Consider the following 115,343-nt stretch of genomic DNA (forward strand, 5'->3'; position numbering starts at 1 on the left):
CCTGGTCTTGCTGAGCTCTACAGCCATCACCTTGAATTCTTTGTCGAACTTTCTTCTCTCTTGTGACATAGTGTTAAGTTATAGGTTTTTCGCTTAATCGAACTTTCTTCTCTCTTGTGACATAGTGTTAAGTTATAGGTTTTTCGCTTAACTATATGTCCACTCAAATGTAGCAGCTCCACTACCTCTCTACCTCTCTACCTCTCTACCTCTCTACCTCTCTACCTCTCTACCTCTCTACCTCTCTACCTCTCTAACTCTCTACAGGCTGTCTTTGGTAAACTGAAAAGGAAGCAAATCGACCACGCGCTGAAAGCGGTAATATTTACCATCGGCCGCCTGTAGCAGCACCGGTATATCCTGCTGTTGCTTATACTCGTATTCTCCCATTACCTGACGGCAGGCGCCGCAGGGCATTGCTGGCATAAATGCTGTATCGCTTCTGCGGCGGGCAGTTACGGCTAACAGCTTTATCTTTTTGTTTGGATAATGGGCACTCAGGGCGAACAGTGCCGTGCGTTCTGCACAAAGTCCGGAGGGGTAAGCAGCATTTTCCTGATTGCTGCCCTTAAACATGGTGCCATCTTCTAACAGCAGGGCAGCTCCAACTAAGAAGTTAGAGTAAGGGGCATAGGCATCATTAGCAGCTTCCTGCGCCAGTTGCATAGCCTGCCACTCCTGTTCAGTCAGTTCTGATGGCTCAAGTACGTCTACACTAATATTTATATCAAGTTTACTTGCCATTTCGTCAGGAGTAGGTCAAAAATTAGAAAAGGGCTATAAATTTAAGTTAATTATCTGACAAAACCATCTATAGCATTTGCCTTACAGGCACGAATGCCTAAATTAAACCAGAACCACACCTATTACTATGAAAAGGATTCTCCTACTCGGTGCCGGTCGATCGGCGGCTTCTCTTATACAGTACCTATGTGATAATGCTACTGCAGAAAGTTGGCGCATCAGAATTGGCGATATTTCAGTTGGCCACCTGCAGCCCCTGATGGAAGCTGTTACTTGTGTAGACCTTTTAAACTTTGATGTGCACAACGAGCGGCAGCGTGCGGAGGAAGTGCAACAGGCCGACCTGGTCATTTCCCTCTTGCCAGCGGCCTTTCACATACTTGTAGCGCAGGAATGCCTGAAACAAAATAAAAACCTCATTACAGCCAGCTATGTAACTCCTGCTTTCAAAGCATTGCACCAGGAGGCAGAGGAGAAAAACCTGACTATTCTGATGGAGTCCGGCCTGGACCCAGGTATTGACCATATGTCGGCGATGGCGGTGATACATCGCCTAAAAGATGCTGGCGGCAAAATCACCTCCTTCAAGTCTTTTACCGGTGGATTGGTAGCGCCAGAATCTGATAACAATCCGTGGCGATACAAATTTACTTGGAACCCGCGCAATGTGGTGCTGGCAGGGCAGGGCACCGCAAAGTACATCAAGAACGGAACTTACAAGTTTATCCCGTACCACCAGTTGTTCAAGCGCACCGATGAATTCTTTGTGGAAGGCTACGGGCAATTTGAAGGATATGCTAACCGGGATTCCTTAAGCTACCGTGAACCCTATGGTCTTGCTGACATCCCAACAATGCTGCGCGGCACACTGCGCCGCCCGGGCTATTGTGCCGCCTGGGACGTGTTTGTGCAACTGGGCTTAACAGACGACAGCTACACACTGGAAGGCACAGAGAACATGACCCACTGTAGCTTTATAGAAGCCTTTCTGCCTCCTGCCACTACGCAAGGCCAAAGCATAACCGAGCGTCTGGCGGCTTATACAGGTATTCCGGCTGATGGAACTATAATGGAGAAAATAGTTTGGCTGGGGCTGTTCGAGGAGAAATCAATAGAACTAACCGGAGCCACACCAGCGCAGGTGCTGGAGAAAATTCTTAAAGAAAAATGGACACTGGCGCCAGGCGACAAGGATATGATTGTGATGCAGCACCTGTTCGAGTATGAGCAGGAAGGGGAGAAGCGCGAAATTACCTCCACCTTAGTAGCAACCGGCGATGATGAAACACACACAGCCATGGCCAAAACAGTAGGTTTGCCAGTAGGCATATTAGCTAAACTGCTGTTACAGGGCAAAATAAACCAGCGCGGCGTAGTCATTCCTATCTATCCAGAGTTGTACAAGCCCGTGCTCGAGGAGCTGAAGCAGTTTGGAGTTGACTTTGTGGAGAAAGAGCGTGTGTTGCAGGAATAGGTGTACAAACACCTGCTTGCTCCTGATTAGCTGCTGCTACAAAGACCTCGCAGCGTGCGCAGCTCCTGCGAGCGTCTGCACCAATAGCCGTAGCCACTATAACTGCAGGTAGTACTCCCGCAGCAGTGTAGCAAATTCAGCTGTATAGGTTACCTTATCTTCCTCCCGAATAAAAAACTGTTTTGTAGCAGGAGCCTCGGGAGCAGAAACAGTATAGGTCTGGATATGCCGTATGCACTTACCGCCCCTATACGTGAAAACTTCTATCGTTTCTGCTAATTTAAAACCATGTGCCAGCGCTAATTTTCTAAACAAAGTCGCCTCGGCAGGAGGAAGAAGCAGGTACAGTTTTCCATTTTGGTTAAGATGCTGTTGTGCAAAAAGGAGTATATCATCAAACAACAGCTCTCCCGCATGCTTGGCGGTATTTCTGACGGCATCAGGAGACTTGAGGGAGGAGAGAAAGAAAGGCGGGTTTGACAGGATGATATCATAGGGCACCTGACAACTCTCCGCATACTTTTGCAGCGATACGGGATGCAGGTGAAGCCGCTCCCTCCACGGGCTTGAGGAAAAGTTTTCTGCTGCCTGTACCTGTGCCTCCTGGTTTATTTCCACCGCGTCTATAGTAGCTTTGGTCCGTTGCGCCACCATAAGCGAGAGCAATCCTGTGCCTGCCCCAATATCCAGCACCCGCTGTGCATCTGCTACTTCTACAGCAGCCCCAAATACGCAGGAATCAGTGCACACTTTCATCGCGCACTTGTCCTGCTCTACCCGGAACTGCTTAAACTGGAAGTAGGTGTTAGGCATGTATCTAATTTTGAATAATTGAATAACGGAATGATTGAATGAAATTAGTGGAATATGCATGTGGACTCAGCGTGCTGCCTCCCCGCATATTCAGTTAATCAACAGTTATTCAAAATTTACACTCAGCTCGGCTGCGAAGCACCGGACTCAAAGCCCTCATCGATGAGGAGGTTAGGTGAAAGGGCACTGGCTACCGCCAGTTCATCGCAGCGTTCATTTTCAGGATGGCCGGCGTGACCTTTTACCCAGACAAACTTTACGTTGTGCTTTGGATATATTCGTAGGAAGCGTGCCCACAGGTCAGCATTTGCTTTGCCTTTAAAACCTTTTTTCTGCCAGCCAAACACCCACCGTTTCTCCACCGCGTCCACCACATATTTAGAGTCGGAGTAAACGGTAACAGGCATGCCTGGTTTGGTAATAGCCTCTAGCCCCGCAATCACAGCCAGCAATTCCATGCGGTTATTGGTCGTTTTGCGGAAGCCCTGGCTTATTTCTTTTACATGCTGCTTCCAACGCAGTATTGTGCCATAGCCTCCAGGGCCAGGGTTCCCACGTGAAGCTCCATCTGTAAACAGTTCTATCATGGTTAAAGTAATTTTGAATAACTGAATTTTGAATGACTGAATATTACTTGGTAGTGTTCTTTCTGGCTTTCGCCATCACAGATAATATTTCAGATGATTCTTTCATCAGTGGGTTAACTACGGTATGAATGGTGGTGCCTGACTCCTCCAGTAACTCCAGGCAGAAGAGCGTTTCATCTGCTTCTTCAATCACAATACTGATTTTTGAGTGAAATTCGGCGGATGATCTGGCGCGGCATGCGGCTCTGTAATTAGAAGCAACGGAGGTGGCAGATCTCAGTAGCTGTCGCTTCATTATAACAACTTCTTCTGATTTAGGAAGTGTTTTAGAAAAATGAATCACATCTATAGCTAATCTTTTTGTCCGCTTCTGAAACTGCTCTATAAATTCTTTTCTGTCTAAGTTCATTCTATTCAGTTATTCAAAAGTCAGTTATTCAAAATTAGCTATTAACTAAAGATTGGTTTTAAAAAGCTTGATGGCGATAGCCAGCAGAATGACGCCGAATATCTTGCGGAGCACGTTGGCACCATCTTTTCCTAGCTTTTGCTCTATCCAGGCCGATGACTTCAGCACTATAAACACAAATGACAGATTCAAAACAATGCCGACGAGCACATTCGGGAGGGAGTAAGCGGCGCGTAACGAGAGGAGCGTGGTCATAGTGCCTGCACCTACAATCAACGGAAACGCCAGCGGCACGATGGAGCCTGTTCTGACTTCAGGATCAGTATGAAAAAAGTCTTTTCCCAATATCATTTCCAGACCAATCAGGAAAATAATAATGGCACCTGCCATAGCAAAGGATTGAAAGTCGATGCCAAACAAGCTTAGGATAGACTGGCCCAGAAAAAGAAACGCAATCATCAGGATTCCGGAAACAATCGTTGCTTTACCGGATTCAATCTTGCCTTCCCGTTTGCGGAGGTCAATGATGATGGGAATAGAACCGATAATGTCGATGACAGCAAAGAGCGTGAGCGTAACAGAGGCTATCTCTTTGAAGCTGAAAAGGGTATTTAGATAATTCACTTTCTGGTATATGCGGATCTGCGTGTGCCTCAAAAAGCATGGATAATATGCGGATAGCATCCAACCTTTATCTTTTGCCGGGAGCGCTTGTTTGGTTTTTAAGCCGCAAAGGTAGCAGACTTATGCGTAATAGTGCAGGAAAAAGCGCTTCAGTTCCTCGTATTCTTCATCAGTGATGGCAGGGAAGTTTGCAATGCGGAAGGTATTACGTGCCCAGGGACCATAGCCGTTGCCAAGGCGTATGTTGTGGTGCAGCGCCCGCTTCTTAATATCGTCTACCAGTTTTTCGCTTGCCTGCAGCGCCAGAACCGTTTTAGAGCGCACTTCCTCGTTCTCTACCAGCAGCTTAAAATCAGTGAACTGCCCGAAGAAATTATACAGGCTCTGTGCCCGTGCTGTTAGCTCTAAATCGATCGTTTTGATGAAGGGGCGGTCTTCCAGCACACGTTTTAGGAGGTAAATGTTGATGACATTGGGCGTGTGTGTGGTCTGGTAGTTCAGCATCTTTTCATACATCGACACCAGACTGTTATAGTGATTCTTTTCACCTATCTGTTTTGCCCGGAAAATGGCACGAGGCGAACAAGCCATCACGGCCAGTCCGGCTGGCAGTCCGAAGTTCTTTTGTACAGAGGAAAACCAGATATCAGCCTTGATCATTTTCAGGTTCAGCCCGGCCATAGAAGACGTCGCGTCCACGGCAATCAGTGTGTCGCGGAATCGGTTGTGCAGGTTCAGGATGCAGGCAGGCGACACCTGTGTGCCGTTAGAGGTTTCGTTATGAGTGAAGCAGATGAGTTCTGTGTCCTTACTGATTTCCAACTCGCTCACCGGCATCGGGCTGTTCAAATCAAACTGAAAGCCCTCTGATTTAGGGCGAAGCTTCTGCGCATACTGGCACCACTTCTCGCCAAATGAACCATTATAAATGTGGTAGCTCTTGTGCTTGGTAAGGCTCTGAATAAGCACCTCCCAGCACTCTGTAGCCGACGATGTGAAGAAGATATAGTAGTCCTGCGGAATGTTGAGCCGGCGCTTTATGGAGCCCACCACCGCACGTGATAGCTGCACGAACTGCTCTCCTCTATGCGGGGTGCTCAGTATACCCTCATCATACGCATCTACAAGGTAGTTGCGTACGTCAGGGTATAGTTTAGACGGTCCGGGATAGAAGTTGAGCATGGGTGTAATAATACAGAAAATATAGTATATATACTATATAATAACAATTTTATAATAGACGAATATATAACGACACTTGTTACGGTTACTTTATACCAAATCCAATTTGTTTTGGCTTTAAGCGCTCAAAGTACTGGAGGGCAAGTCGATAGCTTTCCAAGCCAAAACCTGCTATCACACCGGTGCAGTAGGCGGCTAGCATGCTTTTGTGGCGGAAGGCCTCACGCGCGTATACATTGGAGATATGCACCTCGACCACCGGTGTCTCAATAGCTTTGATGGCATCAGAAATAGCTACTGAAGTATGCGTATAAGCACCAGCGTTAAATATAATTCCTTTATAATCGCCGAATCCTACTTCATGCAGTTTGTCAATGAGTGTGCCTTCAGTGTTCGACTGAAAATAGGAGAGTTCCAGTGCCGGGAATGCCTCTTTCAGCTCTTCAAAGTAATCTTCGAAGGATCGGCTGCCATAAACGGATTTTTCACGGGTACCTAACAGGTTGAGGTTAGGGCCATTGAGGATGATGATCTTCATAGTCTGGTCTTTTATGCGTTCTTGCAAATTTCCGAGGATACAAAGGTACAGATTAACTATCTTTGCTAGGGAAAATTGTTTGGTTGTTGGATAGTTAAATTGTTCTTTGTTGATTTAAATTATTGTGGACGCCACTCTCTAACTTTCTAACTTTTTAACTCTCTAACTAACAAAAGTGAACTGGCCCATCTGTATTAAACAATTCGAAGAGTACCTGAAGCTGGAGAAGTCGCTTTCGGGCCATTCCGTAGAGGCCTATCGCCGCGACATCCGAAAGCTAACGGAATTCCTGGATATAAAAATGCTACAGGTGGCTCCCGAGAACATTACACCTGCCATACTCCGTGACTTTCTGGAGTGGATAGGAGAGTTGGGTATGACGGCACATTCACAGGCCCGCACTTTGTCCGGCATTCGGGCCTTCTATAAGTTTCTGATTATGGAGGATATGGTGCATGCCGACCCGACAGATACCATAGAGGCTCCGGAATTATCCCGCAAACTACCTGACACCTTGCACTTTCACGAGATAGAGCAGCTGCTGAATGCTATTGACCTCTCCACGCCCGAAGGTACCCGTAACCGCGCCATGCTGGAGACGCTGTATTCCTCCGGGCTGCGTGTTTCTGAATTGCTCGACCTGAAGATCAGCCACCTGTACGAGGACATGGGCTTTCTGAAAGTGGCAGGTAAAGGAGACAAAGAGCGCCTGGTGCCGGTTGGCCGCGATGCGCTAAAGCATATCAAGCTGTACCGCGAGGGCATACGCTGCCACCTGACCATCAAAAAAGGGCATGAAGACATCCTGTTCCTCAACCGCCGCGGAGCCAGAATGACACGCGTGATGGTGTTCACCATCATCAAGGATTTAACTGCCAAAGCCGGTATTCAGAAAACAGTAAGCCCCCACACATTCCGCCACTCCTTCGCCACGCACCTCATAGAAGGCGGTGCCGACCTGCGCGCCGTCCAGGAGATGCTGGGCCACGAGTCCATCACCACCACCGAAATTTACACCCACCTCGACCGCGATTACCTGAAGCAGGTGATCAAGGATTACCATCCAAGAAGCTAGTTTATTCCAAAGACCTCGCAGCGTGCGCAGCTCCTGCGAGCGTCTGGTATTTCAGCGTTAGGCCGCTCTTACTTGAAGACAATTCGTTAGTTGGTAAGCCTGCCGCTTTTACAATCAAGATGTAAACTTCAAGTGCCTTATAGATTTCAAATTAGGTTTATTCTTTTATGAAACAGTTTTTACTCGTCTGTCTTTGTGTATTCATACTATGTGGTTGTGAAAAAAAATCAGAAACAACAGAACCTCTAACTGGTGCTTATGCTGCAAGCTATATGGTTAACTTCAATTATAAATATCCTGTGCCATCAGAAGGTTATACACTAGAATACAACAATGGTAAAGTAAGCAAAAGAACAGGTGGCTACCGATGTATTCTAGCCATTTCATGCCAAAATGATAACGATATATTTGATGACCGTCAAGTGTTTTATGACGTTGCTTACAAGGGAAACACTGTGAAAATAACTACAAGAAGTCCCGAAGGGTGGAGTTGGTTAAAACAAGAATGGCTGTTTCAGATGCATCACTCAAATCAGATAGAATATCTTATTTATAAAGCTGAGAATCGTGTAATGTATGATTCGCTAGCTTATACTTACAACACAAGCGGGAAAATTAGTCAGATTTGGAGCTATGGCGTTTATAGAGATGATACGCAGGTAGAAGCGGTTGTGCAAACTGTAAAAGACTTCACTTTTAACGGGGCAGAAAATCTCGAGAAAGTTGAAACAAGGGTATTGTTAAGTGATGGGTTTGTAATTAGCTTGATTGTTGAAGAGTTCGGCAATTATGATACGGCAGTTAACCCACTGCAACATCTATTTATGTTTGAGGATACTTATTATAGAACCCTATCAAAGAACAACTTTAGGAAATACAGCATACATTATATTGATGCTATAACGGGAGCTAACACAGGCTTGAGCGGTAGAGAGTGGACTCTATACTACAATCAAAGCGGTATGCCACAGTTTGATAAACTGTGATATGCTCCAGGTTATTTGCACTAGATTTATCCTGTTCATCCTTACATACTAAAGCTGTCATCTTATATTTGCAGGAACCTATAACTCACATAACCCCGCTGCCGTGTACAAATCCCTCCTGCGCCCGCTCCTTTTCCAGTTCGATCCTGAGAATGTGCATTACCTGACAACAGGTGCCTTGCGTGTGTCGCTGAAGCTGCCTTACGCAAAAGAAACAACCAAAAACATGTTTCAGGTGCAGGACCCGCGGCTGGAGCGTGAATTGTTTGGCCTGAAGTTTCCGAACCCAGTGGGTTTGGCCGCTGGATTCGATAAGGATGCCATGCTGGTGGATGAAATGGGGGATTTGGGCTTTGGCTTTGTAGAGATTGGTACGCTCACGCCCAGACCGCAGTCCGGTAACGAAAGACCGCGCCTGTTCCGTCTGCCGAAAGACCAGGCCATCATCAACCGCATGGGTTTTAACAACAAGGGTGTGGATGCCGCTGTGGAACGGTTAAGAAAGCGCAAAAGCAACATCATTGTAGGTGGCAACATCGGCAAGAACAAAGCAACGCCGAACGACGAAGCGCTAAATGACTATATCTATTGCTTTAAGGCGCTGTATGATGTGGTGGATTACTTTGTGGTGAACGTAAGCTCGCCGAACACGCCGGACCTGCGGGCGCTGCAGGACAAAGAACCCCTGAAGAGGCTGCTATTGGCGGTGCAGGAGCAAAACACCAAAATGCCAAAGCCAAAACCGTTGCTGTTGAAAATAGCGCCGGATTTGAATATGGCACAGCTCAATGACATCATAGAGATTGCCGTGGAGGCGAAACTAAGCGGTATCATCGCCACAAACACGACAGTTAGCCGCAAGGGATTGAAAACACCGGAGCAACGGGTAACGGAAATGGGCATGGGAGGCCTGAGCGGTAAACCGCTGCGGCAGCACGCCACGCAGATCATCCGGCACCTGCGCACTTTCCTGCCGCAAGAAATCCGCATCATTGGCGTGGGGGGCATCATGACAGCGGACGATGCAGTGGAAAAGCTGCAGGCAGGAGCAGACCTGGTGCAGCTGTATACCGGCTTTATCTATGAAGGCCCGGCTTTGATAAGTAAAATCAATAAGAAGCTGCTCGCCAGATAATTTACAATGCCTCCAGATTTACACACGCAATGATGCGAAAAATTGTAAATTTGGAAATCAACTTTAGTCAAGGGTATGGCCAAGAACACTTACAGAGAAGATACGCTGCAAGCAGCGCGGAAGAATGAGGTGCGGGGTAAGAATGAGCCACGCGGAGCGAATGTGCCGAAAGGAGCAAAGCCGAAGAAAGAAAAGCGGAACTGGTCGTTCAAGCTGCCCACGATGCCCAGTTTCAGGATTGGGTTTCTGCATGACCCACGTTTAAAGCTGGCCGTTGGCTTTACTTTTCTGCTGTTTTCTTTTTTCCTGACGATTGCTTTAGTCTCTTACCTCTTTACGGGTAATGCTGACCAGAGCGTGGTGGAAACCGTGAACGGTACTGGATTGAAAGAGTCAGGGCAGGAAGCGGAAAACTGGCTGGGTTTGTTCGGAGCCTGGCTGTCGCACATTTTTATATATGATTGGGTAGGCCTTGGTGCCTTCTTCTTTATACCTGTTCTCTTTTTTGCAGGCCTGGGCATTGTTTTTAAGGGCGTGAACATCTCCATGACATACGTGCTGGGGCTATGCAGTTTCTCCATGCTGTGGACCAGCCTGATGCTGGGCTATATCGTTTTCGCCGCTGATGCCATCGGTGAATTAGGTTTTCTGGGCGGTGGCATTGGCATTGAGGCAGCCATCTGGCTTAACAGCCTCATTGGCTGGGGTTCCTGGCTATTGCTGGGTTTCCTGTTGCTACTTTTCCTGGTGAGTTTCTTCAACATCACAAGCCTAAACTGGGGCACGAAATCAACTGCAGTGGCGGAGGATACGGATGCTGCCCCTGAAAGAAACCATGCCTCTTCTTTAGGCGATGTGCTGGGTACTGATACCCGTAGCATCAACCACAACGCCGACCCAACCGCTTCACTGGAAGTAGAGGAGGAGGAAGAGGTGCCTTTTGAAGAAGATGACGCTGATGAAATAGAACGTGCGCTGGAAATGGAGCTGAATTCCATTCCGCCAAAAAAAGAAACACCACCTGCTCCTGCCAAGCCAGCTGCACCTTCCCTTGAACTGGATATAGAGCCGAGTGAGGAGGTAGAACTGGAGGAGAGCTTTGCTGAGGTGCCAGCAGAAGACGAAATGCAGTTGCAGATTGCGGAAGCGCCTGAAGAGGAAGAAGTAGAAGTAATTGCCGGTGAAAACTATGACCCAACGCTGGACCTGGCCCGCTACCAATACCCACACATCGACCTGCTGACGGATTACGGCATCAACAAAATACAGGTAAGCAAGGAGGAACTGGAGGCAAACAAAGATAAGATTGTAGAGACGCTTGGGCACTACAACATTAGTATTGCCAGTATCAAAGCCACTATCGGTCCCACAGTCACCCTCTATGAAATTGTGCCGGATGCGGGGGTGCGCATTTCTAAAATCAAAAACCTAGAAGATGATATTGCCTTGAGCTTAGCGGCCTTGGGTATCCGTATCATTGCCCCGATTCCGGGTAAGGGTACGATTGGTATTGAAGTGCCGAACACGAAGAAGGAGATGGTATCCATCAAGTCTATTCTGGCCACCGAGAAGTTCATGAAAAGCGACATGGACCTGCCGATTGCCTTCGGCAAGACCATCACCAATGAAGTTTTTATTACCGATTTAGCGAAGATGCCGCACTTGCTTATGGCTGGTGCCACTGGTCAGGGTAAATCAGTTGGTCTGAACGCCATCCTGACTTCGCTGCTCTACAAGCGCCATCCATCGCAGCTTAAGTTTGTGTTGGTCGATCCGAAGAAGGTGGAATTATCCCTGTTCAACAAGATTGAGCGTCACTTCCTGGCCAAGCTACCAGACAGTGAAGAAGCCATCATCACCGACACTAAGAAGGTAGTGAACACGCTGAACTCGCTCTGTATGGAAATGGATATGCGCTACGACCTGCTGAAAGACGCCGGCTGCCGTAACCTGAAGGAGTATAACCGCAAGTTTGTGGAGCGCAAGCTGAACCCGAAGAAAGGTCACCGCTTTATGCCGTTCATTGTGCTGGTAATTGACGAGTTAGCCGACTTGATGATGACAGCGGGTAAAGAGGTGGAAACACCGATTGCACGTCTGGCGCAGCTGGCCCGAGCCATCGGTATACACCTGGTAGTAGCCACGCAGCGTCCGTCTGTGAACGTGATCACGGGTATCATCAAAGCGAACTTCCCGGCGCGTATCTCTTTTAAAGTAACTTCCAAAATAGACTCCCGCACCATTCTGGATGCCGGCGGTGCCGATCAGCTAATCGGCCAGGGGGATATGCTGTTCTCGATTGGGTCTGACATGATCCGTATCCAGTGTGCTTTTGTGGACACACCGGAAGTAGATCGCATCTGCGAATTTATCGGGAACCAGCAGGGGTATGATGATGCTTACCTGCTGCCGGAGTTTGTGGGCGACGAGAGCGGCAACGAGAAGGCTGACTTCGACCCGTCTAACCGTGATCCATTGTTTGAGGAAGCAGCCCGTATTATTGTGCAGCACCAGCAGGGAAGCACCTCGCTGCTGCAGCGCCGCCTGAAGCTGGGCTATAACCGCGCAGGCCGTTTGATTGACCAGTTAGAGTCAGCGGGTGTAGTCGGGTCGTTTGAGGGCAGCAAGGCCCGGGAAGTTTTGATTCCGGACGAATACAGTTTGGAACAGTTATTGAATACACTCGGGTAGAACTTTAAACGAGTACCTAAGACATGAAAAAATTACTATCGCTATTAGTTGTTGCCCTGTTGTTTGTTAACCTGGCACAGGCACAGCAAGACCCAAAGGCAAGCAAGATTCTGGATGCCATGAGTCAGAAATACAGAACGATGAAAGCTTTCAAAGCTGACTTCGCTCAGACACTGGAGAACTCCTCTGCCAAAGTAAAAGAAACAATGGAGGGTAACATTCTTGTGAGTGGCGAAAAGTACCGCTTGGGTGTAAGTGGGCAGGAAATTATCAATGATGGTAAGCTGATGTGGACTTTTCTGAAGGATGCGAACGAAGTAACCATCATGGAAAGTGACGAAGAAGCAGAGTCTATGTCGCCAAGCAAGATCTTCGACATGTATAAAAAAGGCTACAAGTACTCTTATGCCGGAACCGAAACAAAGGAAGGTGCCACGTACGATGTGATTGAGCTTGCGCCGGAAGACCGTAAGAACCCGATTTACAAAGTGCGTCTGTTCATCAACCAGAAAGACAAGAGCCTGAAGAGCTGGGAAATGTTCCGTAACAACGGCAGTCGCTATACTTATACTATCAAGAACTTCCAGTCAAATCCGACACTTGCCTCAGATGCTTTTATTTTCAACAAAGCGAAGTATAAGGGTGTTCAGGTGGTGGACTTGAGATAAATGAATGGCTTAATAAAGCAAAAGGGCTGCCCCGATAAGGAGCAGCCCTTTTGCTTTATTAAGCCATATCGTAGTTTATTGAACTACGATGGTATGCGTGACAAATTGATTGTTTTCACCTGACCAGAAACGAAATGTATATGTACCTGCCGTGGTAGGAGTAAAGAGGTAGCCTTCTGTCCGTGTAGTAATAACCTGCGCACAAGCCTGACCTATGTATTCTGCATGCACTGTGATGGTGTAGGTCATGCCACTAACCACTTCCTCAAAACGCTCGAACTGACCACACTCATTTCTGACTCTGAAAGTAACTTCAATCTCTGCGGTTTGCCCGACTGTCATATTATCAGGACCTTGTACCTGCGTCACTGGAACTGGTCCATCTACTATAGGTATAGCCTCATCATCATCGTCACAGGCTGTTATCACAAAAAATAAGAACAAAAATAGCCAACTCAACTTCTTCATAGCGATTTACATTTAAATGAAATGAATAGAAAAAAGGAACGGCCAATAACTACCCCCGCTAAAATTTATTAGAGCGATAGCCTTTAGGCTGTTACTATTGAGTGCCTATAATTTTGAACGAGGACGACAGCCAATGGTTTAGCAAGTTGAGGTGTGTGTTCCAGGTGCTGCTTATCAGAATGTTATTTTACCGGCGAGTCTATTGCACGAGGATGTTTTTTGTCAGATACTGGTCTTCGCCTGCCCAGAATTTAAATGTATAAGTGCCTGCTTCTTCAGGCTTGTAGGTATAGGTGACTTCGCGGGTAACGAAAGCTTGCGTGCAGAAGCCTTCCCGGTAATGAGGGTAAACCTTCACGGTAATGGTGTTCCCGTTTCTGGTGGCTTCGAAACTGCCAAACTCTCCGCAACCGTTATTCACCGAAAAGTAAACAGTCACTGTAACATTTTCTCCAACGGAGGCAGTTTCCGGCGCATCAACCTGCACTACAGGAGCAGGGTAAGCGTCCAGGGGCGAAACAGATTCTTCCTCTTTTGAGCAACTTAGAAGGACAAATCCTATCAGGGCAAATAGAATAGGTATAGTTTTCATCGGCATGTCTTTATATTAGGACCCTATTTGGGCAAAATTAGTTGCAAAGGCACGAAAGCAGAATTATTTTTTACGGCCTGCCGCAAATTCATACTTTTGTATGAACCTTAGCCTTATCCCAAGCCCATGACGAGAGAGCAGCTTTTCGAGCAGATTTTAAAGAAGAAATCCTACCTGTGCGTCGGCCTCGACACTGACCCTAAAAAACTGCCGCAGCACCTGCTGGATACGGAAGACCCCGTCTTTGAATTTAACCGCCAGATAATAGAGGCAACAGCTGATTTATGTGTGGCCTATAAACCAAACATTGCCTTTTATGAGGCACAGGGACCACAAGGTTGGGTTAGCCTGGAAAAAACACTACAGGTAATACCAGAAAACATATTCACAATTGCCGATGCGAAGCGCGGGGATATTGGCAATACATCTGAGCTTTATGCCCGCGCTTTTTTCGAAACGATGCAATTTGATTCCGTAACGGTGGCACCGTACATGGGAGCCGATTCGGTGAAGCCGTTTCTGGTGCAGGAAGGCAAGTGGGTGATTCTGCTGGCCCTCACCTCCAATGCCGGCAGTCAGGATTTCCAGATGCTGCGCCTCGAAGACGGAAACGAAGAATACCTGTTTGAGCAGGTGCTGCGCACTAGTGCCACCTGGGCCACTGCCGACCAGATGATGTATGTAATAGGCGCTACGCAAGCAGAGTATGTGCAGCGGGTACGAAAGCTGGTGCCAAACCACTTTCTATTGGTGCCGGGCGTAGGAGCACAGGGAGGCAGTTTAGAGGATATCTCCAGGTTAGGCATGAATCAGCAGTGCGGCCTGCTCGTGAACTCCGCACGGGGCATTATATACGCCTCCTCCGGGCGCGACTTTGCAGCGAAAGCCAGAGAGGCAGCCCTCGCCGTGCAACGCGAAATGGAGGTTTGCCTGGAGCAGTACGTGCGGCACGTATAAAATATTCCTGAACTTGATGTATCATGCAGTTGTCTAATTTGTACCTGCGGCCATAGCCTTGTTCAGGCTAATTAAAAATAAAGTTGGCTATCAGGGAGTTTCCGGTAAAGCAAATCCCTATCGCGCCGTTGCTGGTAGTTTTGGGTATAAGCTTGTGTTCTGGCTGGTAAAAACGTACAGAGAAATAATAAAATCAGGTTTATATAATACATTTAGAGAGATTCAGATAATATGACCAAAAACGATATCCTGCGCCGCATCCGCTATACCTTTGACTACAACGACTCCGAGATGATAGCGCTCTTTGCATCGGGTGGCAAACAGGTAACGCGTGCCGAGGTAAGTGATTGGCTGAAAAAGGAAGACGACCCGGAGAGCAAGGAGATAGATGATGAGCACCTGGCGGCATTCCTGAACGGGTTTATCAATGAGAAGCGCGGCAAAAAAGAAGGAGAGCAACCTGCGCCGGAGAAAAAGCTGAACAACAATATCATCCTGCGTAAGCTTAAAATTGCCCTTGACCTAAAGGACGAGGATATAATAAACATACTTGAGCGAGTGCGCTTCAGGCTTGGTAAAGCCGAACTGAGTGCTTTTTTCCGGAACCCAAGCCAGACCCAGTACCGCCCGCTAAAGGACCAGATTCTGCGCAACTTCCTTCATGGCATGCAGGAAGAGTACCATGGCAAAGAAAAGTGAAACAATTACTCTCCTAAACCCACACTGGCATGCAAGAAGACTTCCTACACTACATCTGGCAGCATCAGTACTTCAGTAAAACGAATCTGACCACTACAGACGGAGCAGCTTTACAAGTGTTGCGGATTGGTTATTATAATACAGACGCTGGACCTGATTTCAGAGAAGCGTTGATGAGAATTGGGGAAGTGGAATGGTCAGGGAGTGTAGAAGTTCATTTGCAGGCCTCTGACTGGCACCGCCACCAGCACCAGCTCGACGAGAAGTACGACCAGGTTGTGTTGCATGTGGTATGGGAGGCGGATGTTCCTGTTTACCGGATGGATGGCACGCTGGTGCCGGTGCTGGTGCTGAAAGGGCGTGTAGATTTGGCGCTGTTGCAGACTTACGAGCGGCTGCTCTACGCAAAAGATGCCGTGCCCTGTGCTGCTTTCTGGCCTGCTGTGCCCCACATCACAAAGACGCTGATGCTGGAGCGGGCGCTGGTAGAACGGCTGGCGGCAAAAGGGGAGGAGGTGCTGCAAACGCTACAGCGCTACAGCAACGACTGGGAACAAACCGCTTACCACACACTGCTGCGCGGCTTTGGCTTTAAGGCAAATCAGCAGGCATTTGAGGAGCTGGCCAAAGCACTTCCGCTGTCGGTGGTGCGGCGGCACCAGCAGAATGTACTGCAACTGGAGACGCTGCTGTTTGGGCAGGCCGGTTTTCTAGAGGAGGCGCAGGATGCCTACGCAGCACAACTGCTGAAGGAGTATCGCTTCCTGAGCCACAAGTATGATTTAGTACCGAAAGCTATGCAGCGCCACCGGTGGAATTTCCTGCGGATGCGCCCAGCCAATTTCCCGACGGTACGGCTTTCCCAACTGGCAGCAATCCTGCACCAGCAGCAGGCTTTTTTCTCCAAATTACTAGAGGCACAAACCGTGAAGCAATATGAGGTTCTGTTTCAGGCACCGGTATCGGCATATTGGCAGGAGCATTACCTTTTAGGCAAGCCAGGCAAGGGCCTGCAGAAAAGTATGGGCAAAAGCAGTGTGCAAAATCTCATCATCAATGTGGCTGTGCCGCTACTCGCTGCTTATGCCAGTTATAGCGATAACCGCTTGTACTTAGAAAAAGCGGTCTCTCTACTGGAGGAGCTGAAGGAAGCGAGCAATAAAATCACGCGTCACTATGAGGACCTGGGCTGGCAGGCGAAATCAGCCGCCGACAATCAGGCTGCTCTTAGCCTGTACAAGCGTTATTGCGCGCCGGTAAACTGCATGCACTGTGCCATCGGAAATAAAGTGATGAAGCAAAGCAGTTCTGCCGCGTGAGTATACTGGTTTACGTGCTGAACTTTCTGCTGTTAGGAGGGCTTGTGTGGTGGATGCAACGGCAGGAGTGGTTAGAGGAGTTGAAGCCATACTTTTACCCGGCTTTGATGCTAAAACTGGTGTGCGGAATAATGTTGGGCGTATTGTATTTTTATTATTACGGCGAGGGGGATACAACTTTTTATCATAAAAGGGCACTCTGGGCGGTTGATATCCTATATCATGATGGCTTACAGGATTACCTAAAGTATCTCCTCGTAGACGAAGTGCCCCAGCATAGTCCGCTATCGGCTGTACAAGTGCCTTACTATAGCAGCGCCTGGAATGTGGTAAAGCTAATAAGTGTTCCGTTGGCGTTTACTGCAGGGAGCTATTACCTCTGCTCGGTATACTTATCTCTACTTAGTTTCGCGGGGGTATGGTTTTTGGTAAATAAGCTGAGTAACTATTTCCCCGGCACGGCAAAGGCAGCGGTTATTTCTTTTTTGTTTATCCCATCAGTTGTCTTCTGGTCTTCGGGTATCATAAAAGAGAGTTTCATAATGGGAGGAATGGGTATGTTGGTGGGGAGTTGCCTGGAACTGTTACAACCTGGCACAACGCGTGTTAAAATAAAATACATGCTTCTGGCGCTCGTGGGAGTACTGTTGATCTGGTATGTAAAGTACTTTGTAGCGATAGCCTTAGGTTTTTTTCTGCTTTCTGTATTTGTATTGAAAATTTTGAATACGGCGAAGGCTCTGGAAGGCATAAGCGTTTATTTGAAAGTAGTTGCGGCTGTGCTGCTCTTTATCGGCATTGCATTTGTGTCTTCGCGCCTGAATTATAATCTGAATTTCAGCCAGATGCCCGTAACGGTTTACAATAATTACCTGGAGTACAGGCTGATTTCAGAAGAGAAGCCCAGTATAAACTTGCCGACTCTCGAGCCAACTTATTTTAGTTTTGTTATACACGCACCTCTTGCATTCTTTAATATACTTTTGAGGCCTTTTTTGTGGGAAGTTTATAATCCGGTTACATTTGTGGCGGCTATTGAAAATACTTTTGTGCTTATTTTGCTACTTTTATTTTGTTGGGATGCCTTCAGAAATAAAATCCGATTCAGTTCTAACAATTATTTACTGCCTGCCACAGTCTGTTATATCCTGCTGATGGGCATTTTACTGGCTTACAGTATGCCTAATTTTGGTACTTTAAGTCGCTACAGAATTGTCTTTCTACCATTCCTGTTATACTTGCTTTTCCTCAGCCCCTCCACTAACAGGCTACTCTTACACTTCCGGTTCAAAAAGAAAATATGAAGCGGCTGCTACTGATTTTTATTTCCGTTTTGCTTTTGTTAGCTGTTGGTAAAGTAATAGGCTACTACCTGGAAAACAGGTTATACTTTCATTACATACTTGATGCCTATGTAGAAAGTAGAGAAAGTATAGTCGAAGACGGCTACACAGACAGAACTTCCTATAAAAAAGGAGATGTGCAGGATGTGTTTATAAATTCGAGGTCTGAAGCAAACTCCCAGTTAAGGCTGTATGATATAAATGGAGTTGTTGTGGATAGTGTGCAGGCATTCGTGCAGCCGCAAACAAAAGGACCTAACCCGAGCGAAGAGGGGTATCGTTATCAACGTACTTTCAGATACAAATTGCCAGCCTTGTCGAGTGGGGTCTACCTGTGGGAAAAGAAAATCCCGTTCACCTTGAAAGGTGAACAAGCAGATGTAGTGGTGGTATACCCATCTAACACTGTAAATGCCTATAATATATCAGGAGGGAAAAGTTTATATCGTATTTTCTCAGGAAAAACGCATGTGGTGTCGTTTCAGCGACCTATGTTGCCTGCCGTTTCGTTTTTTGCCGTGGAAGGGCTTAAATGGCTACAGGCTTCACCTTACAACATCAGCTACATAAACGACCAGGATTTAGAAAATCCAGCTATCTTAACAGGTGCCAAAGTGCTGCTTATTATCGGGCATAGCGAGTATTGGAGCCGTACTGCCCGCAGGCAAGTGGATGCTTTTATTGACAAGGGCGGCCACTGTATGGTCCTGTCAGGCAATACCATGTGGTGGCAGGTTCGCTATGCTGAGGACGGTACAAAGTTGATATGTTATAAAGAAAAACCTGATCCTATCACTATAGATAGCCTCAAAACAACCTACTGGAACAGTCCCATATTAAATTATCCTATCACTCCGAGTATCGGTGCAGACTTTTCCAGAGCAGGATATGGTAGAAAATTCAGGAAGAGTTTCGGTGGTTATAAAATCACACAATCAAGCTCCCCCGTGTTTGCAGGCATCAACTTAAAAGAGGGTGATGTGCTAAAAGTATCCACTAAAGAATATGATGGAGCGCCTGTGCTTGGGGAGGAGCCTGACCTTAGGCTCGACACAGAGCAGCTTGGCTTTTACAAAGCAGAACTGTTGGGCTATGACAGGGCTTATGATGAACAACCAGGTTATGCCACGTTCATCATCTTTCAGAAAACGCCCACCTCAGGTGTAGTCTTAAATACTGCATCTACAGACTGGTGTGGGCCACATGGTATTGGAGGCCCGGATTCAGTAGCCATAAGAAAAATTACAGATAACGTGCTAAAGGCCATGCTTTTTAACAAAAATCTCTTCTCTAAAACACCTTAAAGGTATAATTCGTACCTTTGCGCCTTATTTAAGATGGAGCTATGCAAAATCCAGTAATCATATTAGGCGCCCAGAAACTGGGTACAGCCGCTTTAGATATTTTTAACAGTAACAGTGTTATCGTATACTGCTTCCTCGACGACAGTGGTAAGCAGCAGGAGGAGGTAAACAATGTGTCGGTGATGAGCAACACGGAAGATAACGAGTTCCTGAAGCTTATCGGCAACAAGTGCGATGTTTTTGTCGCTGTAGAAGATGCTGCTGCTCGTAAAGGCCTCATCAAAATGCTGAAAGAGGAGTACAAGGTAGTGCCGGTAAATGCCATTCACCGCTTTAGCTCCGTGTCGGAATATGCGTGGCTGGGGCACGGTAACATGATTGCCGCAGGTGCAGTGGTAAACAACAATGCCAAACTCGGAAACTACTGCGTAATTCAATCCCGGGCTGTAGTAGACACATATGCCGGAATTGGGGATTTTGCCCAGATTGGGGCTGGGGCCGTCATAAACTCTGAAGTATTAGTAGAAGAAGGTGCTTTTATCGGTTCAGGAGCTGTAGTGGTGTCTGGGGTTAAAATCGGGAAAAATGCCCGTGTAGGTGCAGGCTCTGTAGTGGTAGCCGATGTGCCGGCCAAAGCCACTGTATTCGGTAACCCGGCTGCGCCTGTAAAGTAAACTTTTCTGCTTACCACGGCTGTTACGATACTGATAAAAATCATTTTTAGGTTGAAAAGCTTTGTTAGCTTTGCCGCCTGAATGGTTAAATGGCCAAACTGTTTAATTGTTAGAAAAGGATGAACAATGCAGCCATTCAATAATTTAAAGCAGCAATCAAACAATAGCTCCGGAGGAGCAAACAATGAATTTTTAACACTTAGCTGAATCTAAGCCGTTATGAGCAAACCGTATAACATCCTTCTTTATTACTGCTATTCCCCGATAGCAGACCCGGAGACGTTCCGGGAGGAGCATCACCTGCTGTGCCTGGAGCTGAACATGCTCGGCCGTATTATTGTATCCAACGAGGGCCTTAACGGTACCGTGTCGGGCACAAAAGAAAGCTGCGAAAAATATATGCAGGCTTTAAAGTCTGACCCGCGCTTCGCTAAAACCGACTTCAAGGTGGATGAGTCGGATATACATGCTTTTACGAAACTGCATGTGCGTACGAAAACTGAAATCGTGCATTCCGGAATGTTGCACATCGACCCGAATGCACGCACTGGTGTGCATCTGTCGCCGAAGGAGTTTAAAGACATGAAGGACCGGGAGGACGTGGTGGTACTGGACGTGCGCTCTGATTACGAGCACAGCGTAGGCCGCTTCAAGAATGCGGTGACGCTGGACATCGAGAACTTCCGTGAGTTTCCGGAGAAGGTAGATGAACTGAAGGAAAAGTATAAGGACAAGAAAATCCTGACCTACTGCACCGGCGGTATTAAGTGCGAGAAAGCAAGTGCCTTCCTGCTGGAGAAGGGCTTCGAGAATGTGTACCAGCTGCATGGCGGTATTATCAAGTATGGTATAGAAGCGGGAGGAGAGGACTTTGAAGGCAAGTGCTATGTGTTCGATAACCGTGTGGCTGTTGATGTGAACAAGGTAAACCCAACGGTAGTATCAGAGTGCCACGTGTGCGGCACCAAGAGCGACCGCATGGTGAACTGTGCAAACCCGGTTTGTAACCTCCACGTGCCTATCTGTGAGAACTGTGGCTGGGAAATGGATGGCGCTTGCTCTACGGAGTGTAAAGAGCACCCTGAGAAGCGCCCTTATGACGGCACCGGTTACTATCAGAAAGCAACAAATGGCTATAATCCCTTGAAAGGATTCAACCGTCGGAAGAAAACTGACGTACAACTATAAGTATTCTCTAAAGCTAAGAAAGAGCGTGTGGCCCAGAAGCCCACGCTCTTTCGCTTTTTTATACATTTGTCAGCATAATAATTCAGAAAAAGGAGGCAAAGCTTCTTTCTTCCTTTTTCTGAATAAACAAAAAACGTAACTATGGCTGCGATTCCAGAATCAGAGTTAATCATTAACCCGGACGGTACCATCTATCACCTGAACCTTTTACCGGAACATATTTCGGACACAATCATAACAGTTGGTGACCCCGAGCGTGTAGCCAAAGTCAGCAAGTATTTTGATGAAATAGAGGTGGCCATTGTGAAACGCGAATTTGTGACGCACACGGGCTATTACAAAGGCAAAAGGCTTACGGTTATTTCCTCAGGTATGGGCACCGACAACATTGATATCCTGATGAACGAACTGGACGCCCTGGTGAACATTGACTTTCAGTCGCGGGAGCCGAATGAGGAGAAAATCAAGCTAAATATTATCCGCGTCGGTACTTCCGGAGCTTTGCAGGAAACGGTACCGCTGGGAAGCCACCTGGCTTCTCACACCGCAGTCGGATTGGACACGCTGATGGAGTTTTACCCGCTGGAGCAAAGTGAAGAGGAGCTAACGCTTGTGAAGGCCCTGCAGGAGGCGCTTGGCATAGGCTTCAGACCTTATTGCGTGAATGGCTCTGAAAGCCTGATCAGGAAAGTAGCTTATGATATGATTCCCGGAAACACGCTTACCTGCCCGGGTTTTTATGCGCCGCAGGGCCGTGTGCTCCGTGGCGGGTTACGCAACCCCAATCTGCTGCAGCGTTACCACAATTTCCGGCTGAACGACTTCAAGTTCACAAACTTTGAGATGGAAACAGCTGGATATTATAGTATGGGGCGCCTTTTGGGGCACGAGGTACTATCGTTGAATGCCATGGTGGCTAATCGCATCGCACATACTTTTGCTGCCAATGCAGAGGAGGTGATCGATGATTTAATTGTGAAAGTGCTGGAGAGGGTATAGTAAATAAAGCTGTAGCTCTGTCCTATACATAAGTAGCCCCGGCAATTGCGTTGCCGGGGCTACTTATGTCAAAGCTTTTCATGTTTATGAAGGTTTCTTCTGTTTCAGGAACAGCTCTAAAAAAACTCTACTCCTAAAACTGAATTGATTGGAATATACCTGCCTGCTTTCAGTACCATAAATAAATCGTCTACCGCCCATACAGTAGTATCAACTCTTTTCTTCTCTCCATCAGCAGTTTGAAAGGTGATTTCGACTTTGCCGCGGTGTATATTGCCCAGGGATGTGGCTCTGCTGATATCCCATCGGCGCTTGTTACGTGCTGCTAAATCGGTGAGTACATCTTCCTGTGCAAAATTGAAAGCGTGTAGCTGCTCTTTCTCTACCAGAGGTATTGGGTTCGTCATTCTGTTCATATAATAGTTTGATTGTTTGGAGTGATTAAACACTCAACTAATATATGGTTTTTATGGATAATAGTAAAGGGTAACGTGTGTTTTTTACAGTTTTTGTAAGAAAGCAAGTGTATCTACGCCATCTGCATAATCCCATACCATCGGCCGCTGTGCCTCGCCAAACGGAATGCTGCCCTCCAGCCAGCCATGTGCCGACGCAACTACCTGTGTTTTATCCTTTATTGCCTTTAGCCTCTGCCGCAGGTCAGTCAGTGAACTGAAGGTGTCGTAGAACAGCACAGAAATAGGAGAGACCAGCGCCTCGCTCTTTTGTACCAGCATAAAGCCATTATCGAAGTGCGGCACGCGGTTTATCAGCAGAATAGATTTGTTGTAATCGTAGTTGTTCTGGTATTTGTGGTGGTCCAGCAGACTTACCCGGTGGGCATTTGCTTCGAAAAACTTATCAAAAGTGTAACCTTCAGGTACAAAAACCTTGGAAACGTTGCGGCAGCCGAGGCCGTAGTAGCGGAACACATCTTCTCCTAAGGCCTGCAGGTCGTCTTTCTCTTCGTGGCCTGTGAGCACGCCGATGCTGCTGCGGTTCTTGCGGATAATATGCGGGCGCTTGGCAAAATAGTACTCAAAGTAACGGGCGGTGTTATCAGAACCGGTCGCGATGATGGCATCAGCTTCCTTCAGCATGTCTACAAACTCGAACTGGTTCGCGAAGGCGGGTTCGATGCCTACCAGCATGTTGGCGAGCCGTTTCATGAGCAGTTCGTCACCTGAGCTGAGCTTTGCCAGGAGAAAATGCCCGCTGAGCAGTACCGACAGAAAATCGTGGAAGCCCACCATTGGAATGTTGCCTGCCATCACCACGCCAACCTTTTTAGGTGTAACCTGTTTAAGGTGGTAAGGGTAAAGCCATTCACGGAGGTACTGTTCCTCCAGCATCTGTAAAATGCCGTTTAAAGCACAGGAAACATTCTCTTCGGTGAACCAGTTGTTGCGTGACATAGCTGCCTGAGCCCACTCCTGCCGGTCTTCCGGGGATAATTTTCGCAGCTGTTTCCCAAGTTCTACGAAAGCCTCAATCCTGTTCTCTAAAGTCATGGCAAATACGTGCGTTGAAAATTTATTTGATAGGAATACTTAATGTTCCTAATTTTGTTGTTTAAATGATTAAGAAATACAAAAGTAAAGAAAATATACAGGAGATACGACTATGGCGATAATGATAACCGATGAGTGCATAAACTGCGGTGCCTGCGAGCCGGAATGCCCGAACACTGCTATCTACGAAGGTGGCATGGACTGGACATGGGGTGGCGGTACCGAACTGAAAGAGGTGGAAATTGATGGAGGAGAAGTTATTCCGGGTGATGCACCACAACAACCTATTTCGGATGAGTTCTACTACATCGTTTCAGACAAATGTACGGAGTGTATGGGTTTCCATGAGGAGCCGCAGTGCGCTGCTGTCTGCCCGGTAGATTGCTGCGTCGATGACCCGGACTACCGCGAGACAGAGGAAGAGCTATTGGCTAAAAAAGACTGGCTGCACCAGGTGGCCTAAAATTTAGCTGCTAAAAGCTGAAAAGCCTGCCTCTCCTGGCAGGCTTTTTTGTTACCAGGTTATCGGGAATGACTCCATCACATCTTCCTTCCCGCTTTCATAAGCTACAGTTATGGTAAACGTGCGTTCCTGAGCAACGGCAGGCTTTTCTGTTAGAGCAAACATGCCTAGCTCGCTCATCATAAACTCGTTACCGCTTATACTGTTGATACGCACTATTGCCTGCCCAAGAGGGAGAGGCGCGTCAAAGTCTTCCTCAAACGCAACGACTTTCGAATTCAGCGGCTCGCCGGGCGGAACACCATTAAAAGCGGTGTTGCTGGTAACTGTAATGTCAGTTATTTTATCTTTTAGCTGCTCATAGTTATGATATTGAGGACAGCTTAGAGCAAGTGCTGATGCATATAAGGCGAAGTCGGAATTATTCTGGGCAAACTGATAATCAAAAGATAACTCCAGAAGGAGCGTGTCTTCTGTGTAAGCTTCATTTGGAGCAATGCGATAAACTTTGCCCGCTACGAGTGGCCTGCCAATATAAGTCTCGCTCACCGGAAAAACCTGATTTAAGTGCAGTAAATAGGGACCGCTCGGATCTTCCGGACATACGCATGCTGTGGGAATGATGCCCGTTAGTACGAGCAGGAGGAAGATTGCTTTTTTCATGATGATGAGTCAGCTTGTTTTCTGTAGGAGGATTATGTATTAAAGATAACAATAATGCGGAGATTTGAAATATCAAGAGCATAGTTAAACAGCCTAATCGGAATCTTCTGTGGCCTCGCAGCGTGCGCAGCTCCTGCGAGTGTCTGTGCCCATTGCGGAAACACTCAAAGGGTCTGGAAAGCGCTATGGGTTAGGTCATAAAAAATCCGTAATTTTGCCTTCCCAAATTCACAGGAAAACAGTATACGATGTCGATCTCAACGAAATATAACCCCAAAGAAATAGAGCAGAAGTGGTACGACAGCTGGATGCAGCACGGCTTCTTCCACTCTGAGCCCAACCCGAACAAGGAGCCTTATACCATCGTGATACCGCCGCCGAACGTGACGGGTGTGCTGCACATGGGCCACATGCTCAACAACACCATACAGGACGTGCTGATACGGCGTGCGCGTATGCAGGGCAAAGAAGCCTGTTGGATACCCGGTACCGACCACGCTTCCATAGCTACAGAGGCAAAGGTGGTGGCCATGCTGAAAGAGCGCGGCATCAGCAAAAAAGACCTCACACGGGAGGAGTTCCTGACTTATGCATGGGAGTGGAAAGAGAAGTATGGCGGCATTATTCTGGACCAGCTGAAGAAACTGGGTGCTTCCTGCGATTGGGACCGTACCCGCTTCACGATGGAAGACGACATGAGCGCTGCTGTAATCGAGGTGTTTGTGGACCTGTACCGCAAAGGCTTGATATACCGCGGCGTGCGCATGGTAAACTGGGACCCACAGGGAGGCACTGCGCTGTCTGATGAGGAAGTGATTCCAAAAGACACTATGGCCAAAATGTACCACCTGCAGTACGAGGTGGTAGACGGCGCAACCTCAGAACCAACGTATATTACAGTTGCTACATCCCGCCCTGAAACAATTATGGCCGACGTGGCCGTAGCCGTTAACCCGAATGACAAGCGCTACACGCACTTGCACGGTAAAAGCGTGCGCATCCCGTTGCTGGGCAAAGAGATTCCGGTTATCCTGGATGAGTACGTATCAATTGAATTTGGTACCGGTGCCTTAAAGGTAACACCGGCGCACGACCTGAACGATTATGAACTGGGGCAGAAGCACAAACTGCCTACCATCGATATCCTGAATAACGACGGAACACTAAACGAACAGGCACAGCTGTATGTGGGCCAGGATCGTTTTGCCGCCCGCCGCAATATCGTGAAAGATTTACAGGAGGCTGATTTGCTGGTAAAGATAGAAGAGTACCAGAGCGTGCTGCAGACATCAGAGCGTACGGGTGCCGTAATTGAGCCGCGCCTCTCGATGCAGTGGTTCTGCAAGATGGACGCCATGGCCAAACCGGCACTGGAGTCGGTGATGAACGATGATATTCGCCTGCATCCACCGAAGTTCAAGAACATGTACCGCTCCTGGATGGAGGGCATCCGCGACTGGTGTATATCGCGTCAGTTGTGGTGGGGCCAGCGTATTCCGGCCTTCTACCTGCCGGACGGGTCGCATGTGGTGGCTACCACGGCTGAGGAGGCTTTAGTACTTGCCCGAAAAGAAAGCGGTAATGACCAGTTGCAGGCTTCTGACTTGCGCCAGGATGAGGACGTGCTGGACACATGGTTTTCGTCGTGGCTGTGGCCAATCTCTGTGTTTGACGGCTTCAAAGACCCTGACAACAAGGATATCCTGTACTACTATCCAACCAACGACCTAGTGACGGCCCCTGAGATTTTGTTCTTTTGGGTAGCGCGCATGATTATGGCCGGCTACGAGTTCCGTAAAGAGATGCCGTTCAAGAATGTGTACCTGACAGGTATTGTACGTGACGCACAGGGGCGTAAAATGTCTAAGTCGCTGGGTAACTCCCCGGACCCGCTGGACCTGATTGAGCAGTTTGGCGCCGACGGTGTACGTGCCGGCATGTTGTTCAGTTCACCAGCCGGTAACGATTTGCTGTACGATGAGAAGCTGGTAGAGCAGGGGCGTAACTTTACGAATAAAATCTGGAATGCCTTCCGTCTTATCAAAGGCTGGGAAATAGACGAGAGCCTGCCTTGCCCGAACGAAACAGCTATTAAGTGGTTTGAGTCCCGGTTTAATGAGGCTTTTGTGCAGATAGAGGACCACTTCAGCAAGTTCCGTATTTCAGATGCACTGCTGGCTGTATACAAACTGGTGTGGGACGATTTCTGCTCTAATTACCTGGAGATGATCAAGCCTGCGTACCAACAGCCGATTGACAAGCAAACGTTGGACGCAACAGTAGGGCTGCTGGAAAATGTGCTGAAGGTGTTGCACCCGTTCATGCCTTTTATCAGCGAAGAGATTTGGCACGAGCTGAAGGAGCGTAAGAAGAAGGAGTACCTGATTGTGGCGGCATGGCCAAAGAAGAATAAATTCGACAAGGATGTTATTCAGAAAATGGAGAACGTGCTCCATGTAGTGGGTGCAGTACGCAACGTTCGCAACTCCAAAAATATTTCGAATAACAAGCAGCTGGATCTCTACATGAAAGTGGCGAACCAGGAAAGTTATAGTGCCTTTATGGCTATCCTGCGCAAGCTGGCCAATCTCAATGAGATTCAGTTTGTGGAGGAGCCTTTGGAGGGCGCTATCAGTTTTATTGTGGGAAGTGACGAGTTCTTCATCCCAATGGAAGGCAACATCGATGTGGCCGCTGAGCGCGAGCGCCTGACAAAGGAGTTGGAGTATACCAAAGGTTTCCTCAATTCGGTTGATAAGAAGCTGAGCAACGAACGCTTTGTGAATGGTGCCCCGGAGGCTGTGATTGCAGGCGAGCGCAAGAAAAAAGCCGATGCTGAAGCCAGAATAAGTGCTATCGAGCAAAGCCTGGCTGCGCTGTAAGTAGCAAGCAGAATCTATAACAAGACCGGCCGCTCTCGTAAGGGAGCGGCCGGTCTTGTTATAGATTCTCTTCAAGGCATGCCTAATACCTCTCAGGTGTTGCCATCAACTGCTTTACCTCCTCTTTATAACCTTGCAGCACATCAGCAAGGCCTTCTTTAGTGGCGGCATACGTTATCTCCACCTGCTTATCCCCCAGGTGGTAAGACAGCAGTCCCTGGTCTTCCTCCGTCAGGTAATAAAATTTGAGAGGCTCCGTGGCTGTAGATACAGCATAGCTTCTGAAGGTGAAGTCGTTGGTGATACGCTGCTGCGTGGGCGGGCGGTTGTCGAGGTAGCGCTGCGTTACAACGGTGTCTAAATGAATGTTGCTTTCAATTTGGTAGATGCTTTTTATATCTCCCTCGGTCAATTGCCAAATATCTACCTGGTGATTTCCAATAGTTTGGCTGCTGTGGTTGGCTTTAGACAGATCAAGGCTGGCTGCAAGCTGAAACAGTTGCAGGTCATTGGCTACTGTCTCTACCGATGGAGTTTGTGTGCTGTTGTCGCTGATAAAGTAGCGGTTATCCTTCTCAAGCCGCGCAAAATCTTGCTCAAGGTCCTGCTGCATGCGCAGTGATGGCCCAACGGCTAGCATATAGGTGAAGAACAGCGGAAACAGAAGTGATAAAGAAGTTAACATAGCCATAGTGTTTGCTTCTACTACTCAAATGTTGTGCCTATTGTTATGCAAGCTTAAAGTGGTTGTACTGTGGCCATAAGTGAGATTTTATATTTATCCTTCCCTTCCCCTTCCCGTAAGTAATTTTATGAAAGAAATCATGGACGAACTCAGCATCTTAACTATCGATATTGGTGGCTCGCGCATCAAAGCTACGGTTCTAAACCAGGCAGGGCAACTTCAAACAAATTACATAAAAGCAAACACCCCTTCGCCGTCCTCTCCGGAAAACGTACTGGATGCTACCAAAAACCTGGTAAAGGAATTCTATGACTATGATCGGGTATCGGTTGGGTTTCCGGGTTATGTGAAAGATGGCGTCGTGCTGACTGCCCCGAATTTAGGCACAGATAGCTGGAGGGGCTTTGACCTGCGTCAGCAGTTGATAAGCCTGCTTGAAAGGCCGGTTAGGGTGGTGAATGATGCCGACCTGCAGGGCCTGGGAGTGGTGCGTGGAAAGGGGCTGGAAATAGTGATTACCTTAGGAACTGGCTTTGGTACTGCTTTACTACACAACGGCTATCTGTTGCCCCATCTTGAGCTGGCCCACCATCCTGTAACCAAGAGCAAAGACTATGACCAGTATATTGGTGACAAAGCGATGAAAAAGGCAGGCTTAGAAAAGTGGAATACCCGGATGCAGCATGTGCTGCAAATCCTGCAAACTGTTTTCAACTACGACCATCTATATATCAGCGGAGGAAATGCCGATGAGATCACCTTTAAGCTTGATGAGAATATCACGGTTGTAACTAACTTAGATGGTATTAAAGGAGGGGCCATGCTGTGGCAGGACGAATTTGTCGTATCTAATAGTTAAACTAATAAACTAAAAGCTGTTGCTTGTTACAGTTACCCTCCCTAACAAAACGAATTAAGGGCAGGAACAGAAAGAGTGGTTAAAACTATTTTTTTGATGCACTAGTACGTAAAGGTGTTGACATGACTTGAAGTAACGTAACTGGTTATAAGCTGCTAAAGTACTGATTTCTGTTTTCAAGCAAGCACAGTTTCCAGACGCAGAAAGCATATCAATTTTAAACCAACAAAAATATCAAACTATGGAAAAGAATAATGTAAAGCGCATCCATGATTTCGGGCAAAGTATATGGCTTGACTTCATAGATCGCAAAATAATGGATACCGGTGATCTGCAGAAACTGATTGACGAGGATGGCGTGCGGGGTGTTACCTCTAATCCGGCTATTTTTGAAAAAGCCATCAGCAGCAGCTCCGACTATGATGCTGACATAAAAGAGCTGAGCCGGCAGGAGATGAGCAACGAGGACATCTTTTACAGCCTGGCCGTGCGTGACATCAAACGTGCAGCAGATCTGTTCAAACCAGTTTATGAGGAGGAAGTGAAGGGAGCCGACGGCTATATCAGCTTAGAGGTGTCGCCGCACCTGGCCCGTGACACAGAAGGAACCATCAGACAGGCGCGTGAGCTGTGGAAGGCTGTTGATCGGGAGAATGTGATGATCAAGATACCCGGAACGGCAGAAGGCCTGGCTGCGATACGTACGTGCATCAGCGAAGGTATCAATATCAACGTTACCCTGCTTTTCAGCCTGGACCGCTACGAAACAGTGGCAAATGCCTACATCTCCGGACTGGAGGACCGCGTGAGAGCTGATAAGCCAATTGATCATATCGCTTCTGTGGCAAGCTTCTTCCTGAGCCGTATTGATGTGATGGTCGACCCGGTGCTGAAAGAGAAAGGACTGGACCAGCTATACGGTGAAGTAGCGATTGCATCCGCCAAAAAGGCTTATGAAATCTACAAAAGGGTATTCAGCAGCGATCGCTTTAAAAAACTAGAAATTGATGGAGCGAAACCGCAACGCCTGCTGTGGGCCAGTACCAGCAGTAAAAACCCTGATTTTCCGGACACCAAATATGTAGAGGCGCTGATAGGACCTAATACAGTAAACACCGTCCCCATGGATACCGTAGAGGCGTTCCGGGATCACGGAAAAGCCGAAAATACATTGGAAGATGGCCTGGACAAAGCTACCAGTACTTTATCGCAGCTAAAAGAAGCTGGAATTGATCTGGATGAGATGACGCAGAAGCTGGAGGAAGAAGGAATTGAGAAGTTTAACCAGCCCTACGATAAGCTGCTTGATGCGATAGGACAGCAAAAGAAGAAAGCACTGGCTTCAGGCAACTCTTAACAGTAGCTGGAACAACGACGAATTCGGCAACATGAATATATCACAAAAAAACCTGGGGGTAACCTCAGGTTTTTTTGTGATATATTCAGGAGGCGTGTACGGGAAAGGAATATCCTGAAGCAATAACAAACATTACAGGCGTGCATTATCCACTACAGTCCAGTTGATGTTGCCGTTGTTAACGGTATATTTCAAAATCATGTACCCGCCGGTATGTCCGTCTTCATAGTAGGCCATGGCGTAGCGGTCGTTCAGGATGCGGCTGTCTCGGATAGCCATGGTTCCGCCCAGTGTTCCTTCAGTAGGAATGAGCTGGCGCTGTTTGCGGTTCAGGTCGTTCATGAGGTCTGCCTCAGGGTTTTCAAGTCCTTTTTGCTTTAGCCGCCGGATGTCTGACTCACTCAGCGTGCCCAGTTCATCCACAAAAGCAGCACCACCCGGAGGCACCATTTCCATGGTGTCAGGAGGTAGCATATTATCTTCCAGGGAGTCAATAGCCTGATCCTTCTGCTCCAGTTCTTGGTCAACTTCTTCTATCTGATTATCGGCAATGGCCAGTCGGTTTTCGGCCTCGTTCTTCTGCAGGTAAAAATAAAAGGCCAGAAACAGGAAAATACCTGCCAGTATCCAGGGTAATATTCTCATTGGTATCAGGTGCTTGCGTTGTTGTATTTTGAAGTCGTGAAGATAGGGAAATGTATAAGCGGTAAGATGCAGTGAAGCGAAAAATAATCTTCCCCTTTCTCAAAATAAAATCGCCTGCCCCGGTAAGAGGCAGGCGATCCATTATATATCAAAGTCTTTCTTATTTTTCCTTGACTAATCTATATCGTTTGATCCACGTCGAAATTCTCCAGGTAGTCGGCAACACGGCGTACGAACATGCCACCTAGCGAACCGTCTACCACGCGGTGGTCGTAGGAGTGCGACAGGAACATGAAATGGCGGATGCCTATTAAATCGCCCTGCGGTGTTTCGATTACAGCTGGCTTCTTTGTGATAGCACCTACGGCCATAATAGCCACTTGCGGCTGCATGATAATGGGTGTCCCCATCACGTTACCGAAAGAGCCTACGTTGGATACAGTATAGGTGCCGCCGGATAAGTCGTCTGGCGTTAGCTTATTAATGCGGCCTCGGTTAGCAAGGTCGTTCACTTTCTTCGTCAGGCCGTTCAGATTCAGCTGGTCAGCATTTTTGATGTTCGGCACAATCAGGTTTCCGCTGGGCAGGGCTACGGCCATGCCGATGTTGATGTCTTTGTGGCGGATAATTTTGCTGCCATCCACGGACACGTTGATCATCGGGAAATCTTTGATGGCTTTTGCAATTGCATCGATGAAAATGGGCGTGAACGTAAGGTTTTCGCCTTCACGTTTCTTATACTCATTCTTCCATTTGTTGCGCCAGTTTACGATGTTAGTCACATCGGCTTCCACAAAAGAGGTAACGTGCGGAGAAGTCTGCTTGCTTTCCACCATGCGGTCGGCAATCATCTTGCGCATGCGGTCCATTTCTATTATCTCCACGTTTCCGCTGTAGGAGGCAGCGGGCTTCACGGAAGCCGCCTGGGGCTGTGGTGCGGCGGCAGGTTTTGGCGCTGGTGCTGCAGGAGCATGTGTCTGCGCTTGCGGAGCAGGGGCATTGTTAGCCTGTGTGGTGGCTTGCTGTGGCGCCTCGGAACGATTCTCTACGTACGCCATGATATCTTTTTTAGATACCCGTCCTTCTTTGCCTGTTCCCGGAATATACTCCAACTCCTGCATAGAAATGCCTTCTTCACGGGCAATATTCAGTACCAGCGGAGAATAAAAGCGACCCGATGCAGGCTGGTCTAGTTTTGCTACAGCACCTTCAGTTTGCGCAGAAGCAGCAACGGCCTGCTGTGGAGCCTCCTCCTCAGGAGCAGTAGCAGGGGCTTCGGTGGCAGCAGGGGCAGAAGTGCCAGTGTCCTCTCCGTTGGTGGAGATAATGGCTATAGGAGCGCCAACGGCTACTACATCTCCTTCCTGTACCAGAATCTCTTTTAGTACGCCACCCTCTAAGGCAGGTACCTCGGTGTCCACTTTATCTGTAGCTACTTCCAGCACCGATTCATCCTGCTCGATGGTGTCACCCACGCTTTTAAGCCATTTCAGAACGGTGCCTTCCATGATACTCTCGCCCATCTTGGGCATAACCATTTCTACAAGTGCCATATGTGTCGTTATTCGTTGTGCGTTATCTGTTAGTGGGCATGAAGCATAAAATACAGCAGCAAAGGCTTTTATGTTAGAAATAAGTGAGTCTTCACTTATTTCTAACATAAATTTCGCTCAATTCCCGGACAAAGTTATGAAATTTAGCCTATTCCTCAACGGCGGCCGTTAAACTTTGGCGCACCAGGTTCAATACAGCCGTGGCAGTGTACTCAATGTTGAGCAGCCTATCTTTGTTGTAGTTTAACAGCCTTGTCTCCGTTCTGTCTTTATCGGCATAGGCAATCCAGATGGTTCCCACCGGCTTTTCTGCTGTGCCGCCGCCCGGGCCGGCGATGCCGCTGGTGGCTACGCCGATGTCGGTACCGAACTTCTTGCGTACGTTTTCTGCCATTTCCCTCACTGTAGCTTCACTTACGGCGCCATGTTGCTGCAGGGTTTCCGGCTTCACGTTCAGCTCTCTTGTTTTTACTTCGTTGTGGTACGCGATTACGCTTCCCTGGTAGTAAGCAGAACTGCCGCTGATGCTGGTAATTTTGTGCGCCAGGTAGCCGCCTGTGCAGCTTTCGGCGGTGGCAATCGTGAGCCCGCGTTCTTTTAAAAGCTGCCCAATGGCTTCTTCTAACTTTACCTCACCAAATGCAAAAATGTTATTCGGTATAATATGCGGCAGTTTCTCCACTTCCGCCTGCAACTCCTGCTCAAGTTTTGTGGCATCGCTGCCCGTGCCTGTCAGGCGCAGGCGAACGCCTCCCAGGTTCGGGAGGTAAGCCAGCTTCAGGTGCTCCGGCAGGTTGGTTTCCCATGCCTCTAATCTGTCTGCCAGTATGGATTCAGGTATGCCCACCGTCTGTACCACTTTATGGATGATTTCAGGTGGCTTAAAATAGGTTTTCAGTTGGGGCAGCACAATGTCCGTCATCATGCGCTTCATCTCAAACGGCACCCCCGGCATCGACACAAACACTTTGCCTTCCTGCTCGAACCACATGCCTGGTGCCGTGCCCAGCACATTCCGGACAGCTGTACAGGCCTCCGGCAGAAATGCCTGCTGCCGGTTCAGTTCTGTTACCGCAATGCCTCGTTTTTTGAAGATTTCTGCAATGTCATCCAACGATGGTTCATGCAATTTTAAGGTAGTGTGAAAATAGTCTGCCAGCACGTGCTTGGTCAGGTCATCTTTAGTGGGGCCGAGGCCACCGGTAATCAGGATGATGTCTGCTCTTGTTCTGGCATCGTCCAGAGCCTTTACAATATGGTCGGCGCTATCGGAGATAGAGGTAATCTGCTTCACACGTATTCCAATCTTTGTCAGTTCTGTGCCCATCCAGGCAGAATTGGTGTCCACGATCTGGCCGTACAGAATCTCGTCTCCTATGGTGATGATTTCAGCAATAACTGCTTTCATATATATTTTTGGTCTGATTTATGTGTAGGTTTGGAAAACCGTTTTAAGTTAAAGATGTTCTGTTGATATGAAAAAACTACTCTACACTTCTCTTTTTGCCCTCACCCTGGGCGCCTCTGCCTGTACAGTGGCAGATGTTCAGCGTACCATGGATGGCGTAATGGCTGGCACAGCGGGTGCCCCTGTTACCCAAAATGAAGTAGCCTCAGGCCTGAAGCAGGCGCTGGAGGTAGGAATCAAAAATGGTTCTAACCAGGCTTCTCAAACAGACGGCTACTACAGGAACCCGCTCATCCGGATTCCGTTTCCAGAGGATGTGCAGCGTGTAGAGAATACGTTGCGCCAGGTAGGCTTGGGTAACGAAGTAGATAAATTTATACTGACGCTAAACCGTGGTGCCGAAGATGCTGCCAAAAGTGCAGTGCCGATTTTTGTGAGTGCTATCAGGCAGTTGACCATCGCGGATGCCTGGGCTATTCTGCGAGGCGATAAAGATGCGGCCACCCAATACCTGAAGCGCACCACCTCGCAGCAGCTGTACAATACATTCAACCCGATTATGGTTACGTCCCTGGAAAAAACGAATGCCACCCGATACTACACCGACATCGTGAACCAGTATAACAAGATTCCGCTGACACAGAAGGTGAACCCGGATTTAGATGATTACGCGACGCAGAAGGCCATTGACGGACTTTTTGTGATGATTGCGCAGGAAGAGGCGGAAATACGTGAAAACCCTGTTGCCCGTACCACCGAACTGCTACGCAGGGTGTTTGCGAAAGAAAACCAATCGTAGGCCAAATATATACTATCCTGTGAAAGCACCCGCTCTACATATCAGTAGGGCGGGTGCTTTTTTTGTGGAACATAAACCCTTGAACGAAAGTACAATACAGCAAGCTGCAAAAAGCAGGCACAGCGCCCCTAAAGCGGACATAGCATGGAAGACAAACGATTTAACTATACCAAACTCACAAAAGAGAAGGACTTAGATGTATTAATGGAGGAGATAGGAGATGCCCGTGTAGTGATGCTGGGGGAAGCCTCCCACGGCACCTCAGAATACTACACCTGGCGCACCGCCATCTCAAGAAGGCTGATACAGGAAAAGGGCTTCAGCTTTGTAGCGGTGGAAGGCGACTGGCCGGAGTGTTACGCGGTAAACCGGCTTATAAAAGCTTACCCGAATGCTGGGAGCAAAATTGCAGATGTGCTGCAGGTTTATAGGCGCTGGCCAACCTGGATGTGGGCCAACTGGGAAGTAGCGGCTTTAGTAGAGTGGCTGCGCGATCATAATCATTTGAAAATCGGCAAAGAGAAAGCCGGTTTCTATGGTCTCGATGTGTATAGCCTATGGGAATCGCTGGACCAGATCGTGAATTACCTGGAAAGTATTGACGGACAAGCTGCAGAAGCTGCCCGCAACGCTATCAATTGTTTTGAGCCTTTTAAACGCGACCCGCAGGAGTATGCACGGGCTACTGCTTTTGTACCCACAGACTGTGAGAATGAGGTGATTGAGATGCTTCAGCGGGTACAGTCTCGGAGAGTTTATTCCGAGGATCCGGAAGGCGAGTTTAACACAAAGCAGAATGCGCTGGTGGCGGTAAATGCAGAGAAGTATTACCGGGCTATGATGCGGGGAGGCGGGGACTCTTGGAACGTGCGCGACAGCCACATGATGGAAACCTTAGAACGTTTACTTGAATTTCATGGTCCGGAGTCGAAAGGCATTGTATGGGAGCATAATACGCACATCGGCGATGCCAGCTATACAGATATGGCGGAAGATGGTATGTTCAACATTGGGCAGCTGGCCCGTGAGCGATATGGCCGGGATCAGGTGAAACTGGTAGGCTTCGGCACCTACCAGGGCACCGTAATTGCGGGAAAGTCCTGGGGTGCCCCGATGCAGAAAATGGATGTGCCACCAGCTGTAGAAGGCAGCTGGGAAGACATACTTCACCGCATGAGCACCGACGATAAAATTATCCTTTCCAGAGATTTGCGACACGTGCCGGAGCTTCAGCAACGCATAGGGCACAGAGCCATAGGAGTAGTCTATGAGCCAAAGTATGAAGCGTTTGGCAATTACGTGCCCACCGTTATCCCGGAGCGCTATGACGCCTTTATTTTCTTTGATGAAACAGAAGCCGTGCATCCACTCCGCATGAAATCCCGCGGGGCTAAAGAACCCGACCTCTACCCATGGAACTACTGAGCGCGTAGCGCTCAATTATGAGTGATGAATTTAGAATTATGAATTGGAAATGAGGATCAGTAAATGATAAAAAATTACTTCCTGATTTTATGCGGTATCATACCAATTGCATGAAGCTATTTTCCATTCATAATTCAGCATTCATAATTTATAATTCAAAATAAATCACCCTCTCATTACCAGAAAGGTGATGTAGCTGACGTAGACCAGCAGGAAAAAGACACCGTTCCAGCGGTCGATGGCGTTTCTCTTGCCGATGGGCATTGCCACAATAAGCAAGGTGCTGGCAAAAATCATCATCACGATATCAGAATTGCTCACTACATCAAAAGGTAAGGGGTTGATGAGGGCACTGATACCTAGTATCCAGACGAGGTTAAAGATATTAGAACCCACCACGTTGCCTACTGCGATGTCGATGTTTCGGCGGAAAGCAGCCATGGCAGAGGTAACAAGCTCTGGTAAGGAGGTGCCGATGGCTACCACCGTAAGCCCGATAAACGATTCGCTTAGCCCAAATGATTGCGCTATGTGCACTGCTCCGTCCACCACCCATTTCCCTCCCAGAAACAAACCAACAACTCCCAGCAGTATAAGCAGCACCGACTTCCTAACTGACAGGAGCGGGGCATCGCCCTCAGCATGCGGTATCACCTCATCTTTGTTTGTTTTGGCGATGTTGTAGATGTACACCATAAAAAGCACAAAGAAGAAGAGTAGAATGGCGCCATCCAGTCGGCTGATATACAGTTCGTCCGTCTTATTCAGCAGCGTGGCATTGGCAAGAAAACCAACCAGCAGCGTGGCTATAAGCGAGAAGGGGATTTCGGTAAGGATGGTGCTGCGACTAATAGGCAAAGGGCAGATAATAGCTGTAACACCCAATATGAGCAGCAGGTTGGCTACGTTACTGCCAAATACATTTCCGATAGCCAGCTCTGACTGCCCCTGTAAGCTCGACAGCACGTTGATGATAAGTTCCGGGAGTGAGGTGCCGAAGGAGACAATCGTTAGCCCAACTATCATATCTGAAAGTCCGAAACGCTTGGCAATGGAGGTGGAACCTTTTACCAGCACATCAGCACCTTTGATAAGCAGGAAGAAACCAATTACAAATAAGAAGTATAGAAGCATGTCAGGGGAGTCGTGTTTGTCTGTTTTCTTGTTACCTGTCGGCAAGTACTTAGACCAAGGTTAAAAAAAGATGGCTGCTCATAGCCTCTGAAGCTTTGAGCAGCCATTTATGCTGATGAACGCAGGGTTATTGCATGTTGTGGTAAACCGCCTGTATATCGTCGTCTTCCTCGAAACGCTCAATCAGGTTCATTACTTCTTCTTCCTGCTCCTCCGTTAATTCGGTTCTGGTTGTCGGGATGCGCTGCACATCGGCACTCACTACCTCCAGCCCTTTTTCCTCCAGCCCTTTCTGCATGTTGCCGAACTCGGTGAAAGGTGTTTCAATGATGATTTCCCCCTCATGCTCGTATATCTCCTCGGCACCAAAATCTATCAGTTCCAGCTCTAGTTCGTCCAGGTCAACGCCTTCAGCATTGATTTTAAAGATGCCTTTGCGCTCAAACAAGAAGTCAAGGGAACCGGTTTTGCCTAAAGTGCCGCCTCCTTTGGAAAAATGCATACGCACGTTGGCAACGGTACGGTTCAGGTTATCGGTGGCGCACTCCACTACCACAGCAATGCCATGTGGGGCGTAGCCTTCATATACTACTTCTTCGTAATCTTTCTCTTCTTTAGAAGATGCTCTTTTAATGGCTGCCTCAATACGGTCTTTCGGCATGTTCACGCCTTTGGCGTTCTGGATGGCCGTGCGCAGTCGTGAGTTAGTGTCAGGGCTCGGGCCGCTTTCTTTCACGGCCATTACTATCTCTTTGCCGAGGCGCGTAAAGGCCTTCGACATTTTATCCCAGCGTTTAAACTTTCGGGCTTTTCGGAATTCAAATGCTCTTCCCATGGTATGAGTTAAGTGTAGATTACAAAGTTAGGCAGCTTACGCGTAAATTGATAGTAAATTCGTTGTGCGTTGTTCGTTTTTGGTTATTTGTGTTCACTTACACATATAATTTCTCCATTGCCTTATTTCTCTGTCTAGGAGTAAAGAGGTGACAATACGACTAAAGATTTAGTACAAATAGGGAGCCCGAACAACGAGCAACGAAAAACTACTTCCTGGAGGAGTTATGATAATCTGAAATGAGGAGGTGGTGTTTGCAGAAGCTGTACTCATGCTGAATATTGGAAGCCACAATGATCAGGCGGCCTTCCTGGTTCTGTGCTACATGTTCCTGGTACCAGGCGACACCTTCCTGATCCAGGTTCGTGGTTGGTTCATCCAGCAGCAGGAGAGGGGTATCAGAATAGATGGCCAGGCCCAGTTTCAGGCGCTGCTTCATACCTGATGAGAAGTCCTTCACAAATTTATTTTTTGCTCTCTGCAGCTCCATGCGGTCTATGAGTTCCAGGTGGGAGAGCTGGTGGCGAAGGGGCTTAAAGCGGGTGTGGAACTGGAGCATCTCCAGCAGCGTAAACTCCTCCACCAATTCCAAGTAAGGGGCTGTAAGCGACAGCTGCCGGTAGGCTTGGTCGGGAGCTAGTGCTTTATGCTCCAGGGTATAGGCTATCTCGCCCTCGCTGTGCATGTTGTACCCGGCAATGGTTGTAAGAAGAGTGGATTTCCCGGACCCGTTACGCCCCAGTATGGCATAAGAGCTCCCCGACTCAAAAGTATAAGTCAGGTTCCGGAAAATCCACTCGTAATTATAGCGTTTACCTAATTTGCTTAGGTTAATTTGCATCTTTGGCAAAATAGCTCTTGATGATACCGCGGCCCGAATTGCGCACAAAGTTCAGTATCTCGTCGCGCTCATTGCTTGGAGCCAGTTCTAATTCAATCTTATCCAGCGCCTCAGTATAGTTCATGCCGCTCATAAACAGGAGCCTGTACACATGCTGTATATCATTGATCTGCTCGCTGCTAAAGCCCCGGCGGCGCAAGCCAATCGAGTTAATGCCTGCATACGTAAGCGGCTCGCGCGCTGCTTTCACGTAAGGAGGAACATCTTTACGCACTAGGGAACCGCCGGAAACCATGGCGTGTGCCCCAATCTTCACGAACTGGTGTGCCGCACTGGAGCCTCCAATGATGGCGTAGTCGCCCATCTCCACGTGTCCGCCTAGCTGCACAGCATTTACCAGGATACAGTTATTGCCTATAATGCAGTCGTGGGCAATATGGGCGTAAGACATCACCAGGCAATTGCTGCCCACTACGGTCTTCATTTTATCAATAGTGCCGCGGCTAACGGTTACACACTCCCGGATTACGGTATTGTCACCGATAACGGCGGTAGTGTCTTCGCCGGCAAACTTCAGATCCTGGGGAACAGAGGAAATAACCGCACCCGGGAAAATTTTACAGTTTTTGCCGATGCGGGCGCCCTCCATAATAGTTACGTTAGGGCCTATCCAGGTACCTTCGCCAATTTCAACATTTTTATAGATTGTTGAAAAAGGCTCTACTACTACGTTCTGCGCGATTTTAGCCTCTGGATGTATGTATGCTAATGGCTGGTTCATGCGTCTTTTTTTACTATGCTTGCCGACATTTCGGCTTCCATTACCAGTTGCCCGGCTACGAAAGCTTGGCCAGACATTTTGGCAATACCGCGCTTTATAGGCGCCAGCAGTTCACATTTGAATATGATAGTATCGCCCGGAATTACTTTTCGCTTAAAGCGGCATCTGTCTACGCCAAGGAAGTAAGTCCAGTAATCTTCCGGATTATCCACAGTGCTTAAAACAAGGATACCTCCCGTCTGGGCCATGGCCTCTATCTGTATAACACCTGGCAGAACCGGGTTGCCCGGGAAGTGCCCCTGAAAGAAGGGCTCGTTTAGGGTGACGTTCTTCACACCAGTCACGGTGGTCTCGTCTAAATGTATGATTTTGTCAATCAGCAGGAAAGGATACCGGTGTGGCAAAGTTGCCGCAATCTGGTTAATATCCATGACCGGCTTCTTTTTTGGGTCGTAAGTCGGCACGTTTTTGATGGCCGCTTCGCGAATCATCTTCTTTACCTTTTTAGCAAAGGCCACATTGGCGGCATGACCCGGTCGTGCCGCTAAGATCTGGCCCTTAATTGGCCGACCTATCAGGGCAAGGTCACCCATCAGGTCGAGTAGTTTATGACGGGCTGGCTCGTTTTTAAAGCGCAAATCGGTGTTGTTCAGCACTCCTTCTTCCTGCACCTGCACCTTCGGCTTCTTCAGCAGCTCTGACAAGTAAGAAAGTTCTTCATCCTTCACTACCCGATCTACAATCACAATAGCATTGTCTAAATCGCCTCCCTTAATAAGGTTCTGCTTGTAAAGCGCCTCCAGTTCGTGCAGGAACACAAAGGTGCGGCATGGAGCTATCTCCCCCACAAACTGGGAAAGATTGGTGATAGAAGCGTGTTGACTGCCTAAAACAGGCGAATTATAGTCTACCATGGCCGTGAGGCGGTAGTCATCGAGTGGCAGGGCCACAATTTCCACGCCCCGGCTCTCATCTTTATAAGTAATGCCTGAGGGTATCTCAAAGTAATTGCGAAGGGCATTCTGCTCCTGAAACCCAACACTCTGCAACGCCTTCACAAACTCAATAGAGGAACCGTCCATGATCGGTGGTTCCGGGCCGTCGAGTTCTATCAGGACATTGTCAAGTTGGAGACCAACAAGTGCCGCAAGCGTGTGCTCCACCGTATTTACGCGTGCGCCGTTCTGCTCAATGGTTGTACCCCGCGACAGATCCACTACATTGTCGGCATCGGCGTCCACTATCGGTTGGTCAGGCAAGTCAATGCGCTGGAACTTATAGCCATGGTTGATAGGAGCAGGCTTAAAGGTCATGTTAGAAACTACGCCTGTATGCAGCCCAATGCCCGATACAGTTACCGGCGCGTTAATAGTATGCTGTTTATCGTTCATTCACGTATCTTAGTCGTGTTAGGTGCTTACTTTCAGAACAAGAGCGGTAGTCCATGTAAAGCATTACAGGACCTTTTCCATTTGTTGCCGTTGCAAACTTAAGATATTATATAAGCTATTACCACTTTTTATTCTGAAAGTAGCAGGAGCATGCGCTGGTCCGGCTAATTGGCCATTTTATCTTTCAGCAGTTCCAGTTCCCGTTGCAACTCAGGTAATTTGCGGAATACTGCCATGGCGCGCAGGTTCTGCTTATAGTCGAAAGCAGGGGAGCCCTGTATAATCGTGCCTGTCTCTTTTACAGACTTGGATACACCTGACTGGGCGCCGATGGTTGTTTTGTCGGCGATGCTGATGTGCCCTACAATGCCTACCTGGCCGGCAACAACACAATTGTTACCTATTTTAGCAGAGCCGGATATTCCTGTCTGTGAAGCTACAACAGTGTTCGCGCCAATCTCTACATTGTGCGCAATCTGTACAAGGTTATCTATTTTGGTGCCCTTGCGGATAACAGTAGAACCCATGGTGGCACAATCAATGGTGGTGTTGGCTCCGATGGATATATCGTCCTCCAGCACGACATTCCCAATCTGGGGGATTGTCTTATAGGTGCCGTCAGGCTGAGGAGCAAAGCCGAAACCATCGCTGCCTATTACAGCCCCTGAATGGATGGTGCAGTTACTTCCTACAACTGTATTGGCGTACAGCTTAACCCCTGCAAAAATAGTGGTGTTGTCGCCTATCTGCACATTATCCCCAATATATGCCTGTGGAAAGATGCGCACATTATCTCCTATTTTACAGTTGTGGCCAATATAAGAGAAGGCGCCACGGTAATGGTTGTCGCCTATCTGGCTGTCCTTCCCTATAAAACAAGGCTCTTCTACGCCTGTTTTAGCGGCAATCAGGGCCTGCTGGTAGTACTGTAGCAAAGAGGAAAAGCTGGAATAAGGGTCAGCAACGCGTATAAGAGCAGCAGAAATAGCTTTTTTTATTTCCAGCTTATCAGATACAATAACAGCGCTTGCGTTTGTGGAATATAAAAATGCCTCGTATTTGGGGTTTGCTAAAAAGGCAAGAGCGCCTGTGTTGGCCTCTTCTATTTTAGCTAATGTGTTGACTTTCGCTGACTTGTCTCCTTCTACCGTGCCCTGCAGCAGGTCAGCTATCTGTTGAACAGTAAATTCCATTTTGTAAAATTAGAGCAAAAACTTAAAAAGGCTAATGCTTGGGGGGTGCAAACTTAACAAAAAAACACAGCGGCCTTTACCAGGAAGAGAACATTTATACTCATAAGGTTGCACGCGCAGCATCCTAAAGAATATCACCTTAGTAAGTTATATTCAGTCTGGATTTATAAAGCCTTCATTCTTTACACTATCCACTTTCCCTGGTGCTGAACAGAATCTTATAGCGTAGCCACCTCTTTGGGGTAACACACGTAGTATTTCTCCACCTTCGTGCTCAAAGCCCGGATGCTGGGCAGGTCAGAGGCATCGGCTACATCTACTATATAGCCGGATTTGGTGAGCATGTTGATGGTCTGGCCCTCTACATCGTAGGCGTTATTGCTTATTTTGCCTGATATCATCAGATACTTTACCTCGTCTTCGCTTACGTCAAATTTTTCCTGCACCAGTTCGCTTATCCCCAGCAGCATGTCCTCTTCAATAGGCTTGCTCGAGATAATAACTTTAAAGAGCCGGCGGCTCAGGATGCTGTTAGAAAGGAAGGAGAGCACCTTGTCCGGGTGTGCGGCCCACAATTTAATGCCGCCCCAGACGTCGTGGTCATCCAGGCTCACGAAGCGCTCCAAAATGCTGTTGTCTTGCTTAAAGTCCTGCATCGTGAGGTCGGAAGCGAGGAAGAACCTGAGGTTGGGGCTGGCTGGCACTTCCACGCCCTGCTGCATAAGCTCACGAGCCCGCTGCACTACGCGCAGCACCATGTTTTCGGCGCTTATCACGGTCTTATGCAGGTATACCTGCCAGTACATCAGGCGGCGGCTCACCAGAAAGTTCTCGATGCTATAGATGGCCTTTTCCTCTACCACCAGCTGGTCATTGGCCACATCCAGCATTTTTATGATGCGATCGGCACCAATTTTGCCTTCATACACACCCGTGTAAAAGCTGTCCCGGTTCAGGTAATCCAAGCGGTCCACATCCAACTGGCTCGACACCAGCTGGTGAAAGAACCTGCGCTCGTACTTGTCTTTGAAAATATCTATGGCCAGGTTCAGTCTCCCGTCAAAAGCCTCGTTCAGCATCTGCATGATGTGCAGGGAGAGGTCCTCGTGGTGTACGTTTTTGAAGATAGCCGTTTCCAAGGCATGTGAAAAAGGACCGTGCCCGATGTCGTGCAGCAGGATGGCGATCAGCGACGCTTCGAGTTCTTTATCGTTTATTTCGTTATTTTTACTTTTTAATGTTTGCAGCGCTGTATCCATCAGGTGCATCGCACCCAGGGCGTGGTGAAAGCGTGTATGGAGCGCGCCCGGGTATACCATCTCCGTCAGCCCCAGTTGCTTGATACGGCGCAGGCGCTGAAAGTAGGGGTGGTTAATGATGTCGAAGAGAAAGTCAGAGGGTACGGTGATAAAGCCGTAGACAGGGTCGTTGAGTATTTTTTTCTTGTTCACCTATTAAATTATTGATTGATAGATGGCTTGATTGTTGGCATATATTATACAATGCCTGCTGTAATAAAAATCAATCAATTGTATGATGATTCCTTTTTATCGTAAGTATTAAGTATAACCTAGTAGCAATTTAAGTATTTAACAATATTTGATTAACAATCAACAACTACCAATTGACAACCAAATAGAAAACTATGCAAAGATACGATATTTTATGGGCTGATGATGAGATAGATTTACTCAAGCCGCACATTCTGTTCCTAGAGGAGCGCGGCTATAACATCACACCCGTGAACAGTGGCACTGATGCCATCGAAGTGTTTCAGGAGAGAACGTTCGACATTGTGTTTCTTGACGAGAACATGCCCGGCATCAGTGGCCTCGAAACACTGACAGAGCTGAAGAATATCCGCCCGATGGTGCCGGTAATCATGATCACCAAAAGCGAGGAGGAGCATATAATGGAGGAGGCCATCGGCTCCCGCATCACGGATTACCTGATCAAGCCCCTCAACCCGAACCAGATCCTGCTGTCAGTAAAGAAGGTGCTCGATAACAAGCGGCTCGTGTCGGAGAAGACAAACATGAGTTACCAGCGCGATTTCAGGCAACTGGGTATGGCCTTCGGCGAGCGCCTGAGCTCGCAGGAGTGGGCTGATATCTATAAAAAGCTAGTATACTGGGAGCTGGAGATAGACGAGACTGAGAATAAAAGCATGGCCGACGTCATCAACATGCAGAAGGATGAGGCAAATTCCAACTTTGCCAGGTTCGTGATGGAGAACTACGAAGACTGGATAAACCAGGACTCGGACGATACTCCGCTGATGTCGCACCGCTTGTTTAAGGAGCGGGTATTCCCGATAATGAAACAGACGGATCGCCCGGTGTACTTTCTGCTAATAGACAACCTGCGCTATGACCAGTGGAAAGTGCTGGAGCCGCTTATCTCGGATTACTTCAGCGTAGACCAGGAGGAGATGTTCTATTCCATTCTGCCGACCACTACCGCTTACGCCCGGAATGCCATTTTCTCGGGTATGCTGCCAACCGAGATTGTAAAAAAATATCCCAACATGTGGGTGGGCGATGATGAGGAGGAAGGCAAAAACCTGCACGAATCCGATTTCCTGGATATTCAGTTTCAGCAGAACAAGGTGACGGATAAGCACAGCTACCACAAAATAACGAATGTGGCGGCGGGCCGTGATCTGCTCAGCAAGTTCAGCAACCTGGATAATAATAAGCTCAACGTTATTGTATATAATTTCGTGGACATGCTTTCGCACGCACGAACCGACAGTAACATGGTGCGCGAACTGGCCCCTGATGAGTCGGCTTACCGATCCATCACAAAATCCTGGTTCCTGCACTCGCCACTTTACGACACGCTGCGCATGATTGCCGAGAAGAAAGGCAAACTCATTATCACCACCGACCACGGTACCATCCGGGTAAAGCGCCCTTTCAAGATTATCGGAGACCGCAATACGAACACGAACCTGCGCTACAAACATGGTAAAAACCTGGGCTACACAGATAAAGATGTGTTTACGGTGCGCAAACCCGAACGATTTTTCTTGCCTAAAGCCAATGTTTCTACTACGTTTGTGTTCGCAATCGGGGATTCCTTCTTTGCGTACCCGAATAACTATAATTACTACGTGAACTTCTATAAAGACACTTTCCAGCATGGGGGCGTGTCGCTGGAGGAGGTCATCATACCGTTTATTACGCTTTCGCCTAAGAATGTATAAAACAGGAGCTCATAAAGCACAAATCCGGATGTCGTCGTTGGCTGACTTGCCAGCGGCGGCTTCTGTGCTTATAGAGGCAGCCGGCCAGGAGCCGATAATTCTCTTTGAAGGTTCGATGGGTGCAGGCAAGACAACCCTGATCAAAGAAATTTGTTCTCAGTTGGGTGTACAGGAGAACGTTAACAGCCCTACCTTTGCGCTTGTAAATGAGTATGAAGCCGCTGATGGGAACCTTATTTACCATTTTGATTTTTATAGGATAAATGAGGAGCGTGAGGCGCTGGATATAGGTGCACTCGAATATTTCGAATCAGGCAGGCTGTGCCTGATCGAGTGGCCCTCGATGATACCGAATTTGTTGCCGGAGCATTATTTGCTCGTAGAGCTGCAACCTGCTGCTGATGGCGAGGTGCGCACCATGACCATAAACCAAGTATAGTATGACGGATAAGTTCGCCGTAGCATTAGAGAAGTTAGCAAACAATCCTGCTCTTTACCCAAAAGAGTCGATGCTGGCAATAGAAGAGAGGCGCCGCAGCTTATTTATCGGCATTCCAAAAGAGTCGTCGTTTCAGGAGAACCGGATTGGTCTTACACCCGATGCCGTAAAACAGCTTTCAGACCAGGGCCATCGCATTTGGGTGGAGACCGGGGCCGGAAGTCCTTCCAAATACTCTGACCATGAGTACTCCGAGGCAGGCGCCAAAATTGTTTACTCTACCCAGGAGGTGTACGAGGCGAATATTATCCTGAAGATAGCGCCGCCTACTTACGATGAGATTGAATACCTGCGGCCAGCCCAGACGCTCATCTCAGCCCTTCAGTTCGGTAACCTGACAGCCGATTATATAAACGCGCTGCTGGCAAAAAAAATTAACGCTATCTCTTTTGAGCTGATCCGTGATAAATCGGAAGCCAAGCCGGTGGTGCGTGCCATGAGCGAGATTGCGGGCAGTACGGTGATGCTGGTGGCGGCAGAGTACTTGAGCAGCAGCAACGACGGCAAAGGAGTTATCCTTGGCGGAATAACCGGTGTGCCTCCCAGCAAGGTGGTAATATTGGGTGCCGGCACCGTGGCAGAACATGCGGCACGCGCTGCGTTTGGCCTCGGCGCCGAAGTAAAGGTGTTCGACAATCATATTTATAAACTGCGCCGCCTGAAGCAGAATGTAGGTACACAACTGTTTACCTCTACCTTAGATAAAACGGTGCTTTACAACGAAATAAAGCAAGCCGATGTCGTGATTGGAGCATTGGTGGCAGAAGAGGGGCGCATTACCTGCATGGTAGAGGAGAGCATTATTGCCCAGATGAACCCGGGGTCTGTTATCATAGACGTATGCATCGATCAGGGAGGCTGTTTTGAAACTTCAGAGTTAACCTCCCATTCTCGCCCGATCTACCGCAAATACGATGTGATTCATTACTGTGTGCCAAACATCCCATCCAGAGTACCGCGCACGGCCTCGCAGGCGCTGAGCAATATCTTTACACCCATCTTTACAGAATTCTCAAAGTATGGCGGCATAAACGAAGTGCTGTTTACGTATGAGCATTACCGCAGTGGTGTTTATATCTATAAAGGCAGCCTGACAAATGGCCACATCGCCAAAAGATTCGGGATGCGCTATAAAGAACTGGGCTTAATGATCGCGGTAAGAAATTAAAAAACACGAGGCTCAATAGTGAGTTGGCCCTCCTAAACACCTGCCTTAGCAGGTGTTTAGGAGGGCCAACTCACTATATGCTTTTACGCTTGTAGCTCAGCACCCACAGTCAGAGCAATCCTTTTTGAGGAAGCAAAATTCAAATTCAGGGCAGCACCTTTACGCTAACGCCTTTCACATACACAACATGCTCTACCCTATACTTTGAGGGCACTCCGCTAACTGGTTTTCTGGCAGTTTAGGTACAGGATGTTTTTAATGACAAGTAACAAAACCAAAACAAAGGGAGTAATAAGTGAAGGTTCATCATCAGGTGGGGAGTAATGCCGTAAAAGGAGGGAAAACTAAAACAAGTTACTATACCAGCCAGCAAGAGATGAATTTAATATCTCCTGTTGCTGTTGTCGCTGCCTGTAACCTGTAGAATGAGAACAACGGAATGTAATTATGGATGTAAAAATCAGATACTTGACACTTAATAAATCGTCAATACATAACCTAGGTTGTCTTGAGAACAGCTTAAGAGTTTTTAAATAAATATTGCCGCTTTTATCCTAAACAACACTTGGAGCAAACTCCTATATATCTTTTTTAGAAGAATTGCGTCTAAATGTTTTGATTTATTCGCCCTTATATTGTTAAATTATAATGAGAATTAGTATTTATTGCATTTTACTCGTGCTTATGTCTTCGTCCTGTACGTTATTAAGGACAAGAAACATCGTCTACTTTAGCGACTTGCCAAAAGACAAACCTATCATTACAGAACAAATAAGTCAGGATAAAGGACCGGTAATAAAACCTGAGGATCTGCTGAGCATTTCTGTGGTTACCCTTAACCCTGAGTCTAATATGTTGTTTAATACGGGTGTTCTGCTGCCAGTTGGTGGTAGCACAGGAATGAGGCAACAGCAGCAGGGAGGTAATAACGACGCTACCCAAGGCTATCTGGTAGATGACCAGGGGTATATAGAATTCCCGGTTCTGGGCAGGGTAAAGGTAGCTGGTTTAACCCGGGAGGAGGCCAATAATAAATTAACCGCTGATCTTCAGGAATATTTGCAGGAGCCAATCGTTAAAGTAAGGTACCTGAATTTCAGGGTAACGGTGATAGGGGAAGTAAGCAACCCTTCTGTGGTAACAGCAATGGACGATAACATGAATATAATAGAAGCGCTGGGCATGGCAGGAGACTTAACGCTCTATGGCAAGAGGGAGGATGTGCTTGTTATTCGGGAAGAGAACGGCACCAGAACAATGGCAAGGCTAAACCTAAATGATAGCAACGTTTTTAAATCCCCTTACTTCAACTTACATCAGAACGATGTAATTTATGTAGAGCCCGATAAGGCCAAAGTGGCCGGAACAGGCTTTGTACGGCGTAACTGGGGGTTTGCAGTCGGAATTGTGTCCACTGCACTGTTCCTTTTTGTTCGATAGGGTGCTTTTCAATACTTGTTTACCAAAACTTAATTTAAAAAGGACGAATAAGAATGTCTGAAACCGAATTAGAATTCTCAGAAAACGAATCTGAACCAGTCAATATTAAAAATCTTATATCTAAATACCTGCGCTACTGGTATTTATTTGTGCTGAGTATTATCCTGTTTCTAGGGGCGGCTTACCTGTACGTTCGTTACACTACTCCCCTCTATAGTATCAGCAGTACCTTATTGGTGAAAGATGACAAGCAGGGGCCTACTATGGCTCTGAATGATATGGGTATGTTTGAGACAACGCAGGGCATCGAAGATGAAATTATCATCTTAAAGTCAAAGAGCCTGATGGAAAGAGCGCTGTCTGAAATGTCTTTGAACGCCACTTATTATGTAGAGGGGAGGGTGAAAACCATTGAGGTATATGGAGAGGAACTTCCGCTTAAGCTAATAACCAGCAAGTTAGACTCTTCGGCTTTTGGGAGATCGCTTACCATTCATATCAAAGATAATACTACGTTTGAACTCGAAGATAATCATGGCAGCGGGACATATAAGTTTGGGCAGGAAATTGAAAGGCCGTACGGAACTTTTACCGTTACTGCCCCCCCCAGAGATTCCCGGAGCGAAAGAACTGTTATAGTTATGCTTCATGATATCCGTAAGCTGGCCAGCCAGTACAACAACAGGCTTATTGTAAAACCTTATGATAACAGCGGACGTGTGCTGGAGTTAAGCTTGGTTGATCCTGTGCCAGAAAAAGGTATAGATATCATCAACAAAGTAACGGAAGTATACGGCAAAGAAATCATTGATGACAAGAGGGTATTAGCTTCCAACACAATAGATTTTATAGATGATAGACTGTTGTATCTCACAGATGAGCTATCTGATGTTGAGAAGGATGTAGAAAGTTATAAGCGGCAAAATGCAGTGACAGATGTTGCTGCCGCTGGTGGTTTATATGTTGCTAACCAGGATGAATATAGCAAGCAGCTGGCTGACCTGGCCATTCAGATTGATGTGTTAGAGTCGATAGAAAGTTATTTGAACAATGAGGAGAATCAGTATGAACTAGTACCTAGCTCCCTTAATATAAATGATCCTACGCTTAATAGTCTGATAGGAAATTTCAATCAATTGCAACTTGAGCGCCAGCGTATTCTGCGTACCACAAGGCCTAATAACCCTATTGTAGCAAGTGTAGACGAGCAGTTAGAGAACCTGAAAGGCAACATACAGGAAAACATACAGAATATAAGGCAAGGCCTTTCTATTACCAGAGAGAGTCTACAGACAAGGGCGTCTGCATCCAGATCCGGGATTCAGCAGGTGCCAACTATGGAACGGGAACTGCTGGAGATTAACCGGGATCAGGCCATCAAGACAAACGTTTACTTATACCTCCTGCACAAGCGGGAAGAGGCCGCCATATCGCTTGCTGCCACAGTGTCTAACTCCAGGGTTATCGATCCGGCTACTGCATCGGGGCCGGTGCACCCTCAAACGCAAATGGTGTACCTGATAGCTTTGCTGGCAGGTATTGCTGTGCCATTTGCAGGCATCACGGTTAAGAACATGTTGAATGATACTGTAGAGCAGACACGCGATGTAGAGCAGGCAACCGCTACTCCTGTGCTGGGAGAGCTTAACAACAGCGGCACCAACGAAACGCTTGTAGTAACACAGGACAGCAGAAGCCCGATAGCGGAGCAGTTCAGGCTAATACGCTCTAACCTGCAGTTCGCCACTGCCGGAAAAGAAAACAAGGTGATTTTGGTTACTTCCAGTATGAGCGGCGAGGGTAAAACTTTCTTCAGTGTGAACTTGGCCTCCAGCCTGGTACTTACGGGCAAAAGGGTAGTTGTGGTGGGCTTCGACCTTAGAAGGCCTGCCCTGACAGAGAGGCTGGGGTTGCCCAATAATCTGGGTATAACAAACTATCTAATCTCTGACACAATGCCTGTAGAAGAAATTCTGCAGCCAATGCCAGATTTGCCGGGGCTGTCTATTGTTGGGGTAGGGCCGGTTCCGCCTAACCCTGGAGAATTTATCATGCTGCCGGAAGTAGGGGAGTTGATAAATGACTTGAAGGCGAGGTTTGATTACGTTATTATAGATACAGCACCAGTTGGGCAGGTTGCCGATGCTTTAGCATTAACCCCTTATACCGACTCGTGCATTTATATGGTGCGCTACAACTATACCAGTAAATCGCAGCTGGCCATTGTGGATGACCTTTACAAAAGCAAAAAAGTGAAGCACCCTATGATTGTACTGAACGACGCTAAAAAGGAAAACGGCAGTTACGGCTACGGTTATGGCTACGGCTACGGCTACATGGAGGAGAAAAAGCCAAGCTGGCGGAAGAAAATGGCTAAAATGTCTTTATGGTAAAAATGTATGATAATAATTGACAACAGTTCGTACTTTAGGGCTGATTAAAGGAGAACATACAAGTTTATCATATTTATAAATTAAAATTAAAATGTCGCTAGGCAGAACCGAAACAGAAGAAACAATTATTGCGGTAATCGGGCTGGGGTACGTTGGCTTACCACTTGCTGTTGAATTTGCAAAGAAATACAAAACATTTGGCTTCGATATAAATGCACAGAGAGTTGCAGAGCTAACAGAAGGGAAGGATCAGACACTGGAGGTTTCGGAGGAAGAACTTAAGAAAGTTATAGTGAGCGATAGCACCGCTGGCAAGGGATTAATCTGCACAGACCAGCTAGGTAACATCGAAGCTGCCAACTTTTTTATCATCACAGTGCCTACTCCGGTAGATAAACATAATCGCCCGGACCTCACACCATTGTATAAAGCCAGTGAAACAGTTGGAAAAGTATTGAAGCGCGGCGATATCGTAGTATATGAGTCTACGGTGTACCCTGGCGTTACGGAAGAGGAGTGTGTGCCTGTGCTGGAAAAAGTATCCGGCTTAGAGTTTAATGTTGATTTTTTTGCTGGTTACTCACCAGAACGAATCAACCCCGGAGACAAAGAGCACACAGTTGCCAAAATTCTTAAAATTACGTCGGGGTCTACACCTGAAGCGGCAGAAAAAGTAGACAAGCTTTACAACTCTGTGATTTTAGCGGGTACGCACAAAGCTACATCAATAAAAGTAGCAGAAGCTGCCAAAGTAATCGAGAATGCGCAGCGTGATATCAACATTGCTTTCGTAAACGAATTGGCTAAGATTTTTAACCGCCTGGGAATTGACACAGACGAGGTACTTCAAGCTGCCGGAACAAAATGGAATTTCCTGAATTTTAAGCCGGGCCTTGTTGGGGGGCATTGTATTGGTGTAGACCCGTATTACCTGGCTCAAAAAGCACAGGAGGTCGGTTATCATCCGGAGATTATCCTGGCAGGGCGCCGTCTTAACGACGGTATGGGCGAGTACGTGGCACACGAGGTCATTAAGCTGATGGTAAAAAAGGATATTCCTGTAAAAGGAGCCAATATTCTGGTGCTGGGTATCACTTTTAAAGAGAACTGCCCTGATGTGCGGAACACCAAAGTTGTGGATATTTTACGCACACTCAAAGAATACCAGACGAATATCACCATTTATGATCCCTGGGCTGAGCCTGATGAGGTAAAGCATGAATATGGTTGGGAATCAGTGAGAGAACTTGGTAATATATCAGACTGCGATGCCATTGTATTGGCGGTATCACATAACGAATTCAAACACCTCGACTTACAGAAGCTTTGCAAAGCCAATGCTGTTATTTACGATGTAAAAGGAGCCTTGCCAAAAGCCATGGCTGACGCAAGACTATAATTTGGTTTAGGAGGCTTAAAAAGTTTAGAGGGTTTAGATTAGCTATACTATACTCTCCAAACTTTTTAAGCCTCCTGAGCAATCAGAAAGTGTAAGTAAACTAACAAACTTAGAAAGTGTACGAAACAAAACACCACTCAGAAGACTTAAGCAAGTTTTCCTTTCTTGTAACAGGTGGCGCCGGTTTTATCGGTTCTAACCTAGTAGAATACCTGCTGAAATATGGCGCAAATAAAGTACGGGTGCTCGATAATCTAGCTACCGGGTCACAGTCAAACATACAAGCCTTTAAAGACAATCCTGCTTTTGAATTTATGGAGGGGGATATCCGGGATCTGGAGATTTGCCGGCAAGCCTTAGAGGGAGTAGATTATGTTTCGCATCAGGCGGCTCTTGGTTCTGTGCCCCGTTCCATCAACGACCCTGTCACCACCAATGAGGTGAACATCAATGGCTTTTTAAACATGCTGGTTGCTGCCCGGGATGCTGGCGTGAAGCGTATGGTGTATGCCGCCAGCTCCAGCACGTATGGTGACCATCCCGGCTTGCCAAAAGTAGAGGAGGAGATCGGTAATCCCTTATCACCTTACGCGGTTACAAAATATGTGAATGAGTTGTATGGCAGCGTCTTTTCCAAGACGTATGACTTTCATACCATAGGGCTCCGTTATTTCAATGTTTTCGGGCCAAAGCAAAACCCGCAGGGACCTTATGCTGCCGTTATTCCACTGTTTATTGAAGCGGCCCTTCGTAAAGAAGCTCCTTATATAAATGGTGACGGGGAAACCAGCCGTGACTTTACATTTGTAGAGAATGCCGTGCAGGCAAATGTAAAAGCCATGCTTGTGCCCGAAGTAAAGGAGCATGAAGTCATCAATATTGCTTTCGGTGAACGTACTACTTTAAACCAGCTCTGGGAGAAGATCAGTAACATTGCAGATGTGAACGTAGCACCCCAATACCGGGAAGAACGAAAGGGAGACGTAAAGCATAGCCTGGCAGACATTTCTAAAGCAAAGGAACTGATTGGGTATAACCCGGAGTATTCTGCCTTGCAAGGCCTGCAGATTGCGGTGGACTGGTACGCTGCAAGATAAATAAGTAGATAGATAGGTAATACCCGCTACAGGTAACTAGCTAAAATCTACAGTCCCAGTATTCTTCTGCGCACGTTTATTCTCAAGTGCGTAATCGTATTTTTCCTGTGCTTGTAGCGCGTTTTCTCAACGCGGAGTGAGCGCAGTCTTCACTCATTCCATTTCGCTGTACCTGCGCCTGCACCATGGTGTATTATCGCGCAGCCTAACCGGAACTATTCTTCTTTTAAAGTGCAGCGTTATGGACGGAGGCTTTTACGAGCGCCTCCGTCCATAACGCTGCTTAAGTTTTACAACATTTCAGGCTGAGAAACAGTATTCTTTGCTAGACGGCTTGTCTGTTTGGCAGTCTTCTGACACATATATGAATTTAATATTTTATGGACATAAAAGTTTCAGTCGTTATACCAACGTTCAATAGGGAAGATTTGATCAGTGAGACTCTGGATTCTGTTCAATCGCAAACCTTACCTGATTGGGAATGCCTTATAGTAGATGATGGTTCCACTGACGAGACTGAAGCAATAGTACAGCGATACGCGCAGGCAGACCCCCGTTTCAAGTATGTAAAACGGCCACCTGACAGGTCGAAGGGAGGCAACACCTGCAGAAACATAGGCTTAGAACTGGCAAAAGGGGAGTTTATACAGTTTCTGGATTCAGACGATTTGCTTGCCCCCACCAAATTTGAAGAGCAGGTTCGTGCCCTCAGCACCAGCGAACCCCATGCAGTGGCTACCTGTAAGTGGGGCCGTTTCAGGACTTCTGAGGATGAACTGAGTGCCAAGCCAAACGAGCCTACTTACGTCAGCACCGAAGGTCCTTTGGAGCTATTCAATATTTTTGGCAAGCACAGCATCTGGTTCCCCCCCCACGTGTACCTGGTAAGGAAAAAAACAATTGAAGAGGCTGGCTACTGGAACGAAGACCTGAAGATGAACCAGGACGGGGAGTTCTTTGCTCGGGTGCTCTTATGTGCCTCCCAAATTGTTTTTGTGCCCACTGCGGAAGTGTACTACAGGCGCCATACCGGCAGCAACACCAGCACCTGGAACAAAGAGGACAGGGTAAGAAGCATGATTACGAGCTGGAAGATTATAGATGCTGCTATTCAGAAGAAGTTTGGTATTGCCAACCATCCTTATGTAAAACAGGCCAGAAACCTAATCTACAATAATGTCAAAGACCGGTTTCCTGAGATTATCCGGGAGAACCAGGACTTCTTTAAATTAAAGCGATCCTGGTTTGAAGAGTTTTCTATAAAAGCTAACTCAAGATTGCAGCTGCTGTACCTTAAAAAAATAAAAGGCACTTCCTGATGTTATATATGCTTTAAGTGTAAATAAGAGGCAAACTAAGGTGATGCAATTGAATTAAATCGTTTTTAAACACACAATGCTTTTAGAGTGGCATCCATCAGCAGCACAAAGCGGTTGATGGAGAGCAGGAAGGCGTAAAGTTGATAGCCAAAGCGCCTACGCATGCTGCTTAGGCGCTTCTTCCCCAAGGCTGTTTCCTACACCCAGTTCCTCTCCCTTGCCCGCCAGAGCTGCTTCCACGCCTTCCTCTTGGCCCAATGCCGCAGCAGCCTCTCCGCCCGCACCGGCCACTACTACGTCAACTCTAAGAAGCTGCCCGTCTCGATAATCTCAGGATACACTCCCACAGGGTCTTAGAGGGGATAGCCAGCCGCGGGAAAAGCTCCACCGGCTGGTTCTTCGGCCTTAAGCTGCACCTGGTCACTAAGGTCAGGAAGAACATGAAAAATATATGCTCCTTACCCTCTGAGATAAGCTCGATCTGATGAAAAGAGGGGGCATAGAGGCCGTTAATGACATTCTCATGACTGTCTGTAACATCGACCAAACCCGCCACAGAAATCTTTTGGCAGAAGAGCAGCTTGCTACAGCTACCGGCAAGGCTGCAGCGGGCATCTCCCTCAAGCTTGAGTATTCTGCCAGGCTTCCGCTCCAGGTCGTGGTGCTGAAAATACTGCTGGCAGAGCGGCCCGAATTCGCAGAGAAGAGGCATAAACTCTTCTGGCTGTAGGCTAGTTAAACATAAATATTCGGAGCAGTTTAGTTGTATATTGTTGGTAGTTTGCCTACTAAAACAATAAAAAAGCCAACCGATCTTTATTGTTCCGCCTAAAATTTCCTCAGAATAATCTCTTATAGTATAGATGTAACCATCCGCGCGCAAGAGCGTTGTATTACTGTTATCATAGTGCCCACACACGCTAAGAGGCTAATTTAGAACAGCCTGAAGACAATGAGCTGCAGCGAGAAAGATAAGAATTGAGTTAAATGTTTCACAAACGAGAAGGTGTGTAAGCTGCCTATAACCTAGTTGAGTCTTTAGTGCCTGCCTGTTTAACAGGTCCAGGAGCATGGCCTGATAATCAGCGGTTGCTATATAACTTTCTTGAGCAGGCAGTTAGGTGGTATAACACTGGAAATACTCTAAAACCATGAGAACGCAGAAGCTTACGACGCAAAACCGGAAAGATCATGAATAATTTATATTGATATACAGGTGCTTAGAAGGTGAAATAGTAAATTTTTAAGACATGTTAGGTTCATCTTCGTACTTGAATACCCGGATTAACTCATTACCAAGGCAGCGGAAGAGGTGAGGGAAATTGAAGAGACCAAATTAAAAAAATCAAGCTATCGTTGCAAATGAATCTTGACTGGAGTAAAAATTAATAAGCTACATATATGCACAAACTATACAACTGTATCATTCTTTCCACAAAGTCAGCAGGCTCTAGTGCGCTGCAGCAATTCCTTGTGCAGGATTTTGGTTTTAAAATGACAAAAAAAGTCCGGCATCATGAGAATGAAACCTTATTTTGGGCAAAAGCAACTTCTATACTAAGGCTTCCCCAGCAAAAGTTGCATAGGAGCAAACTACCTTATTCATATGATAAAGCCTTTGAAAGCCTGCAAAAGTTTGTCAGTGAAAATGAACTAGGCAACCTGACATCTGGCAACGTGACAAGGGAAGAAATATTCAACCTATATTCCCGGCTTATACAGCAAAATCAGCCTCGTTTTGTTGAGAAGAGCCCACATCATCTTTTTAACAAGAGTAATTTAGACCTGATAAGCGAGTATATTTCTCTTCACAAAAATGATATCGACTTTAAGGTCATAGGCTTAGTCCGACATCCTCTTTCTGTTATATATTCAGGTTGGGACAGGTGGAAGTTTGATTGCAGACTGTTTGAAAACGAATGGTATACATCCAATCAAAACCTGTTGCACTACCAGAAAGAACTGGACATTGAGATTGTTCGCTATGAAGACCTGGTGGCAGAAAACGGGGCGTTCATGCAAGAAAAGTTAAACCTGGAGCCTGTCTCAAACAATTTCCATTTCAGGAGCTCTTCTCTTTATAAGTGGAAAACAGATGATAAATTTGGGCACGAGCTAAGTGATGAAACAAAGCAACTGGCCGCCAATTTCGGATATAGTGACTTTGAAACTCCCTATAACAATTTGTCGTGGAAAATTAAAGAAATGGCAACGTATGCTGGTGTCGAGATAAAGCGGTTGTTACGCTCAAATGATGTGGCTTAGTTAGCTTAGCGTGCTCGCAAATAAGAATTAGCAAGTCTGCCGGAAAAATATAATATTGCCCATATAAAGGCAGACATAGACATAAGATCAGGCTGAGAGGATGTAAACACGCTATGTAGAAGCATCAAAATCTGGTTGCTATTGTTCACCTCTCAGCTGAGCATATACAAAGTATTAAGTTAGAAATGGATTTAAGTAAACTTATTTCTTCAGCTGCTATCGAAGCAGGTATAAAAATATTAAAAATCTATGAACAAGAATTTACTGTAGAATACAAATCAGATGAGTCTCCTCTAACGCTTGCAGATAAAATGGCACATGAGGTAATAGTGTCCTTCCTGGAAAAAACACCATACCCTGTATTAAGCGAAGAAGGCAGCCGCATTCCGTTTGAGGACAGAAAGAACTGGCCTTCTTACTGGCTCATCGACCCGCTGGATGGAACCAAGGAGTTTGTAAAGCGCAACGGAGAATTTACCGTAAACATCGCCCTGATAAAAAACAATGTTCCTGTGCTGGGGGTAGTATATGCCCCTGTAAAGCAGTGGCTGTATGTTGGTGCATCGGGAGAAGGAGCCTGGAAACTGGAGCTAACCGAACATCAGCTCCCTGATAACTGGAAGGAGGCAGGGAAAAGTCTGCCTTTAAAAGCCGCTGAGGGCAGAAAGTATACGGTAGTAGGAAGCCGATCCCACAGGTCCGAAGAAACAGAAGCGTTTGTAGCCAGGCTGCAGGAAGAGCATGGCGAGGTGGCCTTTGTGTCGATGGGCAGCTCTCTGAAGCTTTGTTTGGTGGCAGAGGGAGTGGCAGATATCTACCCACGCCTGGCGCCTACCATGGAGTGGGACACGGCAGCAGGAGATGCCATAGCGCGCAGCGCTGGCTGCAGCGTAGTGCAATATCATACTGGAACACCGCTGCAATACAACAAGGAAAACCTGTTGAATCCCTGGTTTGTAGTGAAGCGTTAATGTTTGAACTGCCTATCGAAAAATGGATTACGATAGCTGTGCTGGTGTGGAGCGTAGTAGGCTTGCTACTAGACAAAATCCGCCCGGCGCTGGTCTTTCTCAGCGGCGTTATCGTGCTGCTGCTCGGGCAGGTGGTACAGCCTGCTGATTTTCTGCTAAGCCTGAGCAACGAATCCATTATCACAATTTTTCTGTTAATTTTCATCACCGCCGGCATAAAGAACCACTTCAACCTGATTGGTCTTCTGAACAGGCTGTTCAGGACAGCCAGGAGCCCAAGGGCATTCATGATACGTATGACAGCCGGCGTGTCCGTTCTTTCCTCTGTTATCAACAACACGCCTGTTGTCGCCCTGATGATTCCGTATGTATATCAGTGGTCGAAACGGCACAAGGTGGCTCCTTCCAAACTCCTGATCCCGCTGTCTTTTGCCGCTATTATTGGCGGCATGATGACGGTGATAGGCACCTCTACCAACCTGGTGCTGAATGGCTTTATTCTTTCACGGGAGCCTGAAGGGCTGGGGTTTCTGGATTTCTTCCTGCCAGGGGTGCTGGTAACGGCAGTTGGGCTCTCTTTTTTAGCTACTGTTGGGTACAGGTTGTTGCCCTCCCGGATAAATCCGATGGACGAATTTAAAACCAATGCCCGTGAATATCTCGTAGAAACCCTTATTGAAGAAGAATCTGAGTTGGCCGGCAAGAGTGTTGTTGAAGCTAACCTGCGAAACCTGGAGGGAATCTATCTTTTCGAAATTGTCAGAAAAGGGAAGGGGATCAGCCCGGTAACGCCCGGAGAGGTGCTGCAGGTAGGCGACCACCTGTATTTTGCCGGAGATACTGAAAAAGTAGTGGATTTATTGCGGCAGGACAACGGCCTGCAAATACCGCATTCTGGTAAGTTGGGCATTGCAAAGCATGTGAACCTGGTGGAAACGGTGGTGCCGCGGAACAGCGAACTAACTGGCCGCACGTTAAAACAGAGCCAGTTTCGGGATAAGTATGACGCTGCTGTTGTCGCCATTCACCGGAAGGGAGAGAATCTGAACGGCAAAATAGGCGCTATAGTGCTGGAGCCGGGAGATCTGTTGCTCATATCTGCGGGCCAGAAGTTTCTTTCGCGTAACAAAAACAACAAAGATTTGTACACTGTATCTGTTGTGTCCAGAACAAATGGCACTGCTAACTGGAAGAAAGCAGTTTTTGGCATCGGTACCTTAGTGTCGCTGGGGTTGATGGCAGCAGGCTTTTTCAGCCTGTTTTTCAGTCTTTTTCTGGTGTGCGCGCTCATGGCGGTTACAGGCCTCCTCCGGGTGGAGGAAATTAAGGATTTGCTCGACCTGGATTTGCTGATTATTCTGGCAAGTGCCTTAACACTAAGCAAAGCGCTGATTAATACAGGCGTCGCACAGGAACTGGCAACACTTGTTATTCTTTTTTTTCAGGATGGAGGGAAATACGGGGTGCTGATAGGCTTGTTCATCATTACCGTTTTGCTTACCTCGTTTATAACGAATGTGGCGGCTGTTTCCATTGCTTTCCCGATTGCGTATTCTCTAAGCCATGACATGGGGCTCGATCCAACCGGCTTTTACGTCGCGATTGCCTTCGGTGCTTCTGCCAGCTTTCTAACTCCTGTAGGGTACCAGACTAACCTCATGATCTATGGTCCGGGGTCTTATAAGGCAACTGATTTTCTAAAAATAGGCGTACCGTTTACCCTATTATATTCTATAACTTGTATAACCTATATTATACTTATGTACTTCTAATATTATGAGTGAAAAGCTACACATCATACCGCACAAGCACCAGATAAACAGGAGGCTGCGAAACAAGATGAAAGGACACCGCTCCTTAGTCATATGGTTTACAGGTTTCTCCGGAAGCGGTAAATCCACCCTTGCCAATGCCCTTGAAGAATACCTGTACGAGCATGGGTACCACACCTTTGTGCTGGACGGCGATAACGTGCGCAAAGGGCTCAACAGCGACCTTGACTTTTCGGATGAAGCCCGCAAAGAGAACATCCGCAGAATAGGAGAGGTAACAAAGCTGATGGCCGATGCCGGCCTTGTGGTGATGTCAGCTTTCATTTCCCCGTTCAAAGAAGACAGGGAGCGTGTAAGAAGTATAGCGGGAGAAGGCAACTTTATAGAAGTATTTGTAGACTGCCCTGTGGAAGTGTGCGAGCAGCGGGATACAAAAGGCCTGTACGCAAAAGCACGCAAAGGCGAAATCAGCAACTTTACGGGTATCAGCGCTCCTTTCGAGGCGCCTGAAAACCCAGCCATACATATCCAATCAGATAAGGAACCGCTTGATGTATCCGTACAGAAGCTCATTTCTTACATCAAACCCAAATTGAATTTACCAAATGAGTAATTATTCATTAAGTCACTTAAAAGAGTTAGAGGCAGAGGCCATCTTTGTTATCCGGGAGGTGGTGGCGCAGTTCGAGTGGCCGGCCATTCTGTTTTCCGGCGGTAAAGACTCTATTGTCGTCACCCATTTGGCCCGCAAAGCTTTTTTTCCTGCCAAAATACCTATGCCGCTCGTGCATATCGATACCGGTCACAACTTTCCCGAGACCATCGCCTTCCGTGACAACCTGGTAAAAGAACTGGGTGTGCAGCTTATAGTCGGGTCGGTACAGGAATCGATAGACAAGGGGCTCGTGAAAGAAGAGGGCGGTAGAAACGCCAGCAGAAATGCCCTGCAAACTGTTACCCTGCTGGATGCCATTGAGCGGAACAAGATTGATGCTGCCATTGGCGGCGCAAGGCGCGACGAAGAAAAGGCAAGAGCCAAAGAGCGCTTCTTCTCCCATCGCGATGATTTCGGGCAGTGGGACCCCAAAAACCAGCGGCCTGAGCTGTGGAACCTGTTTAACGGCAGAAAGAACATGGGTGAGCATTTCAGGGTGTTCCCTATAAGCAATTGGACGGAGATGGACATCTGGCAGTATATCCTGACGGAGAACCTCGCCATCCCTTCGCTCTACTTTGCGCATCAGCGGGATGTGATTTACCGCGATGATACCTGGCTGCCTATGTCGGAGCATATCCGCCTTCGGGATGAGGAGGAGGTGGTGCGCAAGCACATCCGCTTCCGGACACTTGGCGATATTACCATCACCGGCGGTGTAGAGTCCGATGCCGACACCTTAGATAAAATCATTCTGGAAGTAGCCGCTACGCGCCACACCGAGCGAGGCAACCGGGCCGACGATAAACGCTCTGAAACATCCATGGAAGACAGAAAAAAACAAGGCTATTTCTAAGGGCATGTTTATACTTAATTCTTGAGAAACAGAAAAAAATTAAACAAGCTCTAAAACAGACAACACGATGCAACTATTAAGATTTACAACAGCCGGAAGTGTAGATGACGGGAAAAGCACCCTTATCGGCCGTTTGTTATACGACTCAAAGTCCATTTTCGAAGACCAGATGGAAGCCGTCAGAAAGTCGAGCGAGAAGAAGGGCCTGGACCACGTAGACCTGTCCTTATTTACCGATGGCTTGAAAGACGAGCGGGAACAGGGCATTACCATTGATGTGGCCTACCGCTATTTCGCCACCCCAAAGCGCAAATTTATTATAGCCGACACTCCTGGCCATATACAGTATACCCGTAACATGGTGACAGGCGCCTCCACAGCTAACCTGGCCCTCATCCTGCTGGATGCGCGCAACGGTGTGGTGGAGCAAACCTGCCGGCACTCTTTTATCGCTACGCTCCTGCAAATTCCGCACGTAGTGGTGTGTATCAACAAGATGGACCTGATGGACTACTCTGAGGAGCGTTTTGATGAGATAGTAAAGGAATACACCGAGTTTGCCGCGAAGCTGAATGTGAAGGATGTCCGCTTTGTGCCCATCAGTGCGCTGCATGGCGATAATGTGGTTAACAGGTCCGACAAAATGAGCTGGTACCAGGGCGAAACACTGCTGCACATGCTGGAGACCATCCACATCGGCAATGACAAGAACCTGATCGACTGCCGCTTTCCTGTGCAGACAGTTATCCGGCCGCACAACGATGAGCATCACGACTACAGGGGCTATGCCGGCCGTGTGGCAGGAGGCGTGTTTAAGCCGGGCGATAAGGTACTGGTAATGCCCTCAGGCTTTAGCAGCACCATTAAAAGCATCGACACCTTTGATGGTCCGGTGCAGGAAGCCTTTTCTCCCATGTCGGTGAGCATGACGCTGGAAGATGATATTGATATCAGCCGTGGTGATATGATTGTGCGGGAAAACAACCAGCCGAAAGTGATACAGGACCTGGATGTGATGCTGTGCTGGTTGCATGAGCAGGGCCCTGCCATGCGAGGAAAGTATATCCTGCGCCACACAACAAACGAGGTGCGTACCATGATTAAAGAGGTGCTGTATAAGGTGAATGTGAATACGCTGCACCGCATAGAGGATGACAAGGATATAAAAATGAACGAAATCAGCCGCGTGCGCCTGCGCACAACAAAGCCGCTGCTCGCTGATGCTTATAACCGCAACCGCCAGACGGGCAGTATCATATTAATAGACGAAACAACGAATGAAACAGTAGCGGCCGGTATGATTCTGTAAAACTGCCTCCGAAAAATGAACGACCTGATAGCAAATAAAAAGATAGTTACCTATCATAAAATAAATGCGCAGAATCACCTTTCTGAACACTTTGATGTTTATCAGGGAAAAGATATTCTGATTACAGTGGATGATGGTGATATTTCATTTTATCACTACATGTTCCCGCTGCTTAAAAAGTACAACATGCCTGCCATCCTGTTCATCATCACAGGGCTGATTGATACAAAAATACCTTTCTGGTGGGATGAAATAGTCTATCTTCTGGGAGCAGAAGAAGGGGAGAAAAAGGTATGGGAGGTAAAGAACTGGCCTAACCACAAAAGGCTGGACTATATACAGCAGCTGCGTGATAATAGCAACAAGCCCCCACTGGAGCAGGTGCAGCTAACCACTGCGCAACTACAGGAGATGCAGGCGGCGGGTGTTACCATAGCGAATCATTCGCACACGCACCCCATGTTCGACCAGTGCACCGAAGAAGAGCTGCGGGAGGAGTTCAGAAAATCAAAGCAATTTTTTGAGGATCGGCAGCTAAACGGGTATGAGCTGTTTGCGTACCCCAATGGTAATTACAGCGCTTTTACAGAGAGGATAGCGAAAGAGGAAGGAATACAGGCTGCTTTCCTCTTTGACCATAAGCTGACGGGCAAAGACTATAACCCCTACCGCATATCCAGGTTAAGCGTAACGGATCAAACAAGTGTAAATAAGCTACGCTTCATATTAAGCGGGTGGCATACGAAGATATTGCCAGTTCGCAAGAAAATTTTCAACATACTTAATGGCAGATAAACCACTTTTTCATCGACTTGTCGGGCGTTTAAGAAAGAACAAGGCGCTCATGTCTTTTCTTGACATAACCGGGAGCAACATCCAGAACAAGAAATGGGTCTTTGTAATAGGCTGTTACAATTCGGGCACCACGCTTTTAGAGCAAGTGCTCTCCACACACCCTGCCATGAGCTCTCTGCTGGACGAAGGGGTAGTGCTCACAGACAAACTCCGGCGCCCCGAGGATTTTGCCTGGCGACGCATGTGGCATGCCTGTGAAGATGAAATGAGAATCAAGGAAGCGGAGGCCCCGGAAGTAGCCAGAAGAGTGAAAAGGCACTGGTCTCATTTTTATGATCTGAACAAACCCGTGCTGCTCGAAAAATCAATTGCCAACACCACCCGCATAGAATTCTTTAACAACTATTTTAAGGATGTGTATTTCGTGCATTTAGTCAGAAACGGCTATGCCGTGGCGGAGGGAATACATCGAAAAGCTGCCATTATGGAAGGAAACCCGCTGTTCGGTAAGGAGGACCGTTACCCTATAGAACTCTGTGCACAGCAATGGGCCAGAAGCCTGGAGCTAGTGGAGCAGACAAAAGCAAAGGCAAAAAACTTCTATGAGATCACGTACGAGGAATTCACAGACGAGCCGGATGCTGTGCTGCGGGAAATAACAGATTTTATAGGTGTTGACCCCTTCCGGAACAGCTTCAAGAACGAAGTCTTTTCTGTTCATAATGTGGAGAGCAGCATCCGGAACATGAATAAGAAGAGCCTGCAAACTCTCTCTAACGATGATATCAATTTGATAAACAAAGCTGCTCTCCCTTATTTAGAACAATACGGTTACCTGATAAAGGCATGAAGATACTTTTTGTACAGGATAGCCTTGGTACAGGTGGAGCAGAGCGTTCGAATGCAAACCTATGGTACTACCTGCGGTCGCAGGGTGTGGACCTGAGTATTGTGGTGCTGGAGCATCGCAAAGAGGGCATTGAGCAAGAGATTTTAGGCGAAGGTTTTCCGGTGATATTCTTAAAGAAGGGAAGCTTCCTGCGTAACAGCAGAGAGATTGCTGCTATCATCAAGGCATATAAGCCGACTGTCGTGCATTCTACCCTGATAAGGTCAAACTTACGCGTGAGGCTGGCCAAAATGTTTGCGTCCTTTTACCATGTAGAAAGTCTGGTGAACTGCACTTATGACCCCATCAGGCTACAGGATCCCAGGGTAAGCAAAGCTGGCTTCTATGTATATAAATATATCGATTATTTTTCCCGGTCCAGAGGGGTAGATCATTCCATTGCTATTACGCGCGAAGTAGAGAAACATTACCAGCGCGAGTTGGGAGTGCCCAGGGAGCGATTGTCGGTTATATACCGTGGCCGGAGTGGAAATGACCATCTGGACACAAGCACAGTGAGCCGGATGAAGTTTAGCGCAGAGTTGGGTATTCACCAGGACAAGGTGTGGCTGATCCACGTGGGCAGGCAGGAGTTTCAGAAAGGGCATATTTACTTACTGAAAGCCCTGCAGCAAATTCATGCTGAAAACGCTGCTGTCTGGAATAAAGTCGCCATGGTGTTCTGCGGGAGAAGGGGTAATGCCTCTTCCGATATAGACGCTTTTCTGGAGAAACATCCTGCCCTGAATCAGCATATCCATTGGCTGGGGCACCGCCATGATGTGCCGGAGCTATTGGCTGCTTCAGATGTTTTCGTATTCCCCTCTTTGTATGAAGGCTTAGGCGGCTCCCTGATTGAAGCACAGGCGGCGGCACTTCCTGTCGTATGCTCTGACATTCCTGTATTACATGAGGTGGTGAACGATGGAGAAAATGCATTGATGTTTCCCGCAACTGATGCGGCCGCACTGGCGGAGCAAATAACCAAGGTGACTCAGGAGCCGGCATTGCGGAAAAATATGAGCGAAAACAGTCTGAAGAATTTCAACAAAAAGTTTAGGCTGGAGAAGATCAACGAAGAGACGCTTCGTTTTTATAAAAAGGTAAAGACTGCTGCGTCAGGTTAGAATGTACAACCGACGATGTCTTCTCATGATTGTGCTCCAGTTATTCAGGAAGAAAGGATAAGCATCAACTGTAGAAGGAACAATGAACAAAGTATCACCGTAGGACCTTTAAAAATAGCATTTGTATAGTATATGAAAATGCAAACTTATGCTTATAACAAGTACAGCTGTATCTATTGAAAATCCCGGAGATAAATCCTTTGAGGATATCAGGGCTCCTGATAGGCCAAGTACATGAAGTAAATATATCATACAAGTGGTATGATAGCCAAAAGAATGTAATTGTATTAATAAACTAAAAAAAATGAAAAGTATTTTAATAGTTGGAGGTGCCGGGTATGTAGGTACTGTCTTAACATCTCACTTACTAAAGCAAGGCTATAGTGTAAAAGTGCTAGATAACTTTATCTACGAAAACCAATTTGCAGTTCAGCCCTATATAGGAGATCCGAATTTTACGTTTTTTTACGGGGATCTCAGAAACCAGAAAGACCTGGAAGAAGCCTCTAAAGGTGTTACCGATGTGGTGCTTTTGGCTGGTTTGGTAGGAGATCCTATCACAAAGAAATATCCTCAGGCATCGGAAGAAATCAATGATGAAGGCATTACAGACTGTATACACTACTTTAACGGTAAAGGCCTTGACAAATTAATTTTTGTATCGACGTGCTCTAACTATGGTCTGATTAAAGATAACGAGTTAGCTGACGAAAACTTTGAGCTAAATCCACTGTCGCTGTATGCAAAGGCAAAGGTGGGAGCAGAGCAGACACTCTTGTCTCTAAAAGGTGAAAGCGACTTTACAGGTGTTGTATTAAGGTTTGCAACTGCGTTTGGCGTCTCTCCCAGAATGAGATTTGATTTAAGTGTCAGCGAATTTACAAAAGATATTTTCCAGGGAGAAGAGTTGCTGGTATATGATGAGCATACCTGGAGGCCTTACTGCCATGTGCGCGATTTTGCAAGGCTAATAGAACTTGTATTAGAAGCTGATAAAGACAAAGTGAATTTTGAGGTATTCAATGCAGGTGGAGATGTAAACAACTTTACCAAAAAGATGATTGTGGATGAAATACTGAAATTTGTTCCGGATGGAAAAGTGAAGTACGGGCAGAATGGTAGTGATCCACGAAACTATAAAGTCTCCTTTAATAAGGTAAAAGAACGTTTAGGATTTGAACCCAGCTTTACTGTATCCGATGGAATCAAGGAGTTGGTAGATGCCTTAAAAGCGGGATTTTATTCTGATGCTAAATCTGAAAAGGAGAAGTATGGTAACTATAAGTTGGCTTTAGCAGAAGGGAAGGATGACAAATAAGAAAACGATTGATTTCATTAAGTCTCTTTTCCCGAACAAAGATTTCATCCCTTTACATGAGCCCAGGTTTTTGGGGAACGAGAAGAAGTATGTAGCAGATGCCATCGATTCTACCTTTGTTTCTTCAGTAGGCGCTTATGTGAATAAGTTTGAGGAGATGATGCAGGACCTTACAGGAGCAAAATATGCAGTGGCAACTGTAAATGGCACTTCTGCCTTGCATATGGCACTAGTAGTGGCAGGGGTAAAGCAAGGGGACGAAGTGCTGTCGCAGGACCTGACCTTTATCGCTACGGCCAATGCCATTAGTTATATAGGCGCAAAGCCTGTCTTCTTGGACATTGACAGGAAAACCCTAGGCCTATCGGCAGATAAGTTAGAGGCCTTTTTACAGGAGTATGGGCAGAAGGGCGCAGATGGAACTACGAACTCCAGAACGGGCAACCGGATAGCCGCCTGTGTGCCCATGCATACGTATGGCTTTCCCTGCGAAATAGACCGCATAGCCGCTATCTGCGCAGAGTGGAACATTCCGTTGATAGAAGATGCCGCAGAGTCTTTAGGTAGCTATTATAAAGGGATACACACGGGCGCTTTCGGGCTTATGGGTACCTTCAGCTTCAACGGTAACAAGACAGTGACCGCTGGCGGCGGTGGCGCCATTGTGACAGACAATGAGGAACTGGCAAAATTTGCCAAGCACCTGACCACACAGGCAAAAGTGCCTCATGCCTGGGAGTTTAACCATGACCACATTGGCTATAACTACCGTATGCCTAACCTGAATGCGGCCCTGGCCTGTGCCCAGTTAGAGCAACTCGCTGCTTATGTGGAAAACAAACGGGAATTGGCAGAAACCTACAAACAATTCTTCAGCGAGGTGGAGGGTATAACACTTTGTGAAGAGGGAAAGGATGCTAAAGCGAACTACTGGCTGAATGCCCTGTTGCTGGAGAACAGGGAAGAACGGGATACGTTTTTATCAGAGACAAACAGTAACGGTGTAATGACACGCCCGGCATGGACCCTGATGCACAAACTGCCCATGTTTGAAAATTGCCAGCACCACAATATAGAAGTAAGCCAGTGGGTGGAAGATAGGCTGGTGAACATTCCGAGCAGCGTGAGACTATAAGTATGAAGAAAATTGCCTTGTTCGGGTATTCGAGCCATGCGTATGTAGTAGCGGATGCTATAAGGCTAAACGGAGATGAGCTGATAGGGTACTATGAAAAAGAGAAAGCCCACGCTGACCCATATGGTATCACCTATTTAGGCTACGAGCAGGATAAAGATGCTCTAACCCCTCTGAAGGCAAACGGAATTTCAGGGTTTGTAGGAGTAGGAGAGAACAACATCAGAAAAAAAATCATGCACTTTCTGAAGAGCCAGGGAGTAACCTGTACTCCGGTCATTCACCCGTCCGCTATGGTGTCTGGTATGGCTACGGTAGGGGCAGGTACCCTGGTGGCTGCTGGCGCGAAGGTTAATCCTTTGGCCTCGGTAGGGGCAGGCGTTATCCTCAACACAGGCTGCATTGTGGAGCACGAGTGCAGCATCGGCGATTTTGCGCATATAGCCCCCGGTGCTGTGCTGGCTGGCAATGTAACCGTTGGCGAAGATGCTTTCATCGGCGCGAATGCAGTTGTAAAACAAGGAGTCAGTATCGGGCGTAATGTGGTGGTGGGTGCTGGTGCTGTGGTATTAAAAGACATTCCCGACAATCAGACATGGGTAGGAAACCCAGCTAAAGAGATACGTAAATGAGCAAAACCATTATTATAGCTGAAGCCGGTGTAAACCATAACGGTGACATGGCTTTGGCAAAGCAGTTGATAAATGTAGCGGCAGAGGCAGGAGCGGACTATGTGAAGTTCCAGACGTTTAAAGCCGATAAGTTGGTTAGCAAATCAGCAAAACAAGCCGAGTACCAGGTGAAGAACCAGGCCGGGCAGAGCGACGATTCTCAGTATGGCATGTTAAAAAGGCTGGAACTGTCGGAGCAGCACCATTATGAGCTGCAGGAGTATGCCAACCAGAAGGGAATCAAGTTTCTCTCAACAGGCTTCGAACATGATAGTATTAATTTTCTTGACGAGCTGGGTTTGGATTTTTTTAAAATTCCTTCTGGTGAAATCACCAATAAACCTTACCTGAAGCACGTCGCAGGTAAAGGAAAGCCTGTGGTGTTATCTACGGGCATGGCGTCTTTGAAAGAAATCGACGAGGCGCTTGAAGTGCTGGAAGAAGCAGGGCTGCAACGGGAGGACATAACGGTGCTTCATTGCAATACAGAATATCCGACCCCTATAGAGGATGTGAATCTGAAGGCTATGCTGACCATACGCGATGCTTTTAAAATTAATGTAGGCTACTCTGACCACACCATGGGCATAGAGGTACCTGTAGCTGCTGTTGCTCTGGGAGCCACTATCATCGAAAAACACTTTACCCTGGACAAAAACTTGCCCGGGCCCGATCATAAAGCCTCCCTGGAGCCTGCAGAGTTGAAGGCCATGGTGCAGTCTATCCGGAATATCGAACTTGCTTTGAGCGGAGACGGTAGAAAAAAGCCTAGCCCTTCTGAGAAGAAGAACAAGCCGATGGTTAGAAAAAGCTTGTTTTATAGTGGGGCTATACCTGCCGGTACTGTATTAGAGGAGTCTCATTTCATAGCAAAGCGGCCTGCCACCGGCATCAGCCCTATGCGAATTGACGATCTCCTGGGAAAAACGCTTAAAAAAGAGGTGAATGAAGGAGATCCTGTAGAACATAATGACTTTTCATGAAGAAAATATGTGTCGTGACCGGCACCAGGGCAGAGTATGGCCTGCTGTACTGGACACTGAAAGAACTTAAAGAAGAACCGAGCATAAACCTGCAACTGTGCGTGACCGGCATGCACCTGTCTCCTGAATTTGGGAATACCTATAAGCAGATAGAGAAAGATGGATTCCAGATAGACAAGAAAGTTGAAGTACTGTTGTCTTCCGACTCCTCTGTTGGTGTATCTAAAAGCATTGGTTTAGGCGTGATCTCCTTTTCTGAGGCTTTTGCTGAACTCAAACCTGATCTTATCCTGATTCTGGGCGACCGCTTTGAAATATTCGCAGCTGCCACAGCAGCCATGATTTCAAAGATCCCTATTGCCCATTGCCACGGTGGCGAAGCCACTGAAGGTCTTATTGATGAACCTATCCGGCATTCCATCACTAAAATGTCGCATGTGCATTTTACGGCTACCGAGGAGTACAGCAGGCGGGTGATGCAGCTTGGGGAGCAGCCGGCGAATGTTCATAATGTCGGGGCACTTGGTATCGAAAACATCAACAGGCTAAAACTTCTTGATAAGCAAAGCTTTGAGGAAAGCATCGACTTTAAGCTAGGGAAGAAAAATGTGTTGGTAACCTTTCACCCTGTCACCTTAGAGAATGCCACCGCTGAACACCAGTTTAAGGATTTGCTCCGCGCCCTTGATGAGTTGGAAGAAACGCATATCATTTTTACGAAACCTAATGCCGACACGGATGGTAGAGTAATCATACATCTCATCGATGAATATGTGAAAGCGCATGCAAACAAAAGCATCGCTTTTATCTCTTTGGGGCAGTTAAGGTACTTATCTGCCCTGCAGCATGTGGATGTGGTTGCAGGCAATTCATCAAGCGGTTTAATAGAGGTTCCGAGTTTCAGGATACCCACCATTGATATAGGTGATCGGCAGCGGGGGCGAATAAAAGCTTCCAGCGTTATCTCCTGCGACCCTGACTATTCGTCAATTAAAGAGGCCTTTGAAAAAGCTTATTCAACAGGTTTTACTGCGTCATTGAGAGAAATGAAAAACCCCTATGGTGAAAAGAATGCCTCCAAAGAGATAGTTAAGGTTCTCAAAGAGACTGACATAGAAAATCTGTTAAAGAAAAAGTTTTTTGATCTGAAATGAAGGTTGTTTTTATAGGTACCGTAGAATTTTCGAAGAAGGCGCTGCTCAAACTACTGGAGTTGAAGGTGAACGTGGTGGGTGTAATCACCAAAGCTAAATCAGACTTTAATGCTGATTTTGTGAGCCTGGAGGAAGTTTGCGAGGAGAAGGAGATTCCGTATAAACTGGTGCGAGACATAAACCACCCGAACAATATTGCCTGGATACAAGAGCGAAGCCCTGATGTTCTGTTTTGTTTTGGATGGTCGAGCTTACTTAAAGCCGATATCCTATCTCTTGCTCCCATGGGAGTAGTTGGTTACCATCCTGCGCTTATACCGCAGAATAAAGGGCGGCACCCCATTATCTGGGCTTTGGTGTTAGGCCTGGATAAAACAGGTTCTACCTTCTTTTTCATGGACGAGGGAGCAGACACAGGCGACATCCTGAACCAGAAAGCATTGGAAATAGCACCTGACGATGATGCCGGTACACTGTATAGCAAGCTGGTTAATCTGGCTTTAAAACAAATAGAGGAATTTGTGCCGCAGCTTCAGGCAGGGGAATATCCCAGAATTCCACAGGAAGAGGAGGGAAACTCCTGGAGAAAGCGCGGCAGGAAAGATGGTGAAATTGACTGGCGGATGAGTAGCGAAAATATCAGAAACCTTGTCAGAGGGCTTACCAGACCATATGTAGGCGCCCATTTTATGTATAAGGGCGGCGAGTACAAAGTCTGGAAATGTGAGACAGTTGCTACTGCAGTTGAAAAAAATATTGAGCCGGGGAAAGTGATTGAAAAGAAAGATGGCAGCCTTTTGGTAAAAACAGGTGATACCGCCATTCGCTTAACTGAATTTGATTTAACTGAAGATATAGAGATCGGAGAATATCTGATATGAGAAAAAACGTACTCGTAGTTGCCGCGCATCCTGACGATGAAGTGCTGGGTGTTGGAGGAACCATTTTAAAACATAAAGCCCAGGGTGATGCTGTATATTGGCTAATAGTAACCAACATATTCGAGAAAGACGGATTTACGGAGGAAAGGGTCCGAAGCCGCCAGCAGGAGATTGAAGAAGTTGCGGAACGCTTGGGTATAACTAAAACATTTAAGTTAGATTACCCTACCATGACTTTATCAAGCTCCAGCCTGATAAAGATGATACCAGAGATTTCCTCTGTTTTTCAGGAGGTGGAGCCGGAAGTTATCTACTGCCTCAACAGATCCGATGCCCACTCAGACCACAGGTTTATTTTTGATGCGGTTATGGCCTGCACCAAGTCTTTCAGATACCCGTATGTAAAGCAGGTGCTGATGTACGAGTGCATTTCTGAAACAGAATTTGCGCCTGCTCTTCCTGAAAAAGCCTTTCTGCCGAATTATTACGTAGATATTTCTGATTACCTGGAGCAGAAGTTGAACATCATGAAGGTGTATGCATCAGAAGTGGGGGAGCACCCATTTCCGCGTTCTTTAGAAAACATTAAAGCACTTGCACATTACAGAGGGGCAAGTGTCGGCGTAAAACATGCCGAGGCTTTTCAACTTGTTAAATATATTGATAAATAATATGAATGACTACCACAGACACATTATCAAAAGTAAATCTCCTATAAAACAGGCGCTGGCACAGTTAGACAAACTGGCTGCCGACGCCATTTTATTTGTTGTAGACAGTGATGAAAAGCTCGTCGGCTCTTTAACAGATGGCGATGTGAGAAGAGGTTTCTTAAGAGGCCTTTCTTTAGATGATGTTGTTGATGAGTTTATTCAGCCAAATCCCAAATTCATTCAAAAAGGTGCCTATACTATTGAGGAGGTTATCAACTACAGGAAAAATCAACTAAAGATTATTCCTGTGCTCTGCCAGGAAGGCAGAATTGTGAATGTTATCAACTTCAGGTTTTTAAAGTCCTATTTGCCTGTTGATGCCGTACTAATGGCCGGCGGCAGAGGGTCAAGACTAAGACCTCTAACGGATAATGTGCCAAAGCCCCTGCTAAAAGTAGGAGACAAGCCTATTATTGAGCATAACATGGACAGGCTGATCAGCTTCGGTATTGACGATATTTGGTTGTCTGTTCGCTACCTGGGGGAGCAGTTGGAAGAACATTTTGGGGATGGTAGCTCCAAGTATGTGAACGTTCAATATGTATGGGAAGATGAGCCCTTGGGAACATTGGGAGCAGTAGGCAAAGTAGAAGACTTCCAGCACGACTGTGTATTGGTTTCCAATTCTGACCTGCTCACCAACCTAGACTACGAAGACTTCTACCTGGACTTTAAAGCAAAAGACGCGGCCATATCCGTGGTTTCCATACCCTATACTGTCAATATACCGTATGCCGTTCTGGAAACAGAGGAGACAACTATCAAAAGCTTTAAGGAAAAGCCTACCTATACATATTACTCTAACGGAGGAATATACCTGATCAAGAGAGAGGTGCTGAAGTATATCCCTAAAGATAGCTTCTACGATACGACAGATCTCATGGAGCTGCTTATCGAAAAAGGCTTTAAGGTTAACTCTTACCCGCTGCGGGGATACTGGCTAGACATTGGTAAGCCCGAAGACTTTAAAAAAGCACAGGAAGACATCAAGCATATTAAATTTTAGATGGACTTTCTTTTTTTAATCACAGCGCGTGGCGGCTCCAAGGGACTGCCCGGTAAAAACATTAAGCCTCTTTACGGCAGGCCGTTGCTCTCGTATACCCTGGACGCAGCCAAAGCCGTAAGCTCCCCGGAGCATATCTGCGTATCAACAGATGATGAGGCCATTGCAGCGGTTGTACGGGACGCCGGTATTCCGGTGCCTTTCATGCGGCCCCAGGAACTGGCAACGGATACGGCCACTACGGAGCAGGTTTTGATTCATGCTATTCAGTTTTATGAAAGCCAGGGAGTAAACTATGATTATGTTGTTATACTACAGCCTACTTCTCCTCTAAGAACAGGCCAGCACATTCAGGAGGCACTGAACACTATTACGCCTGATACTGAAATGATTGTTTCTGTAAAGGAAACAGATGCAAACCCGTATTATGTATTAGTGGAGGAAGATGAAGAAGGAATACTTCGTAAATCCAAAGAAGGACATTTCACCAGAAGGCAGGACTGTCCTAAAGTATATGAATTGAATGGTGCCATCTACATCATCAATGTAGATAAGTTAAAACAGAAAGGACTGACTCAGTTGAATAGGCAGAAATACGTAATGGATAAAATGGCTTCAATAGATATTGATGATGAGTTGGATTTCAGTCTTGTTGAATTAGTTATTTCTAAAGAAGAGCGTGGGTAAATCTAATAACATAATAAATAAATACTTTGAGAATTTTGCCTACTTCTATAACCATTTAGGCAACAGGATATTTATCTCCTTTGGGCTAAGCATCATGGTAGGTGTATTGGATGGCTTTGGCCTGGCCATGTTTCTGCCCCTGCTCCAGATGGTAGACAGCAGGAACGCTGAAGTGGACTCGGAACAGATGGGAAACCTGTCTTTCCTGATTGATGGACTCCGGTCGATGGGCTTTACGCTCAACCTGCAGACCGTGCTGCTGGTTATGCTGCTGTTTTTTTCGCTGAAGGGAGTAATGAAGTTCCTGGAGGGACTCTACAAAGTTGTGCTGCAGCAGCGCTTTATACGGCAGATTCGTTTTTCAAACATCAACCTGCTATCGGGGTACCGCTATACGGAGTTTGTTAACAGCGACTCCGGAAAAATTCAGAATACCTTTAGCGGTGAAGTTGACCGGGTAAACCAGGCATACCGGGCTTATTTTAAGACTTATCAGTATGGCGTTATGGTGCTGGTATACATGTGCTTCGCGCTGATGGCCAATGCCCAGTTTGCCCTTTTTGTAGCTATTGGAGGGGTGCTTACAAATTTCTTCTTCAATTACTTCTACAAAAAGACAAAGCAGCTTTCAAAAAAATACACCACCAAGACACACGCTTTTCAGGGTTTGCTCATTCAGATGGTGGCCAACTTCAAATACCTGAAAGCATCCGGGCTTATTAGTGAGTTTGGGCAGAAGTTAAAAAAATCAATCACCAGTATAGAGGTAATACAGCGTAGAATAGGCACCTTGTCTGCTGCCCTGTCTGCTGTGCGGGAGCCAATGGTAATTCTGGTGGTGGTAGTGGTGATACTGGTGCAGGTAAACTTTCTTGGAGAAAGCCTGGGCCTGATTATCCTGAGTTTGCTTTTCTTTTACCGGGCGCTGAATTTCCTGATGTCCGTTCAAAACTACTGGAATTCTTTTCTGGGTGTATCAGGCTCTCTCGATAATTTATCGGAGTTTACAGAAGAACTGGCGCAGCACCAGGAGGTACCCGGAGCGAAGAAGTTTGAAGGTTTTCATGAGCAGATTGAAATAAGGAACCTCAACTTCTCCTACGACACGATGCATGTGTTGAAGGGAATTTCGCTTACTATCAGGAAAAATGAAACTGTAGCGCTGGTAGGAGAGAGTGGCTCCGGAAAAACCACCTTAATGAATGTACTCAGCGGCTTGCTTCAATCCGACAAAGGGACATTCCTGATAGATGGAAAAGAAATCTCTTCCTTCGATGTGCGCTCGTACCAGCAGCGCATAGGGTATATAACACAGGAGCCTGTGATTTTCAATGATACCATCTTCAATAACATTACGTTCTGGGATGAGCCCACACCAGATAACATAGCTCGCTTTCATAAGGCCCTGAAGCTGGCCTCTATCGAAGACTTTGTCAATAGCCTGCCTGAAAAGGAAAACGCGCCTCTCGGCAACAATGGCATCATGGTAAGCGGCGGTCAGAAGCAGCGTTTATCTATTGCCCGGGAGCTGTATAAAGAGGTTGATTTCCTGTTTATGGACGAAGCCACCTCTGCCCTGGATTCGGAAACAGAGAAGAGCATACAGGAAAACATCGACCAACTAAAAGGGAATTATACGATTGTCATTATTGCACACCGTTTGTCCACTGTTAAAGATGCCGACAGAATAGTGTATCTGAAACATGGGGTTGTGGAAAACGAGGGAAGCTTTGATGATCTGAAGGAAACCTCTAACAGGTTTAAGAAAATGGTTGAGATGAATAACTTGTAAAAGGCACTGCTGCAGAAGCTATAATTAAACAGGCTCTAAATTTTTTATATGAATCATCAAACTCTTCATGGTTAATATCAGATATTTGAAAGGAGTTGCCAAATATGCAAGAAAGCGACTGTCATATTATTTTGCGGATCTGGCAAATATATTTTTTTATGACACTGTTAAAGAACCCTATCGATTAATAAAGGTAAATCCTGCAGCTATCAGTATGCGATTGCTACCTTCCAAGCGAACGGACAAGGATATTTTTGCAAACATAAAGAAGGAGGCTCTGCATTTATATGACCTGGAAAGAGGGGCTTTTGATCCGAAACGAAACACTGGCCGTATTTTGGGTGGTGATTGGGACCTGAAGAAAAAACCATACGATGTGGACATGATGTTTGAATCGTATAACAAGCGATTCAACGAAGGGGCAAACTGGGAAGATACTGCGGTTTTCGAGCAAGGAGTAGGCGTGTTAGAGAAAGGAGGTATAATGTATGGATGCCGGACCTTGGAGGAGTTTAAAAGCAAAAGGCTGGACTATATAGACAACTTGTGCCATGATATAAGAACAAACGGCTTTCGGACGCAGAATAATACCCTGGAAAATGATAAAAGAAGCCAAGATACCTACCACGAAATTACAGTAAACATTGGTAGAAACGGAGAGCTTATTTATAATAACTGTACAGGCAACAACAGGCTGGCGCTGGCTAAAGCCCTTCAACTCGAATACATTCCTGTATTAGTAGTTGTGAGGCATAAAAAATGGGAGCTTTTAAAAAAGAAAGTTAGAGAAAACCATACTTCTGGAATAAATAGTCTTTTGGTAGAGCAAGTTAGAAGCCATCCAGATTTTCAAGCAGAATAATAATGGAATTGCATAGTTAGTTCACTGGAGGCTTTTTCTCCAGCCACTGGGCCATTTGCCGCTTCTGCTCCTGGGTGAAGCGGCAAATGGCCCAGTGGCAGTTGCATGTAAAACCGGTCCGAGAACGTGGTGGGGCTGCAGTCAAGAGGTACGCGCAGGCCACGCAGGCTGGTGTGCGCCATGGCTGCTTTTATCGCCCTGAGGTGCTCGCGCTCGTACTCCTGCTGGTGGCAGGCATAAAGCCGCTGCCACTCTGCCCTGTCAACACCCTTCTGCTTTACCTGTTCTAACTGCCTGGCCATAGTCGTTCCCGTTTAGAAGACAACAAAAAAGACCTTACTTGTGCCATTCTTTTGGCATGAAGGGAGTAACCGGGACGCCAGTGGTCTTTTGCCTTTGCTTTTTTGAAAAGCAATGTTACAAATTATAGTAAAGAAAATACTTTTTCCCACATTGTCCCAACTTGATTGGAGAGTTCTGGTTTTCTCTCTATCAAATGATTCCTCATTTTTCTGTTTGATTCAGTATCCAAGAGTTCATTAAGCCTTGACTCTAATATTTTTTCTGATTCAGTAACCTTCACTACTCTATCCTCTAGTCCAAAATCCTTAAACAGTTCAGAATATTTATGGCTCCAACTTGTAGCCAGACAAGGGATATTTTGATTTAAAGCACTTGCAACGCCGTGGTAGCGGGATGAAATTACAGCAAATGACGCAGAGATAACACCTTTTAGTTGTTTAGAATCTAAATCTGAAAAAATTTGTACAGGGGAATCTAAACTCTGATTGACGGCATGGCATAATTTGAGATCTCTTTTTCCCTCGTGATTTAATAAAAAGGGCGTATAACCTAAAGATCGACTCTTCTGAATAATTTTGTGTAGAAAGGAAATATATTGATCGCTGGAGGTTGCTGTGTGGTTAATCATTTGAGAATTAGGAATTACACAAATGCCATTAACGACTTTAAAATCTTGTGGGACCTCACCTTTAACGGTTAAACTGAAATCAGTACATATCATCGTCTTGTCTTTATCAAGACCTGCGTCAACTAAATAGTTGTATGATATTTCTTCCCTGGCAACTACCAAATCAGCGTAGTCATTTAAGATATCTATTATCTTTTTCCCATGTGTTGTTTGAAAAGGTCCAAATGCTTGAGGTAATAAGATAATCTTAGTACCATTACTTTTCAACCCCTGGTAATAATTTCTAAATCTTTGGAAATACTCATCTTTATATTTCCACTGATCACCCCACCGAAAGCCACTGGCATCTAGTACTATATTAATCTGCGGATCCGCATAATACCTATCGAAAATAGGAATATCCATTTTAAGCCGCCTGAATATTGCCCTGGGATAGCGACCGTGCTTTAACAAAAAGCGATGTCTTAAATCCAGTGTTGTATCTATTGTTTCTATACTCCCCTCTGAGTTGTTATAATAGACGGTGGAATTGGGGAATCTATTTTCTACCTCACCAAGAATAGCATACAACATTAACTCAGCACCTTTATTTTTCCTCTCGGTACCGTCGATTTGAATTTTCATGAATTCGTCAGATTATTTCTTCTTAATTGATCTATATTTCTCTTTTCTGAAAAAGCAACCATTCCTTCGGAATCGGAGTAACCCACTGCCATGTACATGAGAGGACGTTGGTGTTTTTCAAATCTAAAACCTTTTCCATTTTTCTTTTTAAGCCTTCCATATCAGGCCCATTAATTGAGCAAATGCTTAGGCTTAAGGTTTCCAATGCAAGCATCATCGTCATATTGGCTAGTGATGCATCTATATGTTTTACATGTCTATCTGTTTTATCAAAATGGGCATCTAGGTTGCCTACAATGACAATCAACATCTCTTTTTCATAACCCTTTATCCCCATTGGAATTTTGACTACATCTTTCAGTAAATCCGGATCATCAATAATAAAGTAATCTAAGGGCTGAGGATTACAAGGACTTGGAGGCTGGCTTGCTGCTAAAATAGCTTTGCTGATAATATCCCAGAGAATATTCTGATTAAGAAACCAGTATACAGATCTTCGATAAGGGGTGAGTTTATAAAATTCAGCATAAAAATACAAGCCTTTTACGCTGCAATCCTTTTATAGGGTGAGTTGCCGTTCCCACTTATTCGGTTAGCACATCCTTGAACCACTTGTACTGCGCAATTTATTTATATGATTTACCATGCAAATCGCAAGAGATGGCAAGTGTTACATCTTTGTATTTGAACTACTGTTGTACTGATTAGCATGAGGTGTGCTCCTTTATTAGGAACACCCATACCTTTCAATTCTATGATCATTTGATAAGTTTAACGATTTTGACTTTGATCTTCTGCAGAATTTTTGCGCTCATAGAAGAAGGATGGAATTTTTTTGTCTCTTTTAGAATATTTTCTTTAAAATAATTTAAATCATTTTTGCGTTTGGCTTCCAAAAATATTTCATGAGAAGCATCTCTTACCTCCTCTCTTACTTTATAGATTTTTTCTCTGGACTTTGGGATTTTCAGATTCATATCTACCCTTTTCTCAGGAGCCCACAGTCCTTTTTTAGATTTTTGTTTGAGTCTGTAGGCTAATCCTTCCCTTCTATGACGTATACCGCCCGCCTGCGACATATTGATCACATCAGGACTTACTGTTTCTAAGTGAAGCTTCCCTTCGCTAATCCCTTTAGCGATAATTTTTTCGATGAGGCTATTTCGTACCACCACAACGTTATTACCCTGATCATCATCCATCATTTCTTTTAACCACGCGTCTCCAATTGAAACATCAGTGGTTTCCCCAACGATATCATCACAATAATCGCAGGCTTTATATTTAAACATATTATGACCCCAGTTACCTCCCACAAGAGCTTTTGAAGATACCACTTCCGTCTTCTTGTTGTGGACATCCACTGCAAAAACACCTTTTTCATTGGCCTTTTTCCCAGGAATCTTATCTCTGAATTCAATACCCTGCAGATTTTGAGGTTCCACTCCTAACTGCCATGCAAAACTCTCTGCATATCCTGTTGATTTTAGGTGCCCACATATTATACCGATAGTGAACTTAACCCTCTCTTTTAAAATTGAATTTTTTTCTGCAAAATTTCTTAAAGCTTTACTGAAACATGGAACAGTGGTAACTGCATATCTACCTTCATTATTTATAATAAAGTTTAAGGTGTCCTCTAAGGAAATAGGGTAATAAGCAGATTTGGCACCCTTAAGCATATCATCATTTTTAGTAAAAACCTGATAGGTATAAAGTTTCCCTTTGACTTTTTCATTCACTACTTGTATAGCATAGTCAATCTCATCATTTATTAATAGCTGATTCAAAAGCCATTTCCCCATGCCCCCACTGCTCCCTTTTTTTCTGTAATCTCCCTCTTTTACATAGCCTACATAGTTTTGAATGTATTTTCCCAAATAAGGATCTTTGTTTTCTACATTTTTAAATATCTTTTCACTAATGCTATCCTCATTTTGAATGTAATCGCTAAAGGGACATAACTCACTGGCCTCTGTCAGTTTTTCATCAGAGATTTCGTTTTCTGACATATTAGCTTTCAGCATACCGTATTTGTCTAACTGAACACTAAAAGCATTCTTATTATGAAAAGCGCATATGCCACACCCTATACAATAATCATTTTCGATAACGTCCTTTATTGAACCTTTCATAGTAAAGTTACTTTTGATTTTTCTTGAGGTTTCCTTGCTAACAATCGGCATGCACAGATTAAAAATTTGGTCGTGCTTTAAAAAGTATGATAGTATGAGAAAGTTATAGCAGCGGTTTGTTAGAATTGGAAGTCCAAATCTATTGTCCTCATTGCTGCAGTTATACAGTAGGCAAAAACGGCAAAAAGGTTACAGCTGTGGTAAACTATTTCTACACGAGTACCTATACTGGGGAGCTGACCCAAAAATAAGTGGCTGATAAGCCGCATGCTTGTGCGGGGCTTGGGGGTAATGTGGTGGCCAACTTCAACTGAAATGAGTATGCTATTATAGGAACTGTGATAAGAGGTGGTGCAATGCCTGATAAACCAGCTGCAAAGTGAAAAGAAGCACAGTTGAACCGCTGCCACTGAAACCCTACACCAAGTGCTCAAGTAAGTATTAAAGTTTTTATGAGCACGTTTATTAAGTGAGACAACGCTTCACAATCTGTCAGTGCTCTGAAACCCCTCAACTTACGAAGCTGCAAAGCATTTATATGAGTAAAATTGTTTTTCTGGAATTACGCCTATTTCGCAATAGCATGGTTGAAACGTATCAAATCAACCAGCTGCGGGATGCGGGGCATGAAGTTGAAATATGGCACCTGGGCAGTCTGTTTGGTGTGAGTGATAATTTGGTTTTGCATGCTCCCGCCATAGAGGAATATGCCATCATTATCAGCAGCTTTCAGGAGTTAAAAGACAGGGTCAGAAAACTGGAAGCGAATTCCATCTTTTTCTCCATGTTAGGCTTGCTCCATTTCTATCCTGTCCTCTACAAAATCCTGAAGTCTCGGAATGACCTGATCTGGATTGGAAGAATAACCAAGAGCCTTCCCATGGGTAGCAGCAGGCAGATACACCCACTCAAAGCCTTAATTGGGAACATCTTCTTTTTCAAGTTGTACAGGCCATTTCATAATGCTTTTCTTTATGTCGCTCAAAAAGTAATCCGCAAGTACGGTGCTGCAGTAGGAATGAGAAGCTATGAACCAGATTACCTGATGGTGTCGAACGTAAAGCAGGTGCCCCCTGACTTTCCGAAAAACAGGGTGATCGTGACGCATGCTGACGATTATAATATTCACCTCCTGAATAAGGATATCTCGGTAGACCCATCTTTACAGGATGCTGTTGTTTTTCTGGATCAGATGATCTTTTATCATCCTGACTTCAAAAATAACTTAAGGGAGAAAATGAATGTAGATGATTATTATGAAAACCTGAACAAGGTATTGGATGCTATTTCCGAAAAGTTGGGCAAGCCCGTTATTATTGCCGGTCATCCGGAAGCCGATAAGCGTCCCGGTTATGCCGAAAAATTCAACGGCAAGAAGTTTATAGTAGGCAAGAGTTTACTTCTTGTAAGGCATGCCGCTTTAGTTATCAGCCACTACAGCACAGCCGTAAACTTCGCTGCTATTTATAACAAGCCCCTCGTGCTGCTGACAAGTAACGGGTTCGAGACTATTGAGAAAATAAGAAATCCTATAAAGGTATTATCTAAAGCACTGAACGCCCCTGTCATCAACATCGATGAGGTAAATCTGCAAAGCATTGACTTAAAACTGGAGCCTGATTATCTGGAGTATAAAGATGATTATATAAAGTCTCATAATACGCCCGAGGAACTTTCGTATCCTTATGCAGTCAGTTACGTTCTGAGCCTTGTAAGCGGAGAAACTCCGGAGGCACAACAGGTCTCTTTGCAGGGATAAAGAGTTATCAGAGCCTTTCCTGCGGAGTATAGCCCGCCTGTCGGGTATACCTGTTGAAGGCTGCCATGCTTCGATAACCAGCTCCAGGCACTGCCGCTGCACAAAGGCTTATCCGCTAAACAATACAAATGCTAACATGAAAAACCACCTCGATTTGTTATTCCGAATTTTTTCGACTGAAAATAAAGAGGTAATAATTCAAATCTAAATGAAAGTCCTTCAGTTAATTCATAAACCACAACCACGGGGGGCTGAGATTTTTGCAGCACAACTATCAGATAACCTCGCGTTACAGGGGCACCGCTCCGAATTGCTGGCCATCTATGAAAGTATGGATGCCGCCAAATTCAACCGCACTTATCATTCTATCAACGCAAACCCTAAAGCCAGCCTTTGTGACATAGCAGGATGGAAAGCTTTGGCGACTAAAATAGCAGCCGAACAGCCTGACATTGTACAGGCGAATGCAGGCGATACCTTAAAGTATGCTGTCTTCTCAAAACTGTTTTTTCGGTGGCGGCAACCACTCGTTTTCCGTAACGCAAGTACCTTAAGTTCGTATCTTAAGAAGCCGCTCCAGAAAGCGTATACAGGGTTCCTGTTCCGTCAGACTGATGCGGTCGCTTCAGTTAGTGAGTTCTCCAGGCAGGACTTAGTCCGTCTTTTTCCATCCCTGTCTGCCAGAGCTAAGGTTATTCCAATAGGTCTGGAAAAAAAAGGCGCTGTCAGTAATCCTTTTCCGGCTGGCCCTCCTGAGCAAATTAACCTGGTGCATGTCGGAGGCTTCTCTTTCGAGAAAAATCACCGTGGGCTCCTCCGCATTTTCAAAGCAGCCCTGGAACGCTTGCCGGATGCACACCTGTTGCTGGTGGGGGACGGGCCGCTACGGACAGAAACGGAAGCTCTGGTAAAAGAGATGAGACTAAAGGAACGGGTGCATTTCACCGGATTTGTGCAGAACCCCCTGGACTATATAGCGCATGGGCAGGCACTGTTGCTGCCCAGCATTATAGAAGGCTTGCCAGGTGTTATTCTGGAGGCCATGCTTTACCAGACGCCGGTAGTAGCATATAAAGTAGGCGGAATTGGAGAAGTGGTTGCCCCCGGTAAAACAGGCTGGTTGCTGGAGCCTGGCGATGAAAGAGGCTTTGCCGAAGCTATAGTGGAAGTTATAGGCAACAGCGAAAAAACAGCTAAAGTTGTCATGAATGCGTATCAGCAAGTGAATGAAGAATACATGAATGAAGGAATTGCACTTTCCTTTATTCAACTGTACCAGGATTTACTAAAAGGAGGCCAGGTCAAGAAATAAAAAAGATATATGGATAAGATTGGGGTAGCAGTCGTAACCTTTAACAGGCTTAAATACTTACAAATTTGTTTGCAGAAAATCTCAAATCAGACTTATAAGAATTTCGATGTTTTAGTTGTAAACAACAACTCTGATGACGGGACAAAAGAGTTTTTGCTGACACAAGATCTTGCACAAATCCATTTAGATGATAACACGGGGCCGGCCGGAGGCTTTCATGAAGCGATAAAGTATTTCCTTGAAAAGCAGGACTATGACTATTTATGGTTAATGGATGATGATGTTTTTCCTGCTGCCGATTGCCTGGAGCATTTGCTTGGGGCCAGAGAGGAGCACAGCATATTCTACCCCTATATCAGAACAAAAGATCTCAAGTCCATTACTTACCCGGGTTGGTCCGGGTTTCTGTTGCCGATAGGTATTACCAGGCAGGCGGGTTTACCCATTAAAGAGTTGTTTTACTGGAGCGAAGACACCGAATACATTCAACACCGTATCCGGGATCAGCTGGGCTGCAAAATCAAATTTGTGCCCAAGGCAAAGGTCGTACACTTTACAACCAAGTCCAGGAAAAAAAGAGCGTGGGGCTATTATTACGAAGTCCGGAATATGCTGTACATGCGCCTGTATGTGAAAGAGCGCACCGCACTGAGAGCTTTTAAGCTAGTGCGAAGTTGGGTAAAGCTGTTGGGGGCTATTATACTAAGAGAAGACAACAAACTTGAAAAAATAAAATGGTTCTTACGCGGAACCGTCCACGGGATAACCAAAAAGTTAGGCAAAACCATTGATCCGCATGCAGGAAAAGGTAAAAATATTGCATATCATAAAGTCGCTGGGTAGGGGTGGCGCAGAAATGCTGTTGCCGGAAACGCTCAATTATCATGACAAGGATAAATATGAGTTTCATTACATCTACTTTCTCCCCTGGAAGGACCAGGTAGTAAAACCTATTGAGCGCAATGGTGGCAAAGTTACCTGTCTGGCGGCCTCCAACAATATCGAAATCGCCCTAAAAGTCCCGGCCCTTGTCAACTACATCCGCAACCATAACATAAAGCTGGTGCACTGCCACCTGGCCTGGGCGGGCATTGCCGGGAGAGTTGCAGCCAAATTAGCCGGTGTTCCGGTTATCTACACAGAGCATAACAATTTCTCAAGCTACCATATCCTCACAAAGCTAATGAGCCGGTTAACCTTGCCGCTGAGTGACCTAACGATAGCCGTATCCGCAGATGCCGAGCAAGCGTCGAGGCAGGTGGTGGCACCTGAAAAGTTGCAGTTAGTCCTGAACGGTGTAGATACCGCATCCTTCAGGCGGGGTGACAGTGCCGCTGACCTGCGCCAGCGGCTAGGTATACCGGAAGATCATGTTGTTGTAGCCACAGTGGCTGTATTCCGTAAGCAGAAAAGGCTGGACAATTTTGTGCGAGTGGCTGCCGGTATTGCTGCGCGCCACGAGAAGGTGAGTTTCGTGCTGATAGGGGATGGGCCTGAACGAGCTGAAGTGGAGGAACAGGCGAAGCAGGCAGGCCTTACGGGCAGGATACATTTTGAAGGACTGCAACATAATGTCATGCCCTATTTTGATATGACGGACATCTACCTGATGACCTCTGACTATGAAGGCTTACCTATTGCCCTGCTGGAAGCCATGAGTATGGCCTGTGCACCTGTCGCTACAGATGTGGGGGGCATTCCGGAAGTAGTGGAAGATGGCATTTCAGGACTCTTAAGCCCTGCCGGCGATGTGGCAGCGCTGCAGGAGCAGGTAGAAGCGCTTATACAGGATAAAGAGAGAAGATTGGAAATAGCTTCCAACGCCCGTAAGCGGATTGAACAGCAATTTAGTATGAAGAAAATGGTGCAGGAACTGGAGGCTATCTATCATCAATTTTTAACACATGGAGCATATAGCAAAGAAACGGATAGAGTATACAGTCAGAGTAGCCAATGAGCAGGATTTGCCCGCCATCATTGAGTTGTTTGAGCTCTCATTAGGTGCTGAGCACGGCGCTCCTACCGAAAGCTTCTGGCGATGGAAACACATCGACAATCCATTCGGGGTGTCGCCGGTGCTGCTGGCTTTTGACGGAGATAAACTGGTAGGCTTGCGCGCTTTTATGCGTTGGCAATGGCAGTACCAGGGGCGGATATTACCTGCTTTCAGAGCTGTTGATACAGGCACGCACCCGGACTACAGAGGCAAAGGCATTTTCTCCAGGCTCACGAAGCAACTAGTGGCAGAGTTAAAGGAAAGCGAGCCTTCCTGCTTCATCTATAATACCCCCAATGATCAATCAAAGCCAGGCTATCTGAAAATGGGCTGGCAGGTGCTGGGCAAGCCGAATATAATAGGAAGTGTCGCTTTGCGTTACTCTTCTAAAGCCCGGCAGCGCTTCGACACATACCACCAGTACCTGCAGCAACTTGATTTAAATAACCTGCCTGCTTCTTACAGAGTAGATGTAAAGCAGGACCGGATTCACGTCAACCATTCCCTTGCTTACTATAAATGGCGCTACCAGTCTATACCTGAACTACCTTATGGCGCTTACAGGTATGAAACAAAGGAGGGGGAAGTGCTGCTGTTCTTTCACTTAAAGTTCAGGAAGTACTTTTACGAGTTAAGAATCAGTGATGCCCTATGGCTGAGTGGCAACCCGAAGCGGCAGATGCTGATGAGCGCCAGCCACAGGTTGGCCGGCCACCTGGGCACTCCTTTCATCAGTCTTGTATCTAAAGACCCTATTACGTACTGGGAAAGAGTACGGTACAGGATGTTTTCGATGAAGAAATTTGCACCGGAGCTTACTATTCGTGAAGTAAACGATAAAGATTTACTGGCTTTAGTTAGTGATATAAACAATTGGTCCTTTACAATGGGGGATCTGGAATTATTTTGATATGTGTGGAATCTTTGGAAATATAGGTCGCCTAAAAGACAGCGACATGGAAGTGGCAAGGGAAATGCTGTGCCACCGCGGACCGGATGGACAGGTTTATAAAACCTATGAGCCGAATGTGCACCTGTTTCATGCCAGGCTGAGTATTGTGGACATTGCAGGTGGCACCCAGCCTATGGATGACGAGGACCTGGCGATTATCTTTAACGGCGAGATATACAACCACCTGGAGCTGCGCAAGCAGTTCAGCCTAAGCGGCCAAACGCATTCCGACACCGAAACCATTCTGCTCCTATACAAGAAGCTGGGGCTCGACATGCTAGAGCACCTGGAGGGAATGTTTGCCATGGCGCTGTATGACAAGAGGCAGGGCAAAGTATATTTATTCCGGGATCGCGCTGGAAAGAAACCGTTGTACTTTTCTAAAACAAATGACAGCATCTACTTCGGGAGCGAACAAAACCTGTTGCAAAAGATACTGAGGCCCTCCATCAGGCTATCCGCTATGGCAGCTTACCTGCAAACCGGAATGGTGTATGGCGAGGCAACTCCTTTTGAAGGTATATCGGAAGTAAAGCCAGGTCACTTTGTCGACATAGATGTAAGAAGAGGTATTATTTCCGAGCAAAAGGAGTGGTGGTCTATTGTGCCTTTCTACGAACAGGATTCTATTGAGGCAAGTGATGAAGAAGCTCTGCAGGAGCTTGACAGGCGGTTAAAGCAGGCAGTTAAAAGGCGCATAGAAAGCAGTGATTTGGAGGTGGGCTGTTTTCTGAGCGGAGGGATTGACAGTGGCATTGTAACGGCTATGGCAACGGAAGTAAAGCCGGGCTTGCGCACCTTCACAGTCAGATTCAGCGATGAGTATGACGAGTCGCCGATTGCCAGAAAAGTCGCCAACCATTTAGGTACGAACCATCAGGAGTTGGATGTGTCTTACGATAATCTTTTACAGGACTTTGAAAATATTGTAAACGCCTATGGTGAGCCTTTTGTAGATGATTCGCAGATACCCTCCTACTACGTAGCCAGAGAAGCCCGCAAGCATCTGACTGTTATCGTGAATGGAGACGGAGGGGATGAGTTATTCGGGGGCTACAGGCGGTATGTCCCCTACGCAAATGCTCTGCTGACAAGTGGTGGCGTGAAGGCTGTGTCAAAGCTAATCGCTCCGCTGTTGCCGGCCCCGGACAACAAAATGACCCTTTACAACTATGCCTATCGCTTAGCCAAGCTTAACAGCCTGGAGAGTTTTGAGCAGTACTTAAGTGCCAGTACAGACTTGCTGCTTGATCAGGCAACACCGTTTAAGGTGAAGCCAGATGAGGCGCTGGAGAAAAAGATTCGCAGCATATACGGTAAAAATATTTCTGCGCTTGATAAAATCATGCTGGCAGATTTTGAAACCATTCTCCCGTATATCCTTTTAAAGAAAATCGATATAAGCTCCATGCAGAATTCGCTGGAGGGCAGATCTCCATTCCTGTCGAAGGATATAATGGAATTTGCCCCTACGTTGCCGGACCACATGAAGGTGAGAGGGCGAACAACGAAGTGGCTGCTTAGAAAGCTTGCTGCGCAGTATCTGCCGATAGGTAACGAAAAGCTCCCAAAAAGAGGCTTTGAGACACCGATTATCGAAATGGTTGAAAAAACACTTCAGCCTATCCTACAGGATTATCTGCATAGCAGCAACTGCCTGTACAAGGATGTGTTAGAGGCTTCCTTTGTGGAGAAACTCCTGAATGATAAAGTGGCGGTATCGAAAGATAAAAGAGCTAAAATACTGTTTGGTATTTTATCAATGGAAATATGGTATCGTAAGCAGGCAGAAGCAGTACCAGCCTAGTGGCAGCAATAGCTTCTTTCTGAGTATTTTGATGATTAAAGTATATAATTTATATATAATTTGTAAATGGTAGGGGCGATAATTCTTATCCTGTTTTTATTTGCGATCACCCAGCCTATTCTTCAGCATTTTAAGAGAAGGTTTCCCTTCTTTTCTGTTGATTTGATGAATAAGCTGTACTGGTACCATTATGTGTTCTGGGGTTTTTATTTTTGGTACCAGTCTTTCAACCCATCAGATTCAAAGACTTATTACAAAGATGCGACGACGGCTTATACTTCCTGGTTTCAGGCATACGGTACAGATACCTATTTTATTGAATTCGTAGGGTATCCTTTTGCAAGCGGCCTGGGCTTCTCCTATGCGGCTATGATGGCCTTGTTTGCCTGGTTTGGGTACCTGGCCTTTGTTTTCTTCTATATCTTCTTTAAAGAGAATATAAAGACAAAAGTGCAGGTATTTCGCATGGACTTGATTACGCTGCTCCTGTTTTTGCCGAACATGCATTTCTGGACAGTTGCCTTCAGTAAAGGCTCCCTCATACTGCTGGGAATTAGTATGTTTGCATACGGCATGAGAGTGCCACAGAAGAGACTGTTTATTCTGACGCTCGGCTCCTTGATTGTCTATCATATCAGGCCCCACATGTTTCTTTTCCTCGGGGTAGGTGCGGTTGCCGGTTATTTCACCGGAAAAGAAAAGGTGCCGTTTTATCAAAAGCTGTTAGTTTACGCCACCTTTATTGGTGCCTTGATCATCTTCTCCGACAAGATTTTGGCAATGGGTAATATTAACCTGGAGGAGGGTGCTATTGAGAGTTTCCAGGACTTTGCAGAAGGCCGGGCAGCCAGTTTATCTAAATCAGGGTCGGGTATAGACATTAACAGTTATCCGATTGTGCTGAAACTGGTGACCTTCTGGTTTCGCCCGCTGTTTGTGGACGCGCCCAGTGCCATGGGTATATTCGTATCGCTGGAGAATGTTTTATATATCTATCTGGTAAGCAAACTCTTTGACCGGAAGTTTATCCCGTACATCAAAAACTCATCTTCTTTAGTGAAGATGAGCTTAACGATATTCCTGACATCTTCCTTAGCGCTTGCCTTTGTGATGTCTAACCTCGGTATTGCGATGCGGCAGAAGAGCCAGGTAATGTATTTCCTTTTCTTTGTGATTGGGTCTTTCCTGGATTACAAAAGGAGGATGTGGCTAAGAAAGAGAGCAAAGAAAAAGGAATTGATGGCGGCGAACGCAAACGTAGTGACACATGCTTAAAGATATACCTGTATTTACTATTTCTTTAGATTTTGAATTGTATTGGGGCATTTTCGACAGAATGCCCTTAGAAAAGAAAGTCCAGTACTTCGAAAATACCCGGCAGGTTATTCCTGAAATGCTATCGCATTTTGAAAGGGAAAAGGTGCACGTAACCTGGGCTACTGTCGGTATGCTGTTCGCAGAAAACTGGGATGACTGGACTGCCCATAAGCCCGAACAAATCCCAACATATGAGAAGCCGCAACTGTCTTCCTACCGGTTAAAGGACCTGTATGCCGGGAAACCTGAGTTCAATTCCTGTCTCTTTGCGCCTGCGTTGGTCGAACAGGTAAAGAATACGCCTTACCAGGAGATGGCTACGCATACCTTCTCGCACTATTACTGCCGGGAAGAGGGCCAAACGGTGGCACAGTTCAGAAGCGACCTGCAGGCTGCCAAACGCATTGCCGCAAGAAAAGGTATTGAACTGCGCTCTATGGTGTTCCCAAGAAACCAGCTGAACGAGGCTTACCTGAAAGTTTGCCACGAAGAGGGGCTTGCAACCGTACGGTCGAACCCAGTGGATTGGTTCTGGGACATGGATGTAAAGGAAAGGCTTATCAAGAGGGCTTTCCGCTCAGCAGATGCTTACATACCTATCGGCGCAAGAACATCCTATAAGCTATCTGCCCTAGAGCTGCAAGAAGGCTTGCCGCTTGCCCTACCTGCCAGCAGGCTGTTGCGGCCGCTGCATCTAAAGTATAAATTTTTAAACCGACTGCGCCTAAAGCGAGTATTGGGGGAGATGACGGCTGCGGCTAAGTCTAAGGAATGTTATCATCTCTGGTGGCACCCGCATAATTTCGGAGATAGCCCACGTCAGAGTTTACAAGACCTGGTGGTTATCCTGAATCATTTTACAACACTAAAAGAGAAGTATGGTATGGCGAGTATGAGCATGCTTGGCATTTACGATCATATCAAAAATAAAAAAGCATAATGGCAGTAGTACTATTTCGTGTAACAACAGTTCCTGTATCCCTGAAGAACCTTATCGTAGGGCAGTTGCCTTACATGAAGGCCCATGGGTTTAAACCGATCATGATCTCCGCAGACGGGCCGGAAAGAGAGCTGGTGATACAAGAGCAGGACAGCCCACATATTATTCTGAACCTGACCCGCAAAATTACGCTGTTTCAGGACTTGAAGGCCCTGTGGCAGTTTTACAAACTCTGCAGGCAGTATAAACCGGATATTATACATTCCCATACGCCTAAGGCAGGTATCATTGCTATGCTCGGTGGTAAGCTGGCCGGCGTGCCTATCCGGTTGCATACAGTAGCAGGCATGTACTTACTTGAAGCAAAAGGCTTTAAGCGGTTTATTTTAGAGTTGGTAGAGGTCTTGACTTATGCCTGTGCTACGAGAGTATATCCAAACTCCAGTAACTTAACGGAGATCATAAAACGCGACCTCTATAACAATCCAGCTAAATTAAAAGTAATAGGGAACGGCAGCAGCAACGGCATTAACACCTCCTTCTTTAGCCGGGAAGCGCTTCCTGCCCAAGAAGTGCAGCAATTAAGGGAAAGCCTTCGCATCAGCGATAACGATTTCTTGTTTGTTTTCGTTGGCCGTATAGTAAAAGACAAAGGCATACAGGAACTGATCGCTGCCTTCAGCAAACTGAACAAGCTGCATCCTTCCTGTAAACTTCTACTGGTGGGGCCGCTGGAGCAGGAGCTTGATCCTATTTCGGAAGAATGCCTGCAGGAGATTGAAAGCAATCCTGCCATTATATCGGTAGGTTATCAGAACGATGTACGCCGCTTTCTGGCCATTAGCCATGCGCTGGCGTTTCCTTCCTACAGAGAGGGCTTTCCCAATGTTCCCATGCAGGCGGCTTGCTTTGACTTGCCCTGCATCGTAACCGATATCAATGGCTGCAATGAAATCATCGTGGAGGGTGAAAACGGGCTGATTATCCCACCAAAATCAACGCAAGAGCTGTATGATGCCATGGAAAAATTGCTGACAGACGAGAATTTATACGTACACTTAAGCGCCAATGCACGTAAGATGGTCGTGGAGCGCTACGAACAAAGGCATATTTGGAGCCTCCTGCTACAGGAATACTATGAACAGTTAAAACAGCATGAAGTTGTACCAGAAGTACGTCAAGCCCTTACTTGATTTTATTTTAGCCTTAACGGCATTCATCTTATTACTACCGATTACCCTGCTGACGGCGCTACTGCTTTTTATTGCCAACAGAGGAGATGTCTTCTTCGTGCAACCAAGGCCAGGTAAAGGAGGGGAAGTTTTTCATATCATCAAGTTTAAGACTATGAACGATATGAAAGACAAACAGGGCAATCTGCTGCCCGACGAAAAGCGCCTGACACCGGTAGGAAAATTTGTGCGAAAAACATCGCTCGATGAGCTCCCACAGCTGATCAATGTACTTAAAGGGGACATGAGCCTGGTAGGCCCACGGCCGCTGCTGGTGGATTACCTTCCGCTGTACAACGAACGGCAGCAGAAAAGGCATGACGTAAAGCCTGGCATTACCGGCTGGACACAGGTAAACGGGCGAAATGCGCTCGGCTGGGGCCAGAAGTTTGAGTACGATGTCTGGTATGTAGAGAATATCTCCTTTGCCCTGGATGTGAAAATCCTCTTTATGACTGTTGGTAGAGTACTAAAATCCGAAGGCATCTCGGCAGAGGGCCATGCCACCATGCCTACCTTTATCGAATACGTTCGACAAAAAAACAGAACCGATACGACTATATGAAAAAAATACTTGTAACAGGTGCTGGTTCACTATTGGGCCAGGGAATCCTGCGCTGCCTGAACAACTCCAGCAATCCGTACTATATCATCACCGCCGACCCTGACTTCAGGGCACCGGGGCATAGCCTGGGCGACAAAGCCTACACCAGCCGCATGGCCAATGATCCGCAGTTTTTATCTGAACTGGAAAAGATTATCGAGAAGGAGCAGGTGGATGCAATGTTTGTAGGTATCGATCAGGAACTGCCCCTTGTTTCTGAGAACAAACGCCGCCTGGAGGAACAGTACGGGGTAAAGGTGATTGTCTCCGGCCCCGATGTGATTGCTATCTCTAATGATAAATGGCTAACGGCTGAGTTCCTGCGGGAGAACGGATTCCCCTATCCGCAATCGGCCCTCACCACCGACAGGGGGGGCATTGAAAAACTGCGCCAGAGCTGCTCCTATCCTTTTATAGCCAAACCAGTGGATGGGGCCAGATCCATGGGCATTAAGATAATCAAGGGAGATGAGGACCTGCAGCACGTTTGCTCTTACCCCAATAACCTGGTAGTGCAGGAAATGCTCAGCGAAGAAGAGGGCGAGTTTACAGCGGGCACGATGGTGATAGACGGAAAATGCAGGGCCATTGTTTCGTTGAAGCGCGACCTGAAAGATGGCAACACCTACCGGGCCTACCGCGATGGTGACAATCCCTACGATGCCACCATCAGCAGCATTGCCGAGCGCCTGGGCGTAGAAGGCCCTGCCAATTTTCAGTACCGCATCAAAGACGGGAAACCGGTGGTGTTCGAAATAAACGGACGTTTTAGCGGTACCACGCCGCTGCGTTACATGTTTGGGTTTAATGAGGTGGAGGCCCTGCTCAACCATCTTTTTGGTGTGGAGGAAATGAAACAGCCTCAGCTTCGGAATGGTGCTGTTTTCAGAGCCTGGGCCGATATTTTTGTGGAGAACGAGCAACTGAACGAATTACAGGAGAAAGGCGTGCTGGAAGGCTACCGCAGCCAGTACTATCCATTTAAAAACAAATAGAAGCGCATGAAGTACCTCGTAACAGGCGCGGGCGGATTTTTGGGCAGCACGCTGGTAAAGCACTTACAGGAGGCAGGAGAAGAGGTATATGCCGCCAGGCGAAAGCCGATAGAGGGTTCTGTTACCCTGGATATCACCAAGCCGGAACATTTTGATGCACTGGATATACAGCCGGACATCATCATCAATTGCGCCTCTGCATTACCTGATGGCGGTAAAAGTTTCAGCGACCCTGATTACCTGAGGCAGCTTTTTGAAACGAACGTCATTGGCAGTACTAACCTGATGAATTGGGCAGCCTCCCGCAAGATCCCTAAAGTGATCAACTGTTCTACGCTGGTAGTGGTGAATAAGCCCTGGCCGGTGCCCTTGAAGGAAGAAGAAAACACCTATCCCAAGGGAGGCCATGTAGGGTACAGTGCCTCCAAGCTCTCGCAGGAACTGGTGATGAGCTCCGTTGCCGAAGCTAAGGGAGTAGACTTGTTGCATGTGCGCATATCAGCGCTCTATGGCCCCGGTATGAAGGAGGGCGGGATCTTAACCAAGTTGTTAAAGCAGGCTGCTGCAAATGAAAAAATAAGCCTGACGAATGGCAATGGTGTAAGTTTCGATTTTCTGCATGTAGAAGATGCCGCTAAAATTCTTTATCACCTCTCCAGAATGAAAGCATGGCCCCGGCGCGTTCTCAACCTGGCTTCAGGCGAAGAAATCGGCCTGCTGGAGTTGGCAGAAACGCTGTGCCGGTTAACGGGAAATACGGAAGAAAACATTGAAAATACAGACCAGCCGGGCGTTTCATCCAGGGCAAAGGTGGATACCACCCTGCTGGAAAAGTACCTGGAGGGAAGCGGAATCAGCACCCGGCCTTTTTCAGAGAAAGTTAAAAGCATGCTGGCATGAAAGGAATAGCGAACGCATGAGGGTACTGATTTTTGGCGATGTGCATGGCAATCTTCCTGCGCTTGAAAAAATGCTGGAAAAGGCTGGCACGGTGGACCGGATGATCTGCCATGGCGATGTAGTCAACTACGGCCCCTGGAGCAACGAATGCGTGCAGCTGCTGCAAAGCCTGGACTGTAGCTGCCTGGTGGGCAACCATGAGGAGTTTTTCTTGGAAGGAAGCTATCCGGGTGAGCATCCGGTAGCCAGGGGCTTCTTTGACCACTGCTATCCGCTGTTTACGCAGCAGGAAATTATCTCAACTTATGGAGAGCGTTTGCAACTGGGGGACTACCAGGTGCAGCATACGGTGAACAACCAGTACATCTATCCGGATACAGATATAAATGCACTGGAACTGAAAGAGAATTACATTATCGGGCATTCTCATCACCAGTTTGCTGCCGAAACCGCCTCTGGCAAAAAGCTAGTTAATACCGGCAGCGTAGGCCAAAACAGAAAATATATCAATGTAATTAATTACCTGATCTACGATACAGAACAAAATGCCCTGGAACTGGAGGCGCTGGTATATGAGGTGGATCAGGTTATTAACAAAATGAAGCAGCAAGGGTATCCTCCGCTCTGCCTGGACTATTACCTGCAAAAGAAACGCGTATGAACGACAAGATATGGCTTTCTTCTCCGCACATGGGGGAGAATGAATTAAAGAATGTACAGGAAGCATTTGCCACCAATTGGATTGCCCCGCTAGGGCCTCATGTAAATGCCTTTGAAGAAGGACTTTCGCAGTACCTGGGCGAAGGCGTGCAGGTAGCAGCTCTAAGCGCCGGTACAGCTGCCTTGCATCTGGCCCTGGTAATTTTGGGTGTGCAGGCAGGCGATGAGGTTATCTGCCAGTCCATGACCTTCTCTGCCTCTGCCAACCCCATCGTATACCAGGGAGCAACTCCGGTCTTCGTAGACAGCGAGGAGCAGACCTGGAACATATCGCCCAAGCTTCTGGAAGCGGCAATCAAGGATCGGATTGAAAAGGGCAAAAAGCCGAAGGCGATTATTATTGTACACCTCTACGGCATGCCGGCCCAAATGGATCAGCTGATGGAAATAGCCAACAGGTATGAGATACCTGTGGTAGAGGATGCTGCCGAGGCACTGGGTTCATCTTATAGAGGGCAAAGGCTGGGTACTTTTGGCGCTATCAGTATCCTTTCTTTCAATGGTAACAAGATTATCACCACCTCGGGGGGAGGCGCTTTGGTATCTAAAAATGAGGAGTGGGTGAAGAAAGCACGTTTTCTGGCCACACAGGCACGTGATGCAGCTCCGCACTACCAGCACTCGCAGATTGGCTACAACTACCGCATGAGCAACATCTGCGCAGGCATTGGCTGCGGACAACTGGATGTGCTGGAGGCGCGTGTTGCCAAAAGGCGCAGCAACTACGACTTCTATAAAAATGAATTGTCTGACTATACCAACATGCGGTTTATGGAAGAGCCGGGCTCTGACTATTACTCCAACAGGTGGCTATCGACGCTGCTGGTAGAGGAAGACGGTGGCTTTAGCAGGGAAGATATCCGCCTGGGGCTGGAGAAAGATAATATTGAATCCCGGCCGCTCTGGAAGCCCATGCACCTGCAGCCTGTTTTTGAAGGAGCGCCCTTTTATGGAGACGGGACCAGTGAGCGCTTATTCCAAAAGGGGCTCTGCCTGCCCTCTGGCTCGAACCTGAGCGACGGAGATTTGAACAGGGTGGTGCGGCAGATCCACCAGCTTTTGCAGACGGTCGAAAAGTAAAAATGGGCCATCACGCTTCAACGTGATGGCCCATTTTGGTTAGTTTAGAGAGGCTCACTTATCGAGTCACTTGGTTGTCTACATCAATATTATCAATCCGTTCTACCTTGAGCTTATCGCAACTGCTTGTAATGCATTCACCGGTTTCCAGATCAAAGTCGTAGTGGTGGGCAAGGCACCTGAAAATACCGCCCGGAAGTACTTCACCTGAGTTTAAGAAGTCGTTTCCTGCATGCGGACAATACCTTGATACGGAATAGGTCTTGCCATCCGAATGAATGGTTATTCTTTCATCCGATACAGGGGTGGTTTCAAATTTGGTTACTTCCTCCAGCGCTTCTTCGTCTGCAAACTTCAGGAGGCCCAGCAGGTGGTCATTATAACGGTCTGGGTTTCTTCTGGCATTAAACCGCAGGGACAGGAAGAAATCCTCCCACGGAACTTCTTTTGCCAGCACAGGAGGCAACCAGCGGGATTCAAAGGTGTAGATATAGCCGCAGTCTTCAACACCTTTTCCGACACCCTGTTTTTCTCTGAAGTCCACATGCCAGTCTCCTCCACCATTTCCAGTAATTTCAAATCCGACCCGCATATCAATGCGCTCATTAAAGTAGGTGCTCAGGGTTAGCAACTCCTCCATGTATGCTTTGAATGGTTCCCAAAGAGACGCCTCAGGAACAGGATAGCGGTCATAAACCTTTTGAATCTGATCCATTCGTCTTTCCTGATACTCTTTGAGATAGTCCCACCGTGAATCAAAACTAAAGTTCTCCCATTGGGAATCCTGCGTTTTCTGTTCTTCGGCTGAGTCCCATGTGTCTCCGGGCAATAAAACCTCGATATTTGTAATTTTCTTTTTAGCCAGGAAACCGGCTACCTGCTCCTGATCCGGGAATATTCCCTCTTTCATTTCCTCATTATATGGGAATAAGTTCGGATCCAAAAAGCATGGAGGCCCGGCAAAGGGAAGGCCGACAATGGGTTCAACGATTCTCATGCTCTTAACGCAGTAGGATAGTTTTGCCGCTCTTTTCTGCTTCCGGAGTTTTTCCTTTTGCTCATCATCAAAGTCATATACCATGGGGAACCACGAAGCACCAGCTCCCTGAAAAGCAAACATATGAATGTCACCGCCGACCTTTTGCTTGATGTCTCTTAACTGCATAGGAAACAAACGCGCATCGTTCATGTTCAGCAGTGTGTGCCCATCTGCCTGAATGACAATGGCAGAATCATGGTTCATGGGCGGTTCAGAGACGAAGAAAACCTTTGTGTTGCTGGTAATGGCATAAGTTTCCCACTCATTTACCTCAATGATACGCCTTTTACCTCCCTGCAATATTTTCTGCTTTAAGACTGGTGAAGGATATTTAGGAACAATTACAGGAACTTCCGGATCAACCCTGGACAAAAACCAAGGATCGCAATGGTCCAAATGCTCATGTGAAATAATGATTGCGGTGGGTTTGTATAAGTCCTGGTCCGACAGCAGGTGTGAGTTGTCAGGGAACTGAAACCAGGAGGCCTGAAAATTGCCTTCCGGTGATAACCAGGGATCCATCAAAAGCGTTGCATCCTCGGTCTGTACTTTTAGGCCAGCGTGTCCAATAGCAGTTACTTTCATAATTGTTTTTTAGATAGGTAATTGATGTTATATGAGTTTCTGTGGTTTTCTTTCCGAATAAAAAGCACTTTATTACTACGGACAAGATCCATTTCGTTGTTTTGTACCAGTTTATGTACAGCCACACCGGCTTCTTTTTTTACTATGTTCCCTGTTGTAATAAAGGGAAAAGGGCAAACATTTGTGCCTGAACGATTTCTGTTGCGTATCGTCATATAGCCGGAAACAGCAACCTGAGGACTTAAAAAAGCGGAAACACCTATTTTAGTAGCATGCCCAATGGTACAACGGGAACGTAAAAAAAATGTTTGTTGATTAGAAGCGGTTCTTTCCTGAGCTGTTTAACCGCAGAAAATAGCGCATAGCAAAAGACAAAAGACTGCAGTGCCTCCTAAACTGCCTTTTAGTGTGCTGGGCTTAAGGTGCAACCTATGTATAGAAGCTTTAACCCAAGCGACATGGTATTATTAGATACCTAAGAAGTTAAATAACGCGTGTAGCGATAAAGTGTTGGTGCTGCCCGGCTTTTTATGGGGATTAGTAAAATTTACTTTAGATTTCTTGTAGCAACGCCAGACTTATAATATAAATAAGGTTTGTGTATAAACTATTTTGTTGTGCAGTTGGATATTTTCGTGTGTTTGATTTTAGTGTATTTAAACCCTCAGCGGCAAAAAAAACATAAAGTTAAAATATAGCAAAGTTACAGCCGTCTGTTTTACATCTAGCAGCTACCCCCGACGCGGCAAAAGCTTTCTGTAAATAGCCTTTATTTAGCTTATGTTAGTAGGCTGCCTCTTAATGTGTTTAGGAATCTGTGCCATTGATAGAGCTCTTCAACCCACAAAGTTGTGTTTAATGTAAAATAATCTCTCTTTTAATCCTGAAAAACTGAAACCTTTCTTGCCTTCCTGCTTTAGATGAATCTTTGAATCTGCGCATTCAACATATCGCGACTTTACACCTCATATTAATGCATCCTTTTGTTATGCATAGATAACAAAAACATCCCTGTATTATGATTAAATCAATATTTTTTAAAATCAGTATAACCATTTGTTTTCCTCGCCGTTCTAACTACCACAGCTTTAAAAGCTAAAAAAATTGATATTTATAAATTTATATAAAGTCATCCCACTTTATTATAAAAGTGTTTTAAATTGTACATATAGCAGTTTTATTTTTACTAAAGTACTGAAATTTAGTAAATCTTATATGATGGTTTTATGCTCGCAAAAAGTAGTATAAAATGAGATGAGTTGGTGTTATGAAGATATTACTTAACAAGTTCCTCCCTAAGTGGATGGTTTTAATAATTGACCAGCTGATAATGAGCTGGTCTTTTGCCTTGTCTTTTTTTGTAGTCAGGCAATTTGAATTTGCAGAGATACTGAGAGGCCATTTTTTAATTTACATAGGGCTGTTCTGTATTGTTTCTCTGATTACTTTCTATAGCATGCGTGTGCACACCGGGCTTATCAGGTATTCGAGCATTCATGATATCTATCGTATTTTCTCTGCTGTTCTAATCTGTAGCGTTGCCTATGCCGCCTTTGTGGCGCTTTGGCTTGCACCGGTTCATAATATTGACTCCGTTAATATCTACCTGGTCCTGCTATTAAACTTCTTTATCGCATCAACCCTGCTTATAATGGTGAGGTTGGGAGCGAAGGCGTTGTTTCTATACATCAGAAGTGGTACAGCCGGAAGTAAAGAGAGAGTTCTTATTTATGGAGCAGACGGCTACTCTATCTTATTAAAGCAGGCACTGGAGGCAAGTAATTCCGGCTACTTCTCTATTATTGGTTTCCTGGATGATGACCCGCACAAGATAGATAAAGACATACATCAGAAAAGGGTTTACCATGTAAACGACATAGAGAACCTGCAGCGTAAGTTTAATATAGATAAGCTATTTGTTTTTAATGAGGACCTGAAGTCGGAGTTTCGTAAAAAATCCATTGAAAAGTGTGTGGAGCTTGGTATAAAAGTACTTACTGTTCCACCTACAGAGCAGTGGATGTCCGGCAATCTGAGCATGAAGCAAATTAAAAATCTTAAAATTGAGGATCTGCTGCAGCGCCCACCAATTGTTATAGAGAATAAGCAGGTAGCAAGCGATTTGGCAGGCAAGCGGGTGCTCATTACAGGAGGTGCCGGTTCTATTGGCTCTGAAATTGTGCGGCAGGTGCTTAGTTACAATCCTGAGTTGGTGGTAATATGCGACCAGGCAGAGTCCCCGCTGCACGAGTTGCAACTGGAAATTAAAGAGTTGTTCCCTGATGCAAATGTGGCCGTTTGTATTTGCGATGTAACGAACTTTAACCGCATGTACTCACTTTTCAAAGACTTTACTCCTGAAGTGGTGTACCATGCAGCAGCTTACAAGCATGTGCCAATGATGGAAAGTAACCCTTGTGAGGCGATTCTGACAAACGTGTTGGGAACAAAGAACCTGGCTGATTTATCGCTTACCTTTGATGTAGAGAAGTTCGTAATGATTTCTACAGATAAAGCGGTAAACCCTACCAATATCATGGGTACTTCCAAGCGAATCGCCGAAATCTATATACAGTCGCTGAATAACATTAGCGGCAAAAAAATCAACGGTAACAACCCAGCAGGCGTAGCGGAGCCACAGACCAAATTTATAACAACCCGCTTTGGTAATGTGCTTGGCTCAAATGGTTCTGTTATTCCGCGTTTTCGTTCTCAAATTGAAAAGGGAGGACCGGTTACAGTTACACACCCAGAAATTACACGTTATTTCATGACCATACCGGAGGCGGTACAGCTGGTGCTGGAGGCAGGAACAATGGGCAAGGGAGGTGAGATATTTATCTTTGATATGGGTGAACCCGTTAAGATTGTAGATTTGGCCACTAAGATGATTAAGCTGGCAGGCTTGGTGCCGAACGTAGATATCAATGTGGTTTTCACAGGTCTCCGACCTGGAGAGAAGCTGTATGAAGAACTGCTGAATGAAAAAGAACTGACAATCCCGACGCATCATTCAAAGATTAAAATATCGAAGGTCAGAAATTATGATTATGAAGATGTCGTCAACGATATTGAGGAGCTGTTGAAGTTGAACAAGAATAAAGAAGAGTTGAGAGTTGTGAAGAAGATGAAACAAATAGTTCCAGAATACATCAGCAACAACTCCCGGTTTGAGCAGTTGGATATGCATATGAATTAAAGATTTTTACACCTCAATCACACATTTAAAGCATAAGAATAGCTATACAGGCTGTTCTTATGCTTTTTTTATGACCCATTCATTTTTGTGTCACTTCTATTATCATATCTGATTGAGAATGAAATAATTTTATATTATATTTAATTCATACAGTTTTGCCTGCGTATACTATGAACAAATCTAAAACCTCATATGACATGAGTAATAGATTGACTTAAGCTCTGACAAGGCTCAGATGGAGTGTGTTAGCAGCGCTGTTACGCAGAGAATAGTTGCCTGCAGGTTCTGAAATTAAATTTATAGCATCATCGGGAGGTTAAATGTAAAGGGATGGAAATGGTTGATAATAAAATCCTGGAAAGAACTTACTCTTATGTAGAGCATCAGTTACTTGCAGCTGGTGAGAAGACTGGTTTTGATTTAAGACACACGAAAGAGCTGGTTGCCGTGGCGGAAGAGGTAGGCAGGTCCTGTGCGCTGCAGGAAGAGGAAATGGAAATACTGCTTTTGGCAGCCTGGCTTCATGATGTCAGTTATGCTAAACCAGGAGAGCCTACGGACGGTGCTGCCTTTTTACCCATAACAGAATATCTGGAAAATAGTGGGCTGTCTCATGCCGAAGTTCAGAAAGTAAAGCAGTGTATAGCCGCCACCCATTACCCGCAGTACCCGCAGGATGCGCTGGAAGAGGCGCTTTGCGATGCCGTGTCAAGCTTCCTGGCCGCACCCGATTACCTGGCGCAGGAGGAGAAACAGGCAAAAGCCAAATCGCGGAAGAAACGGGACTTGTATGAATGGATGAACAACCAGATCTCGCTGTTTAAGAAACATGCCTTTTTTACAAGGCACGCCATAAGCGCCTTTTCTGATGGCAAAGAGAAGAACCTCAAGCTACTCAAGAAAAAGCTAAAGGAACTAAGCAAAGATAACGCTGAACTGGAAGCGGTTTGGGAGGAAAATAAAAAACTGAAGAAAAACCTGGTAAAAGAGAAAGAACAGAAGGTAAGCAAAGGGATAGAGACGATGTTCAGAACCACCATGGCCAGTCACCTGCAATTAAGTGTAATGGCCGATGGCAAAGCGAACCTGATGATATCTATCAATGCTATTGTTGCCTCCATTCTGATTTCCACTTTCGTCAGGAAATTTGAAGAAGTCCCCCACCTGATGATTCCGTCCATCATGCTTACCCTGGTTTGTCTATTAACCATCATTTTTGCTGTACTGTCCACCCGCCCGAACATCAAGAAAACAACTGTGCCGGAAGACAGGAGAGACCTGCTCTTCTTCGGCGATTTCGTGCAGCTAAGTTCAGAAACGTATAAGAACGGTATCCGGAACATCATGCGGGACCATGACAAACTGTACAATAGCATGATTGATAATATCTATCTGCAGGGAAAGGTATTAGCCAGAAAATACCGTCTGCTGAAAATCGCTTACACCATTTTTATGGTCGGTTTTGCCGTGGTTTTAGCAAGCTATGCTGTCGCCTGGTTTTTATTTGGGCAATAGGCCGCGTTCAGGAAAAGCAGCGCTACCGGCTAGTAGGCATCAGCAATTGCCTACCTGACTCCCTACCAATATGAAAACCTACAGTACAGCCAAGTTGTGGCTGCCTGAAAAATTTTCCAGTAAAACATTGCCATTCCAGGACAATGGTACCTGTATCTCTGAAGAGGTAAAAAGTAAAATCTTCCAGCCTTTTTTCACTACCAAGCCAAGCGGCCAGGGAACAGGCTTAGGCTTATCCTTAAGCTATGACATCATTACAAAAGGCCACAGTGGAGAAATAAAGGTATACTCACAAAAAGGGGGATATACTGAAACCATCATAACACTACCTGCAACTAATTCACAAAACCAAATGCACGAAGTTTTATGATAGTCAAATATGGAATTAATATCGTGGAAAATACCTTCTCTTAAAAGTTGAATCGCTGATTGGCTTCTGGTATAAATAAACATGACTGCTGTAGCTGAAAGCCATGTTTTCAGATCTGCGTTTTTGGTGATTGCAACTATAAATGAATAGTTTCTAAAGAATTTTGTCTAATTTAGAAACTGCGATAATCTTATTCTTTACTGCAATCATGCATTTCAACAGGTTATTAGTATTCATTTTGCTTCTAGTAGGGAATTTAAACACTGTACTTGCTGCTATACCAGAGCAATACAGGTTTTCTCTTTTAGATATCAACAACGGGTTATCAAATAACCAGATTAAGAGCTTTCTAAAAGATAGCAAAGGGTTTCTTTGGGTTGGTACCTCCTCCGGGCTGAACCGCTATGATGGCTATAAGTTTAAGGTATTTAAGTACAATTCCAACGATACCTCTTCCCTGGTGAATAACGACGTTTGGAAATTATTTGAAGGTCCGGAAGGTAAAATATGGATACAAACCAGCAATGGAGCCTGTATTTATGATCCCGCAACAGAAAAGTTCTCCAGGCAGCACAAAGACATACTGAAGAAATACGGTTTACCTGATGCCATTGTTGAAGATGTTGCGAAAGACGCAGCGGGCAATTACTGGTTTATCAGCACGGGCAAGGGAATTACCAGGTACAATCCTGCCGATGGAAGTTCTGTAAGGCTTACGCATGCCTTCAACAGCAAAAACACGCTCAGCACTAACGATGTGTCTGCCATCCGGCAGAACTCAAAAGGCGAATTGTGGGTCATTCACCGGAACGGTATTCTGGAGAAGCTTAACAGTGAAACACTGCAGGTAGTGGAGCGCAACGATGATATTTACAAAAGCTTTAACCAGGAGCAGCTAAATTACTCCTTAACCGTTGATAGTGACGATGACCTTTGGGTGCACCTTCAAAATGTACCGGGAGGGGTGTTCTTTTACGACAGTAAAAGTAAGTCACTCTCTCATTTCCATAAGAAAGCCACAAGGCTGCAGCTCAATAACAATGTGGTAAGAGGCGTAGTGGAAGGCGCCAAAGGGAAAATCTGGATTGGCACTGACCACGGCGGTATAAATGAAATAGATAAGAAAGATTTCTCTGTACACTATATCCGTTATAACCCTGAGGTGGAGAAAAGCCTTTCACACAACAGTATCAATACTCTTTATAAAGATGATGAAGGCATTGTCTGGATCGGAACATTTAAGAAGGGTATAAACTACTACCACCCGAACAATATCCGTTTCCCGCACATAAAGCACCAGTCCTCTGTCAGTACCAGCCTTCCGTATGATGATGTAAATGCTTTTGTTGAAGATGCAAAAGGAAACCTCTGGATTGGCACCAATGGCGAAGGTTTGTTATACTGGAATAGGGCCTCGGGAACGTACACCCGCTATCGGCACGATGTAAACAACCCGAACAGCCTGAGCAGCGATGTAGTCGTTAGCCTGCTGATAGACAAAACCAACACCTTATGGGTAGGAACCTACCTCGGCGGGTTAAATAAGTTCGATGGCACAGGCTTTACCCACTACAAAAATGACCCGCGAGACCCTCGCAGCCTGTCTGACGACAGCATCTGGGAGATGTATGAAGACTCGAAAGGAGACTTATGGCTCGCCACCCTTCGGGGTGGGCTGGAACTGTTTGATCGTCAGCAAAACGTATTCCGCCATTCCCGTTTAGGTGAGGGTGAGTTCCCGGTGCATTGCGACTACCTTTCCTCTATCGCGGAAGACAGCAAAGGCAATCTATGGGTTGGCGGTGGCTACGGGATAGATGTATTTAACCGGCAAACCGGCAAAAGCACCTACTTCTCACATGATCCGAAAGATCCCCATAGCCTTGTCAGTAACAACATCACCTACATCCTGAGAGACAGTGAGCAAAACATCTGGATAGGAACTTCGGAAGGCCTTGATCTTTACAATGAGAAGACGAATTCCTTCCGGCACTATACCGTAGCAGATGGACTGCCGAGCAATACCATTGTCGCCATAGTGGAAGATGGTGTTAAAAATTTGTGGCTATCAACGCCTAATGGTATATCGAACATGCTGCTGGATAGGGGAGAGGGAATGGCGGCTACCTTCAGGAACTTTGATGAACTGGATGGCCTGCAGAGCAAGGCTTTCAACGAAAACGCAGCTTACGTAACTAGCAAAGGCGAAGTTATATTTGGCGGACCAAATGGCCTGAATATCTTCCTGCCGGAGAGTATAGGAGAAAACAGCTTATCACCCCGCATTGTATTCACCGATTTTCAGCTGTTTAACAAGAGCGTGGAAGCCGGTAAGGTGGTGAATGGCCGTGTGCTGCTGTCCAAAGCAATTTCTGAGACACAGGCTGTTTCCTTAAAGCACGACGAGAACGTTTTCTCCGTAGAGCTTGCTGCGCTCAACTTCTTCCATCCTGAAAAGACAAAGTACCGCTATATGCTGGAGGGCTTCGACAAAGAATGGCATACGGCAAGCAATACCAACAGGAGAGTTACCTATACCAACCTCGACCCGGGAGAGTATAAACTGAAGGTGATGGCCTCCAACAACGATGGTATCTGGAACGAGGAAGGTGTCAGCATGCAAATTACGGTGCTTGCTCCCTTCTGGCTGGCAACGGAGGCATTTGTCCTGTATATTGTGCTGGCTATTGCCCTGTTAATTTTTGCCCGGAAGGTGCTGCTGCAAAGGGCAAGGGCAAACTTCCTGATAGAGCAGGAGAGAAGAGAGGCCCATCAGCTGCACGAGCTCGACCTCATGAAAATCAAGTTCCTGACAAACGTAAGCCACGAATTCAGGACACCGCTTACCCTTATTCTGGCTCCGATTGAGAGCCTGCTGAAAACTACGAAGAACCCGGACCAGTTGCAGCAGTTCGAGATGATAAACCGAAATGCCAAACGGCTGCTTAACCTCGTGAACCAACTGCTTGACTTCCGGAAGATCGAGGTAGAGGAAATCAGCCTTTACCCATCGGAAGGCAACGTGGTGAAGTTTGTGGAAGCAACGGTCAGTTCCTTCTCCGCTTTGTCGGAAAAGAAAAATATTACCTTAACCTTTAAGGCGAACGTACCGGAACTGCAGGCATCTTTTGATATGGACAAACTGGAGAAAATCCAGTTCAACCTGCTGTCTAACGCCTTCAAGTTCACGCCCGACTATGGCTTCATCAACGTAGAACTGAACTGCTACGACAACGATTCCTCTTCTGCGGGCATAAAGATTCTGGAGATGAAGGTGAGGGATAGTGGTATTGGAATCGCCAAGGAGAATCATAAGAAGGTGTTCGAAAGATTCTTCCAGGATGTAGTGCCGGGCAACATGGTGAACCAGGGTAGCGGTATCGGTTTAGCTATCACAAAAGAGTTCGTGAAGATACATGGGGGTATTATCATACTTGATAGTGCTCCGGGGCAGGGCAGTTGTTTTACTGTCACTATTCCTGTAAAGGAAATTATGCCGATGCCTGCACTGGAAACAGAAGAGTTGAAGGAAAAGGACGCAAATGCTCCGAAAGAAAGAGAAACAGTTACGCCGGAAAAGCTGCAGGTCTCCAGCTACCTCAACAATGCCCCGGTCGTGTTATTAGTAGAGGATAGCGAAGATTTCCGCTTTTACCTAAAAGACAACTTAAAGGAGCACTTTACTATTGTAGAGGCGAAAGACGGAAAAGAGGGTTGGCAGAAGGCGCTAGCGCATATGCCGGACCTGATCGTGAGTGATTTGATGATGCCGGAGGTAAACGGGATTGACTTCTGTAAAAAGATAAAAGCCGACTCCCGCACTTCACACATCCCGTTTGTGCTCCTGACAGCGCATGCCTCAGAAGACAAGAAGCTGGATGGCCTGAATATCGGAGCCAATGATTATGTTACCAAGCCCTTCAGCTTCGACCTGCTGCTATCGCGTATCAAAAACCTGATTACGCAGCGTGAATTGCTGCAGAAGGTGTTTGAAAAGAAAATCAGTGTACAGACAAGCGAAGAGAAAGTTGTTTCCCTGGACGATAAGCTGGTGCAGAATGCCATAAAAACGGTGGAAGAGAATCTCTCTAATGCTGATTTCTCAGTAGAGATGCTGAGTAAAGAACTGGGCGTGAGCAGGGTGCACCTGTATAAAAAGCTGTTGGCCATAACCGGGCAGTCGCCGGTAGAGTTTATTCGGAAAATAAGGCTGCAGCATGCGGCGCAGATCCTCGAAAAGAGCCAACTGACAGTGGCAGAAGTGGCCTATAAAGTAGGTTTCAATAACAGGAAGTACTTCACGAAGTATTTTAAAGATGAGTACAAAATCCTGCCGTCGCAGTATGCTGAAAGCAAGCAAAAGGAAACACAGGCATAAAATTGCTTCGTGCAGAGATATAAAAGCTGGGGGAAAACCTCAGCTTTTTTTGTGACTTTTCCTCTCATAGGAACAAAGGCAGAAAAGAAGACGATGCAGCCCTGCAAAACGAAAGCGGAAACAAAAGGAACCGTTTTATTCACAAAAAGGGGCTTCTGTGGCTGTTTCATTAACATGTTAACACGTTGTTCTCTTATCTGAAACATTTTATACCCCCTCTATCCAGCACGATTATGTAATTTCGAAGTTGTAATTACTTACTCACTCTTGAAGGATAAATTCAATATTCTAAAGTAAAATGTATAAACCCCCGATTATTTCTATTAAAAGGTTAGTTGCAGCCTGTGCCTTTATAGTCTATGCGGCCACAGCGCAGAAGGCAAGCAGCCAGCCCAACAGGCTTGAGTTACAGGACTTGTCGGCGTTCCAGAATCCGGGCAAGAGCTGGCAGGTTGTGGGAGACGTAACAGCTACTTTGGACAAGGAGAATAAGCTCAACACCAGCGGCGGCACTGGTGTGCTGGTGAACCTGCCGCGCAGGAAAGGCGCTGGCAAAGACGTGCTTACCACATTTGAGCACGGAGATGTGGATGTAGAGCTGGATTATATGATGGCCAAAGGCTCTAACTCCGGTATTTACCTTCAGGGGCGCTACGAGCTGCAGCTGGAAGACAGCTGGGGAAAAACGAGCCGCTCTGCCAGCAACAACGGCGGCATATACGAACGCTGGGACACAAGCCGGCCCAAAGGGCAGGAGGGCTACCAGGGCTACGCTCCCCGCCAGAATGCAGGGCGTGCGCCGGGCCTTTGGCAGCACCTGAAAATCTCTTTTCAGGCACCTCGGTTCGATGCGAATGGCAAGAAGATAGAGAACGCTAAAATGCTGCGCGTGGAGCTAAACGGTGTGCCTATACACGAGAACGTAGAGTTGTTCGGTCCTACCAGAGGTGCTATCAGTAACGAGGAGGCAGCCAATGGGCCGCTCCGCATCCAGGGTGATCATGGTGCTGTAGCTTTTAAAAACATGGTGGTCACGCATTTTGTGAAACCTCGCCTGGAGCTAACAGATTTAAAGTATACGATATACCCAGGCAGACATGAGAAGGAGCCGTTCTATAAAGATATCCCGCCGGAAGCTGAAGGACCTTCCGGCATTTTAACCTCTAATTTAAATACGGAGGCGAGGCAATTCCTGCTTCGCTATACGGGATCCCTCATCGTGAAAGAACCCGGGGAATATACATTCGACCTGACCACACCTGGAGGGGCAGGTGTGGTGAGAATTAACAATGAGGAGGTGGTGCCAATGAAGTACTGGAACGGTACCGGCTCTGTGAAACTGCCGGCGGGAAAGGTGCCTGTTGAAGTGGTATACTCCAAGTACATGGATTGGGCGCAGCCAGCGATGGCGCTGTACGTATCTGGCCCGGACCTGCGCAAGTACCTGATCAGCGATAAAGAAGTAGGACTGACAGATGTCGTGGACCCTATTCTGGTGGATCCACAGGAGAAGCCTATCCTCCGCAGCTTCATTGACATACCGGGGGGGCATCGTGTAACACATGCCGTATCAGTGGGCAGTCCGGAGGAATTACATTATACCTACGACATGGACCACGGTTCGCTCGTGCAGCTGTGGCGCGGCGGCTTCCTAGACGCAACCCCGATGTGGCATGACCGTGGTGACGGCTCCTCACGGGCAATCGGTTCTATTCAGCATTTGGGGAAACCAACACTCTCCATTGCCAGACTTGCCTCAGAGCAGGCTGCATGGGCAACAGACACGACTGGCAGTGCTTACCGCCAACGTGGCTACAGGTTAAATGAGAAAGAAGAGCCTACATTTATGTACAGTGTGTATGGCGCGAACGTGCAGGATGCAATCAGTTTGCTGCAGAATGGGCAGGGGATACAACGCCATATAAGCCTCCAGAACACGACAAATAATTTATATGTGCGCCTGGTGGAAGGAGAGAAAATTGAAGAGATGGCAAAAGGCATGTATCTCGTGGACGGCAAGTCCTATTATGTGCGCCTGGACGATGCCGATGGGGCAAAGCCAGTGGTGCGGAATATGGCAGGTCGGCAGGAACTGATCATTCCTGTGCGCGAGAAACTGACTTATTCCATTCTTTTCTAGTTTAACGAAGTACGAAGCATGAAGAACAGACATAAAAATATACTGCGAAGTATGCTGCTGGCAACAGGCCTGCTAGCTAGCCTTGGCACACAGGTGCAGGCGCAGGAGTCGCCGATGGAGGAGGATTTTTTCAAAATCATGAGGATAAGCTCTCCAGAGGGTACGTTACTGGAAGTGGGTGGCCTGACGGTGCTTCCAAATGGAAAACTGGGTGTTTCTACCCGCAGGGGCGATATCTTTATAGTGGAGAACCCTACCTCCGCGCAGCCATTTTTCCGCAGGTTTGCCTCGGGCTTGCACGAGGTGCTTGGCTTGGCATACAGGGACGGGGCACTTTATGCAGCCCAGCGCGGGGAACTGACGAAAATGACGGACACGAACAATGATGGCAAGGCAGATTTATTTGAGACAGTGTATGCCTGGCCTTTGTCCGGGAACTACCATGAGTACAGCTTCGGTCCGAAAATAGCTCCGGACGGCTCATTCTTTGTTTCGGCTAACCTGGGCTTTCCCAATCCCTGGTGGCACGCCAAAAGCCTTGTGCCGATGCGCGGCTGGATGATGCGCATCACCGAAGATGGCAAGATGGAGCCATGGGCCACAGGGCTTCGCTCACCCGCAGGACTGGGTATGATAGACGGAGAGATGTTTTACGCCGAAAACCAGGGCGACTGGGTAGGTTCGGGCGGTATCTGGCACGTGAAGAAAGGCGCTTTCACCGTGCATCCGGGCGGGCTGCGCTGGGCAGACAGACCCGACTCACCTGTAAAGCTGAAGCAGGAGCAAATCTTCTCAAAGATAAAGCCACGCGAAGAGTTTGACGACAGTGGAGAGCCCGTAAAGCCGGAGAACATGCAGAACGAAGATTTCGTGACGATGTATGACATGAAGGAGGAGATCCCAGGGCTGCAGACACCTGCGGTCTGGTTGCCGCATGGTATACTCGGTATCTCTAACTCAGAAATAGTAAAGATACCCGAAGAGAACTTTGGCCCCTTTGGAGGGCAACTGCTGGTTGGCGACCAGGGGCAAAGCAAAATTATGCGTGTAGTGATGGAAGAGGTGAACGGCGAGTACCAGGGGATTGCCTTCGATTTCCGTGGCGGTTTCCAGTCAGGTGTGCTGCGTATGGCCTGGGCTCCGGACGGTTCTCTTTTTGTTGGGGAGACAAGCCGTGGCTGGGGTGCAGCTGGCGATGCCAATCAAGGGCTGCAGCGCCTGGTATGGAACAATAAACTCCCCTTTGAGATGCGCACGGTAAAGGCGATGCCGGACGGTTTTGAAATAGAGTTTACCAAACCCGTGGATAGGAAGTCGGCAGAGGATCTTGCCTCATATGGGGTAGATAGTTACATCTATAAATATCACGCAGTGTATGGCAGCCCGCCTGTGAACATGGCAACACTTCCTGTGAAGGGGGTTAAAGTGTCAGAAGACGGCATGAAGGCACGCTTAATTGTAGATAATCTGCGCAAGGGCTACATCCATCATATCAAGCTGGATGGTGTGCGTGCGAAAGATAATTACTACTCATTAGTACACCCCACTGGCTACTACACGCTGAATAATATCCCGGAAGGGCAGAAACTGAGCATGAGCGAGGTAAGCACCATAAATTCAGCAGTAGCCACGCAGCAGAAAGCCAACACGGTAAAGTCAGCGCAAAAGAATACAGCCAGTGCCGCTGCCAAAGGGGCGAAGTCAGCCAGCCCGGCACAGGCAAAAGCCGTGGCACTAGATTATGACAAGGACATCAAGCCGCTCCTGGCTAAGAATACCTGCCTGGCTTGCCATAACACAGACAAGAAACAGGTAGGGCCGGCATTCAGGGAAGTAGCCAAGCGGAAATATGCTGATAAGCAGATCGTACAGCTAATTCATGAGCCCAAGCCTGAGAACTGGCCAAGCTATGCCACACCAATGCCACCGATGCCGCAGGTACCGGAGGCGGAAGCACTCAAAATTGCTTCGTGGATCAATTCTCTGAAATAATTTGTAGATTGTAAGCCAAAGCATATTACAAGCAAAGCTCCTGCCCTAAACTTGCTAAGTGCAGGGAAGGACAGCATGACAAACAGAAATCAAAAGAACTCTTACACACATGAAATCTAACCTTTCAAAAAGAGCTGCTTTCGCCGCTATAGCCCTTGGCTTGCTGGCCTATACCAACACACAGGCACAGGAAACACCGAAGCCCCCGAAAATGGTACCGGAGATGACCGAGTTCTGGGAACCCGCAGTGCGCGTAGTCACCCCTGCGGCCAACAACGCTGCCCCCTCTGATGCAATTGTGCTGTTTGATGGAAAAGACCTTTCCCAATGGAAGGCCAAGGACGGAAGTGGTGAGGCCAAATGGCAGGTAAAGAACAACGTGTTCACAGTTGGCAAAGGCGATATCTCTACTAATAAGGAGTTTGAAGATTTTCAGCTGCACATAGAATGGAGTGCGCCGGATGAAGTGAAAGGTGAAAGCCAGGGCCGTGGCAACAGCGGCATTTTCCTGCAGGACCGTTATGAGGTGCAGGTACTCGACAACTACAACAACCGAACTTACTCCAATGGCCAGGCAGGCAGCATATACAAGCAGCACCGCCCGCTGGTAAATGCCATGCGCCAACCTTCGGAGTGGAACGTTTATGACATCATCTATACCGCCCCGCGTTTCAAAGAAGATGGTTCTATGTTTACACCTGCCCGCGTAACGGTGCTACACAATGGTGTATTGGTACAAAATAATACGGAAGTGAAGGGGCCAACAGAATATATTGGCCTGCCTGAGTACAAAGCCCATGGCAAAGCGCCTATCAGCCTGCAGGACCATGGTAACCCTGTGCAGTACCGTAACGTCTGGATTAGGGAGTTATAATAAGATGTAGGTATAAACAGAGCACCCGCTTTAAGAATGTGCTCTGTTTATACTTTTACACCTAATCACCTGACTTTATCATAGCATTTAATTTAACAGGATGAAAAAACAGATTGCTTTCTTGCTTTTTGCTATTGCCTTCCTATTCTTTCATAGTTTTGGTGCACAGGCACAATCAAAAATTAAAGTGGCCTGTGTAGGTAACAGTATAACAGAGGGTGCAGGGTTAAAGCAAACATATCCTGACGTGCTGCAGATACTTCTTGGGGAGCAGTTTGAAGTAAAGAACTATGGCATTGGTGGGCGCACGCTTCTTAAAAAAGGTAATTTACCATATTGGAATGAGGAAAAGTACACAGATGTACTCGGCTGGAACCCTGATGTTGTGATCATTAAACTTGGCACCAACGATACGAAGCCACAAAACTGGCAGCACAAAAAAGATTTTGTCAAAGATTATAAAGCCTTGGTGAAGTCTTTCCAACAGCTGCCTTCCAATCCGCAGGTTTATCTGGTATATCCTGTTCCCGTTTTCGAGGATAAGTGGGGCATAACTGAAAATGTGGTAAAGAACGAGGTGATACCTGCCATAGAGAAAATTGCCCGACAAACCAAAGCAAAAACAATAGACCTGTATACGCCTTTCCTGGGCAAAGCCGCCCTGACCTACGACGGTGTTCACCCAAATGATGCCGGAGCCGCACTTATAGCCAATGAAGTGTATGAAGCCGTTAAACCCGTAAAAGCCGTATCTGCTAAATAGCAAGAAAGCAATTCCTGCAGAAGAAGGTGGTCTTGTGCTTCCTAGTGAAGCTTTCGCTGGGATGAAAGCGTGTGCCTTGTTTAGCAGCGCTCTGCTGCACATTATGAGCCGCCAGGCCATGTGCTATGCATGCATCATAAGAAGCCGTATCCTGAAAATACGCTTTACACAACTTACAAAGTGTGTAATCTCCGGACAGAGTAAACATAGGTAATACCAATAAAGCTTTCAAATCAGGCGTTCCTGCGCACGATGTAGTGACATTATGTCACTTTGTTTAACGTTCCATTCGGATGAGGCAAATAAATATATCAGGAGTACTACATTTTTTTCAGAACAACAACCATTAAGAAGTCAATTCGTTCTTAATGGTTGTTTGCATATGATAATATAGTTCATACTTGGTGTAAATGTTATGTACCAAATAAATTAAAAGAAAGTTTTGTTTGGCAACATGTATAGCTTCCTTATTTATTTGATTTCTTGAACGATGCTATACCTGATGTTTATAGACGCAAAACCTGTTCTCTATACTGTACCGGTTCTGTGAAAGGAGAATAAGAGTTGTGCTGGTGTTTCCTTGAGCATAAAGTAAGTTGAAGAAAGTAATGCAAACAAAGCGTTTCTAAAACTAGTAATGTTTCACTTAAGAAATTTCACCTTTTTATTGACAAATCTAAATTATCATACGCAGGCAATCAGAAGCGATAAGTATCAAAAGTGTCAAAAGCACTCTTTAGGCCTATTTTAATCTAAGTTTGCAATGTTAACAGGTGAGGTATACATTAGAAACATTTTATACCCCTGTAAGAATGAATATATCCGTACTTTAGTAGCGTGAAAAGTGAAGAGTCACCTGCCACAATTGAGTATTGGCTCACTAAATGTTGCATCAGGTAAAAGAAACTTTTCTTTTTGTAAAACGATATATGTAGCTTCGTGTGCTGCTATCTTCACCTATAGAATCTTATTATAGTTATTTAAACCAGCTGCTTTATCTGACAAAAAGTTTTTAATGTGTTACAAAAGTAGGTATGCGAATGCAAGACATAGGTTATGCAACCGATTTCAATAACTAATTGCATCGATGCATTTAATTGTTTAATGTTAAGTTTGATATTAGGTTTGTTAAGATAGTATCATATATAAGGTTGTAAAACGCATAGATTTGCTATACCTGGTATAGGTAACAAGCCATTGTTTATTAAAGTACTTATTTAAACATTGATTAGGAGTCTATAGTATTTAAAGATACTAGGGTAAAATAAAATTTTATGTGGAATTTAAACAGTAAGGTTCATGTTCAGCGAAAGCAACATCTGTGTGACCTTTGTTTATTTGGGTTTAGCTTCTCTTCTTGATAAAGACTTGTTTAAGTACCTTATTTCTGTGTCTTTAAATGATTGACTAATCACTTATATATCAAAAGCAAGTAACCAGTTAATGAATAATGAAGGAAGCTTTAATGAGGACAAAATTCAAAAAATATTTTAATCAGTAATTATCTACACAAATTCTATAACCAATTATGATGAAATACATTTACTTCTACAGGGGTTTTAATCACCCTGCTAGTGACTCGCTAAAAGCATGGAGGCTGGCCCCGTTCATGCTGGCTTTCCTTCTGCTGCAAAGCGTTTTTAGCTTTGCACAGACAACTCAGCCAGTAAGTGGTAGAGTTGTGTCATCGGAAGACAACTCACCGTTGCCAGGCGTAAGTATTGGCGTAAGAGGAACATCTGCCGGTGCTATTACAGACGCAGAAGGTCAGTTCCAGCTTCAGGCTGCCGACGACGCTGTTCTGATGGTGTCTTACATTGGCTTTGCCGCGCAGGAGGTTCCTGTGGATGGCCGCTCAAACATCACCATCACGATGAGCCCTGACGAGCGGCTGCTCCAGGAGGTCGTGGTTACAGGTTATGGAGA

The 115,343-nt window shown here is 46.4% G+C and carries 98 protein-coding genes and 2 pseudogenes (1 of these 100 running past the window's edge); 72 read left to right on the forward strand and 28 right to left on the reverse strand.

Annotation, left to right across the window (positions count from 1 at the left end; translation table 11 throughout):
- Window positions 1–261: 261 nt before the first annotated feature.
- Window positions 262–744 (reverse strand): cytidine deaminase, encoded by a 483-nt coding sequence (gene cdd, locus DXT99_RS05150; protein ID WP_115564469.1) that lies wholly within the window; start codon window positions 742–744, stop codon window positions 262–264.
- A 127-nt stretch (window positions 745–871) separates the two neighbouring features.
- Between cdd and DXT99_RS05155 the strand changes: the two genes are divergently transcribed.
- Window positions 872–2,218: a saccharopine dehydrogenase family protein gene (locus DXT99_RS05155; protein WP_115564470.1), complete on the forward strand. Its 1,347-nt coding sequence runs from the start codon at window positions 872–874 to the stop codon at window positions 2,216–2,218.
- Window positions 2,219–2,314: 96 nt separating this feature from the next.
- Here the strand turns inward: DXT99_RS05155 and DXT99_RS05160 are convergent, their stop codons facing one another.
- The 6 genes from DXT99_RS05160 to aroQ all read right to left on the reverse strand — a co-directional run bounded on the left by DXT99_RS05160 (window position 2,315) and on the right by aroQ (window position 6,371).
- Entirely contained in the window at window positions 2,315–3,031 is a 717-nt protein-coding gene (locus tag DXT99_RS05160) for a tRNA1(Val) (adenine(37)-N6)-methyltransferase (protein WP_115564471.1), read from the reverse strand.
- A 122-nt stretch (window positions 3,032–3,153) separates the two neighbouring features.
- Entirely contained in the window at window positions 3,154–3,618 is a 465-nt protein-coding gene (rnhA, locus tag DXT99_RS05165; protein WP_181885036.1) for a ribonuclease HI, read from the reverse strand.
- Window positions 3,619–3,661: 43 nt separating this feature from the next.
- Window positions 3,662–4,027, reverse strand: coding sequence for a four helix bundle protein (locus tag DXT99_RS05170; protein WP_115564473.1), 366 nt, complete (start codon window positions 4,025–4,027; stop codon window positions 3,662–3,664).
- A gap of 45 nt (window positions 4,028–4,072) precedes the next feature.
- Window positions 4,073–4,684 carry a MarC family protein gene (locus DXT99_RS05175; protein ID WP_246000447.1) on the reverse strand — a complete coding sequence of 204 codons (612 nt, stop codon included), beginning with the start codon at window positions 4,682–4,684 and terminating at the stop codon, window positions 4,073–4,075.
- A gap of 87 nt (window positions 4,685–4,771) precedes the next feature.
- Window positions 4,772–5,833 (reverse strand): aminotransferase class V-fold PLP-dependent enzyme, encoded by a 1,062-nt coding sequence (locus DXT99_RS05180; RefSeq protein WP_115564475.1) that lies wholly within the window; start codon window positions 5,831–5,833, stop codon window positions 4,772–4,774.
- 85 nt (window positions 5,834–5,918) lie between these two features.
- A complete protein-coding gene (gene aroQ, locus DXT99_RS05185) occupies window positions 5,919–6,371 on the reverse strand; it encodes a type II 3-dehydroquinate dehydratase (protein WP_115564476.1) in 453 nt (150 codons plus the stop codon).
- 175 nt (window positions 6,372–6,546) lie between these two features.
- Here aroQ and xerD point away from each other — a divergent pair, with 175 nt between their 5' ends.
- From xerD to DXT99_RS05210, 5 genes are all read left to right on the forward strand, one after another.
- The gene (gene xerD / locus DXT99_RS05190; RefSeq protein ID WP_115564477.1) at window positions 6,547–7,446 is read left to right on the forward strand and encodes a site-specific tyrosine recombinase XerD; all 900 of its coding nucleotides are present in this window, start codon (window positions 6,547–6,549) and stop codon (window positions 7,444–7,446) included.
- A 167-nt stretch (window positions 7,447–7,613) separates the two neighbouring features.
- Window positions 7,614–8,432 carry a hypothetical protein gene (locus DXT99_RS05195; RefSeq protein ID WP_147294169.1) on the forward strand — a complete coding sequence of 273 codons (819 nt, stop codon included), beginning with the start codon at window positions 7,614–7,616 and terminating at the stop codon, window positions 8,430–8,432.
- A gap of 103 nt (window positions 8,433–8,535) precedes the next feature.
- Window positions 8,536–9,567, forward strand: a complete 1,032-nt coding sequence (locus DXT99_RS05200) for a quinone-dependent dihydroorotate dehydrogenase (RefSeq protein ID WP_115564479.1) — start codon at window positions 8,536–8,538, stop codon at window positions 9,565–9,567.
- Window positions 9,568–9,642: 75 nt separating this feature from the next.
- Window positions 9,643–12,258: an FtsK/SpoIIIE family DNA translocase gene (locus DXT99_RS05205; protein WP_115564480.1), complete on the forward strand. Its 2,616-nt coding sequence runs from the start codon at window positions 9,643–9,645 to the stop codon at window positions 12,256–12,258.
- A gap of 23 nt (window positions 12,259–12,281) precedes the next feature.
- Window positions 12,282–12,926, forward strand: coding sequence for a LolA family protein (locus DXT99_RS05210; RefSeq protein WP_115564481.1), 645 nt, complete (start codon window positions 12,282–12,284; stop codon window positions 12,924–12,926).
- 75 nt (window positions 12,927–13,001) lie between these two features.
- Here DXT99_RS05210 and DXT99_RS05215 read toward each other — a convergent pair whose 3' ends face one another.
- Window positions 13,002–13,394 carry a hypothetical protein gene (locus DXT99_RS05215; RefSeq protein ID WP_115564482.1) on the reverse strand — a complete coding sequence of 131 codons (393 nt, stop codon included), beginning with the start codon at window positions 13,392–13,394 and terminating at the stop codon, window positions 13,002–13,004.
- A gap of 199 nt (window positions 13,395–13,593) precedes the next feature.
- Entirely contained in the window at window positions 13,594–13,986 is a 393-nt protein-coding gene (locus DXT99_RS05220; protein WP_147294171.1) for a hypothetical protein, read from the reverse strand.
- A gap of 126 nt (window positions 13,987–14,112) precedes the next feature.
- On the opposite strand from DXT99_RS05220, the gene pyrF reads away from it, so the two are divergent.
- The 8 genes from pyrF to DXT99_RS05260 all read left to right on the forward strand — a co-directional run bounded on the left by pyrF (window position 14,113) and on the right by DXT99_RS05260 (window position 22,469).
- Complete coding sequence (gene pyrF / locus DXT99_RS05225; protein WP_115564484.1) at window positions 14,113–14,943, forward strand: orotidine-5'-phosphate decarboxylase; 831 nt, start codon at window positions 14,113–14,115, stop codon at window positions 14,941–14,943.
- Window positions 14,944–15,174: 231 nt separating this feature from the next.
- Window positions 15,175–15,642 (forward strand): YehS family protein, encoded by a 468-nt coding sequence (locus tag DXT99_RS05230; RefSeq protein ID WP_115564485.1) that lies wholly within the window; start codon window positions 15,175–15,177, stop codon window positions 15,640–15,642.
- A gap of 29 nt (window positions 15,643–15,671) precedes the next feature.
- Window positions 15,672–16,961: a DUF2851 family protein gene (locus DXT99_RS05235; protein WP_115564486.1), complete on the forward strand. Its 1,290-nt coding sequence runs from the start codon at window positions 15,672–15,674 to the stop codon at window positions 16,959–16,961.
- Complete coding sequence (locus DXT99_RS05240) at window positions 16,958–18,265, forward strand: hypothetical protein (protein ID WP_115564487.1); 1,308 nt, start codon at window positions 16,958–16,960, stop codon at window positions 18,263–18,265. Before DXT99_RS05235 ends, DXT99_RS05240 begins: the two co-directional genes overlap by 4 nt.
- Window positions 18,262–19,608: a N,N-dimethylformamidase beta subunit family domain-containing protein gene (locus DXT99_RS05245; protein ID WP_115564488.1), complete on the forward strand. Its 1,347-nt coding sequence runs from the start codon at window positions 18,262–18,264 to the stop codon at window positions 19,606–19,608. Before DXT99_RS05240 ends, DXT99_RS05245 begins: the two co-directional genes overlap by 4 nt.
- 41 nt (window positions 19,609–19,649) lie before the next feature.
- A complete protein-coding gene (locus DXT99_RS05250; protein ID WP_115564489.1) occupies window positions 19,650–20,282 on the forward strand; it encodes a NeuD/PglB/VioB family sugar acetyltransferase in 633 nt (210 codons plus the stop codon).
- A 219-nt stretch (window positions 20,283–20,501) separates the two neighbouring features.
- Window positions 20,502–21,470 (forward strand): oxygen-dependent tRNA uridine(34) hydroxylase TrhO, encoded by a 969-nt coding sequence (gene trhO, locus DXT99_RS05255; protein ID WP_115564490.1) that lies wholly within the window; start codon window positions 20,502–20,504, stop codon window positions 21,468–21,470.
- A 141-nt stretch (window positions 21,471–21,611) separates the two neighbouring features.
- Window positions 21,612–22,469: a nucleoside phosphorylase gene (locus DXT99_RS05260; RefSeq protein ID WP_115564491.1), complete on the forward strand. Its 858-nt coding sequence runs from the start codon at window positions 21,612–21,614 to the stop codon at window positions 22,467–22,469.
- Between the two features lie 116 nt (window positions 22,470–22,585).
- Here DXT99_RS05260 and DXT99_RS05265 read toward each other — a convergent pair whose 3' ends face one another.
- Entirely contained in the window at window positions 22,586–22,876 is a 291-nt protein-coding gene (locus DXT99_RS05265) for a hypothetical protein (RefSeq protein ID WP_246000448.1), read from the reverse strand.
- 93 nt (window positions 22,877–22,969) lie between these two features.
- Window positions 22,970–23,980 (reverse strand): acyl-CoA reductase, encoded by a 1,011-nt coding sequence (locus DXT99_RS05270; RefSeq protein WP_115564493.1) that lies wholly within the window; start codon window positions 23,978–23,980, stop codon window positions 22,970–22,972.
- Between the two features lie 112 nt (window positions 23,981–24,092).
- Between DXT99_RS05270 and DXT99_RS05275 the strand changes: the two genes are divergently transcribed.
- Window positions 24,093–24,443 carry a 4Fe-4S dicluster domain-containing protein gene (locus DXT99_RS05275; RefSeq protein ID WP_115564494.1) on the forward strand — a complete coding sequence of 117 codons (351 nt, stop codon included), beginning with the start codon at window positions 24,093–24,095 and terminating at the stop codon, window positions 24,441–24,443.
- Between the two features lie 51 nt (window positions 24,444–24,494).
- Here DXT99_RS05275 and DXT99_RS05280 read toward each other — a convergent pair whose 3' ends face one another.
- Window positions 24,495–25,106: a hypothetical protein gene (locus tag DXT99_RS05280; RefSeq protein ID WP_115564495.1), complete on the reverse strand. Its 612-nt coding sequence runs from the start codon at window positions 25,104–25,106 to the stop codon at window positions 24,495–24,497.
- Between the two features lie 248 nt (window positions 25,107–25,354).
- Between DXT99_RS05280 and DXT99_RS05285 the strand changes: the two genes are divergently transcribed.
- Window positions 25,355–27,988 carry a valine--tRNA ligase gene (locus DXT99_RS05285; RefSeq protein ID WP_115564496.1) on the forward strand — a complete coding sequence of 878 codons (2,634 nt, stop codon included), beginning with the start codon at window positions 25,355–25,357 and terminating at the stop codon, window positions 27,986–27,988.
- Between the two features lie 82 nt (window positions 27,989–28,070).
- Here DXT99_RS05285 and DXT99_RS05290 read toward each other — a convergent pair whose 3' ends face one another.
- Window positions 28,071–28,679, reverse strand: coding sequence for a hypothetical protein (locus tag DXT99_RS05290; protein ID WP_115564497.1), 609 nt, complete (start codon window positions 28,677–28,679; stop codon window positions 28,071–28,073).
- A gap of 121 nt (window positions 28,680–28,800) precedes the next feature.
- Between DXT99_RS05290 and DXT99_RS05295 the strand changes: the two genes are divergently transcribed.
- Window positions 28,801–29,532, forward strand: coding sequence for an ROK family protein (locus DXT99_RS05295; RefSeq protein ID WP_115564498.1), 732 nt, complete (start codon window positions 28,801–28,803; stop codon window positions 29,530–29,532).
- A gap of 241 nt (window positions 29,533–29,773) precedes the next feature.
- A complete protein-coding gene (gene tal / locus DXT99_RS05300; RefSeq protein WP_115564499.1) occupies window positions 29,774–30,889 on the forward strand; it encodes a transaldolase in 1,116 nt (371 codons plus the stop codon).
- 132 nt (window positions 30,890–31,021) lie between these two features.
- Here the strand turns inward: tal and DXT99_RS05305 are convergent, their stop codons facing one another.
- The 3 genes from DXT99_RS05305 to DXT99_RS05315 form a co-directional block, all read right to left on the reverse strand.
- Window positions 31,022–31,534: a hypothetical protein gene (locus tag DXT99_RS05305; RefSeq protein WP_115564500.1), complete on the reverse strand. Its 513-nt coding sequence runs from the start codon at window positions 31,532–31,534 to the stop codon at window positions 31,022–31,024.
- A gap of 179 nt (window positions 31,535–31,713) precedes the next feature.
- Window positions 31,714–33,087 (reverse strand): dihydrolipoamide acetyltransferase family protein, encoded by a 1,374-nt coding sequence (locus DXT99_RS05310; RefSeq protein WP_115564501.1) that lies wholly within the window; start codon window positions 33,085–33,087, stop codon window positions 31,714–31,716.
- A gap of 148 nt (window positions 33,088–33,235) precedes the next feature.
- Entirely contained in the window at window positions 33,236–34,495 is a 1,260-nt protein-coding gene (locus DXT99_RS05315) for a competence/damage-inducible protein A (protein WP_115564502.1), read from the reverse strand.
- A gap of 67 nt (window positions 34,496–34,562) precedes the next feature.
- Here DXT99_RS05315 and DXT99_RS05320 point away from each other — a divergent pair, with 67 nt between their 5' ends.
- Complete coding sequence (locus DXT99_RS05320; RefSeq protein ID WP_115564503.1) at window positions 34,563–35,294, forward strand: DUF4197 domain-containing protein; 732 nt, start codon at window positions 34,563–34,565, stop codon at window positions 35,292–35,294.
- A 144-nt stretch (window positions 35,295–35,438) separates the two neighbouring features.
- Window positions 35,439–36,719 (forward strand): erythromycin esterase family protein, encoded by a 1,281-nt coding sequence (locus DXT99_RS05325; protein WP_115564504.1) that lies wholly within the window; start codon window positions 35,439–35,441, stop codon window positions 36,717–36,719.
- Window positions 36,720–36,884: 165 nt separating this feature from the next.
- On the opposite strand, the gene DXT99_RS05330 is transcribed toward DXT99_RS05325, so the two are convergent.
- The 7 genes from DXT99_RS05330 to DXT99_RS05360 all read right to left on the reverse strand — a co-directional run bounded on the left by DXT99_RS05330 (window position 36,885) and on the right by DXT99_RS05360 (window position 44,345).
- Complete coding sequence (locus DXT99_RS05330) at window positions 36,885–37,898, reverse strand: calcium/sodium antiporter (protein ID WP_317048124.1); 1,014 nt, start codon at window positions 37,896–37,898, stop codon at window positions 36,885–36,887.
- A gap of 82 nt (window positions 37,899–37,980) precedes the next feature.
- Window positions 37,981–38,688: a YebC/PmpR family DNA-binding transcriptional regulator gene (locus tag DXT99_RS05335; RefSeq protein WP_115564505.1), complete on the reverse strand. Its 708-nt coding sequence runs from the start codon at window positions 38,686–38,688 to the stop codon at window positions 37,981–37,983.
- Between the two features lie 208 nt (window positions 38,689–38,896).
- Window positions 38,897–39,529 carry an ABC transporter ATP-binding protein gene (locus DXT99_RS05340; RefSeq protein ID WP_115564506.1) on the reverse strand — a complete coding sequence of 211 codons (633 nt, stop codon included), beginning with the start codon at window positions 39,527–39,529 and terminating at the stop codon, window positions 38,897–38,899.
- Window positions 39,519–40,310 (reverse strand): acyl-ACP--UDP-N-acetylglucosamine O-acyltransferase, encoded by a 792-nt coding sequence (gene lpxA / locus DXT99_RS05345; protein WP_115564507.1) that lies wholly within the window; start codon window positions 40,308–40,310, stop codon window positions 39,519–39,521. The genes DXT99_RS05340 and lpxA overlap by 11 nt, the downstream gene beginning before the upstream one ends.
- Window positions 40,307–41,701, reverse strand: a complete 1,395-nt coding sequence (locus DXT99_RS05350) for a bifunctional UDP-3-O-[3-hydroxymyristoyl] N-acetylglucosamine deacetylase/3-hydroxyacyl-ACP dehydratase (protein WP_115564508.1) — start codon at window positions 41,699–41,701, stop codon at window positions 40,307–40,309. The genes lpxA and DXT99_RS05350 overlap by 4 nt, the downstream gene beginning before the upstream one ends.
- Before the next feature lie 164 nt (window positions 41,702–41,865).
- The gene (gene lpxD, locus DXT99_RS05355; RefSeq protein WP_115564509.1) at window positions 41,866–42,894 is read right to left on the reverse strand and encodes a UDP-3-O-(3-hydroxymyristoyl)glucosamine N-acyltransferase; all 1,029 of its coding nucleotides are present in this window, start codon (window positions 42,892–42,894) and stop codon (window positions 41,866–41,868) included.
- A 218-nt stretch (window positions 42,895–43,112) separates the two neighbouring features.
- Window positions 43,113–44,345: an HD domain-containing protein gene (locus DXT99_RS05360; protein ID WP_115564510.1), complete on the reverse strand. Its 1,233-nt coding sequence runs from the start codon at window positions 44,343–44,345 to the stop codon at window positions 43,113–43,115.
- A gap of 194 nt (window positions 44,346–44,539) precedes the next feature.
- Here DXT99_RS05360 and porX point away from each other — a divergent pair, with 194 nt between their 5' ends.
- The 29 genes and pseudogenes from porX (at window position 44,540) to DXT99_RS05505 (ending at window position 77,258) form a co-directional block, all read left to right on the forward strand.
- Complete coding sequence (gene porX, locus DXT99_RS05365; protein WP_115564511.1) at window positions 44,540–46,102, forward strand: T9SS response regulator signal transducer PorX; 1,563 nt, start codon at window positions 44,540–44,542, stop codon at window positions 46,100–46,102.
- A complete protein-coding gene (tsaE, locus tag DXT99_RS05370; protein ID WP_246000454.1) occupies window positions 46,095–46,541 on the forward strand; it encodes a tRNA (adenosine(37)-N6)-threonylcarbamoyltransferase complex ATPase subunit type 1 TsaE in 447 nt (148 codons plus the stop codon). The genes porX and tsaE overlap by 8 nt, the downstream gene beginning before the upstream one ends.
- Window position 46,542: 1 nt before the next feature.
- Window positions 46,543–47,769, forward strand: coding sequence for an alanine dehydrogenase (locus DXT99_RS05375; protein ID WP_115564513.1), 1,227 nt, complete (start codon window positions 46,543–46,545; stop codon window positions 47,767–47,769).
- Between the two features lie 738 nt (window positions 47,770–48,507).
- Window positions 48,508–49,209, forward strand: a complete 702-nt coding sequence (locus tag DXT99_RS05380) for a polysaccharide biosynthesis/export family protein (RefSeq protein WP_246000457.1) — start codon at window positions 48,508–48,510, stop codon at window positions 49,207–49,209.
- 53 nt (window positions 49,210–49,262) lie between these two features.
- Window positions 49,263–51,602, forward strand: coding sequence for a GumC family protein (locus DXT99_RS05385; protein WP_115564515.1), 2,340 nt, complete (start codon window positions 49,263–49,265; stop codon window positions 51,600–51,602).
- A gap of 91 nt (window positions 51,603–51,693) precedes the next feature.
- The gene (locus DXT99_RS05390) at window positions 51,694–53,001 is read left to right on the forward strand and encodes a nucleotide sugar dehydrogenase (RefSeq protein ID WP_115564516.1); all 1,308 of its coding nucleotides are present in this window, start codon (window positions 51,694–51,696) and stop codon (window positions 52,999–53,001) included.
- A 116-nt stretch (window positions 53,002–53,117) separates the two neighbouring features.
- Window positions 53,118–54,098 carry an SDR family oxidoreductase gene (locus DXT99_RS05395; protein ID WP_115564517.1) on the forward strand — a complete coding sequence of 327 codons (981 nt, stop codon included), beginning with the start codon at window positions 53,118–53,120 and terminating at the stop codon, window positions 54,096–54,098.
- Between the two features lie 380 nt (window positions 54,099–54,478).
- Entirely contained in the window at window positions 54,479–55,417 is a 939-nt protein-coding gene (locus tag DXT99_RS05400) for a glycosyltransferase family 2 protein (RefSeq protein WP_115564518.1), read from the forward strand.
- Between the two features lie 168 nt (window positions 55,418–55,585).
- A pseudogene (locus DXT99_RS28075) lies at window positions 55,586–55,985 on the forward strand (transposase); the annotation flags it as partial.
- Window positions 55,986–56,890: 905 nt separating this feature from the next.
- Window positions 56,891–57,682 carry a sulfotransferase gene (locus tag DXT99_RS05410; RefSeq protein ID WP_246000458.1) on the forward strand — a complete coding sequence of 264 codons (792 nt, stop codon included), beginning with the start codon at window positions 56,891–56,893 and terminating at the stop codon, window positions 57,680–57,682.
- Window positions 57,683–57,867: 185 nt separating this feature from the next.
- Window positions 57,868–58,653 carry a 3'(2'),5'-bisphosphate nucleotidase CysQ gene (gene cysQ / locus DXT99_RS05415; RefSeq protein ID WP_115564520.1) on the forward strand — a complete coding sequence of 262 codons (786 nt, stop codon included), beginning with the start codon at window positions 57,868–57,870 and terminating at the stop codon, window positions 58,651–58,653.
- A complete protein-coding gene (locus tag DXT99_RS05420; RefSeq protein ID WP_115564521.1) occupies window positions 58,653–60,425 on the forward strand; it encodes an SLC13 family permease in 1,773 nt (590 codons plus the stop codon). The genes cysQ and DXT99_RS05420 overlap by 1 nt, the downstream gene beginning before the upstream one ends.
- A 4-nt stretch (window positions 60,426–60,429) precedes the next feature.
- Complete coding sequence (gene cysC, locus DXT99_RS05425; RefSeq protein ID WP_115564522.1) at window positions 60,430–61,038, forward strand: adenylyl-sulfate kinase; 609 nt, start codon at window positions 60,430–60,432, stop codon at window positions 61,036–61,038.
- Window positions 61,031–61,936 carry a sulfate adenylyltransferase subunit CysD gene (gene cysD / locus DXT99_RS05430; RefSeq protein ID WP_115564523.1) on the forward strand — a complete coding sequence of 302 codons (906 nt, stop codon included), beginning with the start codon at window positions 61,031–61,033 and terminating at the stop codon, window positions 61,934–61,936. Before cysC ends, cysD begins: the two co-directional genes overlap by 8 nt.
- Window positions 61,937–62,000: 64 nt before the next feature.
- Window positions 62,001–63,245: pseudogene (cysN, locus tag DXT99_RS05435) on the forward strand (sulfate adenylyltransferase subunit CysN); the annotation flags it as partial.
- 15 nt (window positions 63,246–63,260) lie between these two features.
- A complete protein-coding gene (locus DXT99_RS05440) occupies window positions 63,261–64,040 on the forward strand; it encodes a polysaccharide deacetylase family protein (RefSeq protein ID WP_115564525.1) in 780 nt (259 codons plus the stop codon).
- The gene (locus DXT99_RS05445) at window positions 64,030–64,890 is read left to right on the forward strand and encodes a sulfotransferase family protein (RefSeq protein WP_115564526.1); all 861 of its coding nucleotides are present in this window, start codon (window positions 64,030–64,032) and stop codon (window positions 64,888–64,890) included. The genes DXT99_RS05440 and DXT99_RS05445 overlap by 11 nt, the downstream gene beginning before the upstream one ends.
- Complete coding sequence (locus DXT99_RS05450) at window positions 64,887–66,056, forward strand: glycosyltransferase family 4 protein (protein WP_115564527.1); 1,170 nt, start codon at window positions 64,887–64,889, stop codon at window positions 66,054–66,056. The genes DXT99_RS05445 and DXT99_RS05450 overlap by 4 nt, the downstream gene beginning before the upstream one ends.
- Before the next feature lie 304 nt (window positions 66,057–66,360).
- Window positions 66,361–67,374 (forward strand): NAD-dependent epimerase/dehydratase family protein, encoded by a 1,014-nt coding sequence (locus DXT99_RS05455; RefSeq protein WP_115564528.1) that lies wholly within the window; start codon window positions 66,361–66,363, stop codon window positions 67,372–67,374.
- Window positions 67,364–68,509 carry a LegC family aminotransferase gene (locus DXT99_RS05460; protein ID WP_115564529.1) on the forward strand — a complete coding sequence of 382 codons (1,146 nt, stop codon included), beginning with the start codon at window positions 67,364–67,366 and terminating at the stop codon, window positions 68,507–68,509. Before DXT99_RS05455 ends, DXT99_RS05460 begins: the two co-directional genes overlap by 11 nt.
- 2 nt (window positions 68,510–68,511) lie before the next feature.
- Complete coding sequence (locus DXT99_RS05465; RefSeq protein WP_115564530.1) at window positions 68,512–69,141, forward strand: acetyltransferase; 630 nt, start codon at window positions 68,512–68,514, stop codon at window positions 69,139–69,141.
- Window positions 69,138–70,163 (forward strand): N-acetylneuraminate synthase, encoded by a 1,026-nt coding sequence (neuB, locus tag DXT99_RS05470; RefSeq protein WP_115564531.1) that lies wholly within the window; start codon window positions 69,138–69,140, stop codon window positions 70,161–70,163. The genes DXT99_RS05465 and neuB overlap by 4 nt, the downstream gene beginning before the upstream one ends.
- Window positions 70,160–71,317, forward strand: a complete 1,158-nt coding sequence (gene neuC, locus DXT99_RS05475; RefSeq protein WP_115564532.1) for a UDP-N-acetylglucosamine 2-epimerase — start codon at window positions 70,160–70,162, stop codon at window positions 71,315–71,317. The genes neuB and neuC overlap by 4 nt, the downstream gene beginning before the upstream one ends.
- Entirely contained in the window at window positions 71,314–72,198 is an 885-nt protein-coding gene (locus tag DXT99_RS05480; RefSeq protein WP_115564533.1) for a formyltransferase family protein, read from the forward strand. The genes neuC and DXT99_RS05480 overlap by 4 nt, the downstream gene beginning before the upstream one ends.
- Window positions 72,195–72,869 carry a PIG-L deacetylase family protein gene (locus DXT99_RS05485; RefSeq protein ID WP_115564534.1) on the forward strand — a complete coding sequence of 225 codons (675 nt, stop codon included), beginning with the start codon at window positions 72,195–72,197 and terminating at the stop codon, window positions 72,867–72,869. Before DXT99_RS05480 ends, DXT99_RS05485 begins: the two co-directional genes overlap by 4 nt.
- Window position 72,870: 1 nt before the next feature.
- Window positions 72,871–73,917: a nucleotidyltransferase family protein gene (locus tag DXT99_RS05490; protein ID WP_115564535.1), complete on the forward strand. Its 1,047-nt coding sequence runs from the start codon at window positions 72,871–72,873 to the stop codon at window positions 73,915–73,917.
- On the forward strand, window positions 73,918–74,604 hold the full coding sequence (locus tag DXT99_RS05495) for an acylneuraminate cytidylyltransferase family protein (protein WP_115564536.1): 687 nt from the start codon (window positions 73,918–73,920) through the stop codon (window positions 74,602–74,604). It abuts the gene before it with no gap.
- Window positions 74,597–76,396 (forward strand): ABC transporter ATP-binding protein, encoded by a 1,800-nt coding sequence (locus DXT99_RS05500; protein WP_115564537.1) that lies wholly within the window; start codon window positions 74,597–74,599, stop codon window positions 76,394–76,396. The genes DXT99_RS05495 and DXT99_RS05500 overlap by 8 nt, the downstream gene beginning before the upstream one ends.
- Window positions 76,397–76,463: 67 nt before the next feature.
- Window positions 76,464–77,258 (forward strand): hypothetical protein, encoded by a 795-nt coding sequence (locus DXT99_RS05505; RefSeq protein WP_115564538.1) that lies wholly within the window; start codon window positions 76,464–76,466, stop codon window positions 77,256–77,258.
- Here DXT99_RS05505 and DXT99_RS05510 read toward each other — a convergent pair.
- From DXT99_RS05510 to DXT99_RS05525, 4 genes are all read right to left on the reverse strand, one after another.
- The gene (locus tag DXT99_RS05510) at window positions 77,246–77,560 is read right to left on the reverse strand and encodes a hypothetical protein (protein ID WP_115564539.1); all 315 of its coding nucleotides are present in this window, start codon (window positions 77,558–77,560) and stop codon (window positions 77,246–77,248) included. The two genes, DXT99_RS05505 and DXT99_RS05510, sit on opposite strands and share 13 nt — an antisense overlap.
- A 122-nt stretch (window positions 77,561–77,682) precedes the next feature.
- Window positions 77,683–78,813, reverse strand: coding sequence for a polysaccharide pyruvyl transferase family protein (locus DXT99_RS05515; protein ID WP_115564540.1), 1,131 nt, complete (start codon window positions 78,811–78,813; stop codon window positions 77,683–77,685).
- Between the two features lie 31 nt (window positions 78,814–78,844).
- A complete protein-coding gene (locus DXT99_RS05520) occupies window positions 78,845–79,351 on the reverse strand; it encodes a nitroreductase family protein (protein ID WP_115564541.1) in 507 nt (168 codons plus the stop codon).
- A gap of 220 nt (window positions 79,352–79,571) precedes the next feature.
- Window positions 79,572–80,948: a Coenzyme F420 hydrogenase/dehydrogenase, beta subunit C-terminal domain gene (locus DXT99_RS05525; protein WP_181885037.1), complete on the reverse strand. Its 1,377-nt coding sequence runs from the start codon at window positions 80,946–80,948 to the stop codon at window positions 79,572–79,574.
- Window positions 80,949–81,531: 583 nt separating this feature from the next.
- Here DXT99_RS05525 and DXT99_RS05530 point away from each other — a divergent pair.
- From DXT99_RS05530 to DXT99_RS05595, 14 genes are all read left to right on the forward strand, one after another.
- Window positions 81,532–82,707: a hypothetical protein gene (locus DXT99_RS05530; RefSeq protein WP_147294172.1), complete on the forward strand. Its 1,176-nt coding sequence runs from the start codon at window positions 81,532–81,534 to the stop codon at window positions 82,705–82,707.
- A gap of 208 nt (window positions 82,708–82,915) precedes the next feature.
- Window positions 82,916–84,019 carry a glycosyltransferase gene (locus DXT99_RS05535; RefSeq protein WP_115564544.1) on the forward strand — a complete coding sequence of 368 codons (1,104 nt, stop codon included), beginning with the start codon at window positions 82,916–82,918 and terminating at the stop codon, window positions 84,017–84,019.
- A 9-nt stretch (window positions 84,020–84,028) separates the two neighbouring features.
- Window positions 84,029–84,862, forward strand: coding sequence for a glycosyltransferase (locus DXT99_RS05540; RefSeq protein WP_115564545.1), 834 nt, complete (start codon window positions 84,029–84,031; stop codon window positions 84,860–84,862).
- On the forward strand, window positions 84,816–85,976 hold the full coding sequence (locus DXT99_RS05545) for a glycosyltransferase (protein ID WP_115564546.1): 1,161 nt from the start codon (window positions 84,816–84,818) through the stop codon (window positions 85,974–85,976). Before DXT99_RS05540 ends, DXT99_RS05545 begins: the two co-directional genes overlap by 47 nt.
- Window positions 85,924–86,925, forward strand: a complete 1,002-nt coding sequence (locus tag DXT99_RS05550) for a GNAT family N-acetyltransferase (RefSeq protein WP_115564547.1) — start codon at window positions 85,924–85,926, stop codon at window positions 86,923–86,925. The genes DXT99_RS05545 and DXT99_RS05550 overlap by 53 nt, the downstream gene beginning before the upstream one ends.
- A 1-nt stretch (window position 86,926) precedes the next feature.
- Window positions 86,927–88,774 carry an asparagine synthase (glutamine-hydrolyzing) gene (asnB, locus tag DXT99_RS05555; RefSeq protein WP_115564548.1) on the forward strand — a complete coding sequence of 616 codons (1,848 nt, stop codon included), beginning with the start codon at window positions 86,927–86,929 and terminating at the stop codon, window positions 88,772–88,774.
- Window positions 88,775–88,939: 165 nt separating this feature from the next.
- The gene (locus DXT99_RS05560; protein WP_246000462.1) at window positions 88,940–90,049 is read left to right on the forward strand and encodes a hypothetical protein; all 1,110 of its coding nucleotides are present in this window, start codon (window positions 88,940–88,942) and stop codon (window positions 90,047–90,049) included.
- Window positions 90,042–91,031 (forward strand): polysaccharide deacetylase family protein, encoded by a 990-nt coding sequence (locus DXT99_RS05565; RefSeq protein WP_115564549.1) that lies wholly within the window; start codon window positions 90,042–90,044, stop codon window positions 91,029–91,031. Before DXT99_RS05560 ends, DXT99_RS05565 begins: the two co-directional genes overlap by 8 nt.
- Window positions 91,031–92,224, forward strand: a complete 1,194-nt coding sequence (locus tag DXT99_RS05570; protein ID WP_115564550.1) for a glycosyltransferase family 4 protein — start codon at window positions 91,031–91,033, stop codon at window positions 92,222–92,224. Before DXT99_RS05565 ends, DXT99_RS05570 begins: the two co-directional genes overlap by 1 nt.
- A complete protein-coding gene (locus DXT99_RS05575; RefSeq protein ID WP_317048130.1) occupies window positions 92,187–92,828 on the forward strand; it encodes a sugar transferase in 642 nt (213 codons plus the stop codon). The genes DXT99_RS05570 and DXT99_RS05575 overlap by 38 nt, the downstream gene beginning before the upstream one ends.
- On the forward strand, window positions 92,825–93,862 hold the full coding sequence (locus tag DXT99_RS05580) for an ATP-grasp domain-containing protein (RefSeq protein ID WP_115564551.1): 1,038 nt from the start codon (window positions 92,825–92,827) through the stop codon (window positions 93,860–93,862). Before DXT99_RS05575 ends, DXT99_RS05580 begins: the two co-directional genes overlap by 4 nt.
- Before the next feature lie 6 nt (window positions 93,863–93,868).
- Window positions 93,869–94,762, forward strand: a complete 894-nt coding sequence (locus DXT99_RS05585; RefSeq protein WP_115564552.1) for an NAD-dependent epimerase/dehydratase family protein — start codon at window positions 93,869–93,871, stop codon at window positions 94,760–94,762.
- Window positions 94,763–94,778: 16 nt separating this feature from the next.
- On the forward strand, window positions 94,779–95,423 hold the full coding sequence (locus tag DXT99_RS05590) for a metallophosphoesterase family protein (protein WP_115564553.1): 645 nt from the start codon (window positions 94,779–94,781) through the stop codon (window positions 95,421–95,423).
- Window positions 95,420–96,562, forward strand: coding sequence for a DegT/DnrJ/EryC1/StrS family aminotransferase (locus tag DXT99_RS05595; protein WP_115564554.1), 1,143 nt, complete (start codon window positions 95,420–95,422; stop codon window positions 96,560–96,562). The genes DXT99_RS05590 and DXT99_RS05595 overlap by 4 nt, the downstream gene beginning before the upstream one ends.
- Window positions 96,563–96,620: 58 nt before the next feature.
- Here DXT99_RS05595 and DXT99_RS05600 read toward each other — a convergent pair whose 3' ends face one another.
- Window positions 96,621–98,186 (reverse strand): MBL fold metallo-hydrolase, encoded by a 1,566-nt coding sequence (locus DXT99_RS05600; RefSeq protein ID WP_115564555.1) that lies wholly within the window; start codon window positions 98,184–98,186, stop codon window positions 96,621–96,623.
- 1,267 nt (window positions 98,187–99,453) lie between these two features.
- Here DXT99_RS05600 and DXT99_RS05610 point away from each other — a divergent pair.
- The 9 genes from DXT99_RS05610 to DXT99_RS05650 form a co-directional block, all read left to right on the forward strand.
- A complete protein-coding gene (locus DXT99_RS05610; RefSeq protein WP_115564557.1) occupies window positions 99,454–101,385 on the forward strand; it encodes a polysaccharide biosynthesis protein in 1,932 nt (643 codons plus the stop codon).
- Window positions 101,386–101,721: 336 nt separating this feature from the next.
- A complete protein-coding gene (locus DXT99_RS05615; protein WP_147294173.1) occupies window positions 101,722–102,900 on the forward strand; it encodes a Pycsar system effector family protein in 1,179 nt (392 codons plus the stop codon).
- 70 nt (window positions 102,901–102,970) lie between these two features.
- Window positions 102,971–103,270 (forward strand): sensor histidine kinase, encoded by a 300-nt coding sequence (locus DXT99_RS05620; protein WP_115564559.1) that lies wholly within the window; start codon window positions 102,971–102,973, stop codon window positions 103,268–103,270.
- 238 nt (window positions 103,271–103,508) lie between these two features.
- Window positions 103,509–107,648: a hybrid sensor histidine kinase/response regulator transcription factor gene (locus tag DXT99_RS05625; RefSeq protein WP_246000463.1), complete on the forward strand. Its 4,140-nt coding sequence runs from the start codon at window positions 103,509–103,511 to the stop codon at window positions 107,646–107,648.
- Window positions 107,649–107,946: 298 nt separating this feature from the next.
- The gene (locus tag DXT99_RS05630; RefSeq protein WP_115564561.1) at window positions 107,947–109,788 is read left to right on the forward strand and encodes a family 16 glycoside hydrolase; all 1,842 of its coding nucleotides are present in this window, start codon (window positions 107,947–107,949) and stop codon (window positions 109,786–109,788) included.
- Between the two features lie 18 nt (window positions 109,789–109,806).
- On the forward strand, window positions 109,807–111,780 hold the full coding sequence (locus DXT99_RS05635) for a c-type cytochrome (protein ID WP_115564562.1): 1,974 nt from the start codon (window positions 109,807–109,809) through the stop codon (window positions 111,778–111,780).
- Between the two features lie 109 nt (window positions 111,781–111,889).
- Entirely contained in the window at window positions 111,890–112,654 is a 765-nt protein-coding gene (locus DXT99_RS05640; protein ID WP_115564563.1) for a 3-keto-disaccharide hydrolase, read from the forward strand.
- A 100-nt stretch (window positions 112,655–112,754) separates the two neighbouring features.
- Complete coding sequence (locus DXT99_RS05645) at window positions 112,755–113,417, forward strand: GDSL-type esterase/lipase family protein (RefSeq protein WP_115564564.1); 663 nt, start codon at window positions 112,755–112,757, stop codon at window positions 113,415–113,417.
- Between the two features lie 1,528 nt (window positions 113,418–114,945).
- A protein-coding gene (locus DXT99_RS05650) for a SusC/RagA family TonB-linked outer membrane protein (protein WP_246000464.1) crosses the window boundary here: on the forward strand, window positions 114,946–115,343 show its beginning. Its footprint extends 2,809 nt past the window's final position; 398 of the gene's 3,207 nt are visible here — the first part of the coding sequence; it begins with the start codon at window positions 114,946–114,948; its stop codon lies off the right edge, out of view.

The sequence above is a fragment of the Pontibacter diazotrophicus genome (genome assembly GCF_003367245.1).
GTDB lineage: Bacteria > Bacteroidota > Bacteroidia > Cytophagales > Hymenobacteraceae > Pontibacter > Pontibacter diazotrophicus.

What these genes read in the sequence shown, in the direction of transcription:
- DXT99_RS05445 (WP_115564526.1), top strand. Translation starts at nt 64,030, where the DNA reads ATGGCAGATAAACCACTTTTTCATCGACTTGTCGGGCGTTTAAGAAAG.
- DXT99_RS05575 (WP_317048130.1), top strand. Translation starts at nt 92,187, where the DNA reads ATGAAGTTGTACCAGAAGTACGTCAAGCCCTTACTTGATTTTATTTTA.
- DXT99_RS05325 (WP_115564504.1), top strand. Translation starts at nt 35,439, where the DNA reads ATGGAAGACAAACGATTTAACTATACCAAACTCACAAAAGAGAAGGAC.
- DXT99_RS05525 (WP_181885037.1), bottom strand. Translation starts at nt 80,948, where the DNA reads ATGAAAGGTTCAATAAAGGACGTTATCGAAAATGATTATTGTATAGGG.
- DXT99_RS05205 (WP_115564480.1), top strand. Translation starts at nt 9,643, where the DNA reads ATGGCCAAGAACACTTACAGAGAAGATACGCTGCAAGCAGCGCGGAAG.
- rnhA (WP_181885036.1), bottom strand. Translation starts at nt 3,618, where the DNA reads ATGATAGAACTGTTTACAGATGGAGCTTCACGTGGGAACCCTGGCCCT.
- DXT99_RS05275 (WP_115564494.1), top strand. Translation starts at nt 24,093, where the DNA reads ATGGCGATAATGATAACCGATGAGTGCATAAACTGCGGTGCCTGCGAG.
- DXT99_RS05560 (WP_246000462.1), top strand. Translation starts at nt 88,940, where the DNA reads ATGAATAAGCTGTACTGGTACCATTATGTGTTCTGGGGTTTTTATTTT.
- aroQ (WP_115564476.1), bottom strand. Translation starts at nt 6,371, where the DNA reads ATGAAGATCATCATCCTCAATGGCCCTAACCTCAACCTGTTAGGTACC.
- DXT99_RS05485 (WP_115564534.1), top strand. Translation starts at nt 72,195, where the DNA reads ATGAGAAAAAACGTACTCGTAGTTGCCGCGCATCCTGACGATGAAGTG.
- DXT99_RS05545 (WP_115564546.1), top strand. Translation starts at nt 84,816, where the DNA reads ATGCAGGAAAAGGTAAAAATATTGCATATCATAAAGTCGCTGGGTAGG.
- DXT99_RS05260 (WP_115564491.1), top strand. Translation starts at nt 21,612, where the DNA reads ATGGCTGCGATTCCAGAATCAGAGTTAATCATTAACCCGGACGGTACC.
- DXT99_RS05295 (WP_115564498.1), top strand. Translation starts at nt 28,801, where the DNA reads ATGAAAGAAATCATGGACGAACTCAGCATCTTAACTATCGATATTGGT.
- DXT99_RS05585 (WP_115564552.1), top strand. Translation starts at nt 93,869, where the DNA reads ATGAAGTACCTCGTAACAGGCGCGGGCGGATTTTTGGGCAGCACGCTG.
- DXT99_RS05450 (WP_115564527.1), top strand. Translation starts at nt 64,887, where the DNA reads ATGAAGATACTTTTTGTACAGGATAGCCTTGGTACAGGTGGAGCAGAG.
- DXT99_RS05590 (WP_115564553.1), top strand. Translation starts at nt 94,779, where the DNA reads ATGAGGGTACTGATTTTTGGCGATGTGCATGGCAATCTTCCTGCGCTT.
- DXT99_RS05630 (WP_115564561.1), top strand. Translation starts at nt 107,947, where the DNA reads ATGTATAAACCCCCGATTATTTCTATTAAAAGGTTAGTTGCAGCCTGT.
- DXT99_RS05340 (WP_115564506.1), bottom strand. Translation starts at nt 39,529, where the DNA reads ATGCAAATTAACCTAAGCAAATTAGGTAAACGCTATAATTACGAGTGG.
- DXT99_RS05620 (WP_115564559.1), top strand. Translation starts at nt 102,971, where the DNA reads ATGAAAACCTACAGTACAGCCAAGTTGTGGCTGCCTGAAAAATTTTCC.
- DXT99_RS05155 (WP_115564470.1), top strand. Translation starts at nt 872, where the DNA reads ATGAAAAGGATTCTCCTACTCGGTGCCGGTCGATCGGCGGCTTCTCTT.
- cysD (WP_115564523.1), top strand. Translation starts at nt 61,031, where the DNA reads ATGAGTAATTATTCATTAAGTCACTTAAAAGAGTTAGAGGCAGAGGCC.
- DXT99_RS05210 (WP_115564481.1), top strand. Translation starts at nt 12,282, where the DNA reads ATGAAAAAATTACTATCGCTATTAGTTGTTGCCCTGTTGTTTGTTAAC.
- DXT99_RS05550 (WP_115564547.1), top strand. Translation starts at nt 85,924, where the DNA reads ATGGAGCATATAGCAAAGAAACGGATAGAGTATACAGTCAGAGTAGCC.
- DXT99_RS05640 (WP_115564563.1), top strand. Translation starts at nt 111,890, where the DNA reads ATGAAATCTAACCTTTCAAAAAGAGCTGCTTTCGCCGCTATAGCCCTT.
- DXT99_RS05350 (WP_115564508.1), bottom strand. Translation starts at nt 41,701, where the DNA reads ATGAACGATAAACAGCATACTATTAACGCGCCGGTAACTGTATCGGGC.
- DXT99_RS05285 (WP_115564496.1), top strand. Translation starts at nt 25,355, where the DNA reads ATGTCGATCTCAACGAAATATAACCCCAAAGAAATAGAGCAGAAGTGG.
- DXT99_RS05160 (WP_115564471.1), bottom strand. Translation starts at nt 3,031, where the DNA reads ATGCCTAACACCTACTTCCAGTTTAAGCAGTTCCGGGTAGAGCAGGAC.
- DXT99_RS05490 (WP_115564535.1), top strand. Translation starts at nt 72,871, where the DNA reads ATGAATGACTACCACAGACACATTATCAAAAGTAAATCTCCTATAAAA.
- DXT99_RS05600 (WP_115564555.1), bottom strand. Translation starts at nt 98,186, where the DNA reads ATGAAAGTAACTGCTATTGGACACGCTGGCCTAAAAGTACAGACCGAG.
- tal (WP_115564499.1), top strand. Translation starts at nt 29,774, where the DNA reads ATGGAAAAGAATAATGTAAAGCGCATCCATGATTTCGGGCAAAGTATA.
- DXT99_RS05615 (WP_147294173.1), top strand. Translation starts at nt 101,722, where the DNA reads ATGGTTGATAATAAAATCCTGGAAAGAACTTACTCTTATGTAGAGCAT.
- cysC (WP_115564522.1), top strand. Translation starts at nt 60,430, where the DNA reads ATGAGTGAAAAGCTACACATCATACCGCACAAGCACCAGATAAACAGG.
- porX (WP_115564511.1), top strand. Translation starts at nt 44,540, where the DNA reads ATGCAAAGATACGATATTTTATGGGCTGATGATGAGATAGATTTACTC.
- DXT99_RS05170 (WP_115564473.1), bottom strand. Translation starts at nt 4,027, where the DNA reads ATGAACTTAGACAGAAAAGAATTTATAGAGCAGTTTCAGAAGCGGACA.
- DXT99_RS05440 (WP_115564525.1), top strand. Translation starts at nt 63,261, where the DNA reads ATGAACGACCTGATAGCAAATAAAAAGATAGTTACCTATCATAAAATA.
- DXT99_RS05540 (WP_115564545.1), top strand. Translation starts at nt 84,029, where the DNA reads ATGGATAAGATTGGGGTAGCAGTCGTAACCTTTAACAGGCTTAAATAC.
- DXT99_RS05375 (WP_115564513.1), top strand. Translation starts at nt 46,543, where the DNA reads ATGACGGATAAGTTCGCCGTAGCATTAGAGAAGTTAGCAAACAATCCT.
- DXT99_RS05270 (WP_115564493.1), bottom strand. Translation starts at nt 23,980, where the DNA reads ATGACTTTAGAGAACAGGATTGAGGCTTTCGTAGAACTTGGGAAACAG.
- DXT99_RS05215 (WP_115564482.1), bottom strand. Translation starts at nt 13,394, where the DNA reads ATGAAGAAGTTGAGTTGGCTATTTTTGTTCTTATTTTTTGTGATAACA.
- DXT99_RS05310 (WP_115564501.1), bottom strand. Translation starts at nt 33,087, where the DNA reads ATGGCACTTGTAGAAATGGTTATGCCCAAGATGGGCGAGAGTATCATG.
- DXT99_RS05465 (WP_115564530.1), top strand. Translation starts at nt 68,512, where the DNA reads ATGAAGAAAATTGCCTTGTTCGGGTATTCGAGCCATGCGTATGTAGTA.
- DXT99_RS05610 (WP_115564557.1), top strand. Translation starts at nt 99,454, where the DNA reads ATGAAGATATTACTTAACAAGTTCCTCCCTAAGTGGATGGTTTTAATA.
- DXT99_RS05230 (WP_115564485.1), top strand. Translation starts at nt 15,175, where the DNA reads ATGACCAAAAACGATATCCTGCGCCGCATCCGCTATACCTTTGACTAC.
- DXT99_RS05510 (WP_115564539.1), bottom strand. Translation starts at nt 77,560, where the DNA reads ATGGCCAGGCAGTTAGAACAGGTAAAGCAGAAGGGTGTTGACAGGGCA.
- asnB (WP_115564548.1), top strand. Translation starts at nt 86,927, where the DNA reads ATGTGTGGAATCTTTGGAAATATAGGTCGCCTAAAAGACAGCGACATG.
- DXT99_RS05265 (WP_246000448.1), bottom strand. Translation starts at nt 22,876, where the DNA reads ATGACGAACCCAATACCTCTGGTAGAGAAAGAGCAGCTACACGCTTTC.
- DXT99_RS05390 (WP_115564516.1), top strand. Translation starts at nt 51,694, where the DNA reads ATGTCGCTAGGCAGAACCGAAACAGAAGAAACAATTATTGCGGTAATC.
- DXT99_RS05565 (WP_115564549.1), top strand. Translation starts at nt 90,042, where the DNA reads ATGCTTAAAGATATACCTGTATTTACTATTTCTTTAGATTTTGAATTG.
- DXT99_RS05535 (WP_115564544.1), top strand. Translation starts at nt 82,916, where the DNA reads ATGAAAGTCCTTCAGTTAATTCATAAACCACAACCACGGGGGGCTGAG.
- DXT99_RS05320 (WP_115564503.1), top strand. Translation starts at nt 34,563, where the DNA reads ATGAAAAAACTACTCTACACTTCTCTTTTTGCCCTCACCCTGGGCGCC.
- neuB (WP_115564531.1), top strand. Translation starts at nt 69,138, where the DNA reads ATGAGCAAAACCATTATTATAGCTGAAGCCGGTGTAAACCATAACGGT.
- cysQ (WP_115564520.1), top strand. Translation starts at nt 57,868, where the DNA reads ATGGATTTAAGTAAACTTATTTCTTCAGCTGCTATCGAAGCAGGTATA.
- DXT99_RS05280 (WP_115564495.1), bottom strand. Translation starts at nt 25,106, where the DNA reads ATGAAAAAAGCAATCTTCCTCCTGCTCGTACTAACGGGCATCATTCCC.
- DXT99_RS05455 (WP_115564528.1), top strand. Translation starts at nt 66,361, where the DNA reads ATGAAAAGTATTTTAATAGTTGGAGGTGCCGGGTATGTAGGTACTGTC.
- DXT99_RS05220 (WP_147294171.1), bottom strand. Translation starts at nt 13,986, where the DNA reads ATGAAAACTATACCTATTCTATTTGCCCTGATAGGATTTGTCCTTCTA.
- DXT99_RS05250 (WP_115564489.1), top strand. Translation starts at nt 19,650, where the DNA reads ATGCAAAATCCAGTAATCATATTAGGCGCCCAGAAACTGGGTACAGCC.
- DXT99_RS05530 (WP_147294172.1), top strand. Translation starts at nt 81,532, where the DNA reads ATGGTTGAAACGTATCAAATCAACCAGCTGCGGGATGCGGGGCATGAA.
- DXT99_RS05385 (WP_115564515.1), top strand. Translation starts at nt 49,263, where the DNA reads ATGTCTGAAACCGAATTAGAATTCTCAGAAAACGAATCTGAACCAGTC.
- DXT99_RS05290 (WP_115564497.1), bottom strand. Translation starts at nt 28,679, where the DNA reads ATGGCTATGTTAACTTCTTTATCACTTCTGTTTCCGCTGTTCTTCACC.
- DXT99_RS05315 (WP_115564502.1), bottom strand. Translation starts at nt 34,495, where the DNA reads ATGAAAGCAGTTATTGCTGAAATCATCACCATAGGAGACGAGATTCTG.
- cdd (WP_115564469.1), bottom strand. Translation starts at nt 744, where the DNA reads ATGGCAAGTAAACTTGATATAAATATTAGTGTAGACGTACTTGAGCCA.
- DXT99_RS05495 (WP_115564536.1), top strand. Translation starts at nt 73,918, where the DNA reads ATGGACTTTCTTTTTTTAATCACAGCGCGTGGCGGCTCCAAGGGACTG.
- pyrF (WP_115564484.1), top strand. Translation starts at nt 14,113, where the DNA reads ATGACGAGAGAGCAGCTTTTCGAGCAGATTTTAAAGAAGAAATCCTAC.
- DXT99_RS05515 (WP_115564540.1), bottom strand. Translation starts at nt 78,813, where the DNA reads ATGAAAATTCAAATCGACGGTACCGAGAGGAAAAATAAAGGTGCTGAG.
- DXT99_RS05235 (WP_115564486.1), top strand. Translation starts at nt 15,672, where the DNA reads ATGCAAGAAGACTTCCTACACTACATCTGGCAGCATCAGTACTTCAGT.
- DXT99_RS05480 (WP_115564533.1), top strand. Translation starts at nt 71,314, where the DNA reads ATGAAGGTTGTTTTTATAGGTACCGTAGAATTTTCGAAGAAGGCGCTG.
- tsaE (WP_246000454.1), top strand. Translation starts at nt 46,095, where the DNA reads ATGTATAAAACAGGAGCTCATAAAGCACAAATCCGGATGTCGTCGTTG.
- DXT99_RS05580 (WP_115564551.1), top strand. Translation starts at nt 92,825, where the DNA reads ATGAAAAAAATACTTGTAACAGGTGCTGGTTCACTATTGGGCCAGGGA.
- DXT99_RS05460 (WP_115564529.1), top strand. Translation starts at nt 67,364, where the DNA reads ATGACAAATAAGAAAACGATTGATTTCATTAAGTCTCTTTTCCCGAAC.
- trhO (WP_115564490.1), top strand. Translation starts at nt 20,502, where the DNA reads ATGAGCAAACCGTATAACATCCTTCTTTATTACTGCTATTCCCCGATA.
- DXT99_RS05305 (WP_115564500.1), bottom strand. Translation starts at nt 31,534, where the DNA reads ATGAGAATATTACCCTGGATACTGGCAGGTATTTTCCTGTTTCTGGCC.
- DXT99_RS05400 (WP_115564518.1), top strand. Translation starts at nt 54,479, where the DNA reads ATGGACATAAAAGTTTCAGTCGTTATACCAACGTTCAATAGGGAAGAT.
- DXT99_RS05180 (WP_115564475.1), bottom strand. Translation starts at nt 5,833, where the DNA reads ATGCTCAACTTCTATCCCGGACCGTCTAAACTATACCCTGACGTACGC.
- DXT99_RS05505 (WP_115564538.1), top strand. Translation starts at nt 76,464, where the DNA reads ATGGTTAATATCAGATATTTGAAAGGAGTTGCCAAATATGCAAGAAAG.
- DXT99_RS05635 (WP_115564562.1), top strand. Translation starts at nt 109,807, where the DNA reads ATGAAGAACAGACATAAAAATATACTGCGAAGTATGCTGCTGGCAACA.
- DXT99_RS05645 (WP_115564564.1), top strand. Translation starts at nt 112,755, where the DNA reads ATGAAAAAACAGATTGCTTTCTTGCTTTTTGCTATTGCCTTCCTATTC.
- lpxA (WP_115564507.1), bottom strand. Translation starts at nt 40,310, where the DNA reads ATGAACCAGCCATTAGCATACATACATCCAGAGGCTAAAATCGCGCAG.
- neuC (WP_115564532.1), top strand. Translation starts at nt 70,160, where the DNA reads ATGAAGAAAATATGTGTCGTGACCGGCACCAGGGCAGAGTATGGCCTG.
- DXT99_RS05420 (WP_115564521.1), top strand. Translation starts at nt 58,653, where the DNA reads ATGTTTGAACTGCCTATCGAAAAATGGATTACGATAGCTGTGCTGGTG.
- DXT99_RS05335 (WP_115564505.1), bottom strand. Translation starts at nt 38,688, where the DNA reads ATGGGAAGAGCATTTGAATTCCGAAAAGCCCGAAAGTTTAAACGCTGG.
- DXT99_RS05245 (WP_115564488.1), top strand. Translation starts at nt 18,262, where the DNA reads ATGAAGCGGCTGCTACTGATTTTTATTTCCGTTTTGCTTTTGTTAGCT.
- DXT99_RS05595 (WP_115564554.1), top strand. Translation starts at nt 95,420, where the DNA reads ATGAACGACAAGATATGGCTTTCTTCTCCGCACATGGGGGAGAATGAA.
- DXT99_RS05195 (WP_147294169.1), top strand. Translation starts at nt 7,614, where the DNA reads ATGAAACAGTTTTTACTCGTCTGTCTTTGTGTATTCATACTATGTGGT.
- lpxD (WP_115564509.1), bottom strand. Translation starts at nt 42,894, where the DNA reads ATGGAATTTACTGTTCAACAGATAGCTGACCTGCTGCAGGGCACGGTA.
- DXT99_RS05570 (WP_115564550.1), top strand. Translation starts at nt 91,031, where the DNA reads ATGGCAGTAGTACTATTTCGTGTAACAACAGTTCCTGTATCCCTGAAG.